Origin of the sequence: Aquimarina addita (assembly GCF_039539305.1) — a bacterium.
Classification (GTDB): Bacteria; Bacteroidota; Bacteroidia; order Flavobacteriales; family Flavobacteriaceae; genus Aquimarina; species Aquimarina addita.
In genome coordinates, this window is the sequence record NZ_BAABCW010000016.1 from 1 (window position 1) to 106,126 (window position 106,126).

Here is a 106,126-nt window from a genome sequence, read left to right on the forward strand (position 1 = left end):
ACAACACCAAAAGAAGACATACTGAAATCGGAAAAGTACCTCCAAATCAAATATTTTATCAAAAACAAATGGCTTCTTAGAAATTAAAAATATCTTTATCCTGTCCTAAGCATTGGGAGTATCATATCATACTCTAATTGAACTTTAATATAGTTTAATGAGAACAAACATTGTATTAAATTAATATCGAGCAGTTCTTTATAGCGAGTAATTTTTATCATTTTATCTACAGCTTCATTATAAAACAAAGTGTCTTTAAGGGGGGTAGGAAATGATGCTGACAACCAGTCTTTTTTAACTTTTTGAGCTAAAGCTGTAAATGAAATAAAAGTTAATAAAGTAATTAGTATTCCCATATTCTTTTAAGAATTAATTGAAAAAATTAAATCAAATATGAAGGTAAAGTTTTTTTGAGGTTTTGAATTTGTACTTTTAGAATCTGTTGTCAATTCTTTAGAATTCGATTTAAAAAATATATTATTTGTTTACAGGAATTACTTGTCAGGCAAGATTTTAGATGATTTATAACCAATAAAGAATTAGGGTGCTCTTTACTTAAAAAATCTTTACGAATAAATGAGAATGCTAATATCAAAATTTTAATGACTTTGTATATTGATTAGTTGATTAGAGGCTTCTAATCTAATAGTTGATCTTATAGATTTATTATAGTGTAATCATACAGATTCTGTTACTGATAGTGAGTGTAGAATGTACTAGTAAATTTTCTTTAGTTTTATTATTTAAAAATGTTAGTACACTACTTATTTTTACATTTAGTAAATATAATTTATCTAAACCTTATCAACGCCATAAAAGATTAGTTTTAAGGAGCTATTTATCAATTAAAGTGTTGTTTGATTTATTATTTATTATGTATGGTTAAAAAGATATATAAATCAGTTATGATGCAAAAAAAACCGCTTTTCTTGAAGAGAAAAGCGGTTTTTTTTATCAAAATTAAACAACTCCTAGTTTACTGCCGTAGGAGGGCATTGTATACAATCTAACGTCTAAGGTTTTCAAATATATATTTATTGCAATATACTTTGATAAGTTACGTGTGTTATATAAGTCTCAAGTTTTTATGAGAAACAGTATCCGTTTTCTGCGGCTACTTTATCTGCAATCTTAGTTCTTAGTGCTACTACATTAGGCTGATTCGCATACTTAGTGAAGCGTTTAAGTCCCATTAACATCATACGTTGTTCATCACCTTCTGCAAAAGAAACAATGGCTTCTTTTCCTTTTTTGATAACGATATCTACTGCATTATAAAGATATAACTGAGACATTGCTATTTGCACATCTTGAGAATCTTCACCAAAACGTTTTGCATTTTTTTCAGTACGCAAAATTGTAGATTCAGCCATATAGATTTCAATTAAAATATCAGAAGCAGCCATTAATAATTGTTGATGTTCTTCTAGCTTAGGACCAAATTTTTGCATAGCTGATCCAGCAACCATTAAGAACACTTTTTTAAGTTTTGCTACAATTTCTTTTTCTTCTGAGAATAAAACAGAGTAATCTGGCGTGTCAAAAGAAGGGATTCCAGTTAATTCATCCGCTACTTTCATGGCAGGAGCAAGTAAATCTACATGACCTTTCATTGCTTTTTTTACAAGCATTCCTACGGCAAGCATACGGTTGATCTCATTAGTACCTTCATAGATACGTGAGATACGTGCATCTCTCCATGCAGATTCCATAGGTGTATCCGCAGAGAATCCCATTCCTCCAAAAATTTGTACTCCTTCATCTGCAGTATTTTGCACATCCTCAGAAACAGCTACTTTTAAAATAGAACATTCGATTGCATATTCTTCTACACCTTTTAATTCTGCTTCCTGATGAGAGTTTCCTTCAGCATGACGAATAGCAATTCTATCTTCTATGTTTTTTGCAGCACGGTAACTAGCAGCTTCATCAGCATAGGTATTAGTTGCCATCTCAGCAATTTTAGCCTTTATAGCGCCAAAGTTCATAATAGGAGTTTTAAACTGAATACGCTCATTAGCATATTTAGCTGCTTCACCTATTACTCTACGTTGCGCATCTAAACAAGCTGCTGCTAATTTAATACGTCCTACGTTTAATGCATTCATTGCAATTTTAAATCCATTGCCTCTTTCTGATAGCATATTCTCTACAGGTACTTTGGTATCACTAAAGAATACCTGACGAGTAGAGGAGGAGTGAATTCCGAGTTTCTTTTCTTCATCACCTAATGAGATACCATTATCAGCATCATTTTCTACAATAAAACCAGTAATGTTTTTATCATCACCGATACGTGCAAAAACTATAAATACACTACAAAATCCAGCATTAGAAATCCACATTTTCTGACCAGAGATAAGATAATGAGTGCCGTCATCAGATAAAACAGCTTTTGTTTTACCAGAATTAGCATCAGATCCTGCACCAGGTTCTGTTAAACAGTATGCTCCAAACCATTCTCCGGTAGCTAGTTTAGGTACATATTTTTTCTTTTGTTCTTCCGTTCCGTATAGGGTAATCGGCATGGTACCAATCCCAGTATGTGCTCCAAATGCAGTACTAAAAGATCCAGTAGCACCAGAAATATAATCACAAACTAACATGGTAGATACAAATCCCATTCCAAGACCATCATATGCCTCTGGAACAGCTACACCAAGTAGTCCGAGTTCTCCTGCTTTGCGCATACATTCTTCTGTATATGCATAATCTTTCTTTTCAAATCGCTCCCAGTGTGCCCAAAGTTCGCGATCTACAAATTCCTTAGTACTATCACGCATCATTTTCTGCTCTTCAGAAAAATCCTCCATAGTAAATACGTCTTCACATTTAGTTTCTTTGACAAGGAACTGACCTCCTCTAAGGATATCTTTATTTATTGTTTCTGTACTCATCTTATTAGTTTTAGAAGTTAGTGTTGAGTAATGAGACGTGTCTTAATTGCATCCTCCTATCTCATATCTCAATGCTATTAATTAATTTAAAAATTCAAAAATTCCAGCTGCTCCTTGTCCGGTTCCTACACACATGGTTACCATGCCATATTTTCCTTTCATATCGCGCTTACGCATTTCATCAAATAGTTGCACTGATAATTTACCACCTGTACATCCCAGAGGATGACCCAGAGCGATTGCACCACCATTTACATTCACAATATCCTGATTAAGATTCAGCTCTCTCATAACTGCTAAAGATTGAGAAGCAAAAGCCTCATTAAGCTCAATTAATTCGATATCATCCTGTTTTAACCCTGCTTGCTTTAATGCTTTAGGGATAGCTTTTACCGGTCCAATACCCATAATTCTAGGTTCTACGCCTGCTGCGGCATAATTCACAAGTCTGGCAACAGGTTCCAGATTTAATTCTTTCACCATATCTTCACTCATAATCATTACAAAGGCAGCTCCGTCGCTCATTTGTGATGAGTTACCAGCTGTTACACTACCACCCATTTCAAAAACAGGTCTTAATTTAGCTAAGACCTCTTTACTGGTTCCTGCACGAGGACCTTCATCCTTTGTTACGGTATATGATTTAGTTGCTTTTTTTCCATTCTCATCTACATAAATCTGTTCTACATCTATAGGTACAATCTGATCTTGAAAACGATTTTCTGCTTGTGCCTTTAAAGCTTTCATATGAGAATTATAAGCAAATTCATCCTGATCCTCACGTGAAACATTGAATTGATGCGCTACAGCTTCTGCTGTATTACCCATACCCCAATAATAATCTTCATGTCCGGATTTTGCTAAGTCATAATTTAACTCAGTCTTGTATCCTGTCATTGGTACAGAGCTCATACTTTCTGCTCCACCTGCGATAATACAATCAGCCATTCCAGCTTGAATTTTTGCAGTAGCAATACCGATTGTTTCTATCCCTGAAGAACAAAATCTATTAACCGTTACTCCAGGAACATCTACAGAGTCTAATCCCATTAGAGAAATTAAACGAGCCATATTTAATCCTTGCGAACCTTCTGGCATCGCATTTCCTACAATTACATCATCAATTCGTTTTTTATCAAACTCAGGAAGTTCCTTCATCATATGTTCGATAGTTTCTGCAGCTAACTCATCTGCTCTTTTAAATCTGAACACACCACGAGGAGCTTTCCCTACGGCTGTTCTGTATGCTTTTACTATATATGCTGTTTTCATAATTTTAAGTTATAAAATTGATTCAAGAATCAAGAGACAAGATTCAGAACGTTATGGATCTAATCTGTCGATGAAATTTGAAATTTTCTTTTGTAATATGTTTACCTGATTTTCAAGGGAATCAAACAATCCCTCTGAAATATATTCTTGACGCAGGGACACAATTAATTGTATTTCCCTTTCAAAAGCAGAACCTAAGCTATCTTCTAAAAATTTTATAAAATGCTTATTTGTTCTTTTACTTGTTCCTTCAGATATATTTGAAGCTATTGAAACGGAGCATCTATTTAATTGACTACGTAAACCAAATTTTTCATAATCTGGAAATGTGGAAGTAAGCTTATAAGTTTCATTAATAAAGTTCATGCTTTCAGTCCAAATTTGTAGTTTTTTAAAATTATATCTTTTCATTAGTCTTGATTCTTGACTCCTGTTTCTAGTCTCAATAAAATATTAATTACGTAACGGTTTTCCTTTTTTAAGCATATGCTCGATACGCTCTAACGTTTTGCGTTCGGTACATAAAGATAAAAAAGCTTCGCGTTCTAAGTCTAATAGATATTGTTCTGATACCAGTGTAGGTTCTGATAAATCTCCACCTGCCATTACATATCCAAGTTTGTTTGCTATTTTATGATCGTGTTCAGAAATATATTTACTCGCTTCCATAGAGTCTGTACCAACTAAGAACATACCTAGTGCCTGTTTACCAAGTACTTTAATATCTTTTCTTTTTACAGGTTGCGTATATCCTTGCTCAGCAATTAATTTAGCATGTGCTTTTGCAGTAGCGATCTGTCGATCTTTATTAACCACAACGATATCCTTTCCTTTTTGTAATAAGTTAGTGTCAAACGCTTCATATGCAGAAGTAGAAACTTTAGCCATACCAATGGTTAAAAAGTGTTCTTGCAATACATTTAATTCTACATCATCTTTCTTGAAAAGATCTGCTGCTCGTAGCGCCATCTCTTTAGATCCACCACCACCGGGGATTACGCCAACTCCAAACTCTACTAATCCCATATAAGTTTCTGCAGCAGCAACAACTTTATCAGCATGAAGTGAAATTTCACATCCACCTCCCAGTGCCATACCGTGAGGAGCAGCAATAGTAGGAATTGCAGAATAACGCATACGCATCATAGAGTCCTGAAAATATTTAACCGCCATATTGAGTTCATCATATTCCTGCTCTACGGCCATCATAAAGATCATACCAATATTAGCTCCTACAGAAAAATTAGCAGCTTGGTTACCAACGACTAACCCCTGAAAATCTTTCTCAGCAATATCAATTGCTTTATTTAATCCAGCAAGAACGTCACCACCTATCGTATTCATCTTACTTTGGAATTCTAAATTTAAAATACCATCACCTAGATCTTCTACAACAACGCCGCTATTTTTAAAAACTTCAGATGACTTACGGATATTATCTAAAATGATAAATGCATCTTGTCCCGGAACTTTTACTTGTTCTTTTTTAGGAATATCATAATAATAGGTCGCTCCATCTCTTACAGTATAAAAAGAAGTGTTTCCTGAACTGATCATATCATTAACCCAGGCAGCCGGTTCATATCCTTCCGCCTTCATCATTTCAATTCCTTTTTCTACTCCAATAGCATCCCAGATCTGAAAAGGACCATGTTCCCATCCAAAACCAGCTTTCATGGCATCGTCAATCTTGTAAAGATCTTCTGTAATTTCAGGAATACGATTGGATACGTATGCAAATAATGCCGCAAAACTTTTACGATAAAATTCGCCTGCTTTATCTTTTCCCGCAACCAATACTTTAAAACGATCTACTACCTTATCGATAGTTTTTGTCATTTCCAGTGTTGTAAAAGAAGCTCTTTTCTTTTCTCTGTATTCTAAAGTGTCTAAGTCTAATGAAAGGATTTCTTTCTTTCCTTCTGGAGAAACGTGTTTTTTATAAAACCCTTGTTGAGTCTTACTTCCTAACCATTTATTCTCCATCATCGTATTAATGAAAGCAGGAAGTTTAAATAATTCGTGGCGTTCATCATCAGGACAATTATCAGCAATACCATTAGCAACATGTACTAACGTATCTAACCCTACGACATCAACCGTACGGAAAGTAGCGGATTTTGGACGTCCAATAACCGGACCTGATAATTTATCCACCTCTTCAATTGTTAATCCCATATCTTTTACCATATGAAATAAGCTCATAATACTGAAAATACCAATTCTGTTTCCAATAAAGGCAGGGGTGTCTTTAGCAACTACGGATGTTTTTCCTAAGTATTGCTCTCCATATCCATTAAGGAATTCAAGTACTTCAGTCGAAGTATTTGGTCCAGGAATGATTTCAAATAATTTTAAGTATCGGGCAGGATTAAAGAAGTGAGTTCCGCAGAAGTGTTTCTGGAAATCTTCACTTCTTCCTTCATTCATGAATTTAATAGGAATTCCCGAAGTGTTAGAAGTAATTAATGTTCCCGGTGTTCTGTGCTTTTCCAGGTTTTCAAAAACTAATTTTTTGATATCCAGTCTCTCTACAACAACTTCAATAATCCAGTCTACATCTGCTACTTTGGCAATATCATCTTCCAGGTTTCCTGTAGTGATGCGACTTGCAAATTTTTGACTGTAAATAGGAGAGGGTTTGGATTTAAGTGCAGCAGTTAGTGAATCATTTACTAAGCGATTACGTACTGCTTTGTCTTTAAGGGTAAGACCTTTTGCTTTTTCCTTGTCGTTTAGTTCTCTGGGAACTATATCTAATAATAATACTTCGACGCCAATATTAGCGAAATGACATGCAATACCTGATCCCATTATTCCTGAGCCAACGACTGCAACTTTTTTAATGATTCTTTTCATTTTTTAAGTTCGGGTTATTAAGATGTTATAGATTCTTTGTTTGTGTAAATTTTCTTGGACGAAATTAATTCGTTTATCGTTTGGAATACTTCTAAGAAGACATCCAGTTTCTCTTGCGGCACATGCTTTCTCACAGCGAGGTCAAATGAAAAAACGACTTCTTTAGAAAAATTTCTCATTTCTACACCAAAAGGAGTAAGATAGACAAGAACTCCGCGTCCGTCCTGAGGATTTTTTTTTCTATAAATGAGTCCTTTTTCTTCCATTGTTTTTAATGTACGGGATAAACTGGTGGCTTCCATACCCATTTTTGGGCCTAAAGAAGTTGATGGAGCTCCATTTTCTGGGTCTATACTTAACAAAGCAAATCCCGTTGCCATGGTACTCCCTTTTTTACTTGCCTCTTCATTATACATTTTAGCAACTGCCATCCACGTAGCACGAAGTGCATAATCGATCGTTTTTTCTCTCATTCAGAAAATTTATTATAAATGTAAATGTAAGAAAAATTTATTATGCACGCATAATAAATTACATAAAAAAATGTGAAATGTTGAAGTAATTTACGTTTTTCTATTGAATTAATAAAAAAACCCTTCATAAAATGAAGGGTTTACCGATTTCCTGTTAAGGTTGCATTATCATCTTGCAATCAGTGAATTGAATTAGCCATAAATTTTACTGTATAAATCTTGATATTTTGCTTTAATAACTTTTCGCTTTAATTTCATGGTAGGTGTAAGGTGTTCAGCTTCAATACTCCACTCATCTGCGGTAAGCTCAAATCTTTTAATACGCTCCCATTTTCCAAATTTTTCATTGTGTTCTGTTACTTCCTCTTGTATCCTGTCAATAACTTTTTGATTACTGATCATTTCTTCATTGGAGCTACCGATATCCAGACCTTTACGTTTTGCCCAATCTCTTGTAAACTCATAATTGGGTTGGATAAAAGCTGCTGGCATTTTTTCTCCATCACCAATAACCATGATTTGTTCGATAAAACGAGACTGTTTCATCGTATTTTCTATTAATTGTGGTGCTACATATTTACCTCCGGAAGTTTTGAACATTTCTTTTTTACGATCAGTAATTCGTAAAAATCCTTCAGAATCAATTTCTCCAATATCCCCTGTATGAAAATAACCATCTTTGAGTACTTCACTTGATTTTTGTTCATCCTTATAATATCCCATCATAACCTGAGGGCCTTTTACAAGAATTTCTCCATCTTCAGCAATCTTCACTTCTGTTTCCGGGATCAGCTTGCCTACAGTTCCTATTTTAAATCCAAAATTTCTAACGTCATTTACCGATATTACTGGTGAGGTTTCTGTAAGACCATAACCTTCCATAACATTTATACCTGCAGCATTAAAAACTCGGGCCAATCTAGGTTGCAGGGCTGCACTTCCTGAGGCAATTACTCTTAAGTTGCCACCTAATGCTTCTTGCCATTTGCTAAATATTAATTTTTTTGCAATCCCTAGCTTTTTTTCATACCACCATCCATTAGCTCCATAGGGTTCATATTTTAGTCCCAGGTCTACAGACCAAAAGAATAATTTCTTTTTAATTCCTGTAAGATCCGCTCCTTTCGCAATTATTTTATCGTATACCTTTTCTAATAATCGCGGTACTGCGGTCATTACCTCTGGTTTCACTTCTTTTAAGTTATCACTTATTGTTTCTAGTGATTCTGCAAAGTAAATCCCAAAACCTCTGTATTGATAAAGATATAGAAGCATTCGTTCATAAATATGACATACAGGTAGAAAGCTTAATGCTTTTGCTTCACCTGGCATTTCAGGAAAACGACCCGAGCTGTTGAGTGCATTACTAACAATGTTTTTGTGACTTAGCATGACACCTTTTGGTCTTCCCGTAGTACCTGATGTATATATTAAGGTAGCAAGATCATCTTCTTTTACAGATGCCATTAATTGTTCTACTTCATTCTGGTTACTATCATCCTTTCCTAATTCTAATACTTTGTTCCAACTATCGCAGCCTTCTATATCATTAAAACAATATACTCCTTTCAACGTAGGTACGTTTTTCTCGATATTTCTGACTTTTTCTAATACTTCTTTATCAGAAACAAAGCAATAAGTAGATTCAGAATGATTTAAAACATACTCATAATCTTCTTCAGAAATAGTGGGATAGATGGGGACGTCTTGTGCTGCGATTTGTAAAATCCCAATATCAGTAATATTCCATTCTGTTCTATTATTAGTTGAAATAATAGCTACCTTGTCATTTGGTTTTACTCCTAATCTTAATAGACCACGACTGATTTGATTTGCTTTTTCTACATATTCTTTTGTAGAGGTGGCAATCCATTTTCCATCATACTTAGTGATTAGCGCTTTTTCTAAGTTATGCTTCTCCAATTGATAATGAGGAAAATCAAATAATCTAGTTATTGTATTCATAGGTTGTTTTCAGATAAATGTTTAGTACTTTCTTGCTATATTTCTTTCTATCATAAGAGAGAAAGTTTCCCAATAAGTAATTATATCACGTTTTTCTATAACCATTTCAGGCTGAATAAGTGCTAAAAATTACTGTTTATGCTTGGTATATTTTACTATACCAGTAAGTGTTTTAAAAATATTATGCGCGCATAGCTTTGCAAATTATAAAAATTATTAGAATGCACAACTGTAATATATAAAAAAAGGAGTTATTTATTGATAATTCTTTATTATTTTGTGAATAAATTCGAAAATTGATTTTAATCTAGAGTTAAAATTAAATTAGTAATTATTATTTAAATGGCAGAATAATTACTTCTTTTCAATCCACAATCTTGCATTAACAAAAGCCTCTATCCAAGGAGATACTTCGTCTTGCCTTCCTTTTGGGTAATGAGCCCAGTTCCATTGAAACGTAGAGCGTTCGATATGCGGCATCATGACTAAATGTCTACCTGTTACATCACTCATCATAGCCGTGTTGTAATCAGAGCCATTAGGATTGGCGGGATAAGTATCATATCCATATTTTGCTACAATGTTATATTGATTTTCTGTAAGAGGAAGGTTAAACTTTCCTTCGCCGTGAGAAATCCAAACACCTAATGTACTTCCTGCTAAGGTTGATAACATTACTGAATTATTTTCTTGTATTTTAACTGATGTAAACCCACTTTCATGTTTATGAGAATCATTATGAAGCATGTTACCATGAACTTTGTGTTCTGGGTTGATGACTCCTAGCTCCATAAACAATTGACAACCATTACAGATTCCTACAGAAAGTGTGTCTTCTCTTTTAAAGAAGTTCTTTAAGGCAGTATTTGCTTTTTCATTATATAAAAATGCACCAGCCCAACCTTTGGCAGATCCTAATACATCACTGTTAGAGAACCCTCCGACGGCTCCAATAAACTGAATATCTTCTAGCGTCTCACGACCAGAAATTAAATCCGTCATGTGAACGTCCTTTACATCAAAACCTGCAAGATACATAGCATTCGCCATCTCTCGTTCAGAATTACTTCCTTTTTCACGAATAATTGCTGCTTTTGGTCTTGGTTTCGTTATGTCGACCACCGGTTTTTTTCCTGTAAATTGTTCAGGGAAGGTATATTGCAATGGTTGCTTAGCAAAATTCTCAAACCGATCCGTTGCAAGATTATTTGCTGTTTGTTTTTGATCTAAAAGATAGGATGTTTTAAACCAGGTGTTTCTTACGTTTTCTATAGTAAAGGCATAGGTGTCGTTTCTATGTGTAAGTTTTAACTCTGCTTTTTCTGAAACCTTCCCAATGTTATAAAATTGTATTTTATTTTTAGTAAGTAACGCTTCTATGTCAGCTCCGGCAGCGCTTTGAAATACGATGCCTGAGTTTTCTGCAAATAATAACTTTATTATGTCTTCTTCGTCTATTTTAGTTAAATCGAGTGTTGCGCCCAGATTAATATCCGCAAAACACAACTCTAATAAAGTAGTAATAAGCCCGCCAGATGCTACATCGTGTCCGGCAACAATTTTGTTTTCTCTAATTAATTGTTGAATGGTATTAAAAGTATCTTTAAAATTTTCAGAATTTTTAATGGTAGGTGCTTCTGTGCCTATTTTATTAAGTATCTGCGCAAATGAAGACCCTCCTAATTTATAAGTGTCTTGTGATAGATTGATATAGTAAATGTCACCACCATCTTTTTGTAATACCGGTTCTACAACCTTATTAATTTCATTACAATTTGCTGCAGCAGAAATAATAACAGTTCCCGGAGAAATTACTTCTCCATCTGGATATTTTTGTTTCATGGATAAGGAATCCTTGCCCGTTGGGACATTAATTCCTAAATCAATAGCAAAATCTGAAATTGCTTTTACTGCTTTATATAACCTAGCATCTTCACCTTCATTTTTACAAGGCCACATCCAGTTGGCAGATAAAGAGATAGAAGCTAATCCTTCTTTTAAGGGTGCCCAAACGATGTTAGTTAATGCTTCTGCAATTGAGTTTTTACTTCCAGCCTCAGGGTCAATCAAACCAGAGATAGGGGAGTGACCAATTGAAGTTGCAATTCCCTCTGTAGATATATAGTCTAATGCCATGACTCCACAATTATTTAATGGTAATTGTAGTGGACCCACACATTGTTGTTTTGCAACTTTTCCACCCACACATCGATCCACTTTATTTGTCAACCAATCTTTACATGCTACCGCTTCTAGCTGAAGGATTTGATCAAGATACTTGTGTATATTGTCTTTACTATATGATAATTGATCGTAGTTGCGTTCTACTGTTTTATCATTCATTATTGTTTTTGGAGAACTCCCAAACATATCTTCTAATGCTAAATCCATTGGTTTATCACCTTTAGTTTTAGACTCAAATGAAAAACGATCATCGCCAGTTACATCTCCTACTTGATACATAGGGGAGCGCTCACGATCTGCAATTTGTTGTAAAGTATTAACATCTTTTTGTGCGATGACCAGTCCCATACGTTCCTGGGATTCATTCCCGATAATTTCCTTTGCAGAAAGGGTAGGGTCTCCAACGGGTAATTTGTCTAAATCAATTTTACCACCAGTATCTTCTACTAATTCAGAAAGACAATTGAGATGTCCTCCAGCTCCATGATCATGAATAGAAACGATAGTATTGATATCACTTTCTACCATTCCACGTATGGCATTTGCGGCACGTTTTTGCATCTCAGGATTAGAACGCTGGATAGCATTCAATTCTATCCCACTATTAAATTCTCCCGTGTCTGCGGATGAAACGGCAGCTCCACCCATGCCAATACGATAGTTTTCTCCTCCCAGGATGATAATTTTATCTCCGGTAGCTGGTTTATCCTTGATAGCTTGCTCTGCTTTACCATATCCAATTCCACCAGCTTGCATGATCACTTTGTCAAAACCAAGTTTACGCGCGTCTTCTTTATGTTCAAAAGTCAAGACTGATCCTGTAATGAGTGGTTGTCCAAATTTATTTCCAAAATCAGAGGCTCCATTAGATGCCTTGATTAATATATCCATAGGAGTTTGATACAGCCATTTTCTTTCGTTCATAGTTTGCTCCCAAGGTCGATTTTCTTGTAGTCGAGAATAGGAAGTCATATATACTGCGGTTCCTGCTAATGGTAAGGATCCTTTTCCTCCTGCGAGTCGATCTCTGATTTCTCCACCGGCACCCGTAGCTGCTCCATTAAATGGTTCTACAGTTGTAGGGAAATTATGAGTTTCTGCTTTTATTGAAATTACACTTTCGAATTCTTTTTCCTGATAAAAATCTGGTTTCTCAGCGCTTTTTGGTGCGAATTGAGTTGCTTTTGGGCCTTTTATAAAAGCTACATTGTCTTTATAAGCAGAAACAATATCATTAGGATGCGTTTCTGAAGTCTTTCGGATTAATTTAAAAAGTGATGTAGGTTGTTCTTCTCCATCAATAATAAAGGTGCCATTAAATATTTTATGTCTGCAATGCTCAGAGTTCACTTGAGAGAAGCCGAATACCTCAGAATCAGTTAGTTTTCTACCGATCTTTTTAGCAACATTTTCCAGATATTCAATCTCTTCAAGGTTTAATGCTAACCCTTCTTTCTCGTTATATGCTGCAATATCATCAATTTCAAGTATTGCTTCTGGTTGAATATCAAAAGTGTATATTTCCTGATTAAGTTTAGTATATTTTTGTGAAAGCATCGGATCAAAATCGATAAAACTTTCCGACACGTTTTTAAACTCTTCTATTCTTATGATTCCTTCGATCCCCATGTTCTGAGTAATCTCTACGGCATTTGTGCTCCAGGGAGTAATCATGGCAGCACGTGGACCAATAAAAAAAGCGTCAATAGACGCCGTTGATATTTTGGGTTGGTTACCAAATAACCATACTAACTTTTCATTATTTTCTGCTGAGATTTCAGTAGCGGTTTGTACTGCAAATACTTTCTCTTTTGGGTTTCCGAAGAAGTGGATCATGCTCCGTGACTTTGTGTTGATTTATTAAGCTGCAAATTTACTCTTTTTCATAAAAAAAAGCGACCGAAGTCGCTTTTTAATATCACGTATTATTTATAAGTCTTATTTTACGATCAACTTCTTTGTAATAAGTTGCGAACCGGATGTTATATTTACGAGTAAAATTCCTTTAGGAAGGTTAGTTAATTCTATAGAATCATTTGTAGTTGGGATATTAGTGGTGCTAAAAACTCTTTTCCCTATAAGATTATAAATTTCCAGACTTTCAATATTTTGATTCTCTACAAATTGAATTTCTACATTTCCGTTAGATGGATTAGGAAAAACTGTAAAACGTGTATCATCACTAAAAGAAGGAGTATTTAGTAGCTCTTGCTTCTCAATTAATTTGAAACTGTCAATAGTCCACCTTGTAGGTGATCCATTTGAGTAATATCTGAAAGCTACATAAACTGTTCCTGTAATACTACTCACATCAACTTGATCAAAAAAGATTTCTTTTTCTTCACTATCGCTAAAATCTGTAGGTATGGAAATATTAGGAACGTTAGTCCAGGTTGCAATGGATGGATCTCCTGATCCTGTATAGTCAGAAGAATATATTAATTCTAGTGGAGTTGACCCGAATCTATAATCTAAGTACAGGCTTAATAGTTCAGTATTAGTAGCATCAAAATCGTAGCTATTTACTGATATCAACCAATCTCTACTAGCTACATCTTCTCTGAAACCATTCATTTGATAAGACCCCGTATCATCTTGTCCAAAACTATCTTCGCACACCCAGTTTTTATCACTTGCTTCGTTAAAAGCAAAAAAGCTATCACCTACGGTTGTACAATCATTAAAGTCTTCTTCAAAAATAATGTTATTAACAGTTGTTGTTCCTTGTATAACTTCTGAAAGTTCAGAAGTGTTTCCTGAAGTGTCCCGTGCTAAAACATTTATATCATAGGTTGTTTCTGATGACAGTCCAGTAATGGTATATAAGGTATTACTAGTCGTGCTATTATAGCTATTATCAATATAAATATCATAATTAAGAATTCCTACATTATCAGTAGAAGCGACCCAGGAAATATCAATACTAGTTGCTTCTTCTGTAACGATAGCCAGATCAGTAGGTACAGAAGGTGCTTCTGTGTCAGGAGGTGTAACTGTCCATATCATCTCTACATATTCTGGATGACTAATAAATGGATTTGCATTTCCCTGAAAATTATAAGCAGCTTCATTTCTGTCTAGTTCTCTTTGAGAAACTGGATCAGCATTATGCCAAGATATTAAAAGGTTAATGAACCAGCTTTCGTAAAACTCAGCAGTAGACCCATCCATTGGATTATTTTCTGCTGTGTGGGGATCCCATTCTCCACTTCCATCCACAGCAGCTTCCAGTGCTTCATCCTCGTAGCGAGTTGCAAAGTACAGTAAACATCGTGCAATGTCTCCTTTAAACTCATCAATTGGTTCAAAAACAGTTCCAACATATCCAGGATACCCATTAGTTCCAACCTTAGAACCGTTAGTAAAGGTTTCTGTGGCGGTAGCTACAATACCAAAAGGAAAATTACTTCTGCCTCCGTTTACTTCTCCATCAGAAGGTACTACGTGATGTACATCAGAGCGCATGGGTGATGCGCTATCAAAAAAGCCTTGTGGAAATAAATGTTCTCTGTTATAACAATCCCCTTCTGCAGAAAACCCTGTACTGCCACATGCATCTCCTGGATCCGTACCACCATTAGTATCATGCGCATAAGAATAAGAATCAGCTCCCGCTGGATTTTCTGAGTACATATCCAATACAGTATTATCCATCTCGTAATAATTGTCATTGTCTGTAGTTAGATAAGCAGTATACAGTGCTCCATATCCTTGATCGATATGTCCATTAGAGATAATGTTTTTTAATTCTGTTTTAAGACTAAAGCCACTTAATCCATCTGCACTATCATAGTAATCGGTTGGGATTTGACTAAATCCAAAATAATATGCACCAAGTGTAATAAAAAGTAATCGAGTTTTCATTGTAAAAATAATGTTGAGTTATATGAAAAATTTAAAATTTTAACTGGTCTTAAGAGTTTTATTTCAAATAATTTTAAGTTCCACCGATTTAATGAAAAAATAGTATTTGACTTGATATACTATATTTTCTTCTCTAATAATGCCATATAAAATCCATCAAATCCTGATTCTGAGCATAATATTTTTTTATCTTTTGCAAATGTAAATTCTTTTCCTATATCAGATGTTAAGAAATCTTTAACCTGGTTTTGATTTTCAGAGGGTAAGATAGAACAAGTGGCATATACTAATGTACCTCCTGGTTTTACCATTTTGGCATAGTTTTCTAATATCTGGGCTTGTGTTTCTCTTATTTTATCTAAAAATTCTGGTTGTAACTTCCATTTGGCATCAGGATTACGGCTTAATACGCCTAATCCGCTACATGGTGCATCTATTAATACACGATCTGCTTTGCCATGCAATTTCTTAATATCTTTTGTGCTTTCTATAACTCGGGGTTCTATATTATGTGCTCCTGCACGACGTGCTCTTCTTTTTAATTCCTTCAGTTTGTTTTGATATAGATCCATGGCAATAATTTGCCCTTTGTTTTTCATTAAAGCTGCAAGGTGTAAAGTTTTCCCTCCAGCACCGGCGCAGGTATCAATGACACGTTCACCTGGTTTTGGGTCTAAAAATTTAGCTACTAATTGAGAAGAACCGTCCTGAACTTCAAAAAAACCATTTTTAAAAGCTTCTGTAGAGAAGACATTGGCTCTTTCTATTAATTGCAGCGCATCAGGATATCCCTTTATAAATTCTGTATCGATTTTTTCATCTTCAAGTATGCTTCTTAGCTTATCTCTGGTTATTTTTAGAGAATTAGCTCTTAGTACAACAGGTGCTTGCTTATTTAATGCGCTGATCTCTTTATCCCATTGAGCACCCAATTCTTTTTCTCCTATGGCATCCATCCAATCCGGAATAGATTCACGAAATTTTCTGATCGTACTCAGTTCATCAAAACGTCCTTTGATACGACGGGTAGGAGTAGTGCCTATTTGTTTCCAATCAGGAAGTGTAATCCCTCTTAGCGTTGCCCATACCGCAAATATTCTCCATAGATTTTCTCTGGAATACGGTTGTCTTACTTCTGCAATTTCTGCATAAAGACGTTTCCAACGTACAATTTCGTAAGTGGTTTCTGCGACAAAACCTCGATCTCTGGAGCCCCATCTTTTATCTCTTTTAAGTAATTTCTGAACCACCTTATCTGCATAAGCTCCTTCATTAAATATTTCGTGTAATCCATCAATTACAGCAAAAACCAGATTTCTATGTAAACGCATCCTTATTTTTTTTTAGGGGATGCAAAGGTAATCCTTTGCTTTAGAATAGTGTTATATTTGATTTAAAAATATTGGATATGAGATTTTTACTATTATTGATCGTTGTCTTTTTGTTTTTTAATTCATCTAAGAAGCATATGATTTCTAAATATCATTTTTCTGATGTAATTATTGAACCTATTTTAGAAGACTCAATCAATATTCGTGCAATTGAAGTAGATACTGATTTTATGATGTATGCAGGTAGTGAAGGTAAATATGGATATTATAAAATAAAGAAAGGTTTCCAATTCGAAAAGAGAAATATAGAGAATATTAGTTATGAAGATAAAGTCCCAAACTACAGGGCTATAGCATCTAATGCTACGAATTTTTTTATCCTAAGTGTTGAATCTCCAGCGTTATTATATATGATTAATAAGAAATCGGGTAAAGCTACCTTGGTTTATAAAGAAGATCACGAAAAAGTTTTTTATGATTCCATGATATTCTGGAATGATAAAGAAGGAATAGCCATGGGTGATCCTACAGATACTTGTTTGTCAATAATCAGCACACGGGATGGTGGAGAAAGCTGGAATAAAATTTCTTGTGATGATTTACCAGAAACAAAAGAAGGAGAAGCTGCATTTGCTGCAAGTAATAGTAATATTGCAGTTGTAGGTGATAAAACATGGATGATTTCTGGAGGAATGAAATCCAGAGTATTTTATTCTCCCAATAAAGGAAAAACGTGGAAGGTTTTTGAAACGCCATTAACTCAAGGTACATCTACTACCGGGGGCTATTCTATTGATTTTTATGATGAGAAAAATGGTGTGATTTATGGTGGGGATTATACAAAACCAGAGATGAATGATAAAAATAAAGCCATAACTACAGATGGAGGCATTACTTGGCATTTAGTGGCGAGCGGGAGTGGAGCAGGTTATAAAAGTTGTGTACGTTATATTCCGAATAGTAAAAATCAAGGTATGATAGCTGTCGGCTCTTCTGGAATATCCGTTTCTCATAATAATGGAACTAGCTGGAAAAACATTAGCGATACAGGTTTTTATACAATTAGATTTCTATCCGATACTATTGCGATTGCAGCAGGTAAGAATAGAATAGCAAAAATTACATTTATTAAATAGCTATTGTCCTCTATTTCTATCACGTAGTTGTTTTAATAGGCGTCTGTTAAAATCACTCTCTGTCTTGAGTAATTTTATAATTTTGTTTTGAGGGATTATTGATTTTAGCTTCTTAATTAACTTTTCTTTAGCTAGAAATCGTTGTTCTTCAATATCTAAATAAATATTTATTAACTTTTCTGCCTCTGTATCGTTTATGTTATCGAGACTTTCTGTTTCTTTCATTATCTTTAAAGAAGAACGCTCTTGTTTTCTAAGAGACTCCATGCTATTATGGTGTTCATTATAAACTGGCCAAAACTTTTGAGCCTCAGTACTGGTTAGATTTAATTGCTCTGTGATATATGCAATTTTAAATGTTCTAATTCTTTCTCTGGAACCGCTTTTTTGGGCGCAGGAGATATTGATGGCGCCAAGTATTACTAGTAAGAGTATTATTTTTTTCATTTTTTTCATTCTTAAATTTCATAAACTAGACATTATTCTATCAAAAAGGATATCACTAAGAATTATTGATTTAATAAGCGCTAGATTTGCGAAGTTTTAATTTATTGTTCAATACTAATTATTTCATTTTCTAATTGTTCATCAGATAAATAATCTAATAACACTTCATCACTTATATCGGTGTCATTAAAAACATCGGTTAAGTTAGTTTCTGTATCTAATAATGACGCAATATCTATTTCACTAAATTGTGTTTCATCATTGTCAAAATAGCTTTCTATATCAGCTACTGCAATATCATTAAAGTCCAGGGATTTAGTTTCAGTTGGTGTAGTGAAAACAGAAAAAATAATTACTATTGTAGCTGCTACAGCTACGACAGATAAAAGTCTTTTTCTGGAAAATAAAGAGATTACTTTAGATTCCTTATTATGCTCTTTTTTGGAACTAGTTGTTTTTTCTAAAATTAGTTTTTCAACATTTTCGAAATAATTTTCTGGAACAGATAGTCCATTTTTTAGGTTCTCAGATAGCGTTAGTTCTTCATTATTTAACCTGCTCAAAAGTTTATCATCAAAATCATTAAAATAGTTACCAGGAACCTTGAAATTATTTTTGGATTCCTCAGGTAAACTGGATGAGCTGATTTCTAATTGCCCTTTTACTTTGTCAAAAAGTTTTTCTTCAAATTGATCAAAGTAATCTGTTGGAGTTTTAAACCCTGTTTTGTCGATATGTTTGTTATTTGTTTTCACTATATGTAAGACAATTTAAATAGATAAAGGTTTAATTAGCTTTTAAAAATGCCTCTATTTTTTTTGAGGCTAAATGATAAGAAGCTTTTAGTGCTCCTTCACTTGTTTCTAAAATTTCTGATATTTCTTGATATTTTAATTCCTGAAAATATTTCATATTGAATACCTGTTGCTGTTTTGGAGGTAAGGTTGCAATTGCTTTTTGTAGTTTTAGTTGTATCTCATCTCCTTCAAAATAAACATCAGATTCTAGATTGTCTATAAGTTGCTGTTTCAATTCTTCATTACTAATATTAAATTTTTTTGCTCTTTTGTTTAAGAAGGTAATTGATTCATTTGTTGCTATTCGATACATCCATGAGTATAGTTTACTCTCTCCTTTAAATTTTTGTATATTTTTATACACTTTGATAAATACATTTTGCAAAACATCATCTGCATCATTATGGTTTTTTACCATATTTCTTATATGCCAATATAAGCGTTCCTTGTACAAGGTGACAAGTTCCGTAAACGCAGCATTTATATTGACATCGTTTTGTAATGCTATTAGTAATTTTTTTTCGTCTTCTGTATTCAAAGGGTAAAAGATTAGATTTAAGTTTGACATAGCTAATATACTGCTATATACAGTAAGACTAATATTAAATAAAAAGGTTTAGTTAATTTTAATTTTTTTTGTAGGAATTTAGTAGGAAAAATAACTAAAACAAGATTATTTGCATTTTTTTAAAGATAAAAAGCATGAAATGTTTGGTTAATATAAAATAAGATGTATCTTTACCACGTGATAAAGATATAATTGCTTTTACTTCCCCCAAGGTGAAAGTTTTTAAAAAGTGAGTTTTAATTTTAGATGAAGTCTTAAATTAAGATGATTTGTGTGAAGAAAAAGAGTGCGGAGGCACTCTTTTTTGTTTTTAATAGTTTTTATGAATTGTTTTTTTAGAATACTAAGCGTATTTATTCTTTTAGTACTATCCAACTAAAATATTTTCAGAAACTTTTTTAGAAAGTACTGTGAGTACTCCTTCTATTTCAACTTTCATCGAATTGTCATAAGAAATTTTTTCTTCTAACATTATTTCAGTTCCTATTTGGATTTTAAGTGTTTCCAGGTAATTTAAAAATTCTTTGGACGTATCACTTACTGCCAAAACAGTGCATATGGATCCTTGTGGAAGTAGAGAAAGTTTTTTCGTTTCTCTTCTAGGTAAGATTCCCTTATGATCAGGAATAGGATCCCCGTGAGGATCATATTTAGGATACCCTAAAAATTTATCTATTTTTTCTATTAGTTTTTTAGATTGTACATGTTCCAACTGCTCGGCAACATCGTGTACTTCATCCCATTCGAATTCAAGTTTAGTGCATAAAAATGTTTCCCAAAGGCGGTGCTTACGTATGATAGTCAATCCAATTGCCTCTCCATGATCTGTTAAAGTGATTTTCTTATACTTTTCATGATAAACCAATTTCTTCTCTTTTAACCGTTTCAGCATTTCATTGACAGTAGAGGGCTTTACATCCAAGAAGGATGCAAGCTCATTGGTGCCTACGCCTTCCTTTTGTGTCATTGCTCTATCTTTTGAAGAAAGATGGAGTAGTGCTTTGATATAATTTTCTTCGACTAATGTTAACATAAAATCAAAATTACAAAAATTATTATAATATATTTGTTAGTATATGCTAACTTTGTTAGTTTTGCTTTTATAACTTAGAATTTAGTATGAGTTTCAATTATCTGTTTTTATTATGTTTATGTATAGTTTCATCAATGTGGTCACAAACTGGTACTATAGAGGGAGTGGTCACTTTTAATAAAAAAAAGGAACCATATGTTAATGTATATTTGTCTGGTACTAATGTTGGTACAGCAACTAATGAGGATGGTAGATTTGAACTTACTAATATTCCAGAGGGTTCGTATACTTTGATCGTATCGTCATTAGGATTTAAAGTGCAAAAAAAAAGAGTAACTGTTGATGAAGGCACTTCTTATACATTTGATTTTCAATTAGAGGCAGATAACAATAATTTAGAAGAAGTTGTGATTTCTGGTACGATGAAACCTGTTAGCAAATTAGAAAGTACTGTTCCTGTGGAGGTTTATTCTAAATCATTTTTCAAAAAGAATCCCACACCCTCTGTTTTTGAATCATTGCAGAATGTAAATGGAGTACGACCGCAACTTAATTGTAATGTGTGTAATACAGGTGATATTCATATAAATGGATTAGAAGGTCCTTATACTTTTGTACTTATTGATGGGATGCCTATTGTGAGTGGTCTTTCTACTGTATATGGCTTAACAGGTATACCACAGTCACTTATAGAACGAGTTGAAATTGTAAAAGGACCTGCATCAACGTTATACGGTTCTGAAGCTGTAGGAGGGATTATTAATATTATAACCAAAAAGCCTTCTAGCGCACCAGAAACAGCTGTAGAAAGTTTTGTTAGTTCCTGGGGAGAAGCAAATGTGGATCTGGGGTTACGATATGCATTAGGGGATAAAATACAAGGATTACTAGGAGTAAATTATTTTAATTTTCAAAATAAAATAGATAATAATAATGATGGTTTTACTGATCTAACCCTTCAAAACCGTATTTCTGTTTTTAATAAATTAAATTTTGACAGAAAAAATAATAAAGTATTTACAGTAGCAGGTCGATACGTATACGAGGATCGTTGGGGCGGTGATATGAGATGGAATAGTCGTTTTAGAGGAGGTGATGAGATATATGGAGAAAGTATTTATACCAGTAGGTGGGAAACCTTTGGTACCTATCAGTTACCTCTGGAAGAAAATATTAATTTTCAGTTTAGTGCTAATGGGCATATACAAAATTCATTTTACGGAACAGATTCTTATAACGCAGATCAGTATATAGGTTTTGGACAATTTACCTGGAACAAACCTATTGGAGAACGTCATGATCTTTTAGTAGGTGCTGCTTACCGCTACACTTATTATGACGATAATACCTTTGCTACAGCAGCATCAGATGGTATAACTAATAATGCTTCTATTACACATTTACCAGGACTTTTTGTACAAGATGAAATACGTCTTGCAGATCAACATAAACTTCTATTAGGAGCTCGGTATGATTATAATAGTATTCACGGTACTATTTTTTCACCTCGTCTTAATTATAAATGGAACTCAAAAGATAAAAGTGACGCACTACGCTTTAGCGCTGGAAATGGTTTTAGGGTTGCTAATGTATTTACAGAAGACCATGCTGCACTAACAGGAGCGAGAGAAGTAGAATTTCAAGGAGAGTTACAACCAGAAACTTCGTGGAATGCTAATATTAATTATGTCAAAAAAATTACGACTCCTAATAATGTTTTTATTGGTATCGATGCCAGCGCATTTTATACGTATTTTGACAATAGAATTTTGCCCGATTATGAGACGGACCCTAATAAAATTATTTATGCCAACCTAGATGGTAAATCGATATCTCAGGGAGTATCCGTGAATACAGATATCGTATGGCAGAATGGATTTAAAGTGATAGCAGGTGCCACATTAATGGATGTCTCTGTAACCGAGAATGGAGAACGACGTAGACAATTACTTACAGAAAGTTTTAGTGGTGTTTGGAGTGTTTCTTATGTGTTTAAAAATATAGGACTTAGTGTTGATTATACAGGAAATGTGTATGGTCCTATGCGACTTCCGCTATTAAGTGATACTGATCCTAGAGATGCTTATTCACCTTGGTTTAGTGTCCAAAATATTCAACTAACTAAAAAAATGAGTAGAAATTGGGAATTGTATGGTGGTGTGAAAAACCTTTTAAACTTTACTCCGGCAGCTAATAGTATTGCAAGAGCTTTTGACCCTTTTGATAAAGAGGTTACTTTTGATCAGAATGGGCAAGCAGTAGCTACTCCAAACAATCCTAATGCACTAACTTTTGATCCAAGTTATGTATATGCTTCTAATCAAGGTATTCGAGGATTTCTGGGAGTACGATATACTGTATTTTAAATAATTCTGTAGTATGAAATATTATATGCTATTATTGCTAAGTATACTATCTTTTCTTTTGAAAGCTCAAGAGATAGACGACTTACATACATATACATTCCCAAAAGCAGAACAATTACAGTTAGAAGAAACACGACCTTACTTTGTTTTTATACATACCAACTGGTGTCGTTATTGTCATGGTATGAAAACCAACACTTTTTCTAATCCTGATGTGATTAAAGAGCTTAATAAAAAATTCTACTTTATTAAGCTGAATGGCGAAGCAAAAGAGGATATCGTTTTTTCTGGTCATACATTTAAATATATGGCTACCGGAGTACATACAGGTGTTCACCAACTAGCAGAAGCGTTAGGAAATATAGAAGGTACATTATCTTACCCAACTATTGTGATTCTTAATGCTAAGAATGAAATCATTTTTCAACATGATTCATTCATAAGTAGCAATGAACTATTACGTATATTAGAAAAAAGCTTTGAGTAATACCAATTCTATTTTTATTGTAGGTTTATATAGATTAAATAATTTTTTACTGGTTTAATTTTCTGATGAAGAAATAATAGAAACAGCATCGTAAATATTAGTCTAAATAAATTATAGGATTAGTATCAGTGTATTGTCTTTTAATTAATCAATTTGATTAAAAGATAATAGATCTTCATAAGCGGTATGAAATAGAATTCCCAAAATAAGCTCTTCAAAAAATACCAGTTTTTCTTCGTTGAGCTTAAAAATTATTTCTGCATGTTGTGTATTACACTTTATATTTTTACTTGATTGCTGACAATTACAGTTCTTATTTTGACATCCCTTCTGCGCAGAACGTATAGTGATGAGTAATCTTTTGATCTCATCTACATCCATTATAACTGCTATATCGCCTATAAGAAGTTGTATTTTGGAATTGAATATAGTATCATCATAACTATTCTTTATTATAAAAGCACTTCCTAAGCGATTATTATATAAAGGATCTAAAATATACATATGTAAAATTTTGGTTTATCAAATTTATCAAATTATTTTTATTTAGAATAAATAAAAATAATGTATTTTTGCTTTATATTTAATTCGCGTTTTTATGGAAAAGATAGCATTGTTTTATGGTTCGGATACAGGTTGTACTGATGATATAACTAAAGATTTTATAGCTCTTTGGGATCAGGACAATTTGGATGTTCGTGAAATCGGAGATGTAAAAAAGAGTGATTTTGATCAATTTGATCATTTCATTTTTGGATTATCAACTTGGTATGATGGAGATTTACAAAGTGACTGGGAATCATTTTTTGATGATTTTCAAGAGATTGATTTCACAAACAAAATAGTAGCTATTTATGGTCTGGGAGATCAGATAGGATATGGAGAATATTTTATTGATGGAGTAGGTATTCTGGCAAAAGTGGTATTAGAAAACGGAGGCGAGGTTATAGGGCATTGGCCATATGAAGGGTATAGGTTTACGGATTCTGTTGCAATGATTGAGGAAAAAGAAGGATATTTTTATGGACTTGCTATTGACAATGATAATGAATCTCAATTAAATGAAGAACGTCTTACCAAATGGATTCATCAGGTTAAAAAGGAATTACAGGTCTACAGATCACATAAAAATGTCTTAACCTAATACTTAGTTTCTAGTTTTTTTGCTTTAAAACGTAGGGAATTGAAGTGATATACTGTTTTGTGGTTGAATATGAATACTTATCATACAATAAATGTAACTGGATACTAATAAACATGAGCGCAATAGATCTGGACAAATTAGCACTACAATTAAAATGTCCTGTTGGTAATGAGGGCAAAGTTTTAGGAAAATTAATGAATGCTAGTAACAAGGGTATGATTACTAATTCCTTGTTAGCTATGTCTGTTAAAAATAAGCATAGAATTTTAGAAATTGGACCTGGTAATGGTGAACACCTCACTGATATTATGCGATTAGCTAATGGTTTACGTTATTTTGGTTTTGAGATATCAAAAACAATGACAGAAGAAGCGGTGCGGATCAATAAAAAGTATGTGAAATCCGGACGTGCATTATTTCAGCATTATAATGGCAATAAGATACCATATGTACTCAATTTTTTTGACAGAATTATTACAGTAAATACCATTTATTTTTGGGAGAAACCAGATGTGTTTTTGAAAGAAATTAATCGAGTACTAAAGCCAAAGGGACATTTTGTCCTAACTTTTGTTGATAAAAAATGTATGGAAGGATTACCTTTTGTAAATTCTGTTTTTTCATTATTTAATATTGATAAAGTAAGTCAACTAGCTATGGACTCGGGTTTTGAAATAATTGACATTAAAACTAAGACTGAATACGTGAGAAGTAAAACAGACGATCTTGTTCATAGAAAATATACTATTATGACTTTAGGAAAAAAAACTATTTCGCATCAGAGGAATACCTAAACCATACGAAAATCAATTCAAACATCTTTCTATGACTTTTGTGCTATGAGCATAAGTCTGCTACTATTTATGAAAGCAGTAATATTTCAGAAATATTTATGCTAGCCCTTGTAACTATCGCAAGTATATTTTTGATAAAGAATTTATTTATATGGAAAAATCAATAAAATACAGACCTATGTAGTACTATAGAATCTTTAGGAGGTATATGATTGTTAAAAAAAAAGTAGGTATCTCGCATTATTTTGTGAGATACCTACTTTTTTTAATTTACATAATTTACGCCATAGCGTTTTGTGGAGCCCAATGAGAACATAACATCTGTGGAGCTGCCTTTTGTGGATTTGCACAATCACTGGTTTCATATCGTAAACAAGTTACACAGTTACGATCATCTTTTAGTGCTGTTTTCATCTCAAAACTATCACACGTATAACTACTACTTACTTTTACTCCGTGTACTTTACAAGTACTGTTTTCCATTAAATTTTCACAGTTTTCACAACCGTTTCCTAACCGTATAGCCATAATATTATATTTTTAGATTTATATAAATATAAAAGTATTAGTCTTTATAGCTAGAAACAATATAAATAGGGGATGTAGGCTAGTTTGTATTTAGATTGTTTTAAAATAAACCAGAAATGTTAAACAAAAAACGGATACTTTTAAGTATCCGTTTCACTAATCCATACTTTTGATATGGCTAATTAAACAAAAAAAACAAAACTATAGTCTCATTATAAATATCTGATCTTTTCAATGCTCTTATAGCTATATAGTCTATTGAGTTTTATCTGAATTGTTTAGAGTTATAAGCGAATCATTAATACTTAATTTAATACTAATTTTTTTGTAGTATAATGATCTCCAGATATAAAATGTAAAATGTAAATACCTGTTTGCAAGTCAAATAAGTTTAATTCTTTGTTATAAAAGCCTGAATCAGTATTGAGGTGTTCTGAATATACTTTTTTTCCGGCTAATGTATAAATAGCAACTTCATTTTGAGGAGCATTCCCTGTATTTACGTCATATATGATAGAAACTTTTTTATTTGTAGATGGGTTGGGATATACTCCAAATGACACGTCAGTCGTTACATCATCTATTCCCAAAACGTTAGTGATGTTTTCATAATTAAATGATACATCGCCAGTACTGCTCCCAGAAAATGATGTAAAATAAACTCTATAAACCGTTTCATTTGCATACTTTACATAATAAGCCATATCAGAGTTTACAGAAAAACCAGTTCCTGTAAACGATTTCCAATCATAACCAATTGTATTAATATCAGTTGAATAATTTAAGGATGAGGTGTCTCCTGATCCTCCCGTCTCATCATTTTGGGCAACAGTAACCTGATCACTGTGCATTATACCGGTAACCAGATATGGAGTAGCATCCGGAGGTAATTCTGTATAATATCTGGTGAATTTGAAATCCCAATCAGACATTACAGGCTCCGCAATAACTTCAGCATCCGTAGTGAATGAATAATAGTTATATTCATGGTCTGGGTTGTTAGTATTAGAAACTGTTGCTGTTTGATCAGTACTCCAGTTCATACCATCCCAAGTAGCATATCTAAAGGTATACCCTCCAAAGAAATCATCATTGATAAATTTTCTATAAGAACCATCCGCATATTTAATGACAAAGATTACAGTGCCTTCTACATGATGATTTGCGATATTATATTCTCCCCAACCATATGTTGCAGACCCTTTTTGAAAAGCACCTTCTTTCCAGTTGGTATCGCTGTTATATAGTTTTGTCCAGCTAGCTTCATTAGCAATATCAATGTTACTCCAGTCATTAGGATCATTTGATGCCTCAAAAACTTCTGCTCCATTAGCATCATTCATCCGTATGGCAAAGTCAAAATTATCGGTTCTTAAAAAAGCTACATCCCATGAATCAGATAGATATGAATTTTCTGTGTCTGTACTTAATTTATAAAATACCTGGTTAGTATAGCCCGCTCCCATACTTATATTTACAGTCGTTTCCTGAGCTTTTCCTGTAGAAAAACACAGGGCAAATAGGAATAAAAATTGAATTTTTGTTTTCATAATAGTATATTTCACGTATTAATTTTAAATTATTTATAATAAAAGTTCGTATTCGAATTCTGGATGGCCTCGTTCACCATCATTATTGGTAATTGCTAAAAATTTTAATTTATATATATTGTTATTGGCATCCTTTATGACATAGAATCTATCTGCATATACCGATCCTCCAGAAAACACATCTCTCCAGTTACTACCAATACTAGTTTGGTCTATAGAAAAACTAGTATTGTTAACATCAGTGATTGAAAAGTCATCATAAGAAAAGTCATTTGTATTTATTTCATATGCAGCGACATTTCCTTTTGTATTATGAACCACAAAATCCGAAAAACCATAGCTGCCAGCTCCTTCAATTATATTCGTAAATACAGTAAAACAGATATCCCATTTTTCTTTTTGTGGCTCTATCGTAACTAACGCATCAGTATTAAAACTAAAGTGTTTGTAATTGTAATTTGCATCTTTCTGTATGAGTATCTCTTTATGTGTTGTTGCATTTAGATCGGCATATTGTAACTTATAGTTTTCTCCATCCCATAAAATTTTTATTTTTTTCCAACCTCTTTGATTTCCTGCAACTGCTACACTACCTGCATTTGGTATTGCTGTTCCAACCTCGTAGCCAAGATTAAGCAGATACACAGGGTTCTCATCATCGTGTATCGATATTTGGTCAATAGCAGTTTCTAAAATATTCCCGTTTGGAGCATCTATATAAGCTTGATTAGCTTCATTAAAAGTACCGACAGCTACTTCTCTTTGTAAATCGATCACATCTGTTTCATTCACACTATCAATATCTGTTGCTTCCAGCGCTTTAGCTGCCATATATAAGGAGCCATTTATAGCTACTCTTTGATTGGAACCACCATAAAACCCTAAATCCCATGAATCTCTTTTCTTTATCGTAACATTTTGATTACTTAGGTCTATAAATACTTGATTTTGTTGATTAGGTCCACCTACTTCTGGCAATATACTTCCGCCTAGAGAGGGAGAAGAGTTGATTAAAAAATCTGTGTTTCCCTGTATATTCGAATTCGAATAATTAATGGATGCAATCGTAAAGGTTATAACAGTCGTTTCATCTAAAAGGGTATTCAATTTCTTGAACACAATATTGTTTTCTAATTGACCTTCTTCAATTGTTAATTGGATATTATTATTTTCTGCCGCCGGAATGGTTATAAAATCTTTTCCGTATATCGCATTTGATGCATCAATTGATACGGTAAAGTTTCCGTTTTCGAGCGCATTTTGAGAGTATACTAATGTAATTGATTCTTCTTCAGTTATCTGAGAAAGATTAATCGATAGATTTTTGAAAGCAACAACAAAAGGATCTTCCTCCAGACTATCATCCGTACTACAAGAAGTCAGGAGTATAAAGAAGCTGTAACATATGAGATAAAGTATAAAAGAGAATTTTGTTTTCATGAGTTATAGATTTAGATGATACGCTATTTTCAGGAAGTATGACCTTCCATACCCAAGTGTTAAGCCAGTTGGAGGTCCATTATGCGCTCCTCCAGAAAAAGCAGAAGTATTTACCTCAGTGATGTCTAATAAATTTCGAATTCCAAATGTTGTTTCTATTTTATCTTTAAAAAAGGACTTTTTAATAGTAGCATCCATCCAGCTGTAAGCGTCTGTGGTTCCTTTTACAAATTCTTGTGCTCCCTGAGCATTTGTCTTTTCAACAAATTGATGTTGCTTTCCAATATGTTTTAAAAAAAGAGAAAAAGTAGTTTTCCAATCTGGAATAGAATATCCAATTGCAGTATTTAATTGAAAACTATAAAGGAAATCATCATTAGCATTTATATCGCTATTCAGGATTTTCGAAATTCCCAGAAAAGAAACACCAGCCTGTATTTTTAATCGATCATATTGAAGTGTGTTTTCTGAAAACAAACCTATAGCTTTATAAGTATCGATATTGTTATATTGAAATGATAAAGGTGTCTGCTCAACTACGATTAGCTCAATCCTATCTTTTACATCCAGATAGGATGCACTTATTTTGTTCTGCAATTGCAGGTTTTTAGATACTTTATATTTTTTTTTGAGATGCAGAAAAGCGGATATCCCTTTTTCGGGATCTAGATTTGGATTTCCTTGTACATCATGATTTACGTCTACAAAATAGGTGTAAAGCTCATCATAACTTGGGGTTCTATTAGCAGAACCAATAATAGTGCGTAATTCTATTTTATTTCTAAAGGAATATCTGGAACTAAAAGAAAATACATATTGATGATCAAATAAATTAGTGAACGAAACTCTTGCTCCCGGTCTGATAGAAAATTGATCCGAAATAGTTATTTCTGAAGATGTAAAAAAATCGTAATTATTTAATCGTTGTTGTATATTATTTTCATCCGGGTTAATTGTGATTGCTAATGGTGATCCAAATCCCTTTTCATTAGTCAATTCATAACCAGCCTGTAAGTTAAATGTCTTTTTATCTATCAGATTACTGAAGGTTCCTCTGGAGAAAAATGCCGATCTGGATAAATATTCACCTTCCTGTTTATTGAGCTTTTGATCTCTTCTAATGCGGTATGTATATGTTTCTATATCCTTGTTTTGTTCTTGATAGGATACTGATATGTTATAGTTTACTCTGTCTTTTATATTTCCATCAACATTTAGATGATGTACAAATCTATTGTTTGTATATAAAGCATCTAATGCAAGAGGGTCAGTAGTATCCGTAGCAGCATTTTCATTTAGATCTACCACGGTATTGTATTCCTGAATAGTTTCATTAAAATAATCGAATTTGTAAAATGCTTTAAATGCATCTTTTTTGAAATTCAATAATAGTTTAGCATTCTGTTGTTCTTTAGGAAGCCAGGTATGTCCTCTCAAACCGTCATTTTGATCATACATAGCTCCTTGTTGCGTGCCATAAAAACCAGCAAAATCATTTCTGGTATAGGCGATGCTTCCCATGAGGGTTTCATCAAGATTATGGCTGATTTGTAATGCCTGTATATGCCTTCCTTTATCAAACCATTCATATTCATCTCCAACAGTTTCTTCTTGTATATAGACGTTGATATTTGTCTTTTCTGATACTGATTTTTTAGTAATTATATTAATAACTCCGGATACTGCATTAGAACCATATTGTACTCCCATAGCTCCTTCCACAATTTCGATTTGTAAGATATCATCTAGATTAATAAGTGTTAGGTCTGTATTATTACCAACGCCTTCTTCATTAATAACAGGAACATTATCGATAAGAACTTTAAAATACTGAGCATCCAGTCCAAAAAGACTGACTCCGGATTTACCGGTAGAGGTATTAGGAGTTATATTAATATTTAAGGTTTGGTTTAAAAGATCCGCCAGGTTATTAGCTGCTTGTTGTTCAATAGTAGCTCTTGAAATCACTTTGACTTCAAAAACGGACTTCTCTATAGATTGCGGATTGTGCTGTCCTGTAATAACTACTTCTTCGATTTCTGTGACTCTTGTGCTGTCTATCACTGTTTGCTGTGAATAGACTTTTGCAAGGAATAAAAAGCATAGAATGTTTATATACAGTTTTTTAACGCTCATTTTTATTTATAACGATTCTTAATAAGCTGCAAATATATTCGTTATTTTTATTTATTCTAAATAAATTTAATTAATTTTGAAAAATAATTTTACATAAATAATTACTCAATAGAATGAAAACAACAATTGCTATCGTACTCGGGCTTTTTATAACTGTAACGCTCAATGCACAGGATAAAAAGACAAAAGACATTAATGCTATTAAAAGTATGTGTGGGTGTTTTGAAGTAACATTTAACTTTGCAGAAACCTTTCAATACAGTAAGGACTCGTTATACCAACCTTCTAAAACAAAAGAAGATAAAGCTTTAGAATGGGCACAATTAGTTGCAGATACAAATGACAAAATATCAATCCAGCACTTACTTCAGGTAGGAGATCCAACAGCACCTCATATTGTAAAGCATTGGAGGCAAGATTGGATATATGAAAACACTCATTTTTATATGTTTACTGCAAATAATACTTGGAATTATGAAAGTAAGCCTGCAGAAGGAATAAAAGGACAATGGACACAAAAGGTATTTCAGGTAGATGATAGTCCTCGTTATGAAGGCTCTGCATCCTGGATACACGTAGATGGTAAAAGTTTTTGGGAAAACACAACTGATGCTCCGTTACCAAGGAGAGAATACACTAAAAGAAATGATTATAATGTGACTGTAAGAGGAAATCGCCATGAGATTACCAAAGATGGATGGGTGCACGATCAGGATAATGATAAAGTAATTCGTGAGCAAGGTAAAGAAGACATTGTATTAGCAAAAGAAAAAGGATATAATACGTACGTTAAAGTAGACGATAGCAGGTGTAAAGGAGCATCAGATTGGTGGAATCAGCATCAGCAAAAATGGGCTTTAGTTCGCACTAAATGGGAGGAAGTATATGCCAGAAATACAAACTTATCATTAGAGACTAAAGTAGATAATAAAGCCTTATACAAACATTTATTTTCTGAAGATTATACTCAGGAAAGTGATATAGCCAAAGTGATTGAATCTTTTGTGAAGAAATGAAAAAGATGATTTATTTTAAAAACCTTTTATACCTTATTTTATGTATCAGTATCAGAATTAGTTTTGCTCAGGATGCTAATGCCTTTTTAGATCGGGAATATTGGAAAACAAATCCAGATATTGCAGATGTTGAACAAAAAATCACAGATGGTAACGATATCTCTGAGCTCAATCGACATTTTTTTGATGCGGTATCTTATGCATTGATTGAAAAAGTGGATAATGAAACGATAAAACATCTACTCACCAAAAAAGGGAATGATGTCAATAAATTGACACACGATGGTAGAACCTATATTTTTTGGGCGGCCTATCGTGGTAATATAAAAATGATGCAATTTTTAGTTGATAATGGCGCAAAAACTAACATTATTGATAGTCATGGGTATTCATTATTAAATTTTGCAGCAGTCACCGGGCAACTCAGTACTGCTTTATATGACTTTTGCATTGCACAAGGTGCCGATGTTAGTAATGAAAAGAATAACGATGGCGCCAATGCTCTGTTATTAGTAGCCCCATTCATTACTGATTATAAGTTGGTGGATTATTTCACATCTAAAGGTATTGATATACATAGCACTGATGATGACGGTAATGGTATTTTTAATTACGCTGCTAAAAGAGGTAATGTATTACTAATGGATGCGCTTATTAAGAAAAAAGTTTCTTATGATGGGACGAATGCTAATGACGAAAATGCAATGATATTTGCCAGTGAAGGCACTCGTGGGTATTCAAATTCTGTAGAAATATTTCAATACTTAGAAAAATTAGGAATTGAACCTAATGTAACTACAAAAAAAGGGAATACGCCGCTACATTCTTTGGCATATAAATCAAAAGACACCATTGTTTTAGCCTATTTTTTATCAAAAGGAGTCGATATTAATCAACAAGACGATACAGGAAGGTCTGCTTTAATTAATGCCATTCAGTGGGGTAATGTAAAAGTTACACAGTTTTTAGTCGACAAGGGCGCAAACATATTTGTAAAAGATAGCAAAGGTAATAATCTGGCATATTACCTTATGAAACAGTATAATACTCAAAAGCCTGAAGAATTTGATCAAAAGTTAGCAATTTTTTCAAAAAAAGGATTTGATATCTTACAGCAACAAGAAAACGGCAATACCTTGTTTCATTTAGCATTAGATTACCATAATACGGAAGTATTAGAAAAAGTAAAAACCTTTGGTATAGATGTGAATACCAAAAATAAAGATGGAATTACACCTTTACATAAGGCGGCTATGATAGCAAAAAATGATGCCGTTCTTAAATACCTATTAACTATAGGAGCAGATAAAGCTATCAAGACAGATTTTGAAGAATCTGTGTATGATTTAGCAAGTGAAAACGAATTATTACAAAAACAAGAAGTTGTTTTAAATTTCCTAAAATAAAATGAAACGTATATCTATTTTTAATGTATTCCCGCTGTTAGTAGTGGTTCTTTTTATAATTTTTGGATTCAGCACTAGTGTATCTAATACGAAGTATAAATGCATGATTCAAATGAAAAACTACACAGGTGAGGGTGCATATATAATTATTTCACTCTTGGATTCAGAAGGGAATTATCAAAAAACACTTTATGTACATGGAGATGATGAAGAGTGGTATCACGATATTCCAGCCTGGTGGGAATTTCACGGAAAAAAACGGCAGAATATTGATGGGATTACCGGGGCTACTATCAGTGGAGGAAATCGAGCAATCAGTATTATTGAAATAGACACGGATGCAATTAATAAAGGATATAAAATACGTTTTGAGACTGCTGTAGAAGATCAGGAATATTATAAAGGCGATGTAGAATTAGAATTTACTTCTGAAGCCATAAAAAATAAAATAGAAGGTAATGGATTTATACGGTATGTGCGCCTGCTGCCTCAATAATTAAAGTTACTACATGACCCTTTCTATATGGAGATATAGTCATCTCGCCTTAGCAATAGTTTCTTCTGCTTTTTTACTCATAGCTTCCGTCACTGGCATCATACTGGCTTTTGACCCTATCGCTAATAGCATAGAATCTTATGCGATTGATGATATAGAAGAGGTTACACTGGCTAAGACGATTCATGTACTTCAAGAAAGATATGACGAACTGATTACTTTAGAAATTGATGAGCATGATGCTATTATAGCTACAGTTGTTACCAAAGAAGGAAATAGTGAAACCATCTATGTTGATCCATTGACAGGAAAAAAGCTTGGAGTACCCGTTGAGAAATCAGATATTATTAAATTTGCTACTAACTTACATCGTTCTTTGTTTCTAAAGGGTATTGGTAGGTTTTTTGTTGGATTTGTTTCTTTTCTTCTGCTCTTGCTTAGCATCACAGGAACTTTATTAATTCTAAAACGTCAGGGGAATGTGAAACGTTTCTTTTCTAAAATTAGAAAAAAATATTTTACCCAGTATTCTCATATTATTCTAGGACGATTGTTATTAATCCCCATATTTATTATTGCAATAACCGGGGTCTATTTATCCTTAGAAAAATTTTCATTACTCCCTGCAAAAGTTATTTCTCATACGATACATACAAATCATAGTAGTGCAACACGAAGAGTACTTCCTAAAGACTTTGAATTGTTTAAAACGATATTCCTTACAGATATGAGATCTGTAGAATTCCCATTTTCTGATGCACCTGAAGATTATTTTATTGTAAAGCTGTCTAATAGAGAGCTTATCATCGATCAGTATACAGGTACAATCATTAGTGAAGAATATTATCCATTGATTACTTTAGCATCTTATTGGAGTTTAGCATTACATACTGGAAAAGGAAGTGCAGTATGGTCAGTAGTGCTGCTTATCTCATGCTGTTCTATTTTGTTTTTTATTTATTCTGGTTTTTCGATGACTATTAGACGTATTAAAAAAAGTAGTATTTCTAATTTTAACCATAACAAAGATGAAGCAGAATATATTATTTTAGTAGGTTCTGAAACGGGTAGTACTTTTGCCTTCGCAACTATTTTTGCAAATGCACTGTCGGCATTGGGTAAAACAGTGTTCATTTCAGAATTAAATAACTATTGCCGGTATAAAAGAGCAAAGCATCTTATTATTTTTACGGCAACGTATGGTCAAGGTGAACCACCCACAAATGCAAAAAGATTTGAGAAGAATGTTAAGGCAATTCAACCCATTAATCAACTTCAATTTTCAGTGGTAGGATTTGGCTCTTTAGCATATCCGGATTTTTGTAAATATGCACTTGATTTAGATACGCTTCTAAAAATGAATCCAAAGTTTGAATCAATTTTGGAACCCTGCAAAATCAATAATCAATCATTTACAACTTTTAAGGAGTGGGCTATGGGTTGGAGTTCACAAATGGGGTTGGATCTGTATATTACTCCACCAGAAAAAGAAAAGGTAGATAAGGTAACATTTTCAGTAATCGATCGATCTGACATAAATGAAGATGATACTTTTTTGCTACACTTAAAACCACATAACAATATGGATTATGAATCCGGAGATTTGTTAGCTTTCTATCCAAAAGAAGACAATGTCAGACGTTTATATTCTATTGGTAAAGTGAATGGAAATATAATGTTGAGTATTAAGAAACATGAGTTTGGTATATGCTCCACTTTTTTTAGTCAGCTTGAAAAAGGAGATAAAATTAAGGCTGTGATACAACAAAATACGACCTTTCATTTTCCTGCCAATAAGAAAGATGTAATTTTTATTGCAAATGGCACAGGAATAGCTCCTTTTCTTGGAATGATAACCTCTTATCCACTTGGCGATTCCAGAGTACATTTGTTTTGGGGAGGCAGAAATACATCATCAGTATTGCTATATAATGAGTATATTAAAAAAGCTCAGGAAACAAAGCACCTTAGTACGGTTAAGATAATATACTCACAAGAATTGGGGAACAAGATGTATGTGCAGGATCAAATTGAAAAAGAAGCCTCTTTTATAGCTTCTGTTTTAAAAAATGGAGGAGTGATCATGATCTGTGGTTCTATAGCTATGCAAAAAGAAGTTATAAAAGTATTAGAAAAGATTACAGCAACATACTTAAGCGAACCCTTACAGACTTTTAAACAGCAAAAACAGATCAAAATAGATTGTTACTAGCGATGCATTGTATTGTTAGAATTATTAAAAACAGCTTTTTTCTGTTGCTTTTTTGTCTGTGTGTGCCGTTTTAATCAAAAGACTGCATGGTTACTAATTTTTGATATATTCCATTTTTTGCAGTCAATTCATCATGCGTGCCTTTTTCTACAATACTTCCTTTCTGCATGACTACAATTAAGTCTGAGTTTTGTATGGTGGATAGTCTGTGTGCAATAACGATACTGGTTCTGTTTTTCATCATATTTTCTAATGCTGATTGTACCAGACGTTCACTTTCTGTATCCAGAGCAGAAGTAGCTTCATCCAGAATCATGATCGGAGGATTTTTAAGAACCGCTCTTGCAATAGATAATCGTTGTTTCTGACCTCCACTAATTTTATTACCACTATCACCAATATTTGTTTCTATACCAAGAGGTAAGTCTTTTACAAACTCCCATGCATTTGCAATTTTTAAGGCTTTCAGGATATCTTCTTCAGATGCGTTCTTATCACCAATTAGCAAATTATTCTTGATTGTATCATTAAACAGGATAGAATCCTGAGTCACTAACCCCATTAATCCACGCAGGGATTCTTTTGTAATATCCCGGATATCAATACCATCTATTTTAATAGCACCTTGATTAATATCATAAAAACGGGTTACAAGATTAGCAATGGTAGATTTACCACTTCCTGATTGACCTACCAGAGCAATAGATTTTCCTTTGGGTACTTCTAAGCTGAAGTTTTTAAGCACATATTCATCTTCATATTTAAAAGAAATATTATCAAGATGAATATTTGAGTTAAAATCAGTTTTGTTTATTGCATTCTCTTTATCTTCTAGAGGAGATGTTGTGTTAAGAATTTCTAATACACGTTCTGCGGCTGCATTCCCTTTTTTGACACTATAGCTGGCTTTAGAAATAGCTTTGGCAGGAGTTAGAATATTATATGCAAGACCCATATACACAATAAACAGCCCCGGATCTAATGTTTTTTCAACTAAAACCATTTGACCACCATACCATAACAATATAGCAATAACTGTAATCCCTAAAAATTCACTAGTAGGAGATGCCAGATTTTGCCTGTTTAATAAAGAATTAGAAAATTTAAAAAATCGCGAAGTAGATTCCTGAAATCTACCACCAAATATACCTTCAGCATTGAATCCTTTAATTACTTTTAATCCACCGAGGGTTTCTTCAATAATAGACAGAAAAAAGCCTTGTTCTTTTTGTACACTATCAGATTTCTTTTTTAATGATTTTCCTATTAAGGAAATTAAAAATCCCGAAACTGGTATAAAAACAAAAACGAATATAGTAAGCTTAACGCTTATAATGAGCATAGCTAAAATTGTGAATAAAATCATTAGAGGTTCTCTCACAATAAGTTCAAGTATCGATAAAAAAGAGTGCTGTATTTCTAAAACATCTGTAGATATTCTCGCGATGGTATCACCTTTTCTTTTTTCAGAAAAGAAGGAAAGAGGTAATGAAATGGTTTTTTTATAGAGCTCGTTTCGTATATCTTTTAGGACACCATTTCTTAAAAAAGTAATAAAATACATAGCTAGATAGCCAAAAATGTTTTTTAGAAAAAACATGGTGATTACTAAAATTACCATGAATATCAATACATCATCATTTCCTTCGTCTGCTTTTTGTGTAACAAAAAAGTTGAGATAATCTTCACCAAATTCTCTTATTTCTGAAAGACCTTTCCATACCGGTTTTTCTTTAAGCCTTTCTGTTTTTCCAAACAAAACATTAAGCATCGGAAATAAAGATATCATGGAAAGGGTCCCAAATAGCGCATAAAAAATATTTGATATAATATTTAATATAGCATACACTTTGTAAGGTTTTGCAAAGCGAAGAATTTGTTTAAAATAATTCATCAATATGGTATAGACAGTACGCTGTCTTTTAAGTTAATTGTAAATCTTTTTTGATCTGTTCAATCTTTGCATCTAATTGTTCGTAAATGGTATCAAAATCTGATATGGTGGATAATGATTCCTGCACACTAATATAGAATTTGATTTTTGGTTCTGTACCACTCGGCCTTGCTGCAATCTTGCTTCCTCCTTCTGTATAGAATATGAGTACATTAGATTTTGGCATATCAATTATCTCTTCTGTATGATCCTTAATATTCTTAGCAATACTTGTTTGGTAATCTTCAATTAGAACAATCTTTTCGTTATTAAAATGAGTGGGAGGGTTATTTCTTAGATCAATTAAAGTTTGTTTGATTTCTTCTGCTCCTTCAATTCCTTTTTTTACCAAAGAAACCAAGCTTTCTTTATAGAGTCCGTGTTCCTTATAAAGTTTTAATAGTTCTTCATAAAAAGAACTTCCTTGAGAATTTGTGTAGGCAACAATTTCACAGGCAAGAAGTGTTGATGTAACAGCATCTTTATCTCTAACAAAATCCCCTACCATATACCCAAAACTTTCTTCACCACCTCCAATAAAATGTTGTTTAGGAAAGTCTTTAATTAATTTTGCAATCCATTTAAAACCTGTAAGTACTTCTTTATATTCTACACCGTATGCGATAGCAAGATCTTTTAACATGGGTGTAGAAACAATGGTAGATGCTACAAATTCGTTTCCTTTAATTCCTTTTTTCTCTTTATAATATTTTAAAAGAAACCAAGTCATTACAATCATGGTTTGGTTTCCACTTAATAATTGTAATTCTCCTTGTGAGTTACGAACAGCTATTCCTAAACGATCACAATCAGGGTCTGTGCCTATAACGATATCTGCATTTACTTTATCAGCGAGTTCCAGTGCCATAGCTAAAGCTTCTGGTTCTTCTGGGTTAGGGGAGACTACCGTTGGGAAATTGCCATCAGGTTTTTCTTGTTCTTTTACAATATGAACATTTTTATATCCTGCTTTTTCGAGCGTTTCTGGAACCGCTGTAATAGAAGTCCCATGTAGTGAGGTGAACACTATAGTTGTATTGTCCTTTGCTTGTTGAGTGGCTATAAAACTTCCGTTTTTTACGCTGTTTTTGATAAAAATATCATCTATTTCTTTATCTATTTTTTCTATGATATCCTGATGAGCATCAAACTTAATATCTGCGTAGTTTAAAGAATTTATTTCTGCGATAATTTCTCCATCTTGAGGAGGGACTAATTGTCCTCCATCCTGCCAGTATACTTTATATCCATTATATTCTGGTGGATTGTGACTTGCAGTAAGTACAATTCCGCAATGACAGCCTAGTTCTTTGACAGCAAAAGACAGTTCTGGAGTAGGGCGCAGGCTGGAGAAAAGATATACTTTAATACCATTGGCAGAAAAAACATTGGCCACGGTTTGTGCCAGGGTATCACTATTATTTCTACAGTCATAAGCGATCACCGCTTTTGGTTGTTCATCAGGAAACTGCTTTATCAAATAATTGCTTAAGCCCTGAGTACTTTTTCCTAAAGTATATTTATTTATACGATTAGTACCTACTCCCATAATACCTCGCATACCACCAGTTCCAAACTCTAAATCTTTATAGAAACTTTCTGTAAGGTTTTCAGTATATGTTTCTTTTAATTTTAGAATTTCAGCTTTTGTTTCTTCATCAAATACGGGAGTCAACCATTCTTCAATTCTTTTAGTCACTGTGGAATCTGTAATTTGCATGCTTTTATTTTTTAATGTAAAAATACTATTTAATTTTGTTTATAAATAGTAGAGAATAGGTTCCTTTTTAAGGTTTTATGTTCTTTATTAAAATTATGAGTCAATATTATTTTGTAGCTAATCTCTTTACAGTTACACTACAATATGGTTAAAAAAATACCGGTATAAGAAAAAGATGTATCTTAAACATGTATTTTCTCTGAGATACTATATCTTTTTTTATCTCTTTTACTGGTTAAAATGATTTCTCCAAGGAATCCGGCCAAAAAGAACTGTGTTCCCAGAATCATTGTAGTTAATGCAATATAGAATTCTGGACGTGAAGTGATTAATCTGCCAGACTTTTCTATAAAAAGTTTATCAATTCCTAAATATATAGATATAAAAAATCCAATAATAAATAGAATAGAACCAATTAATCCAAAAAAGTGCATAGGTCTTCTGCCAAATCTTGACATGAACCAGATTGTTACTAAATCTAAAAAACCATTTACAAAACGATTCATACCAAATTTGGTTTTCCCATACTTTCTTGCTTGATGGAGTACTACTTTTTCACCGATTTTAGTAAAACCTGCATTTTTAGCCAATACTGGAATATATCGATGCATTTCTCCATAAACATCTATCTGTTTAATTACTTGATTCTTATAGGCTTTTAATCCGCAATTGAAATCGTGCAACTTAAGTCCTGATGTTTTTCTGGCGGCAGCATTAAATAATTTAGAAGGTAGGTTTTTAGCAATTACAGAATCATATCGCTTTTTCTTCCAGCCAGAAACAAGATCAAAGCCATCTTTTATTATTAGATTATATAATCCAGGTATTTCTTCTGGATTATCTTGTAAATCAGCGTCCATAGTAACTACGATGTCTCCCTGAGCTTTTTCAAAACCGGCATGCAATGCCTGGGATTTTCCATAATTTCTAAGGAATTTAATACCTTTTACGTGTTCATCCTTGTTTGATAACTCCATAATAGTACTCCATGAATCATCGGTACTACCATCATCAATAAAAATTATTTCATATGAATACGAATTAGATTGCATTACTTGTATAATCCAATTATATAATTCGGTTAGCGATTCCTGCTCGTTCAGCAAAGGTATGACAACAGATATGTTCATGAATTAATCTTCGGGTTTTCGTTGCATAATAAGACCAGCAAATAAGGATACTATAAATCCAAAGAACAAACTTCCAATCATAGAAAATGCAATGGTAATATAGGGCGAGGTGAATTTTTCGGCAATCGCCATGCTTTGATCAATCTGTTCCTGAGAGAAATTAGGATTATCTTCAATCATTTTTTCCTTTTGAATTTCTAGAACCTGTTGCATGTATTCTGGCTCTATAACTGTGGTAAGAATAAATGCCCAAATAACACTTATAATTCCCCCTACTAGTGCAATGCCAATTCCTGTTTTTAGAGCATCAGAAAGAGTGAGAAAACCATTATTAGCTGTTTTATATGCTTTAATTCCTAAGCTAATAACTGAAATTATTAGTAAGAAACTCAAAATAGAATAGCTCCAATGAGGATCTTTATAAGCGTTTGTTACATATAACACGACACCAAGAAGTACAGACGCAATTCCAAAAAGCACACCATACTGAATTATAATTTTTTTAGTTGATGCTTGTTCATTTTCCATTTTTAATAAAATTTAGGTTGATTTATACAACCATAAGTAGACAAATGTACTAAATTGTTACAGTATGGTACCGTAAAAAGAGTTTTTAAGGAGTAATGAATAATAAAACAGGAAATTTACAACGTAAACTATTGAAACGGATCTTTCTTTTTCTGAATAATAAGTCCTCCAATTAATGATATGAGAAAACCAAGAAACAAATCTTCAATTAAAGCAAATAGAATCATGATAGGGGGAGAGGTAAATTTTTTTATGGTCTTAATTATACTATTCATGTTTTCATCAGTAAAATCTGATGACTCTTCTACATACTGTTTGATCTGAATTTTTTCAAGTTCTTGTATAATTTCGGGATCAATTACCTTTATTAGTAAAATTTTCCATAAAATGGCTATCAGACCTCCTATAACTGATATTCCTATACCGATTTTTAATGCTTCTTTTAGACTAATAAAACTATTATTGTTTTTTTTAAAAAAAATAATACCAGCCATTATGCTACATATGGTTATTAATAATAAAATAGTTGTGTGGGTTAAATTCGATGAGGTATAAACTCCTGTGAAATATCGATAGAAACTAAGAAGTATACTGGTTACTCCAAAAATTACACCATATATCAGGATGTATTTTTTTATTGAAATACCTTTTTTTTCCATTAATGTCTCTTCCAATTTTATTTATTATAATTTAAGATCAAATATAATAAAAGGATCTTATCAAGAGGCTTAAATAATTCATTTTAGATTTAAGTGATAAAAAAAGTTTATCTTTACAGTTATAAATTACGTTAAAACCATAATTAAATTATGGTTTTAAAATATATGATCCCCAAAATATTAATATATGAAAACAAAATTACTTTATTTAGCAACTATCTTGCTGGTATTTATAACTTCTTGTTCTAATGAAGAGCATTTTAGTGAACCACAGACTAAGAACAAAGAGTTGATAGTGAAACAAATATACGTGGAACTTTCAAAAATCATCGAAAACTCACCTAGCTTTTCAAAAATAATGGAAGAGGTTTCAACAAAATCATCTTCTCAATGGACCATTGAAGAAATTAATAAGATAGAAGAAGATTTTTTAGATGAACAAAGCGAAGAATTCATTGAATTGTATGCAGATTTATTAGCATTAAATTTATCTCCAGAAGAGTTGACTGAAATTGTTTTAGCATATAAGGCTACATTGCAAAATGATAAAATATATAATGATGGAGTAAAGGAATATTCTGAGAGTGGCTGTAGTTCAATAAGGTCGTTGGCAGAAGATTCTTTCGTATTTAGATTAGCATCGCTGATAATTTGTTAAATATTTGAACTAAGTTTATCAATAAATAGAAATAATTATCAAAACGAAGTATCAATTTTTATTTTAGAAATGAAAAGACTTCATGAATAGAAGGTTTCGATATATAATATTTATAATTTTTCCATTAGAGAGTTGTTATTTTGTGAAAATTGATTAAATTTGCACTTCGAAAAATGATACAATAATACAATGAGAAAAGATATTCACCCAGAAAATTATAGATTGATAGCCTTTAAGGATATGTCTAACGATGAGGTTTTTTTAACTAAGTCAACTGCGAATACTAAGGAAACACTAGAAGTTGATGGTGTTGAGTATCCGTTAGTAAAATTAGAAATTTCAAGAACGTCTCATCCTTTTTACACAGGTAAATCTAAACTTATTGATACTGCAGGACGTATCGACAAGTTCAAAAACAAATATGCTAAATTCAAAAAGTAATTTAGTAACACATAATTTTCAAAAGCCTTTCTTTTTTAGAAAGGCTTTTTTGTTTTTAGATCTTACTGTATTTTTGTACTTCTAATCAATTTTTTAGTTTTAATATTCATATACGCTTATGAACTATATTCTTTTTGATGGTGCATCCAGAGATGCATTATTGCCTTTTACATACACACGACCTGTTGCAGAGATTCGTATAGGAATAACTACTATTAGAGAAAAATGGGAAAAATATTTAGGGAATACTACTTCTACAGTAACAGAAGAATACCTTAGTGATAAATTTCCGATGGTAGAGTTAGCAGAAAATGTAATGATTAACGCATCCTATCTTCCTAATAAAGAATTGACTGAAATGATCAAAAATTTACAACCTGATCAGGCAATTTTTAATGATGACGAACCTATAGCGTTTTATATAAGAGAAGGTCAGGAAGTTGATTTTGAAATATATAAAATCACTCAGTACACAGAAGAAATAATAACTGTTAAAAATACATGGGATATATTCTCAAAGAATGAGCAGGTGATTAATACAGATTTTATAGTACTTACTAAAGATAAGGATAGTCAGCCTATTTCTGATACGAATCAAGTGTTAGCTCCAGAAAACATTTTTATAGAAGAAGGCGCTACTCTGGAGTTTGTTACCTTAAATGCATCTGGAGGACCTATTTATATTGGTAAAGATGCAGAAATTATGGAGGGCAGTATGATCAGAGGACCATTTGTACTAGGAGATCATTCTACAGTAAAAATGGGAGCTAAAATATATGGTGGTACAACCGTAGGGCCTCATTGCAAAATAGGGGGAGAAGTAAGTAACTCTGTATTATTTGGGTATTCTAATAAGGGACATGATGGATTTATGGGTAATTCTGTACTAGGAGAATGGTGTAACATAGGAGCCGATACAAATACCTCTAATCTCAAAAATAATTATGCTCCTGTACGTCTTTGGAGCTACGAAACAGAAGGTTTTGCAAAAACCGGACTTCAATTTTGTGGATTAATGATGGGTGATCATTCTAAATGTGGGATCAATACAATGTTTAATACAGGAACAGTAGTTGGGGTAAACGCCAATGTTTTTGGCAGTGGATTTCCTCGTAACTTTATTCCTAGTTATAGCTGGGGTGGTAGTAGTGGGTTTGTAACTTATTTAACTAAAAAAGCGTTCGAAGTAGCAAAAGTTGTAATGGGCAGGCGTACTTTAGATTTTACAGCGCAAGATGAAAAAATATTAACACACGTTTTTGAAGAAACTCAGAAATGGCGCCAGAATTATGAAGGATAAAAAGAATGAAAAAAGCCATCTTATATAGATGGCTTTTGATATTAATAATATTTGAACGTATAAATTCTTAATTCTTAGTAAAATAATATTCTTCTGTTATAAGACCATCTTCATAATCGTCATAACTATCTTCTATAATCAATTCAGAACTAGAAATGGTAGCATTACCATCAAATAATAGGTAACCATCTTCTTCAATACCTTCATATACTTCGTCACCATCTGTCTCAGTATATTCAAACTCCACTAAAGTAAGTTTACCTTCCTCTTCATCGAATGCCCAGTTACCTGCCGAAGTATAAACATCATCTTGTTCTTCTTGAAAGATAGCGGTACAACTAGTAAAAGAAGCATCGTAATCAAAATCAATGCTTTTTGATGTTGATATATAACTATAAGTTCCATCTTCATTAAAAATGATAGGTAATGAAACCGTTGTATAGCAATATGCATTTTCAATATTTAATTCGGTGCCATTCTCACAAGATAAAGAAGTGTCTTCGCAATCTTCAGAATCAATAGCCTCCTCTATTCCGTTACTAACTGTTTTTGTGTAGTTCCAAGTACCAATTAGGTTAGGGTTACCACCCCAGGCTTCTACTTCTACACATACTTCTACTGGTTGACTGATATTACCAGCATCATCATAAATACAGATAATATAACAAAATTTTCCCGGAGGAACGTTGTCATTAAAATCAACATCTACAGTTACTTCATTATCAACAACTTTTTTTGATTTAGTTGCAAGCTTAGAAGATTTTCTGATTTTTCTAGCAGTAGATTTATTGTAGTAACCTTCAACATCAAAATAATCAGCAACTGCTGTTCCGTCATTAGATTTAATCTGAATATAGGCTCCGGCATAAGAGTCAGGTGCATCAAAGGTAATATCAAAACCATTGTTCAAAAACGCAGATTGTGTTGTGTTGTCTAATGTAAAAGCAAGAGTACCGGTTGGTTGTGGTGCTTCTCCAGTAATTCGTTCTCCTCCTTTAATAGATATATTTTCAGATATTGTAGAAGGGTCTAAAACAGTTTCTTCAGTAGGGTTTGTATCTACAGATAGAAGACCAGCTCCGTCAGAATCATCATCTCCACATGAGATTACTGCTAAAAATAAAGAAGCTGCTAAACATAAATAGGTTTTTTTCATAAGATTTAATTTGTTAGGGATTACATTAAAATCAGCTGCAAATATAATTAAAAAGAGATTAAAAGCAAATAATATCGATGAAATGCTATTTTTTTTAAATAATAGAATCTAAATCTTAATTTTGTTAAAATTTGAAAGAGCTATTTCTTCTCTTCTTTCCAAACTCTTTTTAGGATGAGAAAATTTTGTGGATTGTTAGTCAATCCTTTTACATTTTTCTGCGTAAAACGAACAACTTGATCGTAGTATAAAGGTATAATTGGTGCGTGGGCAATAATGATAGAGTCCATTTTTGCATAGTTTTGCTCTCTTACCTTGTTGTCTTTAATAGAAAAGCTTTCTTCATAAAGTCTATCAAATGTTTCATTTTTGAAGTGCGTGTAGTTAGGACCGTTTGGTGTAAAGTTTTTGCTATAAAAAGGGGATAAGAAATTCTCTGCATCTGGATAATCTGCAATCCAACTTGCTCTAAAAACATCGAGTTCTCCACTCCATTTCTTTTTACGAATGGTAGATGGGGTCATCACATCTACAATAATAGTAAGTCCCATTTTTTCTAGCTCGCGTTGTATAAATTCGCAAATACTTTGATAATTACCATCAGTAGCTATATGAAGGGTAGGATTTTTATTTCCCGATGTTGCAATGTACTCTTTGATAAGAGCGCGAGACTTTGCCGGGTTGTATTCATATCCTTTTTGATTTGTGAACCCAGGAATTCCTTTAGGAATAAATCCATTAACAGCAGGCGTACCAACTCCATTTTTTAGGTACATAATCATTTTTTTTCTGTCAAAACCATGGTTTGCAGCTTTACGGAGTAATGTAGATTGAATTTCATCTTTATCACCATCCAGATAAAACCCAAGGTATTCTGAATTTAAATAAGGACCTTTAGAAATGTTAATTTTATCTGTATATGTATTACGTAACTTACCACTAGGGGTTAAAAGTTCGTCTTTATAAGAAGCGTCAAGGCTATTGAGTAAATCAATATTTCCTTTAGCAAACTGTAGAAATTCTGTTTGCTTGTCTGGTAAAAAAGTAATTGCTACTGCTTCCAGATATGGTAATGGACGCCCTTTTTCATCTTTTTCGAAGTATAGCTCATTACGCCTGAATACAAGTTTTATATTCTCTTCCCATAATTTAAATTTGAATGGCCCCGTTCCAATAGGGTTAGCTCTAAAGTTACTGCCATAGAACGTTACTATTTCTTTGGGAACTACCGAGCAGTAACGCATGCTCATCATTCCTAAAAAAGCCGGGAAAGGCTGTTTTAATTTTATTTTGAAAATTGTATCATTAACCGCCGTGTAGTTTGCTACGTTTTTTAAAACCCAATTACCAGGAGAAGCAACCTTTGGGTCTGATAGTCTATTAAAACTATATTCAAAATCACCAGCAACCACAAGCCGGGTGCTATCCTGAGTTCCAAATTGCACGTGCTTATGAAACTTAATATCATTTCTTAAGGTAAAAGTATAGGTTAAGTTGTCTTCTGAAATGTTCCAGTTTTTGGCAATATCCGGCACAATATGTAAAGAGTCATCCAATTGAACCAATCCGTTAAATAGTTGATTAGTGGACCATATATTAGGCACATCTCTGGCAAAGGCAGGATCCAGAGAACTTATGTTTTCATAGTGATTATACCTGAAAACCTGATGATCTTTATAGTTTTTAGATGATTTTGTACAAGAAGCACATAAAAAACAAAGATAAATGCTTGTAAAGTAATGAATTGTAGTTGTTAAATGATTAGTTTTCAATTTTAGTATACGAATTATTGTTGGTATCTTTGCACCCTTAAATTTACTAAGGAATTCTGATCCTCAGATTGAAATCCTTTCATTTTTTAAACAAAAGAAGGATTCGGCTTGATATCAGAAATGTAAAGTTAAGAAGATACTGAAACAAGTAAAGCATGATTAAGAAAAAAGTCGCTTTTTATACACTGGGTTGTAAACTGAATTTTTCAGAAACTTCAACCATTGCCAGAAATTTTGAAGAGGAGGGGTTTGATCGGGTGGATTTTTCATCTGTTGCGGATATGTATGTAATCAATACATGTTCAGTGACTGATAATGCGGATAAAAAATTTAAAACTATAGTAAAACAAGCACAAAAAGTGAACCCGGATGCCTTTGTGGCTGCTGTGGGTTGTTATGCTCAGTTAAAACCTGAAGAATTAGCAGATGTTGATGGAGTGGATCTAGTGCTCGGTGCAACAGAAAAATTTAAGATTACTGATTATATCAATGATTTGTCCAAAAATGAATATGGACAGATTCATTCCTGTGAGATAGAAGATGCAGATTTTTATGTAGGCAGTTATTCGGTAGGAGATCGTACAAGAGCATTTTTAAAAGTGCAGGATGGTTGTGACTATAAGTGTACCTATTGTACAATTCCATTAGCAAGAGGTATTTCCAGAAGTGATACTTTGTCTAATGTATTACAGAATGCTAGTGAAATTGCAGCAAAAGGAATAAAAGAAATCGTGTTGACAGGTGTTAATATTGGTGACTATGGTAAAGGAGAGTTTGGTAATAAAAAACATGAACATACTTTTTTTGACTTGGTACAGGCATTGGATCAAGTAGCAGGAATCGAACGATTGCGTATTTCTTCGATTGAACCTAATTTATTAAAGGCGGAGACAATTGATTTCGTTTCTAAGTCCAGAACATTTGTTCCGCATTTTCATATTCCCTTACAGTCGGGTAATGATGATATTTTAAAATTGATGAGGCGTAGATACCTTAGTGATGTATACATTGACAGAGTCAAAAAGATTAAGAAAACAATGCCACATGCATGTATAGGTGTGGATGTGATTGTTGGCTTTCCCGGGGAGACTGACGATCATTTTCTGGATACTTATAATTTTTTATCAGAGTTAGATATATCATATCTGCATGTGTTTACCTATTCAGAAAGAGATCATACAGTTGCTGCATCACTAGATGGTGTTGTTTCGCAGAATGTACGTAAGAAAAGAAGTAAAATGTTACGAGGGTTGTCTGTTAAAAAAAGAAGAGCATTTTATGAAAGTCAGTTAGAAACAGAACGAACTGTTTTGTTTGAGTCAGAAAATAAAGAAGGATACATTCATGGTTTTACAGAAAATTATATTAAGGTAAAAATGCCATGGGATCCCTCTTATGTCAATACATTGCATCGAGTAAAATTATTAGAGATTGATGTAGATGGTATAGTGAGATTTAAATTCTTATAATCTTATTTGAATCACAAAAGCCAGCAATTTGCTGGCTTTTATGATTTTTTTCAAAAGAAAAATTTAAATATTGATTCCTACAGGAAGAAGATTCTTGTATTTTCTTTTATTTTTTCGCATAAATTTAGCGATAATAGGACATGTGGGAACTAACCTGCTATTACGATCTTCAATAATATTGAAAACAGCAATGATAAAATCGGTGTCATATCCTTTTTCAATTTGCTCTTCGCTCATTATGAGTTTAGTAAGGAAAATTTTTCTTTCTTGACTTGCATATTCAATTTTTGATTTTTGACCGTCAATAACAATCTCAAATTGTCTCAAAAATTCATTATCAATAACTTCTAATGCCACATCACTCATGTTCTCCATATTTATTTGTTTACCAGTTACTAAATTTTAAGATGGGAAATCTCTATTGTATTTTTACCATACTAATTAACCTTTCACTTTAACAAGTAGATTGCTAAAATATAATCTATTTAAAAAACGTTTGTAATTTATGTATAGTTAAGATTCGTTAAATAAAAATTTATTTCTACTAATTTAATTCCCCAATTACTTTTTTCTACAAAACTATTCCTATAATTTTGATGTGCAAAGATAAGAAAATTAGCATTTTAAATGCTAAAAATGATGTTAAAATACCTATGATGGAGGAAGTTACCCATGTTTATTTTGTGCCAGGTATGGCCGCTGATGTTTCAATTTTTGAATATATAAATCTTCCTAATGATAAATATCAAGTGCATACAATACCATGGAAAATTCCGATTAAAGATGAAAATATCCAGGTTTATGCTAAGCGGATGTGTAAAGAGGTTTTTCATGAAAACTGTGTACTCATAGGTGTTTCCTTTGGTGGTATCGTTGCTCAGGAAATGAGTAGGTTTCTTGATGTTAAAAAGCTAATTATTATTTCTAGTATTAAAAGTAAGCATGAATTACCCAGTCGTTTAAAAGTGATGGGTAAAATTAAAGCTTATAAAATATTACCAACGTTTATTATCTCTAAAATTGATAATTGGGAAAAGCTTGCTTTTGGAGATTTTGCAAAAAAACGAGCCGTCATGTATCAAAGATATTTGTCGGTTAATGATAAAAATTATCTTGATTGGTCAATTAAGAATATTGTGTGTTGGGATCAGGAGGAGGTGATCGAAGGGATCGTTCATATACACGGTGATAAAGACATTATTTTTCCGATACAAAATATAGAGAATTGTATTAAGGTAAAAAATGGAACCCATGTTATGATTGTTAATCGTGCTAAGTGGTTTAATGCACATTTACCAGAAATAATTGAAGAATAGTTGTCATTAATCCGATATTTTATGTATTTTGTGGAATTAGAAATAGTTCCCCAACAAAATTTACCTACATAATGAAAGTAATAAAAGGAGTTTTAGTTTTTTTAGGTGTGTTATTCACATTTAGTATTCTTGTAAATGCCACGCAGGAGGAAATACAGAAGCCTGCTCAGCAAGAAGTGTTAGAAGAAAAATTGATCAATGACTATAATGTGTATGCGGTTCCCATGCCCGCTAATCTTAATTTTGCTGGAGAATTAGTACCTGTAGAAAATCCAGATATTAGCGAGCGTATGGATAGAGAATTATTGGTAAATACATATTGGCAATCTAATGGTTTGTTAATTTTTAAACGAGCTCACAAGTATTTTCCGATGATAGAAGCTATTTTGAAAGAACAGGAAGTTCCAGAAGATTTTAAATATTTAGCGGTTATTGAAAGTGGTTTAACACAAGCTGTTTCGCCTGCAAAGGCTACAGGTTTTTGGCAAATTATGAAGGCTACAGGAAAAGAGTATGGTTTAGAAGTAAATGAAAATGTAGATGAACGATATCATATTGAAAAATCAACTGTTGTTGCTTGTAAATACTTAAAAGCTGCTAAAGAACGTTTTGGTAGTTGGACATTAGCTGCCGCAGCGTATAACGCAGGAAGTGGAGGAATTAATAAGCAATTGACAAGACAAAAAGCTACTTCTTATTACGATCTTTTACTAGGGCAGGAAACTGGTAGATATGTTTTTAGAATTATTGCTTTGAAGGAAATACTAAGTAATCCAAAAAAATACGGGTTTAATTTTAATGAAGCTGACTTGTATAAAGATGTACCTACTTTCAATGTATTAGTTGAGGAGCCTATTCCGGATTTTAATGAATTTGCTGCTAAGCATGGTATTAATTACAAGATTTTAAAAATTCATAATCCATGGTTAAGAGAAACCAATCTTAATAATTCTTCGGGAAAAGAATATTTTATAAAAATACCCAAAGCTGGATATTATACATCAGGAGTAGGACAATAGCTTTTAAAACTCTTATTTAGAATTTGGTATATGTCATAATAAATATGCAATAGCAACTTGTTTTTTAGAATACTAATAATTTATTAAGCAAAACTTCTTCAATTGTTGTAAAATTGTAGGATGGATATATTTACAGTTTTTTCATTAATTTTTATTGGTATTCTTGCTGGTTTTCTAAGCGGAATTATGGGGATTGGAGGTAGTGTAGTTATGATACCTCTTTTAATCTTGTGGGTTGGATTTTCACAACACGAAGCACAGGGTACAAGCCTTGCTGTATTATCTATCCCAGTGACTTTATTAGCAGCATTTAATTATTATAAGGAAGGGTACGTAAATTGGAAATTTGCTTTGATCATTGCGATTACCTTTATTGTTGGTGGATATATAGGTAGTAAGTTTGCAATCTCTATTAATCAGGGATTGTTAAAGAAAATATTTGGAGGTGTTCTTTTAATAGTGGCGCTAAAAATGATTTTTAGTAAATAGAAATCTTCTGTCTGATCAATACAACAGAGTGTTAGTTGGGATTACTTTTGATGGAATCTTTTTCACGTTGATAACGCTCATATTCTTCATCAATAGCACGCTCTTCATCCGTTCTATTATCTTTTTTACCTTTTTTTGGTTTGTCATTTTCCTCATCAGAATCATTTGTTTCGCTAACAGGAGGGTTTGCATCCAGATCTGCTATTAGAAGAGAAACTCCCTTAGATAAAGAGTTATAATGAATAGTATATGAGTTACTGAGGGTTTCACTAGAATGATGCGTGGCTACTTTTCGAATATCTAATATTTTCTTATCAGTATTCATGAAATACATCATAGGGAAACCAAGTGCGTGTTTAAGATTGTTTATGATATAAGAATCCTGATTCGATTTTTCATTGACATATAATAATTGGACGTTATCACTATACTCTTTAACTTTTTCATTAACATCCTCCTTAGAATTCCAAAATAGAACAATAAAATCAATCTGATCATGAAACTGGTCTACTAAATCATTTAATGCAGGAATCTCACCATCACCAGGAACACACCAGGTAGCATAAGAAATAAGGAATACTGGTTTTTCAAATTCCTTAAAAGTGATAGGATCTCCTTTTAATGGATTCATTTTAAAATTATCCATGTAGGTACCAGTAAGATGATTATCGACTAATGAGTCGAAGAGGAACTTAGCATATTCTAAGTCCTGATCCTTAAAAGCAGCGTTACTTTTAAGGTTATATTTATGAATATGTGCCGCTATAGCAACTGAAAAAGGTATTTTTGTTTCTGGCTGTGCAAATGCACTGCTCATATATAAAAAGAGTATCCCTACAACTAATATTTTCTTCATTACAATTTAATTACGGTAGCTAATGTACTATAAAGTACTTAAAAATAACAGTTTTAGCCTTGTAAAACCTTGTTTTCCCTTAACAAATTAAAAACTGACTGATCTGCAAACTACTAAATAACGTAATTATAATAGCAATTAGTGTGCCTAGATCTTTTTCATTTGTTGCTTCATCATTTTTATTTGTTCAGTAAGCATATTGTTTTTATCCAATTTCTTAGCTTCGGTAAGCAAGCTTTGTGCTTCTCTCTTGCGTCTTTTTGTCATCGCAAATCCTGCTAAGTTAAGTTTAGCAACTGCAAGATATTGATCCATTGATAACCCCAGCTTGATCGCTTTTTTAAAATATTTCTCTGCTTGAGTGATGTTAGTTTGAGATGATATTGTACCTAATAAAAAATTATAAAACCCCTGTTGCTTTGTAGTAAGTGCAGTTTCGGGATCTTTAATTTTGTCTAACCATTTTTTTGCACCATCAAAGTCTTGCTTACGCATCTTATTAAATGAAAGAAGAATAAATTCATTTTTAAAATAAAGGAAGACAAAAAATAATGATAATAATAAAAGCATGATGCCATTACCTATATACCCTTCTATCATTTGCCAGATGGCTAATCCAACAATTATTGCTGCAATTATTAGTTTAAAATTTTTATTATACATGAAATGTGTTGTTTTTTTATCGCGGCAAAGGTAATAAAAACAATTAAAAATAATTTGATAATTAGGTTTGTCAAAGTAAAAACTCTTTGTATATTTGCCCGCAGTTTTGAGGAGAGTGTCCTTGAAAATTAATATAGATATTTCAAGAAGATTTTATAAATTATAGATAGCAATGAAAAGAACGTTTCAACCATCGAAGAGAAAGAGAAAAAACAAACACGGTTTTAGAGAGCGTATGGCTTCTGCTAATGGTAGAAAGGTGTTAGCTCGTAGAAGAGCTAAAGGAAGAAAAAAACTATCTGTTTCTTCAGAATTAAGACATAAGCACTAATGATGTAGTGGTTTAAAAATATTAAGGTGTTACTTTTATGAGTAACGCCTTTTTTTATATCTCGTCGTTTCAAAACTTTTATAAAATTTCAAAACCAACATTAAAATGCCAAAAAACCAAAAACTCAAAAGTATATTGATCATCGGATCTGGTCCAATCGTAATTGGACAAGCCTGTGAGTTTGATTATTCAGGTACACAAGCTTTAAGATCTCTACATGAAGATGGAATAGAAACGATTTTGATCAATTCTAATCCCGCAACAATAATGACTGATCCTTCTATGGCTGATCATGTGTATCTAAAACCATTGAATACTAAGTCTATTATTGAGATTTTAAAAGAGCATCCGCAAATAGACGCTGTATTACCGACGATGGGTGGGCAGACAGCTTTAAACTTATGTATTGAGGCGGATGAAAAAGGTATCTGGAAGGATTTTGATGTAGAAATTATTGGTGTTGACATTGATGCTATTAATATAACAGAAGACAGAGAGAAGTTTAAGAATTTAATGCATGATATTGGAATTCCAATGGCACCTCAATCGAGAGCAGGTTCATATCTGAAAGGAAAAGAAATAGCTCAGGAGTATGGTTTTCCTTTGGTAATTAGAGCATCATATACGCTGGGTGGAGCAGGTGCATCTTTTGTGTTCAAAGAAGAGGATTTTGATGAGTTGTTGACACGTGGGCTTGAAATTTCTCCTATCCATGAGGTGATGATTGATAAAGCACTCATCGGGTGGAAAGAATATGAATTAGAGCTTCTTAGAGATGATAATGATAATGTGGTTATAATCTGTACTATTGAAAATATGGATCCTATGGGGATTCATACAGGAGACTCAATTACAGTTGCTCCTGCAATGACATTAAGTGATAAAGCCTTTCAGCGAATGCGTGATATGGCAATTCATATGATGCGTAGCATAGGAGATTTTGCAGGAGGGTGTAATGTACAATTTGCGGTGAGTCCAGATGAAAAAGAAGACATTATTGCAATAGAAATTAATCCTCGTGTTTCACGTTCCTCTGCTTTAGCATCAAAAGCAACGGGGTACCCTATAGCAAAGATAGCTGCTAAATTAGCGATTGGTTATACACTCGATGAATTAGATAATCAGATAACAAAATCAACTTCGGCACTGTTTGAACCAACATTGGATTATGTAATTGTGAAAATTCCAAGATGGAACTTTGATAAGTTTGAGGGATCAGATAGAACACTAGGTCTGCAGATGAAATCAGTAGGTGAGGTGATGGGGATTGGTCGTTCTTTTCAGGAAGCATTACATAAAGCAACACAATCTCTTGAGATTAAGCGAAATGGATTAGGTGCTGATGGCAAAGGTTATAAAGATTATGATCAAATCATTGAGAAGCTTACCTATGCCAGTTGGGATAGAGTATTTGTAATTTATGATGCGATCCAAATGGGGATTCCATTAAGTAGAATCCATGAGATTACTAAGATCGATATGTGGTTTCTTAAGCAATATGAAGAATTATATTTCTTAGAAAAAGAAATTTCTACTTATACGATACAATCCTTAACCAAAGATTTGTTATTAGAAGCAAAACAAAAAGGATTTGCAGATCGACAGATTGCTCATATGGTAGGTTGTTATGAAAGTGAAGTATATACCAAAAGAGATGAACTTGGTGTTAATCGTGTATACAAGTTGGTAGATACCTGCGCCGCAGAATTTAAAGCCATGACCCCTTATTTCTATTCTACTTTTGAAGCAGAAATAGAAACACCTGATGGTACGGTGTATGTAGAGAATGAAAGTAAGGTTACAGATAAAAAGAAAATAGTAGTACTCGGATCAGGACCTAATCGTATTGGACAAGGTATTGAATTTGATTATTGCTGTGTTCACGGAGTATTAGCATCAGCAGAATGTGGCTATGAGACTATTATGATTAATTGTAATCCGGAAACAGTATCTACAGATTTTGATACGGCGGATAAACTATATTTTGAACCTGTTTTTTGGGAACATATATATGATATTATACGTCACGAAAAACCAGAAGGTGTAATTGTGCAGCTTGGAGGACAGACAGCCTTGAAGTTAGCTGAAAAACTAGATCGATATGGTATAAAAATTATGGGAACTAGCTATCAGGCTTTGGATTTAGCTGAAGATAGAGGTAGCTTTTCCAGTTTATTAAAAGAAAATAATATTCCGTATCCTGAGTTTGATATAGCAGAAACGGCAGATGAAGCGCTAAAAGTTGCTGATAAATTAGATTTTCCAATATTAGTTCGCCCGTCTTACGTATTAGGAGGTCAGGGAATGAAGATTGTAATTAATAAACAGGAGCTAGAGGAGCATGTGGTAGATTTATTGAGTAAAATGCCTAATAATAAATTACTACTGGATCATTATCTGGATGGTGCTATAGAGGCTGAAGCTGATGCTATATGTGATGGAGAAAATGTTTATATTATAGGTATCATGGAGCATATTGAACCTTGTGGAATTCATTCTGGAGATTCTAATGCCACTTTGCCGCCATTTAATCTGGGTGAGTTCGTTATGCAGCAAATAAAAGATCACACTCAGAAAATTGCATTAGCGCTCAATACAGTAGGATTGATTAATATACAATTTGCCATCAAAAACGATATTGTATATATTATTGAAGCTAATCCCAGAGCATCCAGAACCGTACCTTTTATAGCAAAAGCATATGGTGAGCCTTATGTTAACTATGCTACAAAAGTAATGCTGGGCGAAAAGAAAGTAACTGATTTTGACTTTAATCCACACTTAAATGGTTATGCAATAAAACAACCTGTATTTTCTTTCAATAAATTTCCTAACGTAAATAAAAAATTAGGTCCGGAGATGAAGAGTACAGGAGAAAGTATTTTGTTTATAGATGACCTTAAAGATGATCAGTTTTATGACTTGTACTCCAGACGTAAGATGTACTTAAGTAAATAGAATCAGAGTTAAAAGAAGAAGTAGTTTTTACTTCTTCTTTTTTAAGAAAAATAGCGAAAGCTCAGTAATCAATTGTTACTGAGCTTTCGCTATTTTAATAATGATCTATACTAATTTTTGATTTATGGAAAGGGAAAAAATCAAGCTAATAATGTCTATACTTTTACTTTTTTATGCTTTTAATATAGTACTTATATTACCTAGTTATTTGTGTGTATGAGGAGCTTAATAACCTATTCCTTTTTGACCTATGTTACATAATAGATTCTTTTTGATTATATCTTTATCTCTACTTATAATGTCTTCCTGTGTTCAAAATAAGGAGGATGAAAAAGAACCTGTTTCCGTTTTCTCTGATCCTATTGATGCAAAAGTAGCAAAGCTTTTAACTGCTATGACAATAGAAGAGAAAATTGGTCAAATGACTCAGATTACAATCACAGCTTTAGAAGAAGAAGGAAACCCTGGAGTTTTAGATAGTATTAAACTAAAGGAGGCTATTCAGAAATATAAAATAGGTTCTATCTTAAATGTACCAAATCCGGGAGCTCCAACACCAAAACGATGGAACGAAATTTTAATGAGAATTTTAGATGAAACAAATAAAACGGACAAAAAAATTCCAATAGTGTACGGCATAGATGCTATTCATGGAGCAAGTTATACAAATGGTGCAGTTTTATTTCCTCAACAAATTGGTTTAGCTGCTACCTGGGATCCAGAATTAGTAGAAAAGTGCGCTGTAGTTTCGGCTTATGAAACAAGAGCTTCTTCTATTCCTTGGGTCTTTTCACCAGATCTTGATTTGCCTAGAAGTCCGGTTTGGTCTAGAATGTGGGAATCTTTTGGAGAAGATACATATCTATCTTCTCAAATGGGAGTTGCAATGGTAAAAGGTTTTCAAGGAGAGGACATTGGTAGTTATAATAAAGTAGCCACTTGTATCAAACATTTTATTGGGTATGGGAGTACAACGACAGGTAAAGACAGAACTCCCAGCCTAATTCCAGAAAGAATACTAAGGCAATATGATTTACCTATTTTTAAAAAAAGTATAGATGCAGGTGCAAAAAGTGTAATGATTAGCTCTGGAGAAATAAATGGAGTTCCGGTACATGCCAGTAAAAAAATGATTACAACGATTTTAAAAAATGAACTGGGGTTTAAAGGGGTAGTGATTACTGATTGGGATGATATTGTTTTTTTACACACAAGGCATAAAGTAGCATCATCTATGCGTGAAGCTGTTAAAAAAGCAGTGTTAGCAGGGATTGATATGAGTATGGTGCCTTATAACTATGCTTTTGCAGAAGAATTGTTGTCTCTGGTCAATGATGGAGAAGTGCCCATGTCTCGAATCAATGATGCAGTAGGTAGGATTTTAAGAATGAAATATGAATTAGATTTATTTAGAACAGCAGTCACTGATCCTGTTGATTATCCTGATTTTGGATCTGACTCCTCTATTGCTTTATCATACATTGCAGCTTCAGAATCCATTACTTTGTTGAAAAACAATGAAGATATATTACCATTAGAAAAAGGAAAAAAAATCTTGATCACGGGACCTACAGCGAATAGTATGAAATATCTTAATGGTGGGTGGTCTTATACTTGGCAAGGAGATCAGAGTGATCTATATGCTAACGATAAATTAACAATTTTAGAAGCTTTTAAGGAAAAGATTGGGGATAAAAATGTGCTCTATACACCTGGAGTTTCTATTTCTAAAGAAATTAATATTGCTAAAGCAGTTTCTCTTGCAAGACAAGCGTCTTATATAATTTTATGCTTGGGAGAACATAACTATACAGAGACTCCAGGTGATATTAATGATTTAACAATAACCAAACCTCAAATAAAATTGGCGTTGGCACTAGCAAAATTAAACAAGCCTGTTATTTTGGTACTCAATGAGGGCAGACCAAGAATTATTAGTGAATTTGAAGATAAAATGGATGCAGTTGTACAATGCTATCTTTCCGGAAACGAAGGGGGTAGAGCGCTTGTGGATATTGTTTACGGAACTATTAACCCTAGTGGGAAATTACCTTATAATTATCCTCGATATGTTAATTCTTTAGAAAAGTATAATAGGAAATCGACAGAAAATTTAGGAGATGATGAGCAAAATGATATTTCTGGTTATCAAAAAAGTTATTTTCCTCAGTACGAGTTTGGTTATGGACTTTCTTATACCACGTTTTCTTATAAAAATTTAATTTTGGACAAAGTTTTTATTGAGAGAGGTCACACAATTAATATAACCGTAGAAGTTCAGAATACAGGAACCAGAAAAGGAAAAGAAGTAGTTCAGTTATATCTAAGCGATATGTATTCAAGTATTACCCCAGAAGTGAAGAGACTGCAAGGTTTTAAAAAAATTGAGTTACAACCAGGAGAAATGAAAAAAGTTTCTTTTGAAATAGATATAGATGATCTCAAATTTGTTGATGAACATAATAAATGGATTGCTGAGTTTGGAGAGTTTGAGGTAAATATTGGTGGATTGACAAAGAAATTTGAACTTGAAAAAGTGATGTAATACTAGTGTTTCCTATAGATTATAATCATTTTAATATTTAAAATAGATTTTTTTGTCTAATATTAAATAATTATGTTAAATTTATGCAAAATAATATTAGGGCTTTATAATATTAAATAGTAAACACACAAATTACATCGAATGCAATCCAAAACCTCTACAGACTCTATTTTGTGGAAAAAAGTTAAACTAGGAGACTTAGAAGCTTTTAACTCACTGTACGATCAATATGTAGATATTCTTTATTCATTTGGGATTCAGTATACCACAGATACTAATTATGTAAAGGACTGTATTCATGACTTATTTTTGGATATATATAAATACAGAAAAAAATTATCAGATGTTGATAATGTAAAATTTTATCTCTTTAAATCACTAAAGAGAAAGGTGAATAAAAAATATAAGTCTAAATTAACTTTGTTTTCCTCAAATGATAAAACGGATAAGCTTGCATCGGTCTGTCAATCAATCGAAGAGTCAATGATTCAAGATGAAAACTCTTCAGAAATTGCAACTAAAGTTTCTGCTGCATTTACCTGTCTTTCTAAAAAGCAAAGAAGAGGAGTTTCTTTAAAGTTTTATGAAGAAAGATCTTATGAGGAAATTGCCGTTATCTTAGGAATTTCAATAGAATCTGTTCGAACGCTTATCTACCGAGCGGTAAAAAAAATGCGTAATGAGATAGAAGTTAAATAATTATTAAAAAAAAGTATCTTTTTTTGTCTATGCATCCGCTTTTCTTATCTCTTTATTAATAATCATACATATGTTCTGTTTTATTTAATCATTTTAGTGTTTGAATAATAAACGAAATGTAACAAGTATTTGAAAAAAAATAGATACCTCCCCAAATGTTAACAGAAGAAGAAAAATATTTTTTGAAGTATCGGATTAAAAAGTCCGTTGTTACCTATCGCTTGAAAAAAAAGAGGAGAAATATTACAATTTTGACAGCTGCAGCTGCAGCAATCGTTTTTTTTATAATTCCTTACACAGGGTTTATTGATACTGACTCAGAAATTGAGAAATATGTGAATGCTACAGATTTAACAATTACAAATGACGAGGATGTGCAGCTGGTATTAAGCAATGATGAAGCAATTCATATTGAAGAAAAGACATCAAATATTACCTATTCTAGTTCAGGAGCATCGGTTCAAATTAATGGTTCTGAAAAAGTTACACAGAATTCGGAAAGTAAATATAATACGATTATCGTACCTTATGGTAAACGTACTAAAATTACGCTATCAGAAGGAACAAAAGTTTGGTTAAATTCTGGTTCAAAACTTACATATCCAGTCGTTTTTAATGGTGATGTAAGAGAGGTCTACTTAATGGGAGAAGCTATTTTTGATGTTACCCATAATAAGGAACAGCCATTTTATGTAAAAACCAGTGATTATGATGTGAAAGTTCTGGGTACCGTATTTAATGTGAGTAGTTATGATGATGATAAGTATACCAGCACTGCATTAGAGAGAGGAAGTGTAGAAATACAGTATTCGGCAAATTCCTTTTTAGGTAAATCCAAACTTAGAATTATCCCTGGCACATTAGCAATGTATGATAATGTAAATGAGAAATTGTCCAGTAAGAGAGTAGATGTAGCCAAGTATATGTCCTGGAGAGATGGTAAATTTATTCTTAAGAAACAAAGATTAGACGGAATCCTGAAAAAACTATCAAGATATTATAATATTGAGATTGCTGTTGATAATCAAGAATTGAATGAACAGACATTCTCAGGGCATCTTGATCTTAAAGATACTATTGAAAAAGTATTAGATGTTATTAAAGAAACTTCGGATTTGAAGTACAAGATAGTAGACAGAAAAATTGTAATCAACTAAAAATAACTATATGATATAATTAGATATGACAAATGTATCACAAAAAAAGTCAGAAAATGCTGCAACATTTTCTGACGAAGTGATCGTAAATAGTACCGTTAAAGCAATATTAAACTAAATCAAAAACAAAATTATGAATAAAAAAGCTAACTGGCAGTCTTTTATCTACGAAAAAGAGACCTCCAATTTGTTGTTAACCATTATGATGAGAGTTTTTATGTTATTTTTGTGTTTCGGATTAACAAGCGCTTATGCTAATAATTCGTATTCACAAACTAAGTTAGACGTTGATCTAAAAAATGGAAGTCTCGAAGATTTATTCGAACAAATTCATTCGCAGAGTGAATTTATCTTTTTTTATAATGATAATATTATAAGAAAAGATCAAAAACTGTCGATTAACCTTCAACAGTCTACGGTTAATCAAATTTTAGATAAAGCCTTCTTAAAGACAGATCTTGCTTATAAAATAATTGACAGACAAATCGTAATTACAAAATCAAAAAAACAAGTAATTACGAAAACGATTTCTATGGTTGAAAAACCAGTACAGAATTCGGTAAGTGGTGTTGTCACGGCTGGCGGTCTTCCTTTACCTGGAGCAAGTGTTCTTATTAAAGATACTAGTAGAGGTACTCAAACTGATTTTGATGGTAAATACGAACTATCTGTTGCAAATGGAGAAACAATAGTATTCTCTTATGTTGGCTTTACGAATCAAGAAATTGTATATACAGGACAGGCATCAATCGATGTTGTTCTGGTAGAAGATGCAGCTGCATTAGACGAAGTTATTTTAGTAGGTTATAGTACAAAATCAACAAGAGATATTGTTAGTTCCGTATCTGTTGTTAGTTCCGAAGAATTAAGTGCCACTAGTCCAGTAAGTATCGAACAAGCTATACAAGGATTAGCAACTGGTGTAACCGTTGGAGCAGAAGGAGGTCCTGGTGGAAAAGCGGCAGTACGAATTCGTGGTTATGGTACAGTAAATGGTAATGATCCTTTATATATCATTGATGGAGCGCAGTCTGCAGCAGATCTTAATGATATCAATCCTAGTGATATTAAGTCAATTCAGATTTTAAAAGATGCCTCTGCAGCATCAATTTTTGGTGTTCGTGCGGCAAATGGAGTTATCGTAATTGAAACAAAAAAAGGAGCAAAAAATTCAGTTACAAAATTTAATGTAGATTCATATGTAGGGCTAGATTATATTCCTAAAAGTGCTTTTCCAGATCTAGCTTCACCACAACAATTAGCAGATGCAGATTGGCAAGCTTATTTTAACACAATAACTGACGGTAGTAATCCAACAAGTCTACAATTTGGAAATGGAGCTACACCGGTTTTACCAAATTATATTACGCCTGCAGGAGCGCAAACCGCTGATGAAAGTTTATATACAGAAGAGAATAGAATAACAAGAGCTAATAAAAATGGAACAGATTGGTTTGATGAGTTTTATAATGCAGCAGTAGTACAAAATACTAATTTGAGTATGGAAGGTGGTTCAGAAAATTCAAATTATTATTGGGGGTTAGGTATTTTAGACCAAGATGGAGTTGGTTTAGAAACTAATTTTAGAAGATACAATACCCGATTAAATTCTCAACACGAGGTTGGAAATAAATTTCGATTAGGTGAGAATTTTAATTTTACTTATTCTGAAAAGGTAGAAGCTGTAAATAATCAAGTTGTAGGTGGTCCAATTAGTCAATTGTATAGAATCCATCCTTTGATTCCAGTAAGAGATGTTGCGGGGAATTTTGCTGGTACACGAAGTCCAGGATTAGGAAACGGTGCTAACCCAGTTGCCACGGCCATTAATAACAGAGATAATCAAGAAAACAGATTTAGAGCTTTGGGTAATATTTTTGCAGAATTGGACATTATTGATGGTTTAACAGCAAGAACCAATTTAAGTTTAGATTATATACACACTGAACTTAGAGTTTTTAATTATCCTACACCAGAGAATGAAGCTGCAGTGTTAAATAATGCATTGTCTGAAATTAATTTTACCGGTACAAGATTAATTACCACAACGAGCCTAAATTATAATAAAGTGTTTGGCAATCATGAGTTTGATGTGCTTGCCGGAGTAGAATACAATCGATATGTAAATAAAGGATTAGTTGGTGTTAGAACTGATTTACCTTACAATGGTCCTGAGAATTTCTTTTATCTTGATCTAGGTACAGGTGGTATTGCAAATTCTGGTTTTGGAGATATCGGAACTTTATATTCTAATTTTGCTAAATTAGATTATAAACTTAATGATAGATATATTTTTAATGTAACGATTCGTCAAGATCAATCGAGTAAGTTTATTGGAGAAAATAATAAGGGCTTCTTTCCTGCTTTTAGTGCTGGATGGAGAGTTTCTAACGAAAATTTCTTAAAGGATTCTAATACTGTAAGCGATTTTAAAATAAAGGCTAGTTATGGAGAACTTGGAAATGATAATATTCCATCAAATCAAACAGCGGATCAATTTATTTCTAATTTAGATTTCTTTAGTTATCCTAATAGTAATGGTAGTTCTGCAGGAGGTAACTATTTAGCAAATCGAGGAAATCCTGATATTACCTGGGAAACTACAAAAACATTAAATCTTGGTTTTGATGTAACCTTATTTAATGATTTCAATATTTTATTTGACTGGTATACTGCAGATACTGAAGATGTATTATTTGCAGTGGCAGGTGATCCTGCGGTATTCGGAGATGTTAATACGATTTTTGAAAACCTAGGTAAAGTAAATAATACTGGATTTGATTTAGGTATCGGGTATGGAAAAACTACTCAGGGAGAATTCACCTATGATTTTCAATTGAATATATCACATTATAAAAATGAGGTGGAGCAATTAGACCCTTCAAGACCAGAGCTTTTTATTGGAGGCGCGGAAAGTTTTGGACAAACGGTTACTAGAACCCAAGCGGGACAACCATTATCTTCTTTTTATGGCTTAGTAACAGATGGATTGGATGAAAATGGAAGAGTAAATTTTGTAGATGTTGATGGTGATGGTGTTTTTGATCAGGATAAAGATAGAGATTTTATAGGAAGTCCTCATCCGGATTTTACTTACAGTTTTAATTTCAAAGCTGATTATAAGAATTTTGACATTAACCTATTAGTACAGGGATCTCAAGGAAATGATATTTATAATTTTACAAAATATTTCACAGATACAGGAGTGTTTTTAGGACAAAAATCGCTGGATTACGTAAATTCTTGGACTCCCGAAAATACAGGCTCTTCTTCTCCGGCATTGACTACAGATTCGACTATTATTGGTCTTGAATCTGCTATTTCCAGTCGATTTGTAGAAGATGGTTCTTTTGTGAGATTAAAAAATATCCAGTTTGGATATACGCTACCAGCTAATTTTACTGACAGAATAGGTATGGATAAATTAAGAATTTATGTCCAAGGGAAGAACCTTTTAACATTTACTGAATATGATGGTTTAGATCCGGAAATTAGTTTGCAAGATTTTGACGGAGGTAATAATCTGGATATTGGTGTTGATAGAGGAGCTTACCCTATAGCGAGATCTGTATTATTTGGATTTAGCGCTACTTTTTAAAAGCTATTTTTTTATAAAATTTAGTTTAAAAATTATGTATAAAAAACAATAAAAATTAACCTAATGAAAAAATTAATTAAATTATTCGTGTTATTTGGAGTTTTGGCTTCGTGCAGCGACGAACTTGATGTACCACAGCAGGGTTCCATTAGTGCGGATGCTATCGTATTTGATGCTGCCTGGATAAATACTCAAATAGTTGCAGCCTATGGGATTTTGGATGGTAATTTAGATAATACTGATGTTTGGCGTGCAGCAGCATCCAACTGGATTTATGGAGAAGTTGCTTCTGATAACGCTTATAAAGGAAGTGAACCAGGGGATGCTGCACCTATAAATAATGTTGAAAAATATACACCACTATCTACCAGTGCTTATTTGGATTATAAATGGAGAGCTGTTTTTGAAGGTATTGCAAGGTGTAATTCTGCATTGATTGCTATTGAAAAAGGTTTATTAACAGAAGACTTAAACGAAGAAGATGCAACAGTTTTACAGGCGGAAGCACGTTTCCTTAGAGGACATTTTCATTTTGAAGCAAAAAAAATGTGGAATAATATCCCTTTTATTGACGAAACAGTAACAGAAAGTCAGCCTAATGTAGATATCGATTCTTGGTCTAGAATCGAAGAAGATTTTGCATTTGCAGCTGCTAATTTAGGTGAAAATGCAGCAGATATGGGAAGAGTAAATAGCTGGACAGCAAAATCATATCTTGCTAAAATACATATGTATCAATCTGATTTCGCAGCAGCAAAGCCTATTTTGAATGATGTTATTAATAATGGACCGTATGCGTTAAATGCATTTTACAGTGATAACTTTAATTTTGAAACAAGCAATAGTGCAGAGTCTGTGTTTGCAGTTCAGCATGCTGCTGATGATGAAAGTAGTAACGGTAGTACGGGGAATTGGGGTGAGGCTTTAAATTTTCCTCAGACCAGCGATATTGGTTCGGGTTGTTGTGGTTTTTTTCAACCTTCACAAAATTTAGTAAATGCTTTTAAAACAGATGCTGATGGCTTACCGTTACTAGATACATTTAATGATGTAGATGTAACTAATGATCAGGGAATATCTTCTGATGATCCTTTTACCCCATATACGGGTAATTTAGATCCAAGATTGGATTGGACTGTAGGTAGAAGAGGAATTGATTTTCAAGGGTGGGATGTTCATCCTGGTCAACGATGGATTAGAGACCCAAATAATGGAGGGCCTTATCTACAGAAAAAGACTGTTTATCGCAAAAGTCAAGCAGGTACAGCAAATTCTACAAGTGCTTGGACACTATCAGTAAGTGCAATTAATATTAATATCATTAGATACTCAGAAGTATTGCTTTGGGCTGCAGAAGTGGCCGCAGAAGAGAGTGATTTAGCCACTGCATTGATTTATGTAAATCAAGTTAGAAACAGAGCTTCTAATCCGGATGATTTTGTAAAAGAGATTAATCGAATCGTTGATCCTGAAACAAATGCTGTGACATTAGAGGTACTAGAGACGCCTGCAGCAAATTACGTGATTGAGGAATATCCTTCGTTTCCAGATAAAGAGTATGCATTAAAAGCTATAAACTTTGAAAGGAGAATTGAATTAGCTATGGAAGGTCATCGTTTCTTTGATTTAGTGCGTCAGGGGAGAGCTCAAAGTGAACTGAATACATATTTGTCTGTAGAATCTACTAAGAGAGTACATTTATCTGGTGCTTCTTTTGGTGCGGGAGATGAATACTACCCAATACCACAAACGGCAATTGATCTTAGTGGTGGGGTTCTTGAACAAAATTAAAAATTTAATTGTTTTTTAATAAAAGGACAGTATCAATTTTGATGCTGTTCTTTTGCTTTAACAAGTTTTAGTTACGATATTTATGAAATTAGTTTATGTATCGATGAAAGTATATACGATTTTATTTATGCTGTTTTTAGGTGTTTTTGTTTCCTGTAATAAACAAAAGAAGGTTGATGTCACTACTCCAAAACTGTTTAATCAGTTAACAGCCGAGAAGACAGGAATTAATTTTTCAAATGATTTGACAGAGAATGATTCACTAAATTATTTTACATATCCTTACCTGTATATGGGTGGAGGAGTAGCAGCTGGTGATATTAATAATGATGGGTTGATTGATCTCTATTTTACAGGTAATATGGTGTCTAATAAATTATATCTGAATAAAGGAGATTTGACTTTTGAAGATATTACTGATAAAGCTGGTGTAAGCGGAGATAAAAGATGGTTTACCGGAGTAACTATGGCAGATGTTAATGGTGATGGTTTTTTAGATATTTATTGTACTATCGGTGGTAAATTCAAACCAAAAAATAATCTTTGTTATATCAATAATGGTAATGGAACTTTTACAGAGAAAGCAAAGGAGCTAGGTATTGATGATAAAAGTAATAGTGTACAAGGAACATTTTTTGATTATGATCTTGATGGTGATTTGGATCTATATGTAGCTAACTACCCTCCAACAAGTTTTTCTTCTCCGAATAACTATTATAGAAATAGAATGAATAACCCTAATAAACTGGAAACTGATAAATTATATCGTAATGATGGATCCCGGTTTACAGATGTTACGAATGCATCTGGTCTTCGATCCTTTGGGTTGTCATTAAGTGCCACTATTGGTGATGTTAATAATGACGGATGGCCTGATATTTACGTATCAAATGATTTTAGTACACCTGATTATTTTTTTATCAATAATCAGGATGGTACTTTTAAAGAATCATTGAAACTAGCAACAAGGAATACTTCATTTTATGGAATGGGTACTGATATTGCAGATTATAATAATGATGGCTTATTAGATGTTTTTCAAGTAGATATGTCAGCAGAAAATAATCGCAGAGCTAAAGCTAATATGGCAAGTATGAATCCAGCAGTTTTCTGGGGTGCAGTTAATACTGGTTTTCATTATCAATATATGCAAAACAGTTTACAACTTAATACCGGTATAATGAATGATAGTCTAAATAGTTATAATTTTAGCAATATCTCTAGATTAGCCGGAGTTTCCTCTACGGATTGGAGTTGGGGCCCGCTTTTTGTAGACTTAGATAATGATGGATGGAAAGATTTATTTATTTCTAATGGTACACGAAAAGAAATTAATAACCGGGATTATTTTATAAAACTTTCTAAATCAAGATATAAACGGGATAGTTTGTTGTATAAAAGTGATCAGATTCCTTCAGAAAAAATTGATAACTATGTTTATAAGAATAAAGGAGATCTTACATTTGAGAAATCTAATAATGATTGGGGTATAAGTTATGAAGGATTTTCGAATGGAGCTGTATATGCTGATTTAGATAATGATGGAGATTTAGAGATTATTACTAATAATATCGACGATAAAGCTTCTGTTTTTGAAAACAAAAACTCAGAAAATAACAATTATATTAAAATTCAATTTCAAGGTACAGAAAAGAATAAGTACGGGTTGGGAAATCGAGTGTATTTAAAAGCAGGAGGAAACAAACAAATGCAAGAGTTGACATTATCTCGTGGTTTTCAGTCATCTGTAGCACCAGAATTAAATTTTGGGATTAATCAATCAAAAAGTATTGAGGAATTAAAAGTAGTATGGACAGATGGGAAAACTCAAGTTTTTAAGGATATAGATGCTAATCAAAAATTAGTAATTAAATATACGGAAGCTATTGTAGAGAAAAATCCAGAAGAAAGTAAATCGGCTCCTTTGTTTACCTCACAAAATGAAGAGTTTTTTCCAAGTTTTAGTCATAAAGAAAATGAGTTTGATGATTTTAAAACTCAGGTATTATTGCCTCATAAGATGTCTTCTTTTGGTCCTGCATTAGTAGTGGGAGATCTTAATGGTGATGGTTTAGATGATTATTATATAGGAGGATCTTCTGGAAATCCAGGAGTACTTTTTTATCAAAATGACCAAGGTTTTAAAGAAATATCATCTTCTGTTTTATTAGAAGATAAAGATGCCGAAGATACAGGTGCCATGATTTTTGATGCTGATCAGGATGGAGATAATGATTTGTATGTGGTAAGCGGAGGGTATGAGTTTACTCCCAATGCTCCGCAATTGCAAGATCGATTATATATAAATGATGGGAAAGGTAATTTTTCTAAATCGCCTGAAACCACATTGCCTGAGATGATGACTAGTGGTTCCAGAGTATATCATGCTGATTTTGATAAAGACGGGAAAGAAGATATATTGGTTTTAGGACGACAAGTACCAGGAAACTACCCTAAGCCGGCGGATAGTTATATTCTTAAAAATGTAACAGAGAATGAACATGCTCGTTTTGAAAATGTAACTCCATCCTGGGTCAAAGAATTTACTGAATTAGGTCTTGCTACCAGCGCTGTAATCACTGATTATAATAAAGATTCGTGGTTGGATATTATTGTAGTAGGTGAGTGGATGCCTATTCGTGTCTTTAGAAATACGCATTCAGGATTTGAAGAGGTCTCAGAATCAATGGGACTAACCACAGATACTACTGGATGGTGGTGGAGCATTGAGGAAGGTGATTTTGATAATGATGGTGATATGGACTATATCGTAGGTAATAATGGACTTAATTATAAATATAAAGCGACAGAAGAGGAAACATTTGATATCTATATCAATGATTTTGATAAGAATAAGAAGGATGATATTGTATTAAGCTATTATAATGAAGGGAAGCAATACCCTGTTCGAGGGCGCGAATGTTCATCACAGCAGATACCAAACATCAAACAAAAGTTTAAAAACTATGAAGGCTTTGCTGAGGCTTCATTGATAGATGTTTATACAGAAAAATCACTGGAATCAGCAGTGCATTATCAGGTAAAGTCATTTGCTAGTGTATATTTGGAGAATAAGGGAGACTCTTTTGAGATACATCAATTACCTGTAGAAGCACAAATGTCATCCATAAATCAAATTGTTGTAAATGATTTTAATGCAGATGGACATCTGGATGCTGTTATTGCTGGAAATTTATATGCCTCTGAGGTAGAAACTCCTAGAAATGATGCTGGATATGGACTTTTCTTAAAGGGGAGTAGTAACGGAAGTTTTAATCCAGTTCCCACAACAGAGAGTGGCTTATTTATTCCAGGTGACGTAAAGGATTTACGTCCAATAGAAGTAGGAAATGATACTTTTATTATTGCAGCTAAGAATAATGATTTCCTACAATTTGTGAAAGTAGCTAATGATACTATTAAGACAACACTATAAATTTTTATGTTAACGGTTACTCTAATAAACCATCTTCTATCCAGTCATCAACCAAAAGAATGGTTGCATCAGATAATCTACCTCCATTAGTTTCTGGAGGCATAATATTAAATCCTTCTCTATCCATTCTATCTAGCAGATTTCTATTATCAACAGCTTCTACTACTTGTGCGAATGTTACCAAAGCCATTGGAGCCCCATTAGAAGGAGTAGCCCCATGACATGAAATACAATGATCTGTCATGATCACCTCTATATTTGCCGCAAAAGATGTGGTCTGATCCGGAATCGGATTCATTTCTGCTACAGGTCCATCATCACCTTCGTCACCTCCTTCTGTAGTAGTGTCATCATCACCACAACTTAACATAAATAAGGATAGTAATATTAGAAGACTATTATTGATAGAGGTTTTCATATGTTTTGTTTTTTACGATATGCATAGATAACGTGAGCATATTCAAATAATTATATAAGATCTTATAAATCTACCTTTACATTATGTTTTTTTAGCAATTCCAGATGCGTTTCTAGCTGGAATTCTGAAGACTTAAAGCGATCCCGTCGCACTTTCATCTCTTCTTTACGATAAATACTTCTCACAAATCGTCTAACAGCCGTTTCATTTTCTAAAATGAGACCAGGTACTTCTACACTTTTTCCATTTGTATCCTTTGCAACCATTGTGAAATAACTAGAGTTGCAATGTTTTACTTTTCCTGTCATTATATTTTCAGCTTCTACACGCACACCTACTACCATAGAAGTGGTACCTACGTTGTTTATAGAAGCTTTCATGGTCACCAGCTCGCCTACTTCTACAGGTTTTAGGAAATCTACCTTGTCTACACTTGCAGTGACACAATATGTTTCAGAATGTTTAGAAGCGCAAGCAAAAGCGATTTGATCCATTAAAGATAGAATATATCCTCCATGTATTTTACCGCTAAAATTAGAATGAGATGGAAGCATTAATTCTGAAATGCTAATACGGGATTCAGACGGTTTTTTGTATTGGTTCATGCTTAAAATGGTTACTGATGCATTTATGTTATAAACATACTATATTTTTAATAGTATATAATTCTAAAATAGTTTTAATTATCTTGTTTTCTAAAATGAGGAGATTCTTCTTCAACAACTTCTACAATAAAATATCTTGAATCTCCTAACCAGGAGATAGTAGCAAAACGTTCTTTGTATTTTAGTTTAACGTATCGTCCCTGATACTCTTCTAATTTTTTAATAACCTCTTCATTTTTACCTTCAACAGAAAACTTAAAAATATTAGCGCCAGATAGTCCCTGGCTTATTTCACCTTCCCAGGTTTTAAACAAGACACCTTTGTAACTAAATTTAATTAACTCTCCGCTTCTAACTCCTTCACTATAGGTAGAATAATAAGCCGCAGTATACCAAATGGTGAATAACGCAAATATGGAGGCTATTATGATAACTAATATTTTTTTCATTTTTAATTGTTATTTAATTCTATTATTTTAAAATACTATATTTTTTTAAACTGGTGATTTTCTTATTAATTAATAAAATTATTCCAATTCCAAAACCGATAAGTCCGATGGCATATATTATATCAACGATAAAATATAATAGCTCTGTCTGATAGCCTAACCCAAACATAAAAAATATATCTATACCATAAAATATAGAAGCAAAAGATATGAGTAAACCACTTACAATTAATAACGCAGAGTTTATTGCGATAGTTTTTGTTGCATAATAAGTTGATATAATTAATAAAAATACATTAGGTGTAATAACGATAAAACCTCGCATGAGGGAAATTAATTCTGATTGAAATGAAGTGTTCATTACTAATAGGCTTTAATAAAATGTGATGGTGTCATATTTATAATTCGCTTGTGTTTTCTGAGGCGCGTTTTATAATGGTTTCCGGAAGTGTTTTTTTTGCTTTCGCTCCCATCTTTTTTAATTTTTCTACGCTGGTGATCAAATTACCTTTACCTTCAACTAATTTATTCATTGCAGCTGTATATTCTTTTTTAGTATCGTCAATTTTTTTACCAATTCCTGTAAGGTCTTTCATTAATCCTTCAAATTTATCATAGAGCGCACCTGCCTGCCGTGCAATCTCGATAGCATTACGTTGTTGTTTTTCATTATTCCACATGGTATCAATAGTACGTAATGTAGCTAATAGAGTAGTAGGAGTAACAATAACAATGTTTTTTTCAAAGGCCTGATTGTATAATTTATTATCTTCATTAATGACAATTGCAAAAGCAAGCTCTATAGGAACAAATAATAATACAAAGTCAGGGGACTCTATATCATAAATATCTTGATAATTTTTTTCTGACAATTGATCAATATGTCGTTTAACAGCATTTATATGTTCCTTTAGATATCTGTTTTGTAGCTCTTTATCATCTTCATTGATATATCGCTCGTAAGCGGCCAGTGTTACCTTAGAGTCGATGACCATTTTTTTGTTGTCAGGAAGATAGATCACCACATCAGGCAGTATTCGGAGACCATCAGCATTAGTAAAACTCTGTTGTACAAAATATTCCCTGTCTTTTTCTAGTCCGGATTTTTCCAATACACGTTCCAGTACTAATTCACCCCAATTACCTTGCATCTTACTATCTCCTTTTAAGGCTTTAGTAAGATTTGTAGTTTCTTTACTCATCTGCTCATTCAGATCTCTTAGCCCTACAATTTGTTGTCTTAGGGCAGCATGATAATCAATACTTTCTTTATGAGTCTGGTCTACTTTTCTTTCAAAAGTCGTAATCTTTTCTTGTAAAGGACCGAGGATGTTTTTGATATTTTCCTTGTTTTGTTCTGTGAATTTAACTGATTTTTCATCAAGAATTTTAGTAGCAAGATTTTCAAATTCTTTAGAAAATTTTTCTTGTAGCTTTTCTACTTCTTCTTTTTGTTCTTGATTCTTGATATATAGATGTTCGAATTCCGCATTGCGACGTGTCAATTCTGTAGTATAAAAATCTTTTTCCCTTCGGATTTCTTCGCGCTGATTAGTAATATCAGCTATTTGTTTTTCTAGTGATTGAGTATGTTCTGAGTATTGTTGTTTTGTAAATACTAGTTGCTGATCGGTAGTATGTTTTATATCTTCTAACCTGGATTGTAATTGGTTGTTCTTTTCTTTCAGTGCTATTTGATCACTTTTTTTAGCTAATGCGTTCACATACTTACCAATAAAAAAGCCGATGAGTATCGCTACAATGGCAATGATAAATACGGTGTATTCTTGCATGTTTTTTATGTTTATTCAAAGATAAAGATTCTATGAGTATAAGAAAGTTTCAGAGATAAAATAAAAAAGCTACCTCGATTGGAGGTAGCTTTCTTATGTGAAATAAAATATTAATTAAAACTGTACTTTAATATCTAGTGTAATTGAACCAGTATTACCATTAGTTCCTGTAATGTTTGTTACTCTTATCAGTCCTTTATTACCGTACTGATCTACAAATTCTAATATATTACCTATAGATAGTCCGGTAACTCTTTCTGATGTAGAAGCAACTATTCCATCTAAATCAGAGGCTGATGTTACTGCATCAAAATCTAATGAAGATGTAGCGATATAAAAATTATTCAATTCATCTTGTGCTACTCCAGTTAAACCAGCAACTCCAGAATCTACGTTTCCATCACCATCTGTATCAAATAAAGCAGGAAAGTTAGCAGTAGAGGCTAAAGATGCGAATTGTGTAGCACCATAATAGTATCCAAAATCCCACAATGCAGCCGTTTCTTCTCCTTCACTAATTTTATATACTTCATTATTATATACAGATAAGAAAGTTTCAGAAGTACCATCTCCTAATGGAGCAGCCAATAGAGTACTTGTAAATGAATTGATCCCTGTAGCAGTACTAGTTCCTGTACCCGTAATTGTAATTGTTCCTACGGCAGTATCATCAATTGCATTTCTTTTGCTGATATCTCTAAAATCTCCTCTTCCTGTAGTAGCCCAAATCGTATATACAATTTGACTATCTACTGTAGTAGGCATCGGAAAAGGAATCTGAAAATCAAAAGCATTTGCATTATCCGAAGTAAGGTCTAAAGATCCATCTTTTTTATCATCTACTGTCACTCCTGTAACACTAAATTCAAAAGGCACTTCACCAAATCCAGACACATTCTGTGTTACATATAGTCTTCTCATTGAAGAGCTGGAAGCAAAAGAAACTTTTACTGTTGCATTATCTCCGGAGACATCAGAACTATTGATATTTACAGTTCTATTATCAGCTCCGCTTTCGAAAACTGATAATTCCCCATCAAATTCTGAGGTAGGGTCTGTAGGATCAATAACAAGATCATCATTAGAGTCACTACTACAACTTGCCGTAAATAGAGCAATTGTAGCTAAAAATAAGATCGGTTTACGTTTGAAAATTTTGTTCATATTTAACTTGGTTTAAATTTCCCGTAAAGGTAAGGGCTTTCTTAAAATATGTTATCGTATACACAATAAAAAAGTGCTGTTATCCATAAGTCGTCACTTTTTTCGATAAAGTGCAGTTTTATAGTACTTGGTATGGATGAAAATAAGAGGTGTTAATTACGTACTTTATAGCTACCTGTTTTGGCATCGAATAAGATAAGGTCTTCAGGAAATAGAGAAGAAAAAGCACGACATTGGATTAATTCTTTAGGACGACCAAACTCAAAACCTTTGGTATTCATGACAATCATTTTATCACAGAGTTGTATCGCAAAATCAATTTCGTGTGTAGAAAATAAAATAGTTTTTTGGGTCTCAAATGCGAGACGTTTTAGTAATTTTAAAATATATGCTTTATGATATACATCCAGATGCGTTGTAGGTTCATCTAATAAAATAAAAGGCGTGTCTTGCGCTATAGCTCGTGCAATCAGTACTTTTTGTAATTGACCGTCGCTTAATTCAAAACATCGTTTATTTATTATTTCTGTGATGTGAGTAACTTCTATTGCTTTGCTTACCTTGTCTATATCTTCATCTGTAAGTTTACCTATCCAATTGGTGTATGGATGTCTTCCTAAGGCAACTAATTCTTGTACAGTAATATTTTTAGAGGCTATTTTCTCTGTCAATACAATGCTCAGTTGTGAAGCCAGATCTACAGATTTGTAACTGTTTATTTCCTTGTCAGATAGATAGATTTCTCCGTGTAGTGCCGGCTGTACATTAGATAAAGTGCGAAGCAGTGTTGATTTCCCTATACCATTAGCACCCACTAATCCTACGAGTTCACCTTCATAGAGTTTTAGATTAATATCCGCAGCAATTACTTCCAGGTTATTCTTATGATGATAACCAATAGATAAATCTTCAGTTCTAAGAACTATATTTTTTTTATCAGGATGAATGGGTTTCAATTTTTTAGAGTTTTAAAGTTTTAAAATATACTTTGTACCTAATACCTGTATCAAAATACTCAAAAGAGCATTTTCCGTTTTCTTACTAATAGCCATATGACTACCGGGGCACCGATTAATGAGGTAATTGCGTTGATGGGCAATGTATATTCAATACCGGGTACTTGTGCAATGGTATCACAGATGAGCATAATAATACTACCTAACAATATAACTGCAGGAATTAATGTTTTATGATCTGAGGTGTGAAATAATTGTCGCGTTACGTGTGGAACTGCTAATCCAATAAAGGCGATAGGTCCTGAAAAAGCAATGATACTTCCTGCTAATAACCCTGTTGCGGTGATGACTAAAAAGCGACTGACTTTTATATTTAATCCTAAACTGCGGGCATAATTCTCACCTAATAGTAAAGTGTTTAAAGGCTTGATTGATATCACGGCTAATATCATACCAAGTAGCGATATCCCCATAAAAATTAAAAGATCTATCCAGGATAAGTTACCTAAACTACCAAATCCCCAAAAAATATACCGTTGTAATTGTTCTGCTGGCGCAAAATAAGAGAGTACACTTACAATAGCAGCAGTAATGCTACCAAACATTAACCCAATGATCAGAATTGCCATGGTGTCTCTTACTTTTACCGATACGACGGTTACCGCTATCAACACTAAAATACTGCCTAAGCTTGCTGCTCCAACTAATCCCCAATTAGACACTAATAGAGCTGCTGTGGTCGCACTGGCAAAGGTGCTTCCTAGAATAAGAACAGCAATCCCAAGACTGGCACCAGAGCTAATTCCTAAAACATAAGGTCCCGCCAGGGGATTTCTGAATAGTGTTTGCATTAAAAGCCCGGATACCCCTAATCCACTCCCTACAATAATTGCTGTACATGCTTTTGGTAATCGGTATGAAATAATGATATGTCGCCAGGATTCTTTTTCTACTGCTCCTCCCCATAAACTATTTATAGTATCAAGCCAAGGGATCAGCACAGATCCTAAACTGATATTAGCCACAAAACATAATACTAATACCATGAATATGATAATAAATGCACGTTTATATGATTTTTTAGGGGTCAATTAGTCTAGCTTTTCGAAAAAATATAGTTGGTAATCGGTTAATAGTTCAGGGTGTGCAATTTTAATAATGTCCTTTATAATTAAGTCAGGACGCATAGGACCTAATTCATAATACAGGAGTCCTCCTTTAGCACCCATTCTTAATGTTGAAGAATATACGGTTTTATTTTTAAATGCATCAAATAATGCATATCTATTGTTTTGTTGCTCGAGTGCTGATAAAGAGGTGCTATTACCAGAACCAATCCATAAATCTGCTTGTTGTGCCTTTTCTAAGACACTCTCAAAACTTAATGCGATACTTCCGGTTTTTTCATTATCAGCCCAGAGATAATTGGTGTTTGCATCTTTTAGAAAACGAGCTACATAGCTGTTTCCGCCTGGTACATGCCATATGTCTTTAAACATATTACCTGATAAAATGGTAGGCGATGTGGAAGCGTTTTCTGCTTTAGCTTTAGCCTCGATATAGTCTTTTTTAATATTTTCAAAAATAATAGCAGCTTCTGCTTCCTTATTAAAAAAAGCAGCGATAAATTTTATCCATTCTGCTCTGCCCAAGGGATGTGATTCCATCCAGGATCCATTAAAAACAACAGGAATTCCGGTTTTTTGGATCAGGTCATAAGCTTTGGTGTTTCCGTCTGCAGAAAACCCTAAAAGCATGTCTGGAGCAAGTTCTAGTACTAGTTCTGTATTGATGGAGTGCTCACTCCCTAATTCTTTAATGGTACCATTTTCAATAAGTGTTCTGGTTTTTTCTGAAGAAATGTAATCTGTATGCGGAAAACCTACAAGTTTATGCTGTACATCTAAGTATTCTAACACGGGAATATCTGTAGTAGAGGTGGCGACTATCTTATCAATAGGCGTAGCTATAAAAATAGCGGGAGTTGTGATTACAGGTTTAGACGTACCTTTAGGATATAAGATATAGGTAAAAGTATTTTTAGCATCCGGCCAGGGAGACGTGATCTTTATTTCTTTATAATTTTTGTAAATACTAATAGTAAAACCGGTGGCATAGGCATTAGCTTGCGTAACCAATGCAGAAGAATCGGTAGGGACGGCTATTTTGTTCTCTTTTTTACATGAAAATAAGGAAAGAAAAAGTAGCAGTATTAATATAGAGGTATATATGTGCTTCATTGATACTAAATTTAGTCTTTTCGAAGGTTTTGGTTTTTCAATTATATTATGTTAGATGATTTTGTTTCTATGTATGGCGTCATAATGTTTCGGTTCTGGCTGGGGTGTTTTAAAATTAAGCTTGCCTTATGAATTGGGAGAAATTCTAAATTTTGATTACTTCCCCATATCCAATTTTGATATGAAATGAATCTTTGAGTTCTGTTTTCTGTACATGAGAAACCAATGCTCTAATTGGTCCGGCATGGGAAACGATAATTATCTTTTCATGAGAAGCTAATGACAATGAATTATAAAAATCCAATATTCTATCACGTAGCATTACATACGATTCTCCGTGTGGGACCTTCACATTCACAAAATCCTCCATCCACGGATTTAATTCATCCTGATCGATTGATTCCCAGGCTTTAAGTTCCCAATCTCCAAAATCTAATTCTTTCAATCGGTTATCAAAAACAGTAGGTTTTCCGAATGTATTAGCCAGAAGTTTGCATCGCTGTAGCGGACTACTATACACATTCGTAATTTCTTTTAAAGGAATACCGGTGTGAATAGCAGCCACTTCTGACTCAAAAGTATTTGTAACACCCAGGTCACTTTGACCATAGCAAATACCTTTTTCGATATTAGGTGTAGTATGTCTTACCAGATATATATCCATAAAGCGATCATTGTTAAGTAAAATATAACTTCACTAAATTGTTGTACAGCACCTGCACAATCTCCTGTTTGTCCTCCGATCCACTTTGTAAATTTAGCCGCCAGAAACATTTTTGATGCATACATAGGGATGAGTACTAAGAAAACAAATGGATTATAAAAGAAAATTAATGGTATAATACCAAAAATTCCACTAATGACTAACATAGATGCACTCATCTTTTTTGCAGCAGGTTTAGCTTTACTATCATCTGTATCCCTTACATATTCATGCGTGTATAGTAAAGTGGTTGCTATAAATCGGCTTAAACTATGACCAGAAATAATGAGTAACGGAATATAGGCTACATCCATTTCTCTCAGGGCTGCAAATTTTATAGCCAAAATCAATAAAATGCCTATAGTTCCGTATGTTCCTAGTCTAGAGTCTTTCATAATCAAAAGAATCTTGTCTTTAGTCCATCCTCCTCCAAACCCATCGCATACATCAGCAAACCCATCCTCATGAAAGGCGCCTGTAGTATATATCGTGGAGAACATAGAAAGTAATAATGCTATTTCTGTTGAAAACATAAAAGAAGCTCCATAAAAAACAAGTGCTCCAATACTACCTACAATGATACCAACTAATGGAAAATATCTGGAGCTTTTTTGTAAATATAAGGGATCATGATCTACCCATTTAGGACATGGGATTCTTGTAAAAAACATCAAGGCAGTAAAAAATATATGAATTTCTTTTTTCATTCGCTGATATCCGGTTTAATATTTTGATAGAGTTATTATTCTTCGTTTATAAAAGTTACTGTGTATCTAATGGATCACGAAATGGTTAGGCTTTCATTCTTTTTTAAATCTTTCTATTACCTTTATAATAATACCAATTTTTATTGGTCGTAAGTTACTCGTTATATATGGTTTTAATTAAAAGAAATTCACAAAGGGTGTTATAAAAAGTAAAATAGCTACTAATATTGCAATTAAACCTATTTTATTCTTTTTTAAGAAAGATATGATTCCTAAATAAAGGCTAAGCAGTGCTACACTGATGATCACAATGGTATACAATTTTTTAAGAACTGATGGGTCAGACCAGGTTGATAAAGGTGTAAATGTAGGTGAGTCAGATTGATAGGCTACAATATACATTGTATAGTGGTATTTATACACAATAAAAAAACCTGCTAAACTAATCAGGATGGATACAATAGCCCGTTTCATCTATTCGTGTTTTATTCATTTTCAGAAACCCCTGCATCTTCAAAACTAGCCATATTATTTAAAAAAGCTACAGCCGATTCTATAATAGGATATGCAATAGCGGCACCAGTGCCTTCTCCTAATCGCATTCCAAGAGATATTAATGACTTTTTGCCCAGAAAATCTAACATTTTTTGATGTCCTTGTTCTTCTGAAGTATGGGCAAAAATACAATAATCCAATACATTTTCATTGATTTCTTTGGCAACTAACAAGGCTGCAGTAACGATAAAACCATCGATGATAATAATCATATGGAGTTCTGCAGCTTTTAAAATAGCAGCGGTAATCATAGCAATTTCAAAACCTCCAAAAGTTGCTAGTGCTTCCAGAGAAGAGGTTGGGTTGTGCTTCTCAAAAACATCTTTTAAAATCCTTTTCTTTAAACCTATGGCCTCCATTTGAAGTCCGGTTCCTGCGCCTACGCATTCTTCAATAGGAATATTGGTGCAATATGCCATCAATAAAGCAGCTGATGAAGAATTACCGATACCCATTTCTCCAAAACCTACAATATTACATCCAGAATCATGAATCGCAGTAACGATTTCTGTACCTTTATGCATAGCCGCATGGCACTGATCTAAGGACATAGCAGGTTCAATTTGATAATTTTTGGTGCCAAAATCAATTTTAGCGTCAATTAAATCCTCTTCATCTTGAAAATTGTGGTTTACTCCGGCATCAATAATTTTTAAATCTATATTATTTTGTTTGCAAAAAGTATTAATAGCTGCACCTCCTTTAAGAAAATTAGTTACCATCTGTTGTGTTACCACCTGTGGATAAGGGTTTACTTCTTTTTTTTCAGAAATACCGTGATCACCAGCAAAAATTGCAATGGTAGGTTTGTTTAGTGATGGATTCTTAGTGTTTTGGATCAGCCCAATCTGCAGTGCAATCTTTTCTAGTTTCCCTAAAGAGCCTATGGGCTTGGTTTTCATGTTAATTTTAAACTGAAGTTCCTTTTTTAAAGAGGTGTGTAATGAAGTGATCTCGAAATTCATTTATTTAAGTATTACAGGTATTCCGGATACCATTAATATAGCTTTATCTGCATGTTTAGCAATATGTTGATTCATCCAGCCTTGCAGTTCTGTGAATTTTCTGCCAATTTCCGTTTGTGCATGAACTCCCATTCCAATTTCATTTGATATGATAATAATGGTAGCTTGTATAGCAAGTAGTTTAGTGAACTCTGCTTTAGCCTGTAATAGAGAAGTCTCAATATCATTTTCTGTGTCTACGAAAAAGTTGGTTAACCATAAAGTTACGCAATCGATTACAACTATACTATCTTTTACAATGACTTTCGATAATTCTTTTTCTTCTTCAATAGAAGTCCAGCGTTGATCACGATCTTTTATATGTCTGTTAATCCGGTTACGATGGTCATCGTCCCAAACCCGTGAAGTTGCAATATAGGTTGGCGAATCAGAAAGCTGTATTGCCAGATTCTGAGCATAAGAACTCTTGCCAGAGCGTTCTCCTCCTGTGATGTAGTATAACATAAAAATAAGTTTTAAATCCGCAACACCATGGTAAGGGATATTTTAAAGTGTAAAGGTACTGGTATTCCTAATTATTTTATAAAAAGAGAATACATTTTAAACAAAAAATAATACATTCGCGCAGAATTTTGGTTCTGATATTCTTTACATAGGATAGAAGATTAAAAGGGAATCAGGTGATTTAATTCTACTTGTAGAATTAAATAATCTTGAGCTGTTCCCGCAACTGTAAGCTTAGTCCGTTTGATACGGATGCTTATTATGAATACTAAAAGACCACTGCTTGATGCTGAACTTGTTGTCAGCGTCTTTTAAACTTTTTTAAAAGAAACTGTAATAAGTCAGTTCAGGCGGGAAGGTACATAATAAGACGTAAGCCAGGAGACCTGCCTTAGTTCGATATATAAAACTTTCGGGATAGAAGTTTAAGTATGGGTAAACTACGTACTTTTTTCCGGTAATTGTAAATCTAAGTAAATAGAGACATGAACAAAAAAATGTTTTTTTGGGCGGCATTAGGTATGCTAGGCTCACCATTGGTTATTGCGCAAGAAACAACTGATGATGAGAAAATCAATCAATTAGAAGAAGTAGTAATTTCTGATTCTAAGTTTGCGTTAAAACGAGAACAAAGTGGTAAAGTGATCACAAAAATTACGGCAGAAGAGCTGGAACGGAGTAAAGGGCAATCTGTGGCAACGGTACTGAACCGTGTAGCAGGAGTGTTTGTTAATGGTAGTAACAATGCAGCCGGTGAACCGCTGGGAGTATACGCCAGAGGAGGTCGTAATCGCCAGGTGGTAATTAGAGTAGATGGAGTTACTATTAGTGATCCATCTTCTTCTTCAGGAGATTTTGATCTAAGGTTATTAGCGGTCGATCAAATAGAGTCTATTGAAATTCTTAAGGGGGCATCAAGTACATTATATGGTTCTGGTGCGGCTACAATGGTAATTAATATTACTACAAAATCTGAAAGTAAAAAAGCTATATCTGCACAGTTTTCTTCAATTTTTGGAACCAATCAATCTCAGGATGATCAGGATTATGATGTCAATGAATTTATAAATGCTGTTTCTGTACACGGAACTATAGGCAAAGTTGGGTATCTCGCTAGTTTTAATAGTCAGTATACAGATGGATTGTCTGCGGCAGAAGCAGAAGGGGCAGAAAGTGATGCTTACTCCAGATATAATGTATATACCAAACTAGGATATCAATGGAATGAGCATTTTAAGTTTCACTTTTTTGGAAACCTGGATACGTATAAAACAGATTTTGATGGTGGAGCCGGATTTGATGCTGATAATCGATTTGATAGCAGGCAATTGCGTGCCGGGAGTTTTTGGGAAGCAACGTATGCTAATGGTAGCTTTACTTTTGTAGATAGTTATTCGTTATTAGAGCGAGAATTTATATCAGATTTTCCGTCCAGATATGAAAGTAAGATATACACATTTGATGCATATAATAAATATAATTTTAGTGATACGTTCTATACAGTGCTTGGAGCGAATGGGTCTTATAGTGATTTTAATCTATTTAATGTTCCCTTTGGTGAGCAGAATGAGGTTACAGCTATTAATGATAATGACGCTGATTTTGATATTATAGATCCTTATCTGAATGTAGTTTACGTGTCAAAGTTTGGGCTAAACCTTAATGCAGGGGCAAGATTAAATATTCATAGTGCTTACGGTACTCATATGATATATTCAATTAATCCATCCTTCACATATACTTCTGGCGGTAATTATATAAAGGGATTAGCTTCGTATAGTACAGCATATATTACACCTTCGTTGTTTCAATTATACGATACTGCATTTTTTACAGGGAATCCTGATTTAGAACCAGAAGAGAGTAAGACTATAGAAGGAGGTGTTGAATTTTCTCTTGAGAAAAAATCAACATTAAGTATTGTTTATTTTAATCGTTCTTCTGAGAATTTTATCACCTTTGATCCTGCTACTTTTGTGAATTTTAATTCCCCTACAGATATTGATGTAGATGGAGTAGAGGTAGAAGTAGCAACAAAATTATTAGATGATAAATTTTCTATACAGGGTAATTATACATACACTAATATTTCCAAACTAGAAAATGATATTAGAATTCCTGAGCATACGATCCAGGCAAGTATAGGGTACCAGTTCACTAAAGATACATATGCATCTTTTAATTATCAATATAATGGAGAGCGTACAGATACTAATTTTGATAGCGTTACCTTTGAGCCGGTTCCGGTTACCTTAACAGCGTATGGATTGTTGGATTTTTACATCAGTCATCAATTTATCAAAAACCTAAGCGTTTTTGCCTCTGTCAATAATATTATTAATGAGGAGTATCAAGAGATATTTGGATACAGTACACGTGGTAGAAATGCCAGAATAGGACTTAATCTTACGTTTTGATCCGAAACTGAATTAAAATTAAAAAAGCTCTCAAAATTTTTAAATTTTGAGAGCTTTTTTAATTTAGTATTATGTATTTATTTGACTATTTATTTACTTCTTTGATTAAAATCATCTATATACATTCTCTGATAAGTAGGGCTAAACATTTTACTCTCACCTATAGTTTGATAAGGCAGACCAGGTGATTTACGGCCAAGGACTGTACCATTAGAAATATAATCTAAGGCTGCTTCCAGAAATGGTTCATCCACTTCTCCAAGCGTTCCTAAATCTAAAGGATTTTCAGATAGAGAAACATCGGGTACTAACCCATCAATAAAATTACCTACATCATTTTTATTAGCAGATACAAGTACTAGTGGCTGTATAGCATAAGTATGACTGGTATCCAGATTATCTCCAGTTCTAGAGAAACCATCAGCGTCGTATAAAGTTACAGAAGCTTGAAACTTACCAGTAGTAATTTCTCCAATTTGTATTACATTGATATACGGATCAAGTCCATTAATGATCAATTCACTTGCAGAAGCGGTTCTGTCTGTTGTTAGTACATACAAATTAGTAAGATTTAAAGAATTTATTGGGATTGCACCAGTTTGATTGCCATTTTCATCAAATTGAGTAATTTCACTTACAAAACGATTTACCAGACTTTCACCATTTCCTCCTTCTTCACTTAAAAAGAATGCTTGGTATTCATCATTCCAGATTTCTTTTGAAAATACTTCACCTTCAAATTGGCCGGTGATCATAGAAGCTAATCGTACGGCAGATGTAACAGATCCTCCACCATTATATCTAAGATCGAGTACTAACTCTGTAACTCCTTCAGCATTAAAATTTGCAAAAGCTTCATTAAGTTCCTGGTCAAAAGTTCCTGTAAATGCATTATACATTAAGTATCCTATCTTTTGACCATCATGATCAATGGTTTTAGCCAGTAATACTGGGTTTTCTGTATATTCTGATTGCGTAAGTGTTACATTCTCGTCTGGGGTAATAACACCATTTTCGATAGTAACAAACCCTACTTCGTAGGAGCTTCTGCTAAAGAGTTCATTAAAATCAGAGCTTGTATTTAACTGCTCACCATCTATAGAAGAAAAGAATTGACCTCTGGTAATACCTTTGCTTTCTGCATCTGTTCCCGGCAGGATATATCTAACAAATCCTAAAACCTCATCAGAACCTTCTGACACCAGAATTAAGTTAAAGTCCATTCCGGTAGTTTGAGAGATTCCGCTAAACGAATTTTCTAACGCAATATAGTCGTCTACAAGAAAACTAAAACGATCCTGAGAAGATAGAAGTCCATCAAATAAATCCTCTGGGTTATCAAACGTATTTAAAAAGGTGTAAAGTTCATCAAATGTAGCAAATCGATCATCGGCGAGATTGGCAACATCATTTTTATAAAGATAAATATTGTTCATCCCTTGCCATATAAATTCCTGAACATCCTGATTGGGATTATCAATTACTACAGGGTTATCATTATCTGTAGCGCCTGAATCATCGTCATTAGAACAAGAAATGATCATTAAAAAACTTAAAAAGAGCCAACTTGATTTGAATATATTCATGAATTTTTTTGTCTAAAATAATTATTAATGATTATATAAAGAAGGATTATTAGTTAATCCATTCTGTCATATTTATTTATCTTCGTTTATATCAATGTACATTCTCTGAAAATTGTCATTATACATTTTACTTTCCCCAAGAGTTTCTAGGGATAGTTGATTATAAGTAGCAAACGATTTATTGCCTAAAATATTATCTATAGCAGCGCTTAGAAAGGGTTCTGTGGTTTCTCCCAGGATACCCAGATTCGTATAATCTTCTTCTATCAGGATATCTGGTGTAAAGCCTCCATAATAATCGGTAAAGCCTACGGCATTCAATGATTTTAAAACCAGTGGTTGTATGGCATATGTGTGTCCTATATCTGCACCTGACCGACCAAAATCAGAAGAATCATATAACGTTATTGAAGCCTGAAATTTACCTCGGCTATTAGTACCAATCTGGATTACATCGATATATGGATCCAGTCCGTTGATAACAAGTTCACTAGCAGAAGCAGAACTTACAGTGGTTAAAATAAAAACTCTGGTAAGGTTAAGACTGTTGATACCAGTACCTGTTCTTATTTTATCATCAAAAAGGTTCGTGTCTCCCAGTTGTTCCTGTCGATCCACATTCCATTGTTCTGTAGAAAAAACCTGATCTTTAAATTGTCCTGTGATCATGCTGGATAAATCAATAGCTGTAGTAACAGATCCACCACCATTATATCGTAGGTCAAGAATCAAATCAGTTACTCCATCTGCACTAAATGTTCCGAAAGCAGCATTCAATTCTTCATCAAAATCTCCTGTAAATCCATTGTACATTAGGTATCCGACAGGATTACCTCCTACATCAAGTGTTTTTGCTATATGCACAGGATTCTCAGTATATTCTGTTTTGGTTAGAGAAACGGATGTTTCTGTTGCTATTACGTTTGTACCATCATAAGTTGCGAGGCCTATTGTGTAAGAATCAGGAGCTAATAAACTACTAAAGTTTTCATCAGTAATTTGTATACCATCAATGGTATTAAAAATATCACCTCGTTTGATCCCTTTGGCATCTGCATCGGTTCCTGGAAGCACGTATCTGACAAAACCAAATACAAGAGATTCGTTAGGTTCAGGATATCTTTTAAGACCATACTCCATACCATTGTTTTGAGTAATGCCATCAAAAAGTTTTTCTAAAGCTACATAGTCATCGACTAAAAAACTGAACTCATCTACAGGAATGTTTTCTCCTGCTACAGATACAACCTCTTTAGTTCGCAATGCGTCAAAAATTGATTCTGGTGAAGCAAAATTTTGAAGAAAGTCATTATATTCTCCATCAGAAGAGAAACGATCATTGGCAAGATCATCCACCTCACTTTTATACACATAAAAAGTATTCATACCCTTCCAAATAAAATCATTGATCTCTGTAGAAGAGGCTACGCGCAACACGTCGTCATTATCTTCAAAACAACCGGTAAAAAAGATTCCCGCTATCAATAAAAGGATCACACGTTTTATAAACTTCATATATTTTACTTTTGATAACCCTAAAAATAAGGACTTTATTGTATTTTTTCAGAAAGCAATGTAACAAATTATATAGATAGTCGTCTCCCTATTATAAAGCTAACAAGATTAGGTTTACAACAACCAACCAAGTACGATGAAAGAAAATGCATTTATAGCACTAACAAATGGATTTAAAGACAAGCTGTTTAGGCTGGCAAGGCGTTTACTAGTGAGTAATGAAGAGGCAGAAGATGCGACGCAGGAAGTTTTGTTAAAATTATGGAAGAATAAATTAAAGATAGCAGAATATAAAAATGTAGAAGCTTTTGCGATGACGATGACAAAGAATTATTGTTTTGATAAATTAAAAGCAAAACACTCAGATAATCTTTCGATAGTACATAGTAATTATAAAGATGAACACGCTTCATTAGATAGAGAATTAGAAGCAAAAGATAGTGTGGCATGGGTAGGTAAAATCATGGATGGATTGCCAGAGCAACAGCGAATGATTATACAGCTTAGAGATATAGAACAATATAATAATGCAGAAATTGCTGATATGCTGGAGATGAATGAAACCGCAGTACGAGTAGCATTATCAAGAGGAAGAAAAATAATACGACAAGAATTATTAAAAAAACACAATTATGGAGTTGTCTAACATAGAAAAGTTACTGGAGAAGTATTTTGAAGGAGAAACGACCCTTTCTGAAGAAAAAGAATTAAAGGTATTTTTTACCAGAGAAAGCGTGCCGCAACATTTAGAGAAATACAAAAGTTTATTTCAGTTCTTTTCTGATGAGCGTAATATAACTGCTGGTTCAGATACTTATATAAAGGTGTCTAACAAGGTTTCTAAATTTACCTGGATAGGTATTGCTGCATCTATAGCCGTGATTATCGGATTATTTTTTGCACAACCACCAACTACGGATACGGATTTAGGAACGTATGAAGATCCTGAAGTAGCATTACAAAAAACCAAAGAAGTCCTCAGTTTGGTTGCTCAATATATGAATGAGGGTAAAAAGGATTTAGTGTACCTCAATGAATTCGAAAACACTAAAAATAAATTTTTAAAATAAAAAAAACACCTGTTAACAGGTACATTTAAAACCAAAAAGATTATGAAAAAAATAGCAATTTTAATAGCATTAGCAGTAATGCCTTATATATCAATAGCGCAAGGCAATTTTGATAAATATGAGAATATGCAAGATGTCTCATCTATGGTAATGACCAGTAAAATGTTTCAGTTATTAACTAAAATTGATTTTGAAAGTAGTGACGCAGAAACACAGCAGTATATTAATTTAGTAAAGAACATCGATAATATAAAAGTGTTTGCTACAGAAAATAATGGTATAGGTCAAAAGATGAAAGCAGACGTAGATACATATCTTAAAACTTCTACACTAGATGAGCTAATGCGTGTGAATAAAGATGGAAAAAATATTAAATTTTATTCTAAGCCGGGAAAAAGTGATGATTATGTAAGCGAGTTATTTATGTATATGGAAGGAAAAGAAGGAGATAGTCCGGGTACTGTGGTGCTTACTATTACAGGGAATATTGATCTAAGACAAGTGTCGAAGTTGGCGGATGATCTTAACATACCAGGAGGTAAAGAATTAAAAAATGTTGAAAAGAAAAATTAGAAGATTTACAATTAATTAGTTGAACAATTATATTTAGTTACGTTAGTCAGGCTCCTTAGGAAGTAATCTTCCTGAGGGGTTTGATATTATCAATCAATCAAAAAAACAAAAAATATGAAAAATGTATGTAAAATGGTAGTGGTAGTTTGTATGGCACTGCTCATGAGTTGTAATAGTGAAGTTTCTTTACAGGAATATTTTGTTGACCACAAGGAAGATGCTGATTTTATAGCAATAGATTTACCTGCCAGCCTATTAGATAAAAAGTCTGTGGAGCTTAGTGATGATGAAAAAGAAGCATTGGAGAGTGTGAAGAAAATAAATTTCTTAGGGCTTCAACGTACTGATATGAATCAAGCTAAAATTGATGAAGAATCTGGTGCGATCAACAAAATCTTGAATACAGAGCAATATCAGACCCTCATGAAATTTGGGTTTGATGGAGTGAATATTGTTTTAAAGTATCAGGGTGATGATGAGGTAATGGATGAGGTCATAGTTTTTGCGACGCATCATGAAAAAGGTTTGGCACTGATTCGAGTATTGGGTGATGATATGAAACCAGAGAAAATCTCAAAGTTAATGCAATCAGTAAGAAAGGGTAATCTTGATCTGGATGCATTTAAGCAGATAGGTGAAGTTATTAATATGTAATGTCCCTGAGTATCAAAGTTATTTGTCCAGTGGTTTAGGTTACATACCATACAATAAAGTATAAACAAAAGCTTCAATTATATAATGAATTGAAGCTTTTGTTTATACGAGATTTTAGGTACAATCTTGCGCTATGTATATTACAAACACCTGGTATATGGCTCATATATCACCTTTGAGTGATGATTATGGGTACTGGAATCTAAATACCTGTATAATTAGAAGGTGTAATAGCTTTTAGTTCTGATTTTATACTGTCAGACACTGTTAGCGTATCGATAAAATCAGCAATAGAATTCTGATTAATTACGGTATTCGTTCTGGTTAGTCCCTTTAAAGCTTCATATGGATTAGGATATCCTTCTCTTCTTAGAATCGTTTGTATAGCTTCTGCAACTACAGCCCAATTATTTTCTAAATCCTGCTCAAATTTAGATTCATTTAATAACAATTTATTTAATCCTTTTACAGTCGCCTGAAAAGCAATCAATGTGTGTCCAAAAGGAACACCTACATTTCTTAGAACAGTACTATCGGTAAGATCTCGCTGTAGTCGACTTACAGGTAATTTTGCAGAAAGATGTTCAAAAATAGCATTGGCAATACCAATATTACCCTCACTGTTTTCAAAATCAATCGGATTTACTTTATGTGGCATAGCAGAAGATCCTACTTCACCTTTTTTGATTTTTTGCTTAAAGTAATCCATAGACACATAGGTCCATACATCGCGATCAAGGTCTAAGATAATGGTATTGATACGTTTTAAACCATCAAATAAAGCGGCCATATAATCATAATGCTCTATTTGCGTAGTCGGAAAAGAATGATGTAATCCTAATTTTTCCTGTACAAAATGAGTTCCAAAAGCTTTCCAGTCGATTTGCGGATAAGCTACTTTATGTGCATTATAATTTCCTGTAGCACCTCCAAATTTTGCAGCACTTGGGGTATCTTTTAATAAATCAAATTGTGCCTCTAATCTGGTAACATATACCTGAAATTCTTTACCCAATCGGGTAGGAGAGGCAGGTTGTCCATGAGTACGAGCCAGCATAGAGACTCCGGACCATTCTGTGACTAATGATTTTAATTTAGTCACTAGCTCCAAAAATTGAGGTATGTACACATCACTTATTGATTCTTTAATACTTAGCGGTATTGCTGTATTATTAATGTCTTGTGAGGTAAGCCCAAAATGGATAAACTCCTTATATGCTTCTAATCCCAGAGAGTCAAATTTTTCTTTGATAAAGTATTCAACCGCTTTTACATCATGATTGGTTACTTTTTCGATATCTTTAATCGCCTGAGCGTCCTCTGTAGTGAAAGCTGTATAGATTTCTCTCAGTTTACTAAACAGAGAGGTATCTATATCTTGCAATTGAGGTAACGGTATTTCGCATAAAGCAATAAAATACTCGATTTCTACTAAGACACGATATTTTATTAATGCTTCTTCACTATAATAGACACTTAATGATTGAGTCTTAGATGCATACCGACCATCTATGGGTGAGATAGCTTGCAAAGGTGATATTGACATAATAGTTGTTTTATTTTTTAAAAAACGCAAAGATAATTCAATTAATTACGTCCTGCGAATAATTAGTGGTAAAGTATTACGAGTGTAGTATGAAGTATACAATAAGTCTGTTATCATAAGTTTGAAGTATGAATTTTGACATATAATTTTTGAATTTATGATGTTGTAGTTATGTAATGTAATGACGTATTTTTATATGTGTAGAAACCAGGACTTTGATGTTTTTAGTGTGCCAATTTCTTAAGAATCATTCTGGCTCTGGCTTTGTATGCTGCACTATTTTTAGGATAATCCTTCTCTAATATTATTTTTAGTTCAGGATGAATCCATGTAAACTCAGTGCCTAGTTGGTATAGACTAGTCATTGCATATGCTTTGGTAGCGACTTTTTGGTCAGAGATTAACCAGTCAAAACAAGCTTCTGTAATTTTTTCCCGATGGATTTGATGTAGCTGTTTTCTCGTTGTTGATGATCGGGTTTTATAATAAGAAAAAATCAAATATTCACAAATTTTTGCCATGGGTCTCACCGCAGGGTGCTGGTATACGACAGGCAAAATGGCAATAATAGCATCCAGATGTGGGAGTATAGTTTTTATATCATGTCTGCATAAGAATTCTAATCCCCAGGACGCCCTACAAGAGATTTCTTTATCTACTTGAGCACAAATACTAATCAATTCTGGGAGTAAATCAGGGTGTTCTACAAGTAGAGAGGTAAAATTATTTCTTTTCTCTTGAGAATGATTTACTTTTTTGATTTCGTTTACCAAGTCTATCATACTATTGATTTTGCTACAGAATTCAGATCACTAATTAGTTTTGTTAAAAAATGTCTTTCACAATTTATGAATTCGTGGACTCATTAATCAACTGATCAACCACCTTAGGAACACCTGTAGTTGCTTTTTCTGATACCACTGTAAGTTGATCAGAAGGAGCAATTGCCGGATTGGGGTCTATAAAAAATATAGGAGTAGAGGATTGCGCATATTGCAATAAGCCTGCTGCTGGATATACTTGCATAGAAGTACCAATGATTAGCAGGATATCTGCCTGTTGAGTTATTTCTATAGCAGGTTCCAGCATAGGTACTTCTTCACCAAACCATACAATATGAGGTCGTAATTGATGGTTGTGTTCGCAGAAATCACCTTCAATCAGATCGGTTTTCCAATCTAAGACGAGTTGTTCATCAAATTGGCTTCTTACCTTAAGCAACTCTCCGTGTAGGTGTAAAACATGGCTGCTTCCTGCACGCTCGTGGAGGTCATCTACATTTTGAGTAATGATAGTAACCTGATGTGTTTTTTCTAATTCAACTAACGCGCTGTGAGCCTTATTAGGTTGTACATCCAGTAATTGGCGCCTTCTTTTATTATAGAAATCGAGTACCAATAATGGATCATTTTTCCAACCGATAGGAGAAGCTACTTCCATAATATCGTGGCCCTCCCATAATCCATCTGCATCCCTAAAAGTACGAATACCACTTTCTGCGCTTATACCCGCACCGGTAAGAACTACCACTTTTTTCATATTGTTGACTGTTTGAGATATTGTGTTAACTAAAATACCTACCCAAAAGTAGTTCTAGAATTATACATCTATGACCACGATACCATTGGTGAAATCTACTATAAACAAAAGATTTTCTAATGCACATAGCGGGTTAACATTTAATAAGATAAAACTATATAAAATAAATAAGAACCTGAAAAAAAAAATAAAAAGGTCTTAGTGTATGGTAGTAGCTCTTTTAGAGATGGAGAATCAATTGGATTGTATAGATAGGTTGACCACAACAGTTGCTTCGTAAAATATAGAAAAATAAGGAAGTATCTTTTTTTTCTATGAAAACAATATAATGTATAAGTTTTCGTTATAATTAAATGAATAAAGAAGGATTTTAGAGCGTTTTAAGAAATGTTTTATTTTTTTAAGAGTATTTGTGTGTTGTGTAGTGTATTAATAAAACTACGCACGTGATTTCGATAATGAGTTTGTTTTTTCGACGAAGCGTGTTGATTATGTGAGGATAAGGGATCATGTCCTTACTAATATTGCGGTTTTACCACAATTAAAATCTTATGAAAAGTCCTACCTTTATACTAGTAAATGTGTATAATTTTTTTAAGTAGTAACCCTATTTAATAACCAACGCTAACCATTAATTGTCATACCCTATGAAATACCCTTATATCATTCTCGACAATGATCAGAATACGGCGTCCGCAATTCAGATCGCACTAGAAAATCACAATGATTACATTTGTACCGGCATTGCTGCTCATGAGCAGGAAGCATTGGATCTTATTTTAGAAAGAAAACCCCGTCTTGTCTTTCTGGAACCAGAAGCACCAGGAATCGATACAGATAAAACAAAATTTAACCTGATGTCAGAGCTTACTAAATACATGACGCATCTGCCAGAGTTTATCGTAGTAACCAAAACAGAAAAATATGCTATAGAAGGCATTAGAAATAGTGTATTAGACTATATTCTAAAACCTTTGACTAGAAGTCAACTGATTAAAACCTTGCACCGATTTGAGAAAGATTTTGATGAGGTTTTAGACAATACACTGTGTTTTAAGTCTCATGGAGATTACAGATTTGTGAATATAGAAGAAGTATTATATCTCAAAGCAGATAATAACACCACAGACTTTATCATGAGCAATGGTAATACTGTAGAAGCTTTTAAGACATTAAAACATTTCCAGAACCTACTGCCAGACTATTTTGTACGGATCCATAACAGCTATATTATCAATACCAAGTGTGTATCAAGAATACATTTTGGGAAAGCCAAATGTGTCATAAAAAATACCAATGATATGATTCCTTTTTCAAAGTCCTATAAGAATAGTGTAGAGGGGATTAAAGATACATTAGCAAAGAATAGCTTATTATATGTATAATTAAAAGTTCTCAGAACACCCCTCATATTAAAACACAGGATCCATATGGTATCGTGAAACATCCATAAGATTTGATTAAATTGCAAAAGCCTTTCTTGACATCAAGAAAGGCTTTTTTATGAGTACAAATACATGTGCTCATCGATAGAATTACCATAGATAATCACTCTGGTCTGGTGTATAGTAATAAGGCAATTAGACTTAAGAAATCAGTATTCGGGCAGTCTTATTTCTATTATTTTATAGTCTTTAATAGTAAGCAGTGTATTTCTAGGGAGCTAGTCGTTTTGATACTAGAAGCATATAATAAGACGTGTTATAGACCTCTAATACTTTTACTTTATCGAGAGACACACAGATTAGCATGCTAATACGCTATGATAGTATTATAGATGTATGATTCATGATAAAAGCACCGCTATTGATTAGTATGAATGTTTATATCTATCATAAATATCAAACTATTGATATACTGATTTGACATGTTACTAATAAATGAGATGATCTATAGGTGTGGTGTATATAATAATGGTTACTCTTATTTTAGAGTATTTTGTTTGTTAACTTTTTTTTAACATTTTTTAGTGTTTAATTAAGGGGTGATGTAGCTGTAGTTACATTCTTACATATTTTATGCAAATTGAAATCCGTCCATCTACCCGTATAACCCGTCTATCTACACTTCACTGCTATCTATCTACTAAATGTACTTTAATATAGCGCGCGCGAAGCAAGATCCTGTCTATCTTTGTAGTGTACAATTAAGGGTATTAGTTTATTACACATTTACGAACACACGGCAGTTGTATACACATTTACTAAAAGGAATAGGAGGAGCAATCCGAATATCAAAACTGGCCAGTTTATTATCCTTTTGCAATAAAGATGAGAAAGAAAGAAAGAAAATTGAGTTAAATCAAAGATTTACCCAAAATAAAAGAAAGAAATAACAATTCAAAAAAAACTATTATGAAAGCTATAAAAACTATTTTCGCAGTATTATTTGTAAGTTCAATGTTTATCGCTTGTGAGAATGATAACGTAAATGAAGAGTTAGGAGTTGATGAAGTTGATGTGGAGCTTTTTGGAGATGAAGATGCAGACGAGGAGGAAATAATTCCTACAAACTAATTCTTGCAAAACGCAAAAAAAAAGAAGAATTTAATTTTTTAAATTCTTCTTTTTTTTTGCGTTTTATTTAATTAAATTAGAATTTAATATTATAATTAAATGAATTTTTTCTTTAAGACAACTTATATAATATTCTTTTTGTTTTTTGGCTGTGGAAAGAATAGTGAGCCATTTCAAAAAGAAGAAGTGAAATCTAATCTCATTGAATCCAATTTGAGTAACTCTAAAAATAATTCTAGGTCTATAGAGGATAGAAAAGAAGACCTTATGAAAGCTTATGGGATGGTGAGTACTTTAAAAGATGATAGTTTTAAAATAAATAAATTGCGAGAAATTTCAATTGAATATTATACCCTAAAAGAATACGAAAAGTATAAACAGTTAAATAACAAAGCATTAATTCTATCCAAAAAATTGGCTGATTCCATAGGTTTAGCTAAGTCTTATGGTAATTTGGGTATATATTATAGGAAAAATGACCAATTAGATAGTGCCTATAAGAATTTTTATGAAGCAGATAAAATTTATCTTTCTCTAGATGAAAGTGGTTATCGAGATCCTATTGAATATGCTTTTGATCATGGAACAGTGTTAATTGATTTAGCAAAATTGTCCAGAAAAGTAAAAGATTATAGTGAGAGTGAAGATTTGACTATACGAGCAATTAAAAAGTTTGAATTATCTGGAGAAGAAAAGTATCTTCCGTTATCTTATACTAATTTAGGTATTTTAGCTAAATACTTGGGGAGATATGACGCTGCTGTTTCATATCATTTGAAGGTTATAGATCTTGCTAAGGATACCAATAAGGAAAACTTATATGCGGTCTCAGGTTATATTAATATAGGTACTGTTTATAAATCTTTAAAGCAATATGATAAAGCCAAAGAGTTTTATAACAAAGGCCTATCTTTTGAGGCTTATTTGGCTAAAAACCCTAAATTAAAAACTAGGTTATTAGATAATTTAGCTTATGTGAATTTTTTATCTAACGATAAAGAAGAAAATATATTAAAATTATTCCTTGAAGCACTTAAAATTCGCGAAGAGATAAATGACATTTCAGGAATCGCTACGAATTCTTTGCATTTAGCTGAATATTTTCAAAAAACTGGAAATGATAGCTTATCAAAATCTTTTGCAGAACGCGCGAAAAATGCGTCTTCAGAAGTGAATAATAATGTTGAATTATTACAATCCCTTCAACTATTATCGGAAGTTTCACCAAGTGAAGAAGGGTTACAGTATGCTCAGAATTATATTAAACTAAATGATAGCCTGATCAAAGAAGAAAGAGCATTCCAAAATAAATTTGCGCGGATTAAGTTTGAAACAGATCAAAAAGTAGAAGAAATTGCAGAAATCAGCCGAGAAAACGAGATTCTCGTGATTGCTATACTTGGTTTATCCTTATTATTCTTACTAGGTTATGTGATTTTTAGACAACAGCAGAGTAATAAAGAATTACTTTTTGAGCAGAAACAGCAGGAATCTAATCAGGAGATTTATAGGTTGTTATTAAATCAACAACTTAAACTGGAAGAAGGTCGTAAACTGGAGCAACATCGTATGTCTGAGGAATTGCATGATGGAGTGTTAGGTAGATTGTTTGGGGTACGATTGAGTCTGGATGGGATCAATCAGCGCGCTAATGATGGGTTCACAGAATCCAGAAATAAATATATAGAAGAATTAAAATCAATAGAAAAAGAAATCAGATTGATCTCTCACGATCTTGGTACAGACACTTTATCACCAGATGTAGCCTATGTGGATGTAGTAGAAAGCTTAGTCAGTGATTTATGTGCTGTACATAAAATGGATTTTGAGTTTACCAATGATGAAAATATTGATTGGGAGCTTATTGATGATCAGAAAAAGGTGAATTTATTCAGGATTATTCAGGAATCTCTACAAAATATTTTTAAACATGCAGAGGCAAAAACTGTGAAAATTAATTTCAATTATGTGGATGGTAACATAAATCTTACTATTTTAGACGATGGGAAAGGATTTAAAAGTGAGAAAGTCAAAAGAGGAATTGGATTAAAAAATATTACATCAAGAGTACGGCAGATGAATGGAGTAGTGGATTTTGTGAGTACAATTAATTCTGGAACAAAAGTGTCTGTAGGCATACCAATATAAATTAACCAAAAAGATCATCAGCATTGATATCCAAACGATAGAAACATAGTTTTTTTGTGAATTCTGGGAGCAAATGTATAGATGATAGTGTAACAAAGTATAAAGATGAAAAAGAAGCTTAAAGTTCTTATGATAGATGATCACCCTATGATTATCGAGGGATATAAGAATACCTTATTAGGGGAGAATCAAAAAGAATATCAGATCAAGATTGATATTGCGTCTAATTGTGATGATGCATACGAGAGTATTGTAAAATCTTCTAAGACGACTCCTTATGATATGCTTTTTATAGATATTAAATTGCCACCATCTCAGGATGGTTCGATTACCTCCGGAGAGGATCTTGCTAAACATGCAACCAATTTACTGCCAAAGGCAAAGGTTATTATTCTAACCATGCATCGAGAAGATCACAGGATACATAATATTTTAAAGAATATCAATCCATCAGGATTCTTGATAAAAAGTGATCTTACCTCTAGCGAGTTGTTATTGGCATTTAATAATATAGTAAGCGGTACTCCGTATTATAGTGCTACCGTAAATAATCATTTTAGAAAAATGATGACCAATAATTTCTCACTTGATGAAAAAAATCTAAAGATTCTATACCATCTCTCCAGAGGAGTCAAAACAAAAAATCTACCCAATTACGTTAGTTTATCACTAAGTGCTATAGAAAAGCGAAAAAATCAGATCAAAGAAATGTTTTCCATTGCCAAGGCAGATGATCAAAAATTATTAGAAGAAGCACGTAAAAGAGGTTTTGTGTAAGCCACACATTTATTTTTTACGTTAAGTACTATACAAAAGACCTGTAACTATAATAAAATTATAGTTACAGGTCTTTTTTTTTGCAGGATAGTACATACAGAAGCTTTTTTTTTTGTTAAATAATTGCGTTAGGGACGTGGTGTAATTATTAAATTCCCCCTTAAATGTATATAAGTTACTATGCTGTAATCACTTAAGTTACAACAGTAAATAGGTGTTACAAAAAATTAACTTTTTTTTATGTTAAAAGTTAATTTTTACGTTTTTTTCCCTTATATTTAATGATCAAAATGGGAATATAGAATATGTAGAAAAGTTGTTTTGGGGCTTATAAACAAGTGTTTAACGGTAATTTAAATAAAGAACTATGTAGAATTTTACGATCCTCATTTGTCTTTTTAAGAGCATTTGATTTTAAAAAATTAAATCATGTTTTAGAAAGCAATACTTTTTAGCGTCTTACATCACAGTATGGTATCAAAACATTAAAAACCTTTGTTTGTAGAATACTTCGAAATGTACTTTGAGCAAATTCAGTAATCGAGAATTATATAAAAGTAAGGTTTTGGTCAATAAGTGGTAATATCCTTTTGCGAAGAAGTTAATTTTATCATTAATTCTCATCTTCCAAAGTAGTTACAATATAAATACTAATATCATTCACGCAAATTTGATTTTATTTTGAAGATGCTTTATTAATCATGCACTAATCATATTATAAAACGGTATATGAAAATTATAAATACTCATTTAATTTTATCTATTACAACATTAAGCTTCCAAAAATTACGAATACAACTATTTCTTTTTTTTCTCTTTGGTTTTGGTACAATGGCTACGTTAGAATCTCAGGAGTTTAATGACTATGATGCTCAAGTAATTCACAACTTTATTTTATTAGATAGTTCGGATGTATACTTTGATCTTGAAAGGATGGATTCTCCAAATCTATGGACAATACCTCCATCAAAAAGTAAAATGAAACGTAAGAATCCTCCAAGTATATCAAAAATGGGTTCGGTACTTTTAGCAGTACAAACGGTGGATTTAAATGGCGCAGGAGTAGGTGTAGATGCTAACATTACCGTTACACCTATTGCCACAGGTTCTGATTTTATCGTTGAAAATGGATATAGTGTTATAACAGATGACGGAAACTTGCTATCCTCTAGAATTACCGTGACCGGTGTTTCTGATGTTAATCAAGAATTTATCGTAATAGCTGGTGTTGAGTTTGACCTATCTGCAGTAAGTGCACCTATATTAATTAATTTACCAAGCTCTCAGGTAAGAGTAGATAATCCATCTCCAGGCGTTTTTGATATAACCAGAAATGGAGGAGGCGTTTTTCCAACAACGGATTATGAAGTTTTTTTAGCAAATTTTCAATATGCAAACAGGCTTGCTGGAGGAGGAGCTACAGAAGGGATACGTACCATCAATGTAGAGGTTACTGATAATACATCAGATAGCCTTAGTGCAAATTCATTTATTAATGTAGAGTATTTTCCAACAGCGGTGGATGACACCAATAATATAGCAGCAAATGCGGTAACTCCGGTTACCGGTAGCTTAATTGGTAATGATAATGATAACAGTCCTTCGGATGTTCTTAGCGTAACCGAAGTGAATGTATTTCCTTCTGCGGTAGGAACTGTATACAATACCTTGTATGGAGAGATTACTGTACAGTCTGATGGATCATATTCTTATCTGGTGGATTCCTCTAGTCCCGCGGTTGCAGGCCTCACTTCAACTACGAGTCTGGACGATATATTTGCTTATACTGTTAGCGATACTAATGGTAATATTGATTATGGTATTTTGACAATTACTATCAATGGAATAGATGATTTACCCGTAGCCGTGGATGATGAAGATGATGTTACCGTAAGGACTAATAATACTGCAACAGGTAATGTGATTGATGGAAATGATGGAAATGGACAGGATTTATTAGACAGACCATTATCTTTATTAGTTTGGGAAAATGAATTTACCAGTAACCAAACTGTAGGGGGAGAAACTAAAGTTATCAATGGAGTAACACTTGATTTTACATCACTTGATCCGGATGGTATAGGTACAGTAAATAACCAAATATCTTTAAATGCTGGCACTAATGGTGGTCATACAGGATACTTGTTATTTAACATAGATCCTGCTACAAATCCGGTTGCCTCTACACAACTTATAATTGATTTTGATTCTGAAGTTTTTAATATTGGTTTTTTAGTGACAGATATCGATTATTCACAAGGAACAACCTGGCAAGACCAGATTACCATCCAGGGTTTTCTATCTGGAACTCCCGTTTCTTATGACTTTATTAGGACAGGAGGAATTGTAGAAGCCTCAAGCGATACATATTATGGTATTGGTAATGCAGTTCCATCGGATGCGACTGGAAATTTAAATATTGGTTTTCAAGGAGCAATAGATCAATTGGTATTATCTTATAACTATGGACCAGATGCCACCGATGCGGATCCAGGAGGACAAATCGCAGGGATCTCGGATATTTTCTGGCAAGGAGATAATAGTGTAACTATAACATCTGTAGATGGTAATTCTGCCAATGTAGGAAATTCAATACCGACTACCTATGGGTTTTTGACGATTAATACAGATGGAACGTATACATATAACCTAGATACAGCTAATTCTGTAGTGGCTAATTTACTCGTAGGAGAAACATTAGTAGATACAACTCCTTATATACTAGAAGATGGATTATCAAATACTGATAATGCTAATTTGATTATTACCATTAATGGTTCTGGAATCGAATCTGATGGAGATGGTATCCTTAATACTGATGATATTGATGATGACAATGATGGTATTTTGGATACAGCAGAAACTCCCGGTTTTGATCCTGATGGAGATGAAGATGGGGACGGATTTCCTAATTACTCTGATGTTATGGATGATGGAAATACCGGTGATGGATCAACAACAAATTATACGGATGCGAATAATGATGGAGTCGCAGATGTTTTTGATACAGATTTAGATGGCATTCCTAATCATCTAGATTTAGATAGTGACAATGATGGTATTCCTGACAATATTGAAGCACAAACCACTTTAGGGTATATTCCACCATCGGGAACCGATACAGATAATGACGGTTTAGATAATGCATATGACACAGATTGCCTTGCTGTTGGTTCTCCGGCAGGTTGTGCAGCAGCAGGTGTAAGTATCACGCCCGTTGATACCGATGGCAACCTTGTAGAAAATTTACCAGATTTCCTGGATTTGAATTCTGATGATGAAGGTGCTGGTGATACTACAGAAGCAGGAATTGTTTTGTCCGGAACTCCAGGAATCAATGGGTTAGATAGTGCTAGCGAAACGGTAGATGATTATAGTGATCCAAATGGTTCATATGATGATACCCAGACGGATAACTTTTCAGATTCAGATGCTGACGTAGGTTCAGGAGGGGATGTAGATTGGCGAGATGCTACAGATAATATGGCTGCCATGCTTCAGTGTGGTGTGATCACGACTCTTTATCAAACCAATGGAGTAGGAGGACAAGCCGATGTTTTTCGCTACAATCCATTCTTAAATGAATATATTCAGGTAAGCACATTAAAAAACCAGACAGGAGCAGATGTTGTTGCAGGAAGTGCATCTAATTCGACCTACAATTCGTTTACACAATTAGTATATTCGGCAAATACTAATGGAGATAGAATACAGGCTTATGATCCTATTAACGATTATAATATTGTAGGAGAAATCCAATTGACGATGCCAGCACCCGCAGTCAATACTACAAATAGTATGTTTGCTTCAGGAAATTTGATTGGATATGTGAGTGGTGGAGCAACCATTATCACGCTAGATGTTACGGGTATAACCTATCCTGCACTAACCAATCCGGTAACCCCTGTTACCGTAGCTGCAACAAAGACAACTGTCACTCCTGCTGTTGCTAGTGCAGCAGATTATGCATTAATAGGAAACCGAATCGCGGGGGTAAGTGGCTCCACATTGGTAATAATCAATGCTACTACGGGAGCATCACAGACAAGAAACTTAACCTTTGATCTTACCTTAGAGCCTACTGCTCCGTCAGGAGGTAGTTGGGGAGCATCATGGCAGGATAGAGATGGTAATTTTTATTCATTCAATAATAATACAGGTGGAATTTTTAGAATTGCTGATATTAATACTGTGATAGATGGGACTGCTAATGGAGATACCGTTACTATGACTAAGGTACTTATAGCTAATTCATCAGGTCTGAATGATGGATTTGCTTGTGAGATTCAACCCAACCCATTAGATTGGGATGGAGATGGTGTAGAAGACAGAGTAGATATTGACGATGATAATGATGGCATTCTGGATATTGTAGAAAATCAAGGATTCGATGTTACAGATGATGTGGATATGGATGGAGTTCCATTGTTAATTGATGATGACGATACAAATGCTACAATTGGAAACGATGATGGTGAAATTAATCCAATTTTTGATTTTGATAAAGATGGCATTCCTAACTCCTTTGACTTAGATTCTGATGGAGATGGAATTATAGATAATATTGAAGCGCAAGATACTGCTACTTATGAAGCTCCTGGCTTAGTGTATGGAGCTAATGGATATGCAGATAATTATGAAACCAGCCCGGAGTCAGGAGTTTCTGATTATACATTGGCAAATACAGATACAACAGGCTTTGCTGATTATTTAGATAATGACAGTGATGATGATGGGATTTCTGATGAGGTAGAAGGAAATGATTTTGACGGAGATGGTATTGCAGATGTGCTACCTTCTGGTAATGATGTTGATTTTGATGGTATTGATGATAATTATGATAATCAAGCTGATGGTTCCACCGATCCGGATGCTTCTGATAATAATGGACAGCTTCCTACAGACTTTCCTGATGTAGATACAACTGATGGGGATCAGGATTGGAGAGCTGCGTTAGATTCTGATAACGATGGAGTGATAAATACATTAGATTTAGATACTGATAATGACGGGATATTAGATGTTGTAGAGCATGCAGGTCTAGATCCTTATGGAGATGAAGATGGTGACGGACAATTTAATTTTGCGGATGCTTTTGATAACAATATTGTCAATGATGGTAGTACAACGGATTATACGGACAGTAATAATGATGGGGTTCCGGATGCATATGATTTTGATCTGGATGGAATTCCTAATCTATTTGATTTAGATAGTGATAATGATGGTATTAGTGACTTACGAGAATCAGGTCAATTAGAGAATGGTGTGACCGATGCTACAAACGATGGAATTATTGATGGTTTGCCTGCAAGTTTTGGTAACAATGGTTTGGCCAATGCATTAGAAGGTGGAGATGATACTGCTACAGCGACAACTACAGCACCTGTGAATAATGATACTGATAGTAACTTTGATTACATAGACATTGATTCTGATGATGATGGCATTCCTGATAATGTAGAAGCACAAACTACGGATAACTATGTAATGCCTAGTGGAAACGATACTGATTTTGATGGTATTGATGATGCATATGATGTAGATTGTTCACTGGGATCTTGTGGATTGGCGGGAATTTCTATAATTCCAGTTGACACAAGTAATAGAATTGGAGATGATGTACCTGATTATCTGGATACAGATAGTGATGATGATGGTATTGATGATATTTTAGAAGCAGGTCAGTTATTAGGAACAAATGTTCCAACAGATATTGGTGTCGATACGGATGGTGATGGTCTGGATGATATTTTTGATGATGATAATACCGCCATAGATATCAATGATAACTTAGACGGTGGTGCTGCTGGTACAGATAATAACGATAATATAGCTACTGCAGAAGTTGATTTTCGTGAGATCATGGATGCAGATAACGATGGAATAGCCGATACCATTGATTTAGATGATGATAACGACGGTATTCCGGATCTTGTAGAAGGAGGAGGTACTGATCCTAGTGCGGATGCTGATGGTGATGGGATTTCTAATTATCAGGACGCTACTAATAACGGATCAGGAACTGCACCGGTATGTACTGACGGGAATGGTGATGGTATTTGTGATACGATAGATCCATTCTTTGATTTTGATGGAGATGGAGTTCCTAATCATTTTGATTTGGATAGTGACAATGATGGTATAGTAGATGTTATTGAGGCAGGGGGAGTAGATCTGGATCAGGATGGTCAAAATGATACCGTTACAGATACAGATAATGACGGTATTCCTGATACAGTAGATGTAAATCAAACAGGAGGCAATGATATTGATCTGGATGGTATTGATGATGCTTTTGATATTGATTTTACAGGAGGTACCGACAGTGATGGAGATGGAATTACAGATACTGCTGATCCTGATGCTGATGGGGATGGATTAGCAGATGATGTGGATGATACAGGAACATCTGCGGGTACAGCTTTACCAAATACTAATTCCGATACCGATGGAAATCCTAATTATCTGGATATCGATGCTGATAATGATGGTATTCCTGATAATGTAGAAGGACAAGCAACAGTAGGATATCTTTCACCAAGTGGTAATGATACTGATGGTGATGGTATTGATGACCAATATGATGCAGATTGTTCGCTAGGAAATTGTGGATTAACAGGGAGCCCTATTAGTCCCATAGATACAAATAATGCGGTATTAGATAATTTACCGGATTATATAGATGGAGATAGCGATGATGATGGATTGGGCGATTTATTAGAAGCAGGTCAGGTTTTACCAGGAAATTCACCTACTGACTTAGGAACAGATACAGATGGTGATGGCTTAGATGATATTTTTGATGATAATCCGGGTAATGATGTTAATGATAACTTGGATACAGGCGCAGTTGGAACAGATAATGTATATAATGCGGATACTATTGAGGTAGATTTTAGAGAATTTCAGGATTCAGACAATGATGGTATTTCTGATGTTGTAGATTTAGATGATGATAATGACGGTATTTTAGATACAGAAGAATGCGATTTACCTACTACAGACCCTAACTATAATAATTGGACATTAACAGGTACTGGATGGACTACTACCAATGGTGGGTTAATCTTAAGAAACCAAACAAATAATATTGTCAATGATCTTGCATGTTATACTATATCAGGATCTGATGCACTAACTACATTCTCAGAATTAGAATTTCAATTAAATATAAGGACTAATGGGGTTAGTAATAATATAACGAGTGCATCAACAGCTACATTAGAGTTTACGGTTAATGGAGTATTATATACAACATTTTTTAATCCAAATGGCGGTACAGAAGCTTCAGTGACTACTGCAAATGATGCAGTAGCCTCATTAAGTTCATTCCCGATATCTACAACTACGGGTCCTTTTACTACAATAAATGTTATCGTTCCCTGGACAGGAGCAGACACAGTAGATATATGTTATTCTTTTTCAGCAGATAATGATGATTTTGATATTACTACCACACTAATTACTAATTCTTATACAGATTGTGATTTTGATATGGATGGTATACCTAACTACTTAGATTTAGATAGTGACGGTGATGGTATTACAGATCTCGTTGAATCCGGGCAATTAGACAATGGTGCAGTGGATAGTAATAATGATGGAATTATTGATGGAGTTGCAGCAGATTTTGGAGATAATGGATTAGCAAATTCAGTTGAATCCACTGACAATGCACTAGCAACAACTACAAATCCTACCATGACTGATATCGACATGATGGCAGATTTTCTGGATATTGATGCCGACAACGATGGAATTGTAGATAATATAGAAGCACAAAGTACGGTAGGATATCAACCACCAAGTGGTAATGATACCGATGGTGATGGTATTGATGACCAATACGATGCGGATTGTTCTGTAAGTTCGTGTGGATTAGCGGGAATACCTATAATCCCTGAGAATACGGATGGATTGGCTGACGGAGCTGATTATATTGATACAGATGCGGATGAAGATGGTGAGAGTGATACTATAGAAGCTTATGATAGTAATGATGATGGTATTGTAGATGCAACAGATACTATAGGAACTACTCCTGATCTTGGTGCACTGGGAACTGATACTGATGGAGATGGACTGGATGATGAGTTTGATATAGATAATGCAGACCCTGATCCTACTAATGGAGGACAAACTGCTGATAACCCTTTTCCAGATACTGATAGTCCTGGAGGCGAACCAGATTGGAGAGAAGATATTATAGAGATAGCGGTTATTAAAACCAGTGTATTGGATATTACAGGCGGTACCGATGCGACGGTAGCTGATGCAGGTGATGTTGTTACTTATACATATACTGTAACCAATACAGGCAATACGACATTGACCAGTGTTGGCGTTAGTGAGACTACATTTAGTGGTACAGGAGGCGCCCCAACCCCAGGTTTTATATCGAATAGTGGAGTGAGTCCAGCCGGTACTTTAGTCCCTGGTGAGATTGCTACTTTTAGAGCTACCTATACAATTACCCAGGCTGATATTGATGCAGGCGGAATAGAGAATAGTGCTACCGGTACTGGTACTCCTCCTAATATTATTGGGCTTCCTGCGGCAACATCTATCACCGATGTTTCTGATGCCGGTGATGATACGCTTAACGAACCAGGTTTAGATGGTACCGATGATGGAGATGCAGACTTTGAGAATGATCCAACAGTAACCACAATTCCAGCGAGTTCCTCATTGGCTACTG

General features: G+C 33.4%; 82 protein-coding genes and 1 riboswitch. Of the genes, 34 read left to right on the plus strand and 48 right to left on the minus strand.

Annotated features, from left to right (window positions below; genetic code table 11):
• Nucleotides 1-95: 95 nt before the first annotated feature.
• The 10 genes from ABD816_RS16550 to ABD816_RS16595 form a co-directional block, all read right to left on the minus strand.
• Nucleotides 96-356: a hypothetical protein gene (locus ABD816_RS16550; protein WP_344929274.1), complete on the minus strand. Its 261-nt coding sequence runs from the start codon at nucleotides 354-356 to the stop codon at nucleotides 96-98.
• Nucleotides 357-1,085: 729 nt separating this feature from the next.
• Nucleotides 1,086-2,897 (minus strand): acyl-CoA dehydrogenase family protein, encoded by a 1,812-nt coding sequence (locus ABD816_RS16555; RefSeq protein WP_344929277.1) that lies wholly within the window; start codon nucleotides 2,895-2,897, stop codon nucleotides 1,086-1,088.
• 81 nt (nucleotides 2,898-2,978) lie between these two features.
• Nucleotides 2,979-4,169 (minus strand): acetyl-CoA C-acyltransferase, encoded by a 1,191-nt coding sequence (locus tag ABD816_RS16560; RefSeq protein ID WP_344929278.1) that lies wholly within the window; start codon nucleotides 4,167-4,169, stop codon nucleotides 2,979-2,981.
• Nucleotides 4,170-4,220: 51 nt separating this feature from the next.
• The gene (locus ABD816_RS16565) at nucleotides 4,221-4,580 is read right to left on the minus strand and encodes a four helix bundle protein (protein WP_344929279.1); all 360 of its coding nucleotides are present in this window, start codon (nucleotides 4,578-4,580) and stop codon (nucleotides 4,221-4,223) included.
• 42 nt (nucleotides 4,581-4,622) lie between these two features.
• A complete protein-coding gene (locus ABD816_RS16570; protein ID WP_344929281.1) occupies nucleotides 4,623-7,028 on the minus strand; it encodes a 3-hydroxyacyl-CoA dehydrogenase/enoyl-CoA hydratase family protein in 2,406 nt (801 codons plus the stop codon).
• Nucleotides 7,029-7,045: 17 nt separating this feature from the next.
• Nucleotides 7,046-7,501: a MarR family winged helix-turn-helix transcriptional regulator gene (locus ABD816_RS16575; protein ID WP_344929283.1), complete on the minus strand. Its 456-nt coding sequence runs from the start codon at nucleotides 7,499-7,501 to the stop codon at nucleotides 7,046-7,048.
• A 192-nt stretch (nucleotides 7,502-7,693) separates the two neighbouring features.
• Complete coding sequence (locus ABD816_RS16580) at nucleotides 7,694-9,466, minus strand: AMP-dependent synthetase/ligase (RefSeq protein WP_344929286.1); 1,773 nt, start codon at nucleotides 9,464-9,466, stop codon at nucleotides 7,694-7,696.
• Nucleotides 9,467-9,820: 354 nt separating this feature from the next.
• Entirely contained in the window at nucleotides 9,821-13,486 is a 3,666-nt protein-coding gene (purL, locus tag ABD816_RS16585; RefSeq protein WP_344929288.1) for a phosphoribosylformylglycinamidine synthase, read from the minus strand.
• A 102-nt stretch (nucleotides 13,487-13,588) separates the two neighbouring features.
• Nucleotides 13,589-15,514: an endonuclease gene (locus tag ABD816_RS16590; RefSeq protein WP_344929289.1), complete on the minus strand. Its 1,926-nt coding sequence runs from the start codon at nucleotides 15,512-15,514 to the stop codon at nucleotides 13,589-13,591.
• 119 nt (nucleotides 15,515-15,633) lie between these two features.
• Entirely contained in the window at nucleotides 15,634-16,845 is a 1,212-nt protein-coding gene (locus tag ABD816_RS16595) for an RsmB/NOP family class I SAM-dependent RNA methyltransferase (protein ID WP_344929290.1), read from the minus strand.
• A gap of 77 nt (nucleotides 16,846-16,922) precedes the next feature.
• On the opposite strand from ABD816_RS16595, the gene ABD816_RS16600 reads away from it, so the two are divergent.
• A complete protein-coding gene (locus tag ABD816_RS16600) occupies nucleotides 16,923-17,981 on the plus strand; it encodes a WD40/YVTN/BNR-like repeat-containing protein (protein WP_344929291.1) in 1,059 nt (352 codons plus the stop codon).
• Here the strand turns inward: ABD816_RS16600 and ABD816_RS16605 are convergent, their stop codons facing one another.
• The 4 genes from ABD816_RS16605 to ABD816_RS16620 all read right to left on the minus strand — a co-directional run bounded on the left by ABD816_RS16605 (nucleotide 17,982) and on the right by ABD816_RS16620 (nucleotide 20,826).
• On the minus strand, nucleotides 17,982-18,428 hold the full coding sequence (locus tag ABD816_RS16605) for a hypothetical protein (protein ID WP_344929292.1): 447 nt from the start codon (nucleotides 18,426-18,428) through the stop codon (nucleotides 17,982-17,984).
• 101 nt (nucleotides 18,429-18,529) lie between these two features.
• On the minus strand, nucleotides 18,530-19,183 hold the full coding sequence (locus ABD816_RS16610; protein WP_344929294.1) for a hypothetical protein: 654 nt from the start codon (nucleotides 19,181-19,183) through the stop codon (nucleotides 18,530-18,532).
• Nucleotides 19,184-19,214: 31 nt separating this feature from the next.
• Nucleotides 19,215-19,763, minus strand: coding sequence for an RNA polymerase sigma factor (locus tag ABD816_RS16615; protein ID WP_344929296.1), 549 nt, complete (start codon nucleotides 19,761-19,763; stop codon nucleotides 19,215-19,217).
• Nucleotides 19,764-20,160: 397 nt separating this feature from the next.
• On the minus strand, nucleotides 20,161-20,826 hold the full coding sequence (locus ABD816_RS16620) for a metal-dependent transcriptional regulator (RefSeq protein ID WP_344929297.1): 666 nt from the start codon (nucleotides 20,824-20,826) through the stop codon (nucleotides 20,161-20,163).
• A gap of 134 nt (nucleotides 20,827-20,960) precedes the next feature.
• Here ABD816_RS16620 and ABD816_RS16625 point away from each other — a divergent pair, with 134 nt between their 5' ends.
• Nucleotides 20,961-23,192 (plus strand): TonB-dependent receptor, encoded by a 2,232-nt coding sequence (locus ABD816_RS16625; RefSeq protein WP_344929299.1) that lies wholly within the window; start codon nucleotides 20,961-20,963, stop codon nucleotides 23,190-23,192.
• A 13-nt stretch (nucleotides 23,193-23,205) separates the two neighbouring features.
• Entirely contained in the window at nucleotides 23,206-23,679 is a 474-nt protein-coding gene (locus ABD816_RS16630) for a thioredoxin family protein (RefSeq protein ID WP_344929300.1), read from the plus strand.
• A gap of 144 nt (nucleotides 23,680-23,823) precedes the next feature.
• Here the strand turns inward: ABD816_RS16630 and ABD816_RS16635 are convergent, their stop codons facing one another.
• Nucleotides 23,824-24,183 carry a hypothetical protein gene (locus ABD816_RS16635; RefSeq protein WP_344929302.1) on the minus strand — a complete coding sequence of 120 codons (360 nt, stop codon included), beginning with the start codon at nucleotides 24,181-24,183 and terminating at the stop codon, nucleotides 23,824-23,826.
• A gap of 94 nt (nucleotides 24,184-24,277) precedes the next feature.
• On the opposite strand from ABD816_RS16635, the gene ABD816_RS16640 reads away from it, so the two are divergent.
• Both ABD816_RS16640 and ABD816_RS16645 read left to right on the plus strand, forming a co-directional pair.
• Nucleotides 24,278-24,823 (plus strand): flavodoxin, encoded by a 546-nt coding sequence (locus tag ABD816_RS16640; RefSeq protein WP_344929305.1) that lies wholly within the window; start codon nucleotides 24,278-24,280, stop codon nucleotides 24,821-24,823.
• 113 nt (nucleotides 24,824-24,936) lie between these two features.
• Nucleotides 24,937-25,617: a class I SAM-dependent methyltransferase gene (locus ABD816_RS16645; protein ID WP_344929306.1), complete on the plus strand. Its 681-nt coding sequence runs from the start codon at nucleotides 24,937-24,939 to the stop codon at nucleotides 25,615-25,617.
• A gap of 279 nt (nucleotides 25,618-25,896) precedes the next feature.
• Here the strand turns inward: ABD816_RS16645 and ABD816_RS16650 are convergent, their stop codons facing one another.
• The 4 genes from ABD816_RS16650 to ABD816_RS16665 all read right to left on the minus strand — a co-directional run bounded on the left by ABD816_RS16650 (nucleotide 25,897) and on the right by ABD816_RS16665 (nucleotide 31,271).
• Nucleotides 25,897-26,145, minus strand: coding sequence for a hypothetical protein (locus ABD816_RS16650; protein ID WP_344929308.1), 249 nt, complete (start codon nucleotides 26,143-26,145; stop codon nucleotides 25,897-25,899).
• Nucleotides 26,146-26,450: 305 nt separating this feature from the next.
• A complete protein-coding gene (locus ABD816_RS16655; RefSeq protein ID WP_344929309.1) occupies nucleotides 26,451-27,695 on the minus strand; it encodes a T9SS type A sorting domain-containing protein in 1,245 nt (414 codons plus the stop codon).
• 33 nt (nucleotides 27,696-27,728) lie between these two features.
• Nucleotides 27,729-29,135, minus strand: a complete 1,407-nt coding sequence (locus ABD816_RS16660; protein WP_344929310.1) for an HmuY family protein — start codon at nucleotides 29,133-29,135, stop codon at nucleotides 27,729-27,731.
• A 3-nt stretch (nucleotides 29,136-29,138) separates the two neighbouring features.
• Nucleotides 29,139-31,271 (minus strand): TonB-dependent receptor plug domain-containing protein, encoded by a 2,133-nt coding sequence (locus ABD816_RS16665; RefSeq protein ID WP_344929311.1) that lies wholly within the window; start codon nucleotides 31,269-31,271, stop codon nucleotides 29,139-29,141.
• Nucleotides 31,272-31,384: 113 nt separating this feature from the next.
• Between ABD816_RS16665 and ABD816_RS16670 the strand changes: the two genes are divergently transcribed.
• Genes ABD816_RS16670 through ABD816_RS16685 form a run of 4 tightly spaced genes read left to right on the plus strand, consistent with a single transcriptional unit; the run spans nucleotide 31,385 to nucleotide 36,401 of the window.
• Nucleotides 31,385-32,287, plus strand: a complete 903-nt coding sequence (locus ABD816_RS16670; protein ID WP_344929313.1) for a DUF6607 family protein — start codon at nucleotides 31,385-31,387, stop codon at nucleotides 32,285-32,287.
• Nucleotides 32,284-33,693, plus strand: a complete 1,410-nt coding sequence (locus ABD816_RS16675) for an ankyrin repeat domain-containing protein (protein WP_344929315.1) — start codon at nucleotides 32,284-32,286, stop codon at nucleotides 33,691-33,693. Before ABD816_RS16670 ends, ABD816_RS16675 begins: the two co-directional genes overlap by 4 nt.
• A gap of 1 nt (nucleotide 33,694) precedes the next feature.
• On the plus strand, nucleotides 33,695-34,189 hold the full coding sequence (locus ABD816_RS16680) for a DUF2271 domain-containing protein (protein ID WP_344929316.1): 495 nt from the start codon (nucleotides 33,695-33,697) through the stop codon (nucleotides 34,187-34,189).
• A 13-nt stretch (nucleotides 34,190-34,202) separates the two neighbouring features.
• Complete coding sequence (locus tag ABD816_RS16685) at nucleotides 34,203-36,401, plus strand: PepSY domain-containing protein (RefSeq protein ID WP_344929318.1); 2,199 nt, start codon at nucleotides 34,203-34,205, stop codon at nucleotides 36,399-36,401.
• A gap of 70 nt (nucleotides 36,402-36,471) precedes the next feature.
• Here the strand turns inward: ABD816_RS16685 and ABD816_RS16690 are convergent, their stop codons facing one another.
• The 5 genes from ABD816_RS16690 to ABD816_RS16710 form a co-directional block, all read right to left on the minus strand.
• Complete coding sequence (locus tag ABD816_RS16690; protein WP_344929320.1) at nucleotides 36,472-38,295, minus strand: ABC transporter ATP-binding protein; 1,824 nt, start codon at nucleotides 38,293-38,295, stop codon at nucleotides 36,472-36,474.
• A gap of 28 nt (nucleotides 38,296-38,323) precedes the next feature.
• Nucleotides 38,324-40,054, minus strand: coding sequence for a phospho-sugar mutase (locus tag ABD816_RS16695; RefSeq protein ID WP_344929321.1), 1,731 nt, complete (start codon nucleotides 40,052-40,054; stop codon nucleotides 38,324-38,326).
• 182 nt (nucleotides 40,055-40,236) lie between these two features.
• Nucleotides 40,237-41,184 carry a glycosyltransferase family 2 protein gene (locus ABD816_RS16700; protein WP_344929324.1) on the minus strand — a complete coding sequence of 316 codons (948 nt, stop codon included), beginning with the start codon at nucleotides 41,182-41,184 and terminating at the stop codon, nucleotides 40,237-40,239.
• Nucleotides 41,185-41,187: 3 nt separating this feature from the next.
• A complete protein-coding gene (locus tag ABD816_RS16705; protein WP_344929326.1) occupies nucleotides 41,188-41,712 on the minus strand; it encodes a DUF4199 domain-containing protein in 525 nt (174 codons plus the stop codon).
• A 128-nt stretch (nucleotides 41,713-41,840) separates the two neighbouring features.
• Nucleotides 41,841-42,386, minus strand: coding sequence for a DUF4199 domain-containing protein (locus tag ABD816_RS16710; RefSeq protein WP_344929327.1), 546 nt, complete (start codon nucleotides 42,384-42,386; stop codon nucleotides 41,841-41,843).
• A gap of 172 nt (nucleotides 42,387-42,558) precedes the next feature.
• On the opposite strand from ABD816_RS16710, the gene ABD816_RS16715 reads away from it, so the two are divergent.
• The 3 genes from ABD816_RS16715 to ABD816_RS16725 all read left to right on the plus strand — a co-directional run bounded on the left by ABD816_RS16715 (nucleotide 42,559) and on the right by ABD816_RS16725 (nucleotide 44,770).
• Entirely contained in the window at nucleotides 42,559-43,029 is a 471-nt protein-coding gene (locus tag ABD816_RS16715) for a hypothetical protein (RefSeq protein ID WP_344929329.1), read from the plus strand.
• Nucleotides 43,030-43,218: 189 nt separating this feature from the next.
• Entirely contained in the window at nucleotides 43,219-43,470 is a 252-nt protein-coding gene (locus tag ABD816_RS16720) for a type B 50S ribosomal protein L31 (protein ID WP_344929330.1), read from the plus strand.
• 118 nt (nucleotides 43,471-43,588) lie between these two features.
• Nucleotides 43,589-44,770, plus strand: coding sequence for a GlmU family protein (locus ABD816_RS16725; protein WP_344929331.1), 1,182 nt, complete (start codon nucleotides 43,589-43,591; stop codon nucleotides 44,768-44,770).
• 67 nt (nucleotides 44,771-44,837) lie between these two features.
• Here the strand turns inward: ABD816_RS16725 and ABD816_RS16730 are convergent, their stop codons facing one another.
• Together ABD816_RS16730 and ABD816_RS16735 are read right to left on the minus strand one after the other, a co-directional pair.
• The gene (locus ABD816_RS16730) at nucleotides 44,838-45,926 is read right to left on the minus strand and encodes a hypothetical protein (RefSeq protein ID WP_344929334.1); all 1,089 of its coding nucleotides are present in this window, start codon (nucleotides 45,924-45,926) and stop codon (nucleotides 44,838-44,840) included.
• A gap of 140 nt (nucleotides 45,927-46,066) precedes the next feature.
• Nucleotides 46,067-47,698, minus strand: coding sequence for an ABC transporter substrate-binding protein (locus ABD816_RS16735; protein WP_425549122.1), 1,632 nt, complete (start codon nucleotides 47,696-47,698; stop codon nucleotides 46,067-46,069).
• A 155-nt stretch (nucleotides 47,699-47,853) separates the two neighbouring features.
• Between ABD816_RS16735 and mtaB the strand changes: the two genes are divergently transcribed.
• A complete protein-coding gene (gene mtaB / locus ABD816_RS16740) occupies nucleotides 47,854-49,167 on the plus strand; it encodes a tRNA (N(6)-L-threonylcarbamoyladenosine(37)-C(2))-methylthiotransferase MtaB (RefSeq protein WP_344929335.1) in 1,314 nt (437 codons plus the stop codon).
• 63 nt (nucleotides 49,168-49,230) lie between these two features.
• Here the strand turns inward: mtaB and ABD816_RS16745 are convergent, their stop codons facing one another.
• Nucleotides 49,231-49,533, minus strand: a complete 303-nt coding sequence (locus ABD816_RS16745; RefSeq protein ID WP_344929404.1) for a GNAT family N-acetyltransferase — start codon at nucleotides 49,531-49,533, stop codon at nucleotides 49,231-49,233.
• 230 nt (nucleotides 49,534-49,763) lie between these two features.
• Between ABD816_RS16745 and ABD816_RS16750 the strand changes: the two genes are divergently transcribed.
• The 3 genes from ABD816_RS16750 to ABD816_RS16760 all read left to right on the plus strand — a co-directional run bounded on the left by ABD816_RS16750 (nucleotide 49,764) and on the right by ABD816_RS16760 (nucleotide 51,991).
• On the plus strand, nucleotides 49,764-50,483 hold the full coding sequence (locus ABD816_RS16750) for an alpha/beta hydrolase (RefSeq protein WP_344929336.1): 720 nt from the start codon (nucleotides 49,764-49,766) through the stop codon (nucleotides 50,481-50,483).
• A gap of 71 nt (nucleotides 50,484-50,554) precedes the next feature.
• Entirely contained in the window at nucleotides 50,555-51,502 is a 948-nt protein-coding gene (locus ABD816_RS16755; RefSeq protein ID WP_344929338.1) for a lytic transglycosylase domain-containing protein, read from the plus strand.
• A 120-nt stretch (nucleotides 51,503-51,622) separates the two neighbouring features.
• The gene (locus ABD816_RS16760) at nucleotides 51,623-51,991 is read left to right on the plus strand and encodes a sulfite exporter TauE/SafE family protein (RefSeq protein ID WP_344929339.1); all 369 of its coding nucleotides are present in this window, start codon (nucleotides 51,623-51,625) and stop codon (nucleotides 51,989-51,991) included.
• 31 nt (nucleotides 51,992-52,022) lie between these two features.
• Here the strand turns inward: ABD816_RS16760 and ABD816_RS16765 are convergent, their stop codons facing one another.
• A complete protein-coding gene (locus tag ABD816_RS16765; RefSeq protein WP_344929340.1) occupies nucleotides 52,023-52,847 on the minus strand; it encodes a TlpA family protein disulfide reductase in 825 nt (274 codons plus the stop codon).
• Nucleotides 52,848-52,994: 147 nt separating this feature from the next.
• Entirely contained in the window at nucleotides 52,995-53,510 is a 516-nt protein-coding gene (locus tag ABD816_RS16770) for a DUF2892 domain-containing protein (RefSeq protein ID WP_344929342.1), read from the minus strand.
• 172 nt (nucleotides 53,511-53,682) lie between these two features.
• On the opposite strand from ABD816_RS16770, the gene rpmH reads away from it, so the two are divergent.
• The 8 genes from rpmH to ABD816_RS16810 all read left to right on the plus strand — a co-directional run bounded on the left by rpmH (nucleotide 53,683) and on the right by ABD816_RS16810 (nucleotide 70,025).
• On the plus strand, nucleotides 53,683-53,841 hold the full coding sequence (rpmH, locus tag ABD816_RS16775) for a 50S ribosomal protein L34 (RefSeq protein WP_081414554.1): 159 nt from the start codon (nucleotides 53,683-53,685) through the stop codon (nucleotides 53,839-53,841).
• 105 nt (nucleotides 53,842-53,946) lie between these two features.
• Nucleotides 53,947-56,799, plus strand: a complete 2,853-nt coding sequence (gene carB, locus ABD816_RS16780; RefSeq protein ID WP_344929344.1) for a carbamoyl-phosphate synthase large subunit — start codon at nucleotides 53,947-53,949, stop codon at nucleotides 56,797-56,799.
• A gap of 298 nt (nucleotides 56,800-57,097) precedes the next feature.
• On the plus strand, nucleotides 57,098-59,344 hold the full coding sequence (locus ABD816_RS16785) for a glycoside hydrolase family 3 N-terminal domain-containing protein (protein ID WP_344929346.1): 2,247 nt from the start codon (nucleotides 57,098-57,100) through the stop codon (nucleotides 59,342-59,344).
• A 141-nt stretch (nucleotides 59,345-59,485) separates the two neighbouring features.
• Complete coding sequence (locus tag ABD816_RS16790) at nucleotides 59,486-60,043, plus strand: RNA polymerase sigma factor (RefSeq protein WP_344929348.1); 558 nt, start codon at nucleotides 59,486-59,488, stop codon at nucleotides 60,041-60,043.
• Between the two features lie 155 nt (nucleotides 60,044-60,198).
• On the plus strand, nucleotides 60,199-61,200 hold the full coding sequence (locus ABD816_RS16795; protein ID WP_344929349.1) for a FecR family protein: 1,002 nt from the start codon (nucleotides 60,199-60,201) through the stop codon (nucleotides 61,198-61,200).
• Nucleotides 61,201-61,333: 133 nt separating this feature from the next.
• Nucleotides 61,334-64,798 carry a TonB-dependent receptor gene (locus ABD816_RS16800; RefSeq protein WP_344929351.1) on the plus strand — a complete coding sequence of 1,155 codons (3,465 nt, stop codon included), beginning with the start codon at nucleotides 61,334-61,336 and terminating at the stop codon, nucleotides 64,796-64,798.
• Between the two features lie 63 nt (nucleotides 64,799-64,861).
• Complete coding sequence (locus ABD816_RS16805) at nucleotides 64,862-66,589, plus strand: RagB/SusD family nutrient uptake outer membrane protein (RefSeq protein WP_344929353.1); 1,728 nt, start codon at nucleotides 64,862-64,864, stop codon at nucleotides 66,587-66,589.
• An 82-nt stretch (nucleotides 66,590-66,671) separates the two neighbouring features.
• Nucleotides 66,672-70,025 (plus strand): VCBS repeat-containing protein, encoded by a 3,354-nt coding sequence (locus ABD816_RS16810; protein ID WP_344929354.1) that lies wholly within the window; start codon nucleotides 66,672-66,674, stop codon nucleotides 70,023-70,025.
• Nucleotides 70,026-70,041: 16 nt separating this feature from the next.
• Here ABD816_RS16810 and ABD816_RS16815 read toward each other — a convergent pair whose 3' ends face one another.
• The 14 genes from ABD816_RS16815 to ABD816_RS16880 form a co-directional block, all read right to left on the minus strand.
• Nucleotides 70,042-70,443 carry a hypothetical protein gene (locus ABD816_RS16815; RefSeq protein ID WP_344929355.1) on the minus strand — a complete coding sequence of 134 codons (402 nt, stop codon included), beginning with the start codon at nucleotides 70,441-70,443 and terminating at the stop codon, nucleotides 70,042-70,044.
• 62 nt (nucleotides 70,444-70,505) lie between these two features.
• Nucleotides 70,506-71,048: an acyl-CoA thioesterase gene (locus ABD816_RS16820; protein WP_344929356.1), complete on the minus strand. Its 543-nt coding sequence runs from the start codon at nucleotides 71,046-71,048 to the stop codon at nucleotides 70,506-70,508.
• Between the two features lie 74 nt (nucleotides 71,049-71,122).
• Entirely contained in the window at nucleotides 71,123-71,497 is a 375-nt protein-coding gene (locus ABD816_RS16825) for a 6-phosphogluconate dehydrogenase (RefSeq protein ID WP_344929357.1), read from the minus strand.
• Nucleotides 71,498-71,519: 22 nt separating this feature from the next.
• Nucleotides 71,520-71,858 (minus strand): hypothetical protein, encoded by a 339-nt coding sequence (locus tag ABD816_RS16830; protein ID WP_344929360.1) that lies wholly within the window; start codon nucleotides 71,856-71,858, stop codon nucleotides 71,520-71,522.
• A 37-nt stretch (nucleotides 71,859-71,895) separates the two neighbouring features.
• Complete coding sequence (locus ABD816_RS16835) at nucleotides 71,896-73,290, minus strand: DNA recombination protein RmuC (protein WP_344929361.1); 1,395 nt, start codon at nucleotides 73,288-73,290, stop codon at nucleotides 71,896-71,898.
• Between the two features lie 114 nt (nucleotides 73,291-73,404).
• Nucleotides 73,405-74,454: a hypothetical protein gene (locus tag ABD816_RS16840; RefSeq protein ID WP_344929363.1), complete on the minus strand. Its 1,050-nt coding sequence runs from the start codon at nucleotides 74,452-74,454 to the stop codon at nucleotides 73,405-73,407.
• 152 nt (nucleotides 74,455-74,606) lie between these two features.
• Nucleotides 74,607-75,410 carry an ABC transporter ATP-binding protein gene (locus ABD816_RS16845; protein WP_344929365.1) on the minus strand — a complete coding sequence of 268 codons (804 nt, stop codon included), beginning with the start codon at nucleotides 75,408-75,410 and terminating at the stop codon, nucleotides 74,607-74,609.
• A 59-nt stretch (nucleotides 75,411-75,469) separates the two neighbouring features.
• Entirely contained in the window at nucleotides 75,470-76,501 is a 1,032-nt protein-coding gene (locus ABD816_RS16850) for a FecCD family ABC transporter permease (protein ID WP_344929367.1), read from the minus strand.
• Nucleotides 76,502-77,650: an ABC transporter substrate-binding protein gene (locus ABD816_RS16855; RefSeq protein ID WP_344929369.1), complete on the minus strand. Its 1,149-nt coding sequence runs from the start codon at nucleotides 77,648-77,650 to the stop codon at nucleotides 76,502-76,504.
• A 145-nt stretch (nucleotides 77,651-77,795) separates the two neighbouring features.
• Nucleotides 77,796-78,314: an alpha-ribazole phosphatase gene (gene cobC / locus ABD816_RS16860; RefSeq protein WP_344929371.1), complete on the minus strand. Its 519-nt coding sequence runs from the start codon at nucleotides 78,312-78,314 to the stop codon at nucleotides 77,796-77,798.
• The gene (locus ABD816_RS16865) at nucleotides 78,296-79,060 is read right to left on the minus strand and encodes an adenosylcobinamide-GDP ribazoletransferase (protein ID WP_344929373.1); all 765 of its coding nucleotides are present in this window, start codon (nucleotides 79,058-79,060) and stop codon (nucleotides 78,296-78,298) included. The genes cobC and ABD816_RS16865 overlap by 19 nt, the downstream gene beginning before the upstream one ends.
• Nucleotides 79,061-79,237: 177 nt before the next feature.
• On the minus strand, nucleotides 79,238-79,534 hold the full coding sequence (locus ABD816_RS16870) for a hypothetical protein (protein ID WP_344929374.1): 297 nt from the start codon (nucleotides 79,532-79,534) through the stop codon (nucleotides 79,238-79,240).
• 11 nt (nucleotides 79,535-79,545) lie between these two features.
• Entirely contained in the window at nucleotides 79,546-80,580 is a 1,035-nt protein-coding gene (cobT, locus tag ABD816_RS16875) for a nicotinate-nucleotide--dimethylbenzimidazole phosphoribosyltransferase (RefSeq protein WP_344929375.1), read from the minus strand.
• The gene (locus ABD816_RS16880; protein ID WP_344929376.1) at nucleotides 80,581-81,084 is read right to left on the minus strand and encodes a bifunctional adenosylcobinamide kinase/adenosylcobinamide-phosphate guanylyltransferase; all 504 of its coding nucleotides are present in this window, start codon (nucleotides 81,082-81,084) and stop codon (nucleotides 80,581-80,583) included.
• A 112-nt stretch (nucleotides 81,085-81,196) separates the two neighbouring features.
• Nucleotides 81,197-81,492, plus strand: a riboswitch (cobalamin riboswitch).
• A gap of 77 nt (nucleotides 81,493-81,569) precedes the next feature.
• Between ABD816_RS16880 and ABD816_RS16885 the strand changes: the two genes are divergently transcribed.
• Nucleotides 81,570-83,501, plus strand: coding sequence for a TonB-dependent receptor plug domain-containing protein (locus ABD816_RS16885; protein ID WP_344929377.1), 1,932 nt, complete (start codon nucleotides 81,570-81,572; stop codon nucleotides 83,499-83,501).
• A gap of 89 nt (nucleotides 83,502-83,590) precedes the next feature.
• Here ABD816_RS16885 and ABD816_RS16890 read toward each other — a convergent pair whose 3' ends face one another.
• Nucleotides 83,591-85,087 (minus strand): S41 family peptidase, encoded by a 1,497-nt coding sequence (locus ABD816_RS16890; RefSeq protein WP_344929378.1) that lies wholly within the window; start codon nucleotides 85,085-85,087, stop codon nucleotides 83,591-83,593.
• A gap of 72 nt (nucleotides 85,088-85,159) precedes the next feature.
• Nucleotides 85,160-86,602 (minus strand): S41 family peptidase, encoded by a 1,443-nt coding sequence (locus tag ABD816_RS16895; protein WP_344929380.1) that lies wholly within the window; start codon nucleotides 86,600-86,602, stop codon nucleotides 85,160-85,162.
• A gap of 136 nt (nucleotides 86,603-86,738) precedes the next feature.
• On the opposite strand from ABD816_RS16895, the gene ABD816_RS16900 reads away from it, so the two are divergent.
• The 4 genes from ABD816_RS16900 to ABD816_RS16915 all read left to right on the plus strand — a co-directional run bounded on the left by ABD816_RS16900 (nucleotide 86,739) and on the right by ABD816_RS16915 (nucleotide 88,899).
• Nucleotides 86,739-87,248: an RNA polymerase sigma factor gene (locus ABD816_RS16900; protein ID WP_344929382.1), complete on the plus strand. Its 510-nt coding sequence runs from the start codon at nucleotides 86,739-86,741 to the stop codon at nucleotides 87,246-87,248.
• Entirely contained in the window at nucleotides 87,235-87,672 is a 438-nt protein-coding gene (locus tag ABD816_RS16905) for a hypothetical protein (RefSeq protein ID WP_344929384.1), read from the plus strand. Before ABD816_RS16900 ends, ABD816_RS16905 begins: the two co-directional genes overlap by 14 nt.
• A 42-nt stretch (nucleotides 87,673-87,714) precedes the next feature.
• Nucleotides 87,715-88,245, plus strand: coding sequence for a DUF4252 domain-containing protein (locus ABD816_RS16910; RefSeq protein ID WP_344929386.1), 531 nt, complete (start codon nucleotides 87,715-87,717; stop codon nucleotides 88,243-88,245).
• 114 nt (nucleotides 88,246-88,359) lie between these two features.
• The gene (locus tag ABD816_RS16915) at nucleotides 88,360-88,899 is read left to right on the plus strand and encodes a DUF4252 domain-containing protein (protein WP_344929389.1); all 540 of its coding nucleotides are present in this window, start codon (nucleotides 88,360-88,362) and stop codon (nucleotides 88,897-88,899) included.
• A gap of 202 nt (nucleotides 88,900-89,101) precedes the next feature.
• Here the strand turns inward: ABD816_RS16915 and purB are convergent, their stop codons facing one another.
• The 3 genes from purB to ABD816_RS16930 all read right to left on the minus strand — a co-directional run bounded on the left by purB (nucleotide 89,102) and on the right by ABD816_RS16930 (nucleotide 91,984).
• Nucleotides 89,102-90,445: an adenylosuccinate lyase gene (gene purB / locus ABD816_RS16920; RefSeq protein ID WP_344929390.1), complete on the minus strand. Its 1,344-nt coding sequence runs from the start codon at nucleotides 90,443-90,445 to the stop codon at nucleotides 89,102-89,104.
• 224 nt (nucleotides 90,446-90,669) lie between these two features.
• A complete protein-coding gene (locus ABD816_RS16925; protein WP_344929391.1) occupies nucleotides 90,670-91,227 on the minus strand; it encodes an adenylosuccinate lyase in 558 nt (185 codons plus the stop codon).
• A gap of 64 nt (nucleotides 91,228-91,291) precedes the next feature.
• A complete protein-coding gene (locus tag ABD816_RS16930; protein WP_344929393.1) occupies nucleotides 91,292-91,984 on the minus strand; it encodes an SIR2 family NAD-dependent protein deacylase in 693 nt (230 codons plus the stop codon).
• Between the two features lie 647 nt (nucleotides 91,985-92,631).
• Here ABD816_RS16930 and ABD816_RS16935 point away from each other — a divergent pair.
• The 5 genes from ABD816_RS16935 to ABD816_RS16955 form a co-directional block, all read left to right on the plus strand.
• Entirely contained in the window at nucleotides 92,632-93,369 is a 738-nt protein-coding gene (locus ABD816_RS16935) for a LytR/AlgR family response regulator transcription factor (RefSeq protein ID WP_344929394.1), read from the plus strand.
• A 969-nt stretch (nucleotides 93,370-94,338) separates the two neighbouring features.
• Nucleotides 94,339-94,500, plus strand: coding sequence for a hypothetical protein (locus ABD816_RS16940; protein ID WP_344929396.1), 162 nt, complete (start codon nucleotides 94,339-94,341; stop codon nucleotides 94,498-94,500).
• Nucleotides 94,501-94,599: 99 nt separating this feature from the next.
• Nucleotides 94,600-96,648 (plus strand): tetratricopeptide repeat-containing sensor histidine kinase, encoded by a 2,049-nt coding sequence (locus ABD816_RS16945; RefSeq protein WP_344929398.1) that lies wholly within the window; start codon nucleotides 94,600-94,602, stop codon nucleotides 96,646-96,648.
• Nucleotides 96,649-96,753: 105 nt separating this feature from the next.
• Nucleotides 96,754-97,425: a response regulator gene (locus ABD816_RS16950; RefSeq protein WP_344929400.1), complete on the plus strand. Its 672-nt coding sequence runs from the start codon at nucleotides 96,754-96,756 to the stop codon at nucleotides 97,423-97,425.
• Between the two features lie 729 nt (nucleotides 97,426-98,154).
• Nucleotides 98,155-106,126, plus strand: a 7,972-nt coding sequence (locus tag ABD816_RS16955; protein ID WP_344929401.1) for a DUF7507 domain-containing protein, incomplete at its 3' end; no start/stop codon positions are given.

Coding starts and splice junctions, on each gene's coding strand:
- ABD816_RS16550 (WP_344929274.1), bottom strand. CDS start 356: ATGGGAATACTAATTACTTTATTAACTTTTATTTCATTTACAGCTTTA.
- ABD816_RS16555 (WP_344929277.1), bottom strand. CDS start 2,897: ATGAGTACAGAAACAATAAATAAAGATATCCTTAGAGGAGGTCAGTTC.
- ABD816_RS16560 (WP_344929278.1), bottom strand. CDS start 4,169: ATGAAAACAGCATATATAGTAAAAGCATACAGAACAGCCGTAGGGAAA.
- ABD816_RS16565 (WP_344929279.1), bottom strand. CDS start 4,580: ATGAAAAGATATAATTTTAAAAAACTACAAATTTGGACTGAAAGCATG.
- ABD816_RS16570 (WP_344929281.1), bottom strand. CDS start 7,028: ATGAAAAGAATCATTAAAAAAGTTGCAGTCGTTGGCTCAGGAATAATG.
- ABD816_RS16575 (WP_344929283.1), bottom strand. CDS start 7,501: ATGAGAGAAAAAACGATCGATTATGCACTTCGTGCTACGTGGATGGCA.
- ABD816_RS16580 (WP_344929286.1), bottom strand. CDS start 9,466: ATGAATACAATAACTAGATTATTTGATTTTCCTCATTATCAATTGGAG.
- purL (WP_344929288.1), bottom strand. CDS start 13,486: ATGATCCACTTCTTCGGAAACCCAAAAGAGAAAGTATTTGCAGTACAA.
- ABD816_RS16590 (WP_344929289.1), bottom strand. CDS start 15,514: ATGAAAACTCGATTACTTTTTATTACACTTGGTGCATATTATTTTGGA.
- ABD816_RS16595 (WP_344929290.1), bottom strand. CDS start 16,845: ATGCGTTTACATAGAAATCTGGTTTTTGCTGTAATTGATGGATTACAC.
- ABD816_RS16600 (WP_344929291.1), top strand. CDS start 16,923: ATGAGATTTTTACTATTATTGATCGTTGTCTTTTTGTTTTTTAATTCA.
- ABD816_RS16605 (WP_344929292.1), bottom strand. CDS start 18,428: ATGAAAAAAATAATACTCTTACTAGTAATACTTGGCGCCATCAATATC.
- ABD816_RS16620 (WP_344929297.1), bottom strand. CDS start 20,826: ATGTTAACATTAGTCGAAGAAAATTATATCAAAGCACTACTCCATCTT.
- ABD816_RS16625 (WP_344929299.1), top strand. CDS start 20,961: ATGTGGTCACAAACTGGTACTATAGAGGGAGTGGTCACTTTTAATAAA.
- ABD816_RS16630 (WP_344929300.1), top strand. CDS start 23,206: ATGAAATATTATATGCTATTATTGCTAAGTATACTATCTTTTCTTTTG.
- ABD816_RS16635 (WP_344929302.1), bottom strand. CDS start 24,183: ATGTATATTTTAGATCCTTTATATAATAATCGCTTAGGAAGTGCTTTT.
- ABD816_RS16640 (WP_344929305.1), top strand. CDS start 24,278: ATGGAAAAGATAGCATTGTTTTATGGTTCGGATACAGGTTGTACTGAT.
- ABD816_RS16645 (WP_344929306.1), top strand. CDS start 24,937: ATGAGCGCAATAGATCTGGACAAATTAGCACTACAATTAAAATGTCCT.
- ABD816_RS16650 (WP_344929308.1), bottom strand. CDS start 26,145: ATGGCTATACGGTTAGGAAACGGTTGTGAAAACTGTGAAAATTTAATG.
- ABD816_RS16655 (WP_344929309.1), bottom strand. CDS start 27,695: ATGAAAACAAAAATTCAATTTTTATTCCTATTTGCCCTGTGTTTTTCT.
- ABD816_RS16660 (WP_344929310.1), bottom strand. CDS start 29,135: ATGAAAACAAAATTCTCTTTTATACTTTATCTCATATGTTACAGCTTC.
- ABD816_RS16665 (WP_344929311.1), bottom strand. CDS start 31,271: ATGAGCGTTAAAAAACTGTATATAAACATTCTATGCTTTTTATTCCTT.
- ABD816_RS16670 (WP_344929313.1), top strand. CDS start 31,385: ATGAAAACAACAATTGCTATCGTACTCGGGCTTTTTATAACTGTAACG.
- ABD816_RS16675 (WP_344929315.1), top strand. CDS start 32,284: ATGAAAAAGATGATTTATTTTAAAAACCTTTTATACCTTATTTTATGT.
- ABD816_RS16680 (WP_344929316.1), top strand. CDS start 33,695: ATGAAACGTATATCTATTTTTAATGTATTCCCGCTGTTAGTAGTGGTT.
- ABD816_RS16685 (WP_344929318.1), top strand. CDS start 34,203: ATGACCCTTTCTATATGGAGATATAGTCATCTCGCCTTAGCAATAGTT.
- ABD816_RS16690 (WP_344929320.1), bottom strand. CDS start 38,295: ATGAATTATTTTAAACAAATTCTTCGCTTTGCAAAACCTTACAAAGTG.
- ABD816_RS16695 (WP_344929321.1), bottom strand. CDS start 40,054: ATGCAAATTACAGATTCCACAGTGACTAAAAGAATTGAAGAATGGTTG.
- ABD816_RS16700 (WP_344929324.1), bottom strand. CDS start 41,184: ATGAACATATCTGTTGTCATACCTTTGCTGAACGAGCAGGAATCGCTA.
- ABD816_RS16705 (WP_344929326.1), bottom strand. CDS start 41,712: ATGGAAAATGAACAAGCATCAACTAAAAAAATTATAATTCAGTATGGT.
- ABD816_RS16715 (WP_344929329.1), top strand. CDS start 42,559: ATGAAAACAAAATTACTTTATTTAGCAACTATCTTGCTGGTATTTATA.
- ABD816_RS16720 (WP_344929330.1), top strand. CDS start 43,219: ATGAGAAAAGATATTCACCCAGAAAATTATAGATTGATAGCCTTTAAG.
- ABD816_RS16725 (WP_344929331.1), top strand. CDS start 43,589: ATGAACTATATTCTTTTTGATGGTGCATCCAGAGATGCATTATTGCCT.
- ABD816_RS16730 (WP_344929334.1), bottom strand. CDS start 45,926: ATGAAAAAAACCTATTTATGTTTAGCAGCTTCTTTATTTTTAGCAGTA.
- mtaB (WP_344929335.1), top strand. CDS start 47,854: ATGATTAAGAAAAAAGTCGCTTTTTATACACTGGGTTGTAAACTGAAT.
- ABD816_RS16745 (WP_344929404.1), bottom strand. CDS start 49,533: ATGAGTGATGTGGCATTAGAAGTTATTGATAATGAATTTTTGAGACAA.
- ABD816_RS16750 (WP_344929336.1), top strand. CDS start 49,764: ATGTGCAAAGATAAGAAAATTAGCATTTTAAATGCTAAAAATGATGTT.
- ABD816_RS16755 (WP_344929338.1), top strand. CDS start 50,555: ATGAAAGTAATAAAAGGAGTTTTAGTTTTTTTAGGTGTGTTATTCACA.
- ABD816_RS16760 (WP_344929339.1), top strand. CDS start 51,623: ATGGATATATTTACAGTTTTTTCATTAATTTTTATTGGTATTCTTGCT.
- ABD816_RS16765 (WP_344929340.1), bottom strand. CDS start 52,847: ATGAAGAAAATATTAGTTGTAGGGATACTCTTTTTATATATGAGCAGT.
- ABD816_RS16770 (WP_344929342.1), bottom strand. CDS start 53,510: ATGTATAATAAAAATTTTAAACTAATAATTGCAGCAATAATTGTTGGA.
- rpmH (WP_081414554.1), top strand. CDS start 53,683: ATGAAAAGAACGTTTCAACCATCGAAGAGAAAGAGAAAAAACAAACAC.
- carB (WP_344929344.1), top strand. CDS start 53,947: ATGCCAAAAAACCAAAAACTCAAAAGTATATTGATCATCGGATCTGGT.
- ABD816_RS16785 (WP_344929346.1), top strand. CDS start 57,098: ATGTCTTCCTGTGTTCAAAATAAGGAGGATGAAAAAGAACCTGTTTCC.
- ABD816_RS16790 (WP_344929348.1), top strand. CDS start 59,486: ATGCAATCCAAAACCTCTACAGACTCTATTTTGTGGAAAAAAGTTAAA.
- ABD816_RS16795 (WP_344929349.1), top strand. CDS start 60,199: ATGTTAACAGAAGAAGAAAAATATTTTTTGAAGTATCGGATTAAAAAG.
- ABD816_RS16800 (WP_344929351.1), top strand. CDS start 61,334: ATGAATAAAAAAGCTAACTGGCAGTCTTTTATCTACGAAAAAGAGACC.
- ABD816_RS16805 (WP_344929353.1), top strand. CDS start 64,862: ATGAAAAAATTAATTAAATTATTCGTGTTATTTGGAGTTTTGGCTTCG.
- ABD816_RS16810 (WP_344929354.1), top strand. CDS start 66,672: ATGAAATTAGTTTATGTATCGATGAAAGTATATACGATTTTATTTATG.
- ABD816_RS16815 (WP_344929355.1), bottom strand. CDS start 70,443: ATGAAAACCTCTATCAATAATAGTCTTCTAATATTACTATCCTTATTT.
- ABD816_RS16820 (WP_344929356.1), bottom strand. CDS start 71,048: ATGAACCAATACAAAAAACCGTCTGAATCCCGTATTAGCATTTCAGAA.
- ABD816_RS16825 (WP_344929357.1), bottom strand. CDS start 71,497: ATGAAAAAAATATTAGTTATCATAATAGCCTCCATATTTGCGTTATTC.
- ABD816_RS16830 (WP_344929360.1), bottom strand. CDS start 71,858: ATGAACACTTCATTTCAATCAGAATTAATTTCCCTCATGCGAGGTTTT.
- ABD816_RS16835 (WP_344929361.1), bottom strand. CDS start 73,290: ATGCAAGAATACACCGTATTTATCATTGCCATTGTAGCGATACTCATC.
- ABD816_RS16840 (WP_344929363.1), bottom strand. CDS start 74,454: ATGAACAAAATTTTCAAACGTAAACCGATCTTATTTTTAGCTACAATT.
- ABD816_RS16855 (WP_344929369.1), bottom strand. CDS start 77,650: ATGAAGCACATATATACCTCTATATTAATACTGCTACTTTTTCTTTCC.
- cobC (WP_344929371.1), bottom strand. CDS start 78,314: ATGGATATATATCTGGTAAGACATACTACACCTAATATCGAAAAAGGT.
- ABD816_RS16865 (WP_344929373.1), bottom strand. CDS start 79,060: ATGAAAAAAGAAATTCATATATTTTTTACTGCCTTGATGTTTTTTACA.
- ABD816_RS16870 (WP_344929374.1), bottom strand. CDS start 79,534: ATGAAACGGGCTATTGTATCCATCCTGATTAGTTTAGCAGGTTTTTTT.
- cobT (WP_344929375.1), bottom strand. CDS start 80,580: ATGAATTTCGAGATCACTTCATTACACACCTCTTTAAAAAAGGAACTT.
- ABD816_RS16880 (WP_344929376.1), bottom strand. CDS start 81,084: ATGTTATACTACATCACAGGAGGAGAACGCTCTGGCAAGAGTTCTTAT.
- ABD816_RS16885 (WP_344929377.1), top strand. CDS start 81,570: ATGAACAAAAAAATGTTTTTTTGGGCGGCATTAGGTATGCTAGGCTCA.
- ABD816_RS16890 (WP_344929378.1), bottom strand. CDS start 85,087: ATGAATATATTCAAATCAAGTTGGCTCTTTTTAAGTTTTTTAATGATC.
- ABD816_RS16895 (WP_344929380.1), bottom strand. CDS start 86,602: ATGAAGTTTATAAAACGTGTGATCCTTTTATTGATAGCGGGAATCTTT.
- ABD816_RS16900 (WP_344929382.1), top strand. CDS start 86,739: ATGAAAGAAAATGCATTTATAGCACTAACAAATGGATTTAAAGACAAG.
- ABD816_RS16905 (WP_344929384.1), top strand. CDS start 87,235: ATGGAGTTGTCTAACATAGAAAAGTTACTGGAGAAGTATTTTGAAGGA.
- ABD816_RS16910 (WP_344929386.1), top strand. CDS start 87,715: ATGAAAAAAATAGCAATTTTAATAGCATTAGCAGTAATGCCTTATATA.
- ABD816_RS16915 (WP_344929389.1), top strand. CDS start 88,360: ATGAAAAATGTATGTAAAATGGTAGTGGTAGTTTGTATGGCACTGCTC.
- purB (WP_344929390.1), bottom strand. CDS start 90,445: ATGTCAATATCACCTTTGCAAGCTATCTCACCCATAGATGGTCGGTAT.
- ABD816_RS16925 (WP_344929391.1), bottom strand. CDS start 91,227: ATGATAGACTTGGTAAACGAAATCAAAAAAGTAAATCATTCTCAAGAG.
- ABD816_RS16930 (WP_344929393.1), bottom strand. CDS start 91,984: ATGAAAAAAGTGGTAGTTCTTACCGGTGCGGGTATAAGCGCAGAAAGT.
- ABD816_RS16935 (WP_344929394.1), top strand. CDS start 92,632: ATGAAATACCCTTATATCATTCTCGACAATGATCAGAATACGGCGTCC.
- ABD816_RS16940 (WP_344929396.1), top strand. CDS start 94,339: ATGAAAGCTATAAAAACTATTTTCGCAGTATTATTTGTAAGTTCAATG.
- ABD816_RS16945 (WP_344929398.1), top strand. CDS start 94,600: ATGAATTTTTTCTTTAAGACAACTTATATAATATTCTTTTTGTTTTTT.
- ABD816_RS16950 (WP_344929400.1), top strand. CDS start 96,754: ATGAAAAAGAAGCTTAAAGTTCTTATGATAGATGATCACCCTATGATT.